Below are 115343 nucleotides of genomic sequence, written 5' to 3' on the forward strand. Positions count from 1 at the left end.
CGCTCGTGGTCGTGATCGCGATCGGCTTCTGGGTCATCGGTCGGGGCGACGCCGACATGGGTCGTCTCGTCGTCTTCAGCTCCGACTCCGACCGCGGGGTCTTCCTGGCCGTCACCGTCGCCACCGCGATCGCGTTCTTCGCCATGGTCGGCTTCGAGGACTCGGTCAACATGGTCGAGGAGACCCAGGACCCGGTGAAGGTCTTCCCGCGGATCATGCTCACGGGTCTCGGCATCGCCGTGGTGTTCTACGTCCTGGTCGCCGTCTCGGTGATCGCGGTGATCCCCGAGGGTGAGATCGAGACCGTGGTGGGGGAGGACGGCAAGATCCTCCTGTCGGTGGTCTCCCTGGGCGCGCCGGACCTGCCCGTCGATCGGATCTTCCCGTTCCTGACGGTGGTCGCGGTGGCCAACACCGCGCTGATCAACATGCTGATGGCCAGCCGGCTGCTCTACGGCATGGCCCAGCAGGACGTGCTGCCGCGCACCCTCGGCAAGGTCTTGCCGGGCCGGCGCACGCCGTACGCCGGGATCTTCTTCTCCACGCTGCTCGCCCTCGCCCTGATCGTGCTGGTCACCTTCCTCGCCGACACGTCGGTCATCACGGCCCTGTCGGGCACGACGGCGCTGCTCCTGCTCTGCGTCTTCGCGGTGGTCAACATCGCCTGTCTGGTGCTGCGCCGCGACCACACCACCGCGGAGGGCTTCCGGGCACCGGCGTGGACCCCGCTCGTCGGCGCGGTGGCGTGCCTCTACCTGGCCGGGCCGTGGGCGCGGGACCGCGACGACTGGATCCAGTACTCCGTCGGTGGCGGGATGCTCGCCATCGGCATCGTGCTGTGGGCGCTGACCTGGATGACCAACCGTGGCGTCCGTGCCCAGAAGACCGGCTTCCGCGACATCGAGCACCTCGAGGACTAGGACCTAGCGCCGGGGCGTCCCCGTGCGCCTCGCAGGCGTGATCGCGGTGACCCCGACCGGGAACGCCCGTCCGGCCGGTCGGGTGGCCGGCAGGTCGACCCGGACGGGGAGGGCCGTGTCCGATCCGGGCAGGACCACCGCCAGCCGGGAGAGCGTGGTCAGGCGCCTCCCGCCCTGGTAGGCGGTGGCGGTGCCGACGGAGAACACGGCGCCCCGACCCGGCCGGACGGCGACGGACGTGGGGCGCGGGTCGCCGCGCTCGTAGACCCCGTGCCGCACCCGGAGCCGGTGGCCCGGTGCCCGGAGGCGGGGGTAGCCCCGCAGGGTGCAGGACGCCGGTCCGGTGTCGATCACCGCGATGTCGACGAACGGCTGCGACATCACCGAGTCGGCCGCGGTGACCTCGAGCCGGACCTGGCCGGCGGCACACGTGCGCGTCCGGGTCGCCTGCGCCCCACCCGTCCGGGGCGCCGCCGCGCAGAAGGTCATCAGGACGGCGAGCAGCAGCGCGACCGCTCCTTCTCTTCGACCCATGCGCTGCTCCTTGCCTCCCGGACCTGCCGATGGGACGGCCCGACGGCCCGGGTTGGTTGTCGACCGCCAACCCGAGGAGGGTCTGGTGGCGCCGTCTCGGCGCCGGCCGCCGAATCGGGGGAGTCGGGCGTCCCGCCGTACCCTGGACCGGTGAGCAGCACCGTCCCCGACCTCGCCGCCCTGCACGCCCTGGGCGCCGCCCAGCAGCCGACGTACCCCGACGCCGACGCCGTCGCGGCCAACGTCGCCCGGCTGCGCACCATGCCGCCGCTGGTCTTCGCGGGTGAGTGCGACGACCTCAAGGCCAAGATGGCCGCGGTGTCGCGCGGCGAGGCGTTCCTGCTCCAGGGCGGCGACTGCGCCGAGACGTTCGCGGAGGTCACGGCCGACAACGTGCGCAACAAGCTGCGCGTGCTGCTGCAGATGGCGGTCATCCTGACCTACGCCGGCTCCGTGCCGGTGGTGAAGCTCGGCCGGCTGGCCGGCCAGTACGCCAAGCCGCGCTCCTCCGACATGGAGACCCGCGACGGCGTCACGCTGCCGGCCTACCGCGGCGACGCCGTCAACGGCTTCGACTTCACCCCGGAGTCGCGGATCCCGGACCCGACCCGGCTGCTCGACGTCTACAACGCCTCCGCGGCGACGCTCAACCTGGTCCGCGCGTTCGTCACCGGTGGCTACGCCGACCTGCGCCAGGTGCACACCTGGAACACCGACTTCGTCCGCACGTCGGTCGCGGGCCAGCGCTACGAGGCCCTGGCCGGCGAGATCGACAAGGCGCTCGGCTTCATGGACGCGATCGGCGTCGACGCCGACGAGCTCAAGCGGGTCGACTTCCACTCCAGCCACGAGGCGCTGCTGCTGGAGTACGAGCACGCGATGACCCGCATCGACTCGCGCACCGAGAAGCCCTACAACGTCTCCGGCCACTTCGTCTGGATCGGTGAGCGGACCCGGCAGCTCGACGGCGCGCATGTGGAGTACTTCCGCCACATCGCCAACCCGATCGGCTGCAAGCTCGGCCCGAGCGCCTCCGCGGACGACGCGATCGCGCTGGCCGAGAAGCTCAACCCCGACAACGAGGAGGGGCGGCTCACCTTCATCACCCGCTTCGGCGCCGGCAAGATCCGCGACGGCCTGCCGCACCTGGTCGAGAAGGTCACCGCGGCCGGCATCAAGGTCGCGTGGGTGTGCGACCCGATGCACGGCAACACCTTCGAGTCGAGCACCGGCTACAAGACCCGCCGCTTCGACGACGTCATCGACGAGGTCCAGGGCTTCTTCGACGTCCATCGTGCGCTCGGCACCTGGCCCGGTGGCGTGCTCGTCGAGATGACCGGCGACGACGTCACCGAGTGCATCGGCGGCGGCGAGGAGATCGACGAGGCCGGCCTCGCGCACCGCTACGAGTCCGTCGTCGACCCGCGCCTCAACCGGGTGCAGTCCCTCGAGCTGGCGTTCCTCGTCGCGGAGATGCTCCGAGCAACGACGGCGTGAGCTCGCGAACGCCGTCGTGTCGCGAGGAGGGTTGAGCAAGCCCCGCTCGGCCGAGCCTGCGAGGACGAGCGACGGGCGGGTCGAAACACAACGGAACGCCTGACGGCGCTGGGGAGTTTGTTGGGGCGGCGGGGGGGCCTCGCGCGCCGGGCCGGGGGACCCCGCCCGGGCCCCCCCGAGCGGCGGCTTCCACCGCACCGGGACGTGGAAGGTGCGCGCCCGGACCCACGAGGGGTCCGCCACCTCGGGCTGGTCACCCGCCGTGGTAGTCAAGACCTCGTGATCGACCTCCGCTCCGACACCCTGACCAAGCCCACCGACGAGATGCGCGCCGCGATGGCGCGCGCCGAGGTCGGCGACGACGTGTACGGCGAGGACCCGACCGTCCAGCGGCTGGAGGAGCGGGTCGCCGGTCTCTTCGGCCACGAGGCGGCGCTCTTCATGCCGACCGGCTCGATGGCCAACGTGCTCGCCGTCGCCTCGCTGGTGCAGCCCGGACAGGAGGTGCTCTGCGAGGCGAGCGCCCACATCGCGCGCGCGGAGCTCGGCGCCCACGGCGCGTTCACCGGCCTGACGATGCGCACCTGGATCCACCCGCGCGGCCAGGTCGACCTGCCGACGATCCGGAGCATGTTCGCGCCCGACATGGGCCCGTTCTTCGTGCGCACGGCGGCGATCGCGGTCGAGAACACCCACAACTTCGCCGGCGGCGCGGTGCTCCCGCTCCAGGACCTCCGCGACCTGCGCGAGTTCGCCACCGGCGTCGGCGCCGGCATCCACCTCGACGGTGCCCGGATCTGGAACGCCCACGTCGCGACCGCCACCCCGCTCGCGGAGTACGGCGCGGTCGCGGACGTGCTCGCGGTCTGCCTGTCCAAGGGTCTCGGCGCGCCGGTCGGCTCGCTCATGGTCGGCTCGAGCGACGCGATCGCCGAGGCGCGGATCCGGCGCAAGCGGATGGGCGGGGGCATGCGTCAGGTGGGCATCCTCGCCGCCGCGGGCCTGCACGCCCTCGACCACCACGTCGAGCGGCTCGCGGACGACCACGACGACGCTCGCCTGCTGGCCGAGGCCTGCGGCGTCGACCCGGCGACGGTCGAGACCAACATCGTGGTGGTCCCGCGCCACGACGCCGCCGACTTCGTCGCGTCCGCCCGCGAGGCAGGGGTGCTGGTCTCGGCGGTCGGGCCGACCGCCGTACGCCTCGTCACGCACCTCGACGTCACCCGCGAGGACGCCGAGAAGGCCGCGTCGGTGCTCGCCAGCATCTAGGTCCGGCCCTAGGGTCCAGCCATGGACGCCCGCGACTCCCTGGACCACGAGGACAGCATCGGGTCGGCGAAGCCGCCCAAGCCGCCGAAGCCCCCGCGCGACCGGGAGCGGACCAGGCTCCTGCTGCTCCAGGTGATCTCCGTGGCGGCGGTCGTGGCCGCGGTCTTCAGCGGGATCACCGCCTGGGAGACGCACCGGTCCCGGGCACAGGAACGCGACCTCTACTGCGCGTTCTACCCCGATCCGGACGAGCAGTCCGACGACCAGCAGTTCGAGGGCGACATGTCCGAGGCCGTCCGGGACGCGCTCGACTGCTGAGAGTCGGCTGTGCGGAACGGCGTACGATCAGGGGTGTGACCGACGCGCTGGTGAGCACCCGACCTGCTCCCGCGCTGGTCCGCACCGCGAACGTCGTGGCCAAGCTCGGCCTCATCATGTTGCTCTGGGTCGCGCTCAGCCATCCCGATCTCGGTCACCTGCGTGGCAAGGCGGCCGTGGCCCGGGCGATCAGCTACCCCTTGATGGCCTTCCTGGTGCCGGCCGCGTGGTACCTCTTCTGGCGCGACCGCGCCTACCCGTGGCTGGCCGACCTGCTGATCACGATCCCGTGCTTCAGCGACATCCTCGGCAACCGGCTCAACCTCTACGACACGCTCCGCTCGTTCGACGACTGGATGCACTTCGGCAACCTCGCACTGCTCACCGGCGGCGTCATCCTGCTGACCCTGCCGCGCTCGGCGTCGCTCGGTGCCTGCCTCGAGCGCGCGCTGGCCTTCGGAGCGACGGCCGCGATCATCTGGGAGGTGGGGGAGTACCTCGCCTTCCTGCGCCTCTACGGCGACCGCTTCGACGCTTACGGCGACACCCTCGGCGACCTCTGCACCGGCACCGTCGGCGCGCTGGTCGGCGCGCTGGTGGTGCACCGGCTCAGCCACACGGGCCGGATCACCGATCAGCCGCTGATCAGGGACAAGTCGCTGATCGCGGTGTAGTCACGCGACGACGCGCCCTTGCCCGGCGCCGACACCGTGACCAGGCGCAGCGTGACCTTCGTGGTGGTGACGTCGACGTCCGTCGACTGCAGGTCGGTGGTGTCGCCGAGGTCCTGGTCGACGGTCGAGCCGTCGTCGAAGACCCACTGCACGCTCTGGATGCGGCGGTTGCCGTGGTACCAGTCGATCCCGTCGGTGGTCTTCGCGTAGCCGTTGACCAGCCCGACCGAGGTCAGGTGGGCCTCCTCGGGCAGGGTGACGACGACCTCCTCGCCGGAGCCGTCGCCCGCCATCCGCCACGCGGTCGACGGGTCGCCGTCGAGCATGTTGGCGGCGACGTACGTCGTCCGGTTGCCGTCGGCGTCCTGCCCGGGCGGCGCGGTCGCGGGGACGGTCACCGAGGAGTCGGCGGCGACGTCGCCCGGCTGGGTGTCGGAGCCCGCCGACGGGTTCGTCGACGGCTTGCGGGTCTTGCCGTGGTGGGGGCTGCTCGCCGGGCTGTCCGGGTCGCTCGACGTCGACGGCTCGTCGTCACTGCCCGTGAGCAGCACCAACCCGATGCCGATGACGACCAGCAGCACCGCGGCCCCCGCGAGCCACGGCCACAGCACCCGGCGCCGGTGCTGGGCGGGACCCCAGCTCTCGTAGGGGACCAGCTCGTCCTCGGGCACGTCGTCGTACGCCGCGCCCTCGTCCTCCACCTCGTCGGCGAAGAGGGGGAAGCGCGCCGGCGGCGGCGGTGTGTGCGGGGTCGGCGGCTCCGCCGGCGGGGTGGACGGGGGCGCGGACGGCGGCGCCTCCGGCGGCACGGCGGCGCGCTCGGCGGTGTCGGTGCGCCACGCACCAGCGGGCTCGACGGGCTGGCCGCAGTTGGTGCAGTAGCGGCCGACGCCGAGCTCGTGCCCGCAGCTGGAGCAGTACTTCACGGCCGTCAGACTAGGACACGGCCCCCGCTGCCACTGCCGGACGGCGGCCGACCAGGTCGGGCAGACGGCGTACGGCCTGCGCGAGGTCGCGCAGCTCGGCGCCGAGGAGTGCCTGCGGGCCGTCGCAGAGCGCGGTCTCCGGCGTCGGGTGCACGTCGACGATGACGCCGTCCGCGCCGACCGCGATCGCCGCCCGCGACAGCGGGACGACGAGGTCCTTGCGGCCCGAGGCGTGCGAGGGGTCGACGATGATCGGCAGGTGGCTGGTCGCCTGCACGACCGGCACCGCGGAGATGTCGAGGGTGTTGCGCGTCGACGGCTCGAACGTGCGGATGCCGCGCTCGCACAGGACGACGTCGAGGTTGCCGCGCTGGGCGATGTACTCGGCCGCCATCAGCCACTCCTCGATGGTCGCGGTCATGCCGCGCTTGAGCAGCACCGGCCGGCCGGCGTCGCCCACGGCCTGCAGCAGCCCGAAGTTGGCCATGTTGCGGGTGCCGACCTGGAGCATGTCGGCGTGCTCGGCCACCACGGCGACGTCGCGCGCGTCGACGACCTCGGTGACGATCGGCAGCCCGGTCGCCTCGCCGACGGCGCCGAGGATCTCGAGGCCCGCGATGCCCAGGCCCTGGAAGGCGTACGGCGAGGTGCGCGGCTTGTAGGCCCCGCCACGCAGGATCGTCGCGCCCGCGGACTTGGCCATCTGGGCGGCCTCGAGGGTCTGCTGCGGGCTCTCGACCGCGCACGGACCGGCGATGAACGTGAACGTCTCGGGCCCGATCGGCACCTGCTGACCCGGGCGCCCGACCCAGACCGTGGAGCGGTCGGGGTGGTGCTGCCGGCTGACCAGCTTGTAGGGGTCGGAGATGCGGTGGACGTCCGCGACGCCCTTGAGGGTGCGCAGGTTGAGGTGGTGGAAGGACTCGATGTCGCCGACCAGGCCGATGATGGTGCGGACGACACCCTTGGACACGAAGGCCTCGCCGCCGACGCTCTCGACCTTCTCGACGACGTGCGCGACGTCCTCGTCGGTGGCATCGGGGGACATGACGACGACCATGGGATCTCTCTTCTCTGAGGAGAGGCCACGTCCTCGGGGCCTGACACACGAAACGCCCCACGGACATGGCCGGGGGCGTTGGTTGGGTGGGGCTGCCTACGACAGGACGGCCCGCACGGGTGCACCCGGCGAGTGTCCAAAGGCATAGGTCAGCAGCACCCCGTCAGGGTAGGCGAGGGCGGGTGACGGTCGCCACGCCATTCACGATGTGGACCGCTGGTCGACGAGGACCAGTCGCAGCCACGCCGCGAGGTCGGCGACCTCCGCCTCGACGGCGTCGCGCTCCGCGGCGGTCAGCTCCACGTCGAGGTGCAGCGCGTCGACGTAGAGCGCCCCGGCGGTGCGGTCGGCGGTCGCGTCGAGCTTGCCGACGAGCCGGTCGCCCACGAGCACGGGCAGGGCGTAGTAGCCCCATCTGCGCTGGGCCGCCGGCTTGTACATCTCCAGCTGGTAGTCGAAGCCGAACAGCTCGGTCATCCGCTTGCGGTCCTGGACGAGCCGGTCGAACGGCGAGAGCAGCGCGGCGCGTCCGTCGAAGGACCCGTCGAGCGCGGCCGGGTCGACCCGCCACTGGCCCTTCGTGCCCTCGACGACCGCGGGCTCGCCGACCTCACCGACGGAGTGGGGCTCGCCAGGGGCGAGCGCGGCCTTGGCGCGGGCGATGCCGAGCGCGCGCAGCCGGCGCTCGCGGACGAGCCGGTCGGCCTCGTCGACCGGCGGCACGGGGTCGTCGGGGTAGACGCGCTCGGCGAGGTCCCACAGCTGCTCGCGGCCCCGCCGGCCGGCACCGGCGACCTCGCCGCGCGCGACCATCATCTGGAGCAGCATCCGGACGTTGCGGTCGTTGTTCCAGCCCGAGGACTGCCACGGCACCTCGCAGCTGTCGGGCAGCTCGCTCGCGGGCAGCGGTCCGTCGGCACGCAGGCGCTCGAGCAGGTCGCGTCGGCACCCGTCGTTGGCCTCGACCCACTCCTGGCGCTGGACCTGCCACGGCTTCAGCTCGCCGACGCCCGGCCAGGCCGCCATCTCGGCGCGGAAGAGCGCGACGTCCTCGGCCGGCCGCACGAAGCCCTGCAGCTCGACCAGCCGCTGCTCGTCGACGGCGTCGCGCAGCTCGCCCACGTCGTACGACGACCCGAGCCTGCTCCACAGCACCAGGTCGGCGCTCGGCGCGATCGCGCTCGTCGGCTCGGCCTGCAGCACCATCAGGTGACGCACGACCTCCAGCAGGTCGTCGGGCCGCGGCGCGGTGAGCAGCTGCGCGCGCACCGCGATCCGCCGGGCCTGCTCGCGGGTCAGCTGGTGCACGGGGTCGACCCTAGGCGGCGCCACCGACGTCAGACCGCGATGTGCGGCACCTCGCCCTCGAGGTGACGCCGCGGGGTGAGCTCGACGGTCAGCATCGCGACGAGGACGAGGACGCCGCCGAGCAGCATGCGGGTGGTGAGCGACTCGCCGCCGAGCAGCACCGCGAAGAAGGCCGCGAACACGGGCTCCATGCTCATCACGATCGCGGTGCGGGTGGCGGAGAGATGGGCCTGCGCCCAGGTCTGGCCGAGCAGCGCCAGGGCCGCCGGGAAGACCGCCATGTAGACGACCGAGAGCCAGTCCCGACCGGTCGACGGCAGCACGATGCCGTGCGGTGCGCTGGCGACCAGGCAGATCACCGCCACCATGACCACCTGGAGGATCGACATGCCGAGGGCGTCACGGGCGTTCGACCAGGCCCCGAGTCCCACGATGTGCAGCGCGTAGAGCATCGCGGCCACGAAGGTGAGCGCCTCGCCGTACCCGACCGAGAAGCCGTCGAGGGTCAGCACCGCGAGTCCGGCGAAGGCCAGGAGCACGGCCAGCCAGGTGGCGCCGGTGATCCGGTTGCGGAGCAGCACGGCGGCGAAGAGCGGTGTCGCGACGACGTACATCCCGGTGATGAAGCCGGACACGCTCGCGGGCGTGTGCGCGAGCCCGAGGGTCTGGAGGATCTGCGCGACGCCGTACACGCCGCCGAGCACGACGGCCTGCCGACGGGCCGCGGGGGAGAGCCGGACGACGGCCTTCGGTGCGACGACGAGCAGCAGCACGCCGGCGATCGAGAAGCGGACCGCCAGGAAGTCGACCGCCGGCACCCGGTCGAGCAGGTCGTGGATCAGGAAGAACGTCGAGCCCCAGCAGGCCGTGATCCCGAGCAGGACCAGGGTGGCGAGCAGCGACGTGCGCCGCTCACCCATCGCGGAGACGCTTGAGCAGCGGGATGTCGCGGTTGTCGGCACTGCGCGAGTCCGGCGTCTCGAGGATGAAGGGCACGCCCTCGGTGGCCGGGTGCGCGAAGAGCTCCGCGAAGGCCGCCTCGCCGATGTGCCCCTCGCCGATCCGCTGGTGCCGGTCCTTGAAGGCCCCGCGCACGTCCATCGAGTCGTTCGCGTGGATCAGCCGCAGCCGGCCGGGCCCGCCGATCTCGACGATCCGGTCGACGGTCGCGGTCGTGCCGCCCGGCTCGTCCAGCGGCGCGCCGGCCGCGAAGACGTGGCAGGTGTCGAGGCAGATGCCGGCCTTGGGGTGGTCGTCGAGCGCGGCGAGGTAGGGCGCGAGGTCCTCGACGCCCGCACACAGCGACCGGCCCTGCCCGGCGGTCGGCTCGAGGAGCAGCCACGGAGCGTCCTCGCCCTCGATGGCCTCGAGCAGCGGCAGCAGTCCCTCGCGGACCTGCCGCATGGCCCGCGAGTCGTCGCTGTCGCCGACGTACGAGCCCGTGTGCACGACCACGCCCTCGGCCCCGATCTCCGCGGCCCGCTTGAGGTTGTGGGCGACGGAGGCCACCGAGCTCTCGTAGGTCTTCGCCGTGGGCGAGCCGAGGTTGACCAGGTACGGCGCGTGGATGAAGGTGCGCGTGCCCCGCTCGGTCATCAGGTCGCGGAAGCGCGCGTCCTCGGCCGGCTTGCCCTCCGTCAGCGCCCAGCCGCGCGGGTTGCCCACGAAGACCTGGAAGGTCTCGCAGCCGAGCTCGTCGGCGTGTGCGACCGCCCCGTCCACGAGGCCCTTGCCGACCAGGACGTGGGTGCCGATCGGGTTGCGCATCGCGCCAACCTATCGGCGCGTCCGGGTCAGATGATCGACAGGGTGATGGTCGAGCCCCGGGGCACGCTCTGGCCGCTGCCGGGGTCCTGGGAGAAGACGAAGCCGAGGCCGAGGTAGCCGGCGGCCTTCTCGGTGGTCACGTGGAAGCCGAGCGCCTCGAGGGTCTTGGTCGCGGCGTCGACGCCCTGGGCGCGGACGTTCGGGACCTCGACGAGCGGCGGACCCTGCGAGACCACGAACGAGATGTCGTCGCCGTGGTGGAGGGTGCTGCCGCCGGTCGGGTCCTGCGAGATGACGTCGCCCTCGGCCACGTCATCGGAGTACTCCTGGGACGCGATCCTGCCGTTGAGACCGTGCTTGTCGGCCCACGCCATGGCCGCGTCGGCGTCCTTGCCGGTCCAGTCGCGGACGTTCACCGGCCGGGGGCCCTTGCTGACGACGAGGTCGACGGGCGTGTCCGGGCGCAGCGTGGTGCCGGCCTTGGGGTCGGTGCGGATGACGACGCCCTCGGCGACGTCGTCGGACCAGCGCTCGACCGACTCGCCGTAGGCGAGGTGCGTCGCGGTCAGCGCGTCCTGGGCCTGGTCGACGGTCTTGCCGGCGAGCTTCGGGACGTCGTACCGCTCCTTGCCGAGCGAGATCGTCACCGTGACGGTGCCGCCGTCGACGACCTTCGCGCCGGGCTCGGGGTCGGTGGCGACCACGCGGCCGGCGGGGACGGTCTCGGAGTAGGCCTCCTCGCCGAACGCCGCGTCGAGGCCGGCGTCGTCGAGCTTCTCGGTCGCGGCGGCCTTGGTCAGGCCGAGCACGCCGGGTGTGTTGGTGTAGCGGCCGTCGAGGAACCACCACGCGCCCACGCCGCCGCCGACGACCAGCAGCAGGAGCACGAGCAGCAGCACGAGGCCCTTGCGCGAGCGGCGGGGCGGTCGGGTGGCCGGAGGGGCGGCCGCGGGGCGCGGCAGCGTGCGCAGCGGCGTGGTGACCTCGCCCGGCGGGGGCGGGACGTAGGCCGGGACGACGTCGGACCCGAAGGGCTCCGGCGCGGTGTCGTCGGGGCCGGGCGCCTCGGCGGCCTCGAAGCGCATCCGCAGCGGCGTGAGGTCGGCGGTCAGGTCGGCGTCGTCGACGACGCCCTCGGCCAGCGCGTGGCTGACCCGGTGGACCTGGTGGAGCAGCACGCCGGCGTCGGACGGGCGCAGCTCCTTGTCGCGCGCGGTCGCTCGCGCGACCAGCGCGTCGACGTACGCCGGGATGCCGGGCACCACGCTCGACGGCGCGGGGACGTCCTCGTGGACGTGCTTGTAGGCGACCTGGATCGGCGACTCGCCCTCGTGGGGCTTGGTGCCGGTGAGCATCTCGAAGAGCAGCACGCCGGCGGCGTAGACGTCGGCGCGGGCGTCGGCGCGACCGTCGACCACGAGCTCGGGCGCGAGGTAGGAGACGGTGCCGATGAGGACGCCGCCCGTGGCGGTGTGCTGGGTGTCGGCGCTGACCGCGCGGGCCAGGCCGAAGTCGGCGACCTTGATCCGGCCGTCGTCGGCGATGAGGACGTTCTCGGGCTTCACGTCGCGGTGGATGAGCCCCGCCCGGTGGGCGGACGCGAGCGCGGACAGGATCGGCTCGAGCAGCGCCAGCGCGCGCCCCGGCGGGATCGGGCTCTCCTTGCGGATCACGTCGCGCAGCGTGTGACCGTCGATGAGCTCCATCGCCAGGAAGACGGTGCCGTCGTCGTCGCCCTGGTCGTAGACCGCGACGACGTTCGGGTGGGAGAGCCGCGCGGCGGCCCGCGCCTCGCGGACGAAGCGGGCCGCGAACTCAGCGTCGTCCCCCATCCCCGGGTGCATGATCTTGACCGCGACGGTGCGGTCGAGCCGGAGGTCGGTGGCCTCGTAGACACTGGCCATGCCGCCGCGTGCGATCCGTGACCCGACCCGGTAGCGGCCGTCGAGGAGCCGCCCGGTCATGGGGTCGCTGGCGCCGCCAGCGGCGTGCCGGTCTGGCTGCACAGCGACCCTCCTGTGTCCGGACGGGGAAGGATCCGGGACCTTCAGTGGCCCCAATCGTACGGACGCCGCCGCCTCACGCCGCGTTGGCGGGCGCCCGGCGTGGCGCGGACCACGCCGGGCGCGGTGCCAGAATGGAGCCATGGACAAGCTCGCCGACGCCGACCTGGCCGCCCTCGTCCCGGACTGGAACGACTGGGCCGAGACCGCCCGTCAGCTGGGGGTCAGCGTGAGCCGGGTCCGGACGATGATCCGCGAGCACCAGCTCGCGGCCGCCGTACCGTCCCCTGGCGCGGGGCAGCAGGTGCCCGCGGGGTTCGTGCAGGACGGCGTGGTCGTCAAGGGTCTGCCCGGGCTGCTGACGCTGCTGCACGACGCCGGGTACGACGACCGCGAGTGCATCGCCTGGATCTTCACCGACGACGACCTGCCGGGCCGCCCGATCGACGCGCTGCGGGAGAACCGCGGCTCGGAGGTCAAGCGCCGCGCGCAGGCGATGCTGTAGCGCTCAGACCACGCGCTGCGTCGCCGACGCGGCGAGGCCGCGGAGCACCGCGGTGGCGTGCGGGTCGAGCTGCGCCTTCTCCAGCGCCTGGACGGCGTGGGTCGCCAGCTCCTCGATGACCGCCTCGACCTGGGCGTGGGCGCCCGACCCGTCGATGATCCGGCGCAGCTCGCCCACCTCGGCCTCGCCCAGCGGTCGGCCGAGGGAGCGGTCGAGGAGCGCGGCGTCGGTGGGGGACGCAGCGTCGAGCGCGAGCGCGACGAGCACCGTGCGCTTGCCCTCGACCAGGTCGTCGCCGGCGGGCTTGCCGGTGGTGGCCGGGTCGCCGAAGACGCCGAGGAGGTCGTCGCGCAGCTGGAAGGCCTCACCGAGCGGCAGCCCGAAGGCGCTCAGCGCCTGCATCGTCCCCTCGCTGGCGCCGGCCAGGGCCGCGCCGATGTGGAGCGGCCGCTCGATGGAGTACTTCGCGGACTTGTAGCGCAGCACGGTCATCGCGGCGTCGACGTCGGCACGGCCGCGGGCCTGGACCGACACGTCGAGGAACTGCCCGGCGATCACCTCCGAGCGGCACCGGTCGAAGACCTCGAGCGCCGGGGCGACCTCGGCGATCGGCAGCCCGCACCGGCGCAGCAGCTCGTCGGACCAGCTGAGCAGCAGGTCGCCCAGCAGGATCGCCGCGGCGGCGCCGTACTGCTCCGGGTCGCCGCGCCAGCCGGTGCCGCGGTGCTCGCCCTCGAACGCCCGGTGCGTGGCCGGCCGGCCACGCCGGGTGTCGGAGGCGTCCATGAAGTCGTCGTGGACCAGCGCGCTCGCGTGCAGGAGCTCCAGCGAGGCGCAGGCCCGGACCAGGGCGGACTCGTCGGCGACGTCGGGGCGGACGGCGCGGTAGCCCCACGAGCAGAACGCCGCGCGGAAGCGCTTGCCGCCGCGGACCGCCGTCCGTGCCTCCGCGACGAGGCGGGTGGCGTCGGGACCGAGCGGCGCCAGCAGCGCCTCCTGGCCGTCGACGAAGGCGTCGAGTGCGGACTGCACCTGCTCGCGGAAGCCGGCGCTGTCCCAGGTCTCGCTCACGGGCCGAGGGTAGCCATCCGCGTTCGTGGACAGGACACGGGGCCGGACCCGGCCGAACCTAGACTGTTGCGCATGGCGAACCACGAGCAGCGGCGGATCGGGGACCTCATCCGGTCCGGCGAGCGCTCGTTCTCCTTCGAGTTCTTCCCGCCCAAGGACGCGGCGGGCGAGCAGCAGCTCTGGCAGGCGATCAGCGACCTCGAGCCCTACCGGCCCACGTTCGTCTCGGTGACGTACGGCGCCGGCGGCTCGACCCGCGACACCACGGTGCGGGTGACCGGGCGGATCGCGCGCGAGACCTCGATGACCGCGATGGCCCACCTCACCTGCGTCGGCCACACCCAGGGCGAGCTCGACCGCATCCTCGACGCCTACGCCGAGGCCGGGATCGGCAACGTGATGGTGCTGCGCGGCGACCCGGAGGAGGGCCCGCGCGCGCCGTGGACGCCGACCACCGGCGGCTTCACGTACGCGCAGGAGCTGGTCGAGCTGGTCGCCGGTCGCGGCGACTTCAGCATCGGCGTCGCCGCCTTCCCCGAGGGTCACCCGTCGGCGGACTCCCTCGACCGCGACGCGGACGTGCTGGTGGCGAAGGCACGCGCGGGGGCGGAGTTCGCGGTCACCCAGATGTTCTTCCGCGCCGAGGACTACTTCGCGCTGGTGGAGCGGGTGCGGGCCCGCGGCGTCGAGCTGCCGATCCTCCCGGGGATCATGCCGATCCTGAACCTCGGCAACATCCGCCGCCAGAGCGAGCTCATCGGCACCGACGTGCCGGACGAGGTGGTCCGCCGGATCAGCGCCCACGAGGGCGACCCGGTCGCGATGCGCGCCGAGGGGATCCGCCTCGCGGCCGAGCTCTGCGACGAGCTGCTCGACGGTGGTGCGCCCGGCCTGCACTTCTACACGCTCAACCGCTCGAAGGCGACGCGCGAGATCTTCGCGGCGCTCAACCTGTCGGTGTGAGCTCGGCCGCCACCAGCGCGGCGGAGAGACCCACGAAGGGCAGCCCCGCGCCCGGGGTGGCGTGGGCGCCCGCGGCGTACACGCCCGGGACGGGAGTCCGCGGACCGAGCCGCTGACGGGTGGTCGCCCGGCCCTGCCAGAGCACGCCCATCGGCGATCCGCCCCAGATCTCGACCTGCTCGCGCGGGCTGCGGTCGACCCGCGTCACCACCTGTGCGCGGACGTCGATCCGGTGCCGGGCGAGCGCGCGGAGGATGTCCTCGGAGAGTCGGCCGCGGCCGTGCACGGTGAGGGTCCAGTGGCCGTCGGGCGCGGTGCCGCCGGTGCGGACGACCAGCATCGGGTCGCCGTGGAGGACGAGCTCGTGGGGCAGGTCGAGCGGCTCGCCCTCGAGGCCGACGTGCGTGACGACCGGTGGGATCGCCGGCATCGTGCGCACGACGTACGGCGCGAGGGTGGGCAGCCGGCGGGGGTCGATCGCGCAGACGACCGTGTCGGCGTCGAGCTCGCCGGCGGTGGTCGCGACGGCGACGACCCGCCCCTCGCGCAGCACCAGGTCGTGCGCCTCGGTGCCGGTCAGCACCGTGACCCCGCGGGTGGTCAGCCGGGCGATGAGCGCGTCGCCGATCGCGGCGAGGCCGCCGTCGACGGTCCAGGCGCCGAAGCGCTGCTCGACGTACGCCGTCACGCCGAGCCAGGCGGGGACGTTGCGCGGCTCGTGGCCCTCGGCGACCAGCGGGTGGGCGGCGACCAGGCGCAGCCGCTCGTCCTTGAACGTCTTCCGGAGCCGCTTGTAGAGCGTCTCGCGGCTCTCGAGCAGCGCGGCCAGGTCGCGGGGGAGGTCGTCGGGGCGCCAGGGGTTCTCCAGGTAGCCGCGGCGCAGCACCTCCCAGTCGTCGGCGTAGGACGCGAGGTGGTCGACCCACCGCTGCCCGAGGCCGGGGCCGAGCTCCTCGAACGCCGCGAGCTGGCCGGCCCGGCCGACGGGCACCGCGACCGAGGAGCCGTCGTCGAAGCGGTGCTCGCGGACCACGTCGAGCGGCACCAGGTCGAGCTCGCGCTCGAGCGGGCGGCCGGACTTGCGGAAGAGGTCGCGGACCACCGCGGGGAGCAGGGTGTACGACGGACCGGCGTCCCACGTGAAGCCGTCCTCGCTCACCCGCGAGAGCGCGCCGCCGAGCTCGGGGGAGCGCTCGACCAGGGTGACGTCGTGCCCGAGCTTGGCGAGACGGACCGCCGCGGCGATGCCGCCGAAGCCCCCGCCGACCACGACCACCCGGGACATCCCCGACACCGCGCTACTCGACGTCGGTCTCGGTGCCGCCGGTCATGGCGGCGAGCTCGTCGTACGTCGTGGAGTAGACGGCGGCCGGGTGACCGGCGGCCGCCCAGACGACCTCGTGGCGGCGCAGCCAGGGGTCGAGGTAGGTCGGGACCGGGGCTGGGTGGGCGATGGGGGAGACCCCGCCGATCACCTGGCCGGTGTGGGTGCGCACGAAGTCCGGCGTGGCACGGCGCAGGCTCGGCACGCCGATCGCCGCGGCGACCTTGGCGGTGTCGACCCGGTGGGCGCCCGAGGTGAGGATGAGGACCGGCGCGCCGTCGGCGTCGAAGAGCAGGCTGTTGGCGATCGCCCCGACCTCGCAGCCCAGCGCCTCGGCCGCGAGTGCGGCCGTGTGGACGGAGTCGGGCAGGATGACGACGTCCCCGGTGCCCCCGAGTCGCGCGTGCTCCTCCCGGAAGCGGGTGATCGACGGATGCTCGGTGCTCATGGCCCGAGACCCTAGGGTGTCCGTGGTCGTCGGGACGACCGGGATACGACGATCGGGCACGAGTGCCACCCGAGCAGTGCGACCGAGCAGGAGGCGTGGATGAGTGAGCAGCGGCCGGGATCGGTGGTGGCGGCGATCTGGTTGCTGGGCGCGGTGATCGTGGTCTACGGCCTCGCGTCGGTGCTCACCGCCGTCTTCGACGACGAGCTCGTGGACGCCTGGTCCGCCGGCCGCCCGGACAGCGACTCGGTCGAGCCGCCGTCGTTCGTCGCGGTCGCCGTGGTGATGTTCATCGTCGTGGCCTCGCTCCTCGTCGTGCTGATGCGCTTCTTCCACGTCGGCCTGCCGTGGGCGCGGGTGCTGCTGACCGGCCTGGTCGCGATCCTCGCGATCGGCACGCTCGCCCTCCTCGTGACCGGCCCGCCGGCGCTCTTCGTCGTGGCCCTGGCCATCGGGCTGGTGCTCGACCTGGCCTCCCTGGCGATGCTCTGGCGCCGCGACACGACGGCGTTCCTCGCCGGCACCTCCTGACCGGTCCCTCTTGACCTGAGGCCGCGGGGCGGGTGTACGGTGGGGTTGTTCGAACATTTGTTCGAACAACCGGCGGGGACGACCTCGACCCCCGTCCCCGCCGGCGAGCAACGCCGGGGGTCGCCGTCCCAGGGGTCGAGGAAGAGGCGAGCCGATGAACCCGTACGCGCTGCCCGCGACCACCCACTCCTACCTCGCCCGCGCGGCCGAGTCGCTCAGCGAGGCGATGGGCGCCGGCGAGGTGACCGTCCGCTACGCCTGCGCCCATGTCGCCGCGCTGCGGGCGGCCGCGGCGCTGCTGGCCGCCCGCGCCCAGCCGGCGACCGCGCGCGGCCGCCGCCAGAAGAACGCCTGGGTGCTGCTCGCCGAGGTCGCGCCCGAGCTGGAGGAGTGGGCGCTCTTCTTCGCCGGCGGAGCGGCCAAGCGGGCCGCCGCCGAGGCGGGCTCGACCCGCGCGGTGTCCGAGCGCGAGGCCGACGACCTGGTTCGCGACGCCGACCGGTTCCTCGCCGTCGTCGAGCGCACCCTGGGGCTGGTGCCGCACGCGCCGGCCGCCGATCGGACCCTGGCGGTGCGCGCCGGCTGAGCGGCGCCCGACGTCGCCCCCTAGGCTGGCCCCATGGCCCCTGAGCGTCCCAGCGAACGCCCCAGTGAGCGCCGCAGCGCCGCCCGCACGTCCGTCGTCTGGGACGCCCTGCGGCCCGCCGTCGAGGGTGCGACCGACGTCCTCGACATCGGCGGCGGCACCGGAGGCTTCGCGGTCCGGGTCGCCGAGCTCGGCGCTCGGGTGACCGTCGTCGACCCGAGCCCCGACGCGCTGGCCGCCCTCGGCCGGCGCGCCCGTGAGCTCGACGTGGCCGTCGAGGGGCTGCAGGGCGACCTGTCCACGCTGCTGGAGGTCGTCGAGCCGGAGAGTGCCGACGTGGTGCTCTGCCACGGGGTGCTCGAGGTGGTCGACGACGCGGCCGCAGCGCTCACGACCCTCCGCACCGTGCTCCGGCCCGGCGGGGTGCTCAGCCTGCTGGTTGCCCAGCGGCACGCCGCGGTGGTCGCTCGCGCGATGGCCGGTCACTTCGGGCAGGCGCACGCACTCCTGGATGCGGCCCCGGGCACGCGGGACGGCCGGTCCGGGGTGCGGTTCACCGCCGACGAGCTCACCGACCTGGTCTCCGGGGCGGGGTTCGAGACGACCGCGATGCACGGCGTACGCGTCTTCGCGGACCTGGTGCCCGGCTCGCTCCTCGATCTCGAGCCCGGCTCGACCGGGGCCCTGGTCGAGCTCGAGCGGGCCGTCGCGAGCCGGCCGGAGTACTTCCCGCTCGCGGCCCAGCTGCACTTCCTGGCCCGCTGATCCGACCTCGAGGTGTGGGCGGGCGGGCGTCCGGGCACGGTTGGATCACTAATTTCACCATCCCGCCTACCGAGATGCCCGTGCCCTGCCTAAACTGGCGGGAGCCGGACGTTTCATCCGGCGCCGGATCCGTGGGGAGGTAGGAGTGCCACTCTCTGAAGAGGAGCTCCGACTGCTCGAGCAGATGGAGCGGGCCCTCGTGGAGGAGGACCCCAAGCTCGCGTCGACGTTGCGCGGGACCTCGTTCCGTCGTGCGGCGCGTCGTCGCGCCGTCATCGCCGGTGTCTGCTTCGTGATCGGTGTCGTGGTCCTGATGACCGGCGCCGTCGCCCGGATCACCGTCGTCGGCATCATCGGCTTCGTGGTCATGCTCGGCTCGGCGACCGTCGCGCTCGCCGCGATCCGCGGCCAGCACGGCCATGGCGCGGCCGCCCCCGATCCCCGCACGGCCGGCCACCCCAGCCAGGGCGGCTTCACCGTCATCGACGGCGGCCGCCGCTCGCGCCGCCCCCGCCGTACCGCCTCCCACGGCTCCTTCATGGAGCGGATGGAGGAGCGCTGGCGTCGCCGCCGCGAAGGCGGCGGGTGGTAGCCCACCGCCGCATCCACTGACGACCCGTCCGAGCACCTCGGGCGGGTCTTCTGCTGTCCTGCGCCTGCGGGGCGAGGTGGGCCTGGCATGGGGATTGGTCACCAACCCCATGATCTCGGCGCCGATCCGTGGGGTTGGTGACCAATCCCCGATGCTCGCGATTCGCCGGATCTGCCCGACTTCTCAGGCGACCCCGTCACTTCTCGGCCGATGCAACGCCTGAGACGTGCAGCATTCACCGGTGCACCGGTGAATGCTGCACCGGGCGCACCGCCGCACCTACGACACCGAGTCGACGACCCCGCCGTAGCGGGACTCGACCGGGCCGGACGGGGTACGCCGGCGGGGCGAGAGCCGCACCACGGAGCGCGGCCACCAGGTGGCCCGGCGCCGGGCGCTGCGGGGCGCGCCGCCGGCCAGGGCGGCCACGCACGCCTCCCCGTCGGCGGCGAGGCGGACCGGGTCGAGGGTGGCGCCGGTGCGGGCGTAGCGGTGCAGCTCGAGGGTGTGCACGAGCCGGTCGAGGGCGGCGACGGCGGCGGGCGCGACGGCCGCCCCGTGGGGAGGTCGGTCGACGGTGCCGCCGTCGACGGGCAGGCCGAGTCGGTCGACCAGGATCACGCGGGTGGCGCGGGGCGAGCGGCCGTCCGGCCAGGGCACGCCGAGGTCGATCGCGGTGTCGCGCAGCTCCGCCCAGACCAGCTCGGGGTCACCGGAGCCGAGCCGCCGGTCGCGCCGCCGACGCCGGACCAGGCCGGGGGCGAGCAGTCCCGCGCCGACCAGCACGACCGCGCCGAGCGCACCGATGACCGGCCCCCAGGCGATCCCGCCGGAGCTGTTCGAGTCGTTCTCGTCCGACGCCGCGGTCGCGCTCGTGTCGTCGGGCCGGGTCGGTCGCACCGAGGCCGACGTGGACTCCGACGTCGGCGCCGACTCGGTCGGCGCGATCGGGTCGTCCGAGCCGGGGATGGTGTACGACGGGACGTCGGTCGCCCGGCCGGCCGGGGTCGGCTCGAAGCGCACCCAGCCCGCGCCGTCGAAGTAGAGCTCGGGCCACGCGTGCATGTCGTGCGCGCTGTAGACCCACGTCCGCGCGCCGTCGGCGGTGGGCTCGAGGAAGCCGATCGCGACCCGCGCGGGGATGTCGAGGGTGCGGGCCATCGCGGCCATCGCCGCCGCGAACTGCTGGCAGAAGCCGGTGCGGCCGCCGGGCCCGGTGGAGAGGAAGTTGACCAGCGCCTCGGTGCCGCTGCCCTCGGCATGGTCGAGGGAGTAGGTGAACCCGCCGGTGTCGCGGAACCAGTTCTGCAGCGCGACCGCCTGCTCGTAGGGCGTCGTCGCGTCCTTGGTGACCTCCTTCGCGAGGTCGGACACCAGCGGCGGCAGGTCCTCGGGCACGTCGGTGAAGAGGTCGTCGACCTTGCCGCCGGGCGGTGCGGCGTCGGCCAGCCGCTCGGCGGTGATGTCGAGGTCGACCGAGGTCATCGTGTAGCGGATGCCCGCCGTGGTGAGGTCGTCGTCGCCGGCGAGGAAGTCCATCGTCTTGTCGTCGTAGCGCCAGTCGCCGGCGGCCTCGATGCGGCTGACCGGTGGCTCGGTCGGCAGCCAGCTCGACTCGAACTCGGGCAGCACGTTGACGTCCCACGCGTAGTCCTTGCGGGCCACCTGCGCCGCGACCCCCTCGGGCGGCGGCATCGACCCGTCGGCCAGGTGGTCGGCGGGGACGTCGCGGTCACCGGGGCTCCACTCGGCGTCGCTGAAGCGGGTCAGCGTCAGGATCCGCAGGTACGACGGGTCCGGGTCGTTGGTCGTCACCCGCACCAGCGGGATGTCCTCGCCGCGCTGCAGGTCGCGGACCAGGTCGACGACCGGGTTCTGGACCCGGATGTCGTCGCCTCCGCCGTTGCCGGGCCCGACGTCGAAGAAGTGGAGACCGGTCGCCGGCACGGCTGCGGGGACCAGGACGGCGAGCGCGGTCGCGGCCCCGCCGACCAGTCCCGCGGTGCCGCGGACCGCGTGGCTGCCCGCACCGAAGGAGATCGGGTCGCCGGTCTCGCGGTCCACCCCGAGCGGCCGGCCCCAACGGGCGACGTGGTCGCTCTCCTGGAGGAACATCATCGCGAGGTAGCCCAGCGCACCCAGGGCGAAGATCCACCAGGTCACCGGGTCGCCGACCATGCTCACCGGGATCGTGAAGATCGCCAGCAGCGGCAGCCCCGCGAGCGCGGCCCGGCGCATGGTGCACGCCAGCAGGTCGACCAGCAGCAGGCAGGCGAGACCGCCGGCGATGAGCAACGGGTCGACCGGCGGCGGGCCGTCGGGCACGGGGGAGCCGTAGGCCTTCGAGGTCGTCACGGCCTCGCTGAACGTCGTGTGCAGCTCGGTCCACGAGCCGCCGATCGGCAGCGGCGACCCGCAGAGCACCAGGCTCGTGACCAGCCCCGACACCACGACCTGGGTCAGCAGGACCAGCGCGCCGGGCCAGCGCCACCAGCGACCGGCGGTGCCGACACCGGCGATGACGGCCGCGAGGAGCAGCAACGGGTTGAGGAACCCGCCCGAGACCTCGACGAGCGCGCCCCACGACCACATCGACACCCAGGCGGTGCCGACGGCGACGACGGAGAGGAGAGCGGAGGTCGCCAGCCGCCCGCGGTGTCGGCCCGCCATCAGACGACCTCCCGCTCGGCGCCTCGCGCCGTCCCGCGCGAGACGTGGGTGCTGGTGTGCGCGAGCTCCTGCCAGACCGCGTCGAGCCGGTCCCGCGGGTGCAGCGCCACCGCGCGCCAGCCCTGCTGGCCGAGCAGGCGGGTCGCGGCCGCGCCAGGGGCGGCGCCGACCCACGCGTCGACGTCGACGGCGACCGCCATCGCCGAGGCGGCGTGGTGCTGCATCCGGCGCAGCACCGGCAGGTCGACCGGCTCGACGCCGCCGAAGACGGCCACCGTGAGGCCGCCGTGGGCGCCCTCGGCGAGCCACCCGGTCTCGAGCCGCGCCTGGTGCACGGGCTGGACCACGGCCAGCGCCTCGAGCAGGGGCCCCGCGTTGAGGTCGGCGCCGCGCAGGTGCCAGGCGCTGCCCGGTTCCTCGCCCGTCGCGGTGACCAGGCGTACGGCGAAGCCGCGCCGAGTCAGGTGCACCGCGATCGACGCGGCCGCGGACACCGCGGCCTCCAGCGACGAGGCGATGCCCTGGCCCCGGTGGGCGGTGACCCGGTTGTCGAGGAAGAGCGTCGCCCGCGACTGCCAGGGCTGCTCCTCGCGCCGCACCATGAGCTCGCCGACCCGGGCCGACGAGCGCCAGTGCACCCGGCGCAGGTCGTCGCCGCGGCGGTACTCGCGGACGGTGACGTCCTCGGCGCTGCCGGTCGCGAACGCGCGCGGCCGGTTGTCGCCGGAGCCGGTCCAGGCGCCACCGAGCGGGATCTGGGGGAGTGCGACCGTGCGCGGGGTGACGGTCAGCGGCACCGTCGTGCGGAAGGTGCGGCCGAGCTCGACCAGGCCGAAGGGGTCGCCGATCCGCACCGACATCGGGCCGATCTCGAAGCGGCCGCGGACGTCGGAGCGGACCTGGTAGGTCACGGAGTGGCGCCAGCCCTGGCCGATGCCCTCGGCGACGAACCGCGGCCGGGTGCCCAGGACGTAGGGGACCTGGTCCTCCAGGAGCAGCACGCCGTTGGGGGCGATGCCGTCGTTGGCGAGGGTCAGCGACACCCGGGCCGGTTGGCCCGCCGCGACCAGCTGCGGGGTGACGGTGCGGACCAGGGTCAGCCGGTAGCGGTTGCGGGAGAGCACCGCGACGGTGATCAGCGGCAGCGCCAGCAGCAGCACGCCGACGCGCGAGAGCGTCGACTGGTCGAGCACGATCGCGCACACGATCGCGGTGACCCCGGCAGCCAGGAAGGCCCGCCCGCGGACGGTGAGACCGGCGAGGGCCTCTCTCATCTGGCGGTCACCGAGCGCCGGACGGGACCGGCACCCCGCCGACGACGGCGTCGAGGATCGCGGTCGTCGAGCGGCCACTCATCGCCGCCTCGACGCTGGGCAGGAGCCGGTGGGCGAGCACCGGCCCGGCGAGCCGCAGCACGTCGTCGGGGAGCACGTACTCGCGGCCGTCCATCGCGGCCACGGCCTTCGCGGCGCGGACCAGGTGCAGGGTCGCGCGGGGGGAGGCGCCGAGCATCAGCTCGTCGGACCGGCGGGTCGCGGCGGTGAGCGACACGGCGTACCGCTGGACGTCGTGGGAGACGTGCACCTGGTTGACGATCGCGATCAGCTTGCGGATCTCGGCCGCGTCCGTGACGGGCTCGAGGTCGTCGAGCGGGTTGGCGCCGGTGTGCGAGGACAGCATCGCCATCTCCGCCGCCTCGACCGGGTAGCCGACCGACACCCGCGCCATGAAGCGGTCGCGCTGCGCCTCGGGCAGCGCGTAGGTGCCCTCCATCTCGATCGGGTTCTGGGTCGCGATGACCATGAAGGGCGACTCGAGCTGGTAGGTCGTGTTGTCGACGGTGACCTGGCGCTCCTCCATGCACTCCAGCAGCGCGGACTGCGTCTTGGGCGAGGCGCGGTTGATCTCGTCGCCGACCACGATGTTGGCGAAGACGCCGCCGGGCCGGAACTCGAACTCGCGGGTGTTCTGGTTGAAGACCGAGACGCCGGTGACGTCGGAGGGCAGCAGGTCGGGCGTGAACTGGATGCGCCGGACCGAGCAGTCGATGCTGCGCGCGAGGGCCTTGCTCAGCTGGGTCTTGCCGACGCCCGGCACGTCCTCGATCAGCAGGTGGCCCTCGGCGAGCAGGACGACGAGCGCGGACGAGACGACGTCCGGCTTGCCCTCGATGACCCGCTCGATGTTGCCGCGCACCCGCCCGACCACGCGGGCCAGGGTCTCGAGATCGGCGCCGCCGGATTCAGTTCCCACCAGTGATCCCTTCCGCGGGGTGCACGCACCCACCGTGTCACCCACCGTAGTCGTGGGGGAAACCTACGTGCCTCGCCCCAACTACGCATCTGACTCCTGTCATCACGCATCGGTTGCGCGCCAGGTTCACCCGTCTGGGGGACGGGGCGGGGTGAGGCCCGGTTCTCCACCATCCGCTCCACCGTCCTCCACCGCGGCGCGGATCTCCTCCACCGGCACTCCACCGACGGCCCGGTCGGCAGTCCCGAGGCCGCTGACCTGCGCAAACGTCGTACGACGCGTCCGGCGGCCCCGGCCCGGGCCATGGCCGGGCGCGGGCTCAGCGCCGCGAGAACACGCGGAGATTCGGGTCGAATGTGGTTGACGGTGGAGCAAAGTGGCGTAAAGTGGAGCGCAGTGGAGGAAGGGTCCGGTCGAGGGGCCAGGGGAGCGGAGGTGCCCGATGTTCTTCATGGGCACCTACACCCCGAAGCTCGACGAGAAGGGGCGTCTCTTCCTCCCGGCGAAGTTCAGGGACCGACTCGCGGAGGGGCTCGTGGTGACACAAGGTCAGGAGAACTGCCTGGTCGTGTGGCCCGCGGACGTCTTCATGGAGGAGGCCCGCCGGGCCCAGTCGACGCCGATGACCAACCGCGGTGCGCGTGACTACGCGCGTGTGTTGTTCGCCGGCGCCGAGGAGGCCACCCCGGACAAGCAGGGCCGCATCGGCGTCCCCGCCCACCTGCGGGAGTACGCCGGCCTCGACCGCGACGTGGTCGTGATCGGCGTCATGGACCGGATCGAGATCTGGGACCCGACCAAGTGGCGCGAGTACTCCAGCGGGGCCCAGGCGAAGTTCGCCGAGCTCGACGAGCAGCCCCACCAGAACTAGCAGCACCCCAGCACGGCAGCACCCAGCACGGCAGCAGCGCAGCGACAGCACCACAGCACAGCGGTCCGCAGGACGAGGTCTCGAGCCCGCTCCCGCAGCCCTCTCAGGGCACCTTCCCCGGTTCTGAGACGGCTCTTCCCCAGGGAGCGGGCAGGGACCTGGTCCGGCGGCCCGCTACTTCCTCAGCACCACCACTTCCCCAGCAGCACCCGAACTTCCCCGAGGGTCGAGATGAGCATCGCGCCTGCGGCACCCGTGCCGCCCCCCACCGCCGGTGAGCCGGCACCCCTGCCGCGGGTGCGCCACCAGGCGCGCGACGCGGCGACGCTGATGGCCTTCTCCGCACTGACCTCGATCGGGGTCGCGCTCGGGTTCCTGCTCCTCGCGGTCGCGGCGCGCCAGGCCTGACCATGAGCAGCCCCTCCCACGTCCCGGTCCTCCTCGACCGGGTCGTCTCCCTCCTGGCGCCCGCGCTCGAGCGCGACGGCGCCGTGCTGGTCGACTGCACGCTCGGCCTCGGTGGCCACAGCGAGGCCGTCCTCGCCCGGATCGCCGCGGCCCGCGTGGTCGGCATCGACCGCGACCCGGCCGCCCTCGAGCTGGCCTCGGCCCGCCTCGCGCCGTACGGCGACCGCTTCACCGGCGTCCACGCCGTCTACGACGAGATCCCCAGCGTGCTGCGCGACCTGGGCATGTCCCACGCCGACGGCGTCCTCTTCGACCTCGGTGTCTCCTCCATGCAGCTCGACGTCCGGGAGCGCGGCTTCGCCTACGCGGAGGACGCGCCGCTCGACATGCGGATGGACGGCACCACCGGACCGACCGCCGCCGACGTGCTCAACACCTACGACGCGGCGGACCTGACCCGCGTGCTGCGCGAGTACGGCGAGGAGAAGTTCGCCCGCAAGATCGCCGCCGCGATCGTCCGCGAGCGGGAGAAGGAGCCGTTCGCGCGCTCGGGCCGCCTCGTCGAGCTGCTGTACGCCGAGATCCCCGCCCCGGCGCGGCGTACCGGCGGCCACCCCGCCAAGCGCACCTTCCAGGCGCTGCGGATGGAGGTCAACGACGAGCTCGCCGTGCTCCGCCGGGCCATCCCGGCCGCGATCGACGCGATCGGCGTCGGCGGCCGCGTGGTCGTCGAGTCCTACCACTCCCTCGAGGACCGGCTGGTCAAGCAGGCGTTCACCGCCGCGACCCGCAGCGACGTCCCCGAGGACCTGCCGTTCGTCCCCGCCGGCTCCGAGCCGGCGCTGCGGCTGGTGACCCGCGGCGCCGAGAAGGCGAGCCCGGAGGAGATCGACGAGAACCCGCGCGCGGCCTCGGTCCGGCTGCGCGCGATCGAGCGGGTGCGTGAGAGGGGAGCGGCATGAGCAGTCCGGCAATGCAAGTGAGGTCGCGGCTCCCGCGGATCGCCAGTGGCGCGATCGAGCGGGCCCGGCTGACCGTCGTCCCGCGGCGGCGTACCAAGGCCAAGCGGATGCCGTTCATCGCGCTGGTCTCGCTGGTGCTGCTCGGCGGCGTCGTCGGCCTGCTCCTCTTCAACACCTCGATGCAGCAGGCGTCGTTCATGGCCTCGAACCTCGAGGACCAGGCGACCACCCTCGCCGCTCGCCAGCAGGGCCTCCAGATGGAGCTCGACCAGCTGCGCGACCCGCAGCGGATCGCCGGCCAGGCGCAGAAGCTCGGCATGGTGCAGGCCTGCACGCCGGCCTTCATCCAGCTCGGCACCGGCAAGGTCACCGGCGACCCGTGCGCGGGCACCGCCGCCGACGCGGTCCGGATCAACCCGCTGCCGCCGACCAAGCCCGCCGACATCGACCCGCAGCCGAACGTGGTCGTCGTCCAGCCACCGGCCGGCAGCGGCCAGAGCGGCCAGGGCGCGAGCAACAAGTCCAACTCGGGCGACACCACCGGCGCGGGCAACCGGGCTCAGGGCGGCCGGGACGGTAAGAACAACCAGTAGACCCACCAGCCCCACCCACCACACTCGACGAGCCAGGAGCAGCACGTTGCCTCCCACCCAGCCGCAGCCTCGCGGGAGCCGCCGGGGATCGCCCCAGCTGCGCCTGCGGATCGGCTTCCTGGTGATCGCGATGGTGCTCTCGGTCTTCGGGGCGCGGCTGGTGCAGCTGCAGGGCCTCGACCCCAACTCGTACGCCGCGATGGCGGCCGCCGAGGGCCTCGTCGAGGTCGACCTGCCGGCCACGCGCGGCGACATCCTCGACCGCAACGGCAAGCCGCTGGCGGACTCGGTCGACGGGCTGATGGTGGTCGCGGATCCCGAGCTCACCACCGAGCACGCCCCCGAGCTGGCCCGGCTCCTCTACCGCCGGCTGCACGTCGACTACGTCTCGACGCTCGCGAAGCTCCGCGAGGAGGGCAGCCGCTTCGAGTACATCGCCCGCCGGGTCCCCGCGACCAAGGCGACGGAGGTCGTCGCGGCCGCCGAGAAGGCGGGGTACGACGGCCTCGACACCCGCCAGGACCCGCTCCGCGACTACCCGGCCGGCGACGTCGCGGCCAACCTCGTCGGCTTCATGGGCACCGACGAGCCGCTCGCCGGCTTCGAGCGCACCTTCGACGACCAGCTCTCCGGCACGGACGGCTCGGCCCGCTACGAGGTCGGCGGCGGCGCCCGGATCCCGCTGGGCGAGAGCACGATCACCGAGCCGGTCAACGGCAAGGACCTCACGACCACGCTCGACCTCGACCTGCAGTGGTACACCCAGCGGGTCCTGCGCCAGACCGTCGAGGACGCCCGCGCCGACTCGGGCTTCGCGATCGTCATGGACCGCCAGACCGGGGAGATCCTCGCCCTGGCCGACGACCCGACGTACGACGCGAGCGAGCCCGACCAGGCCGACAAGGACAACCTGGGCTCGCGCGCCATGCAGGACGTCTACGAGCCGGGCTCGGTCGAGAAGGTGCTCACCATCAGCTCCCTGATGGACCTCGGGCTCGTGACGCCGCGGACCAAGATCGTCGTGCCGCCCGCGCTGGTGCGCGAGGACAGCCCGATCCACGACTGGTTCGCCCACGGCACCATCCACCTGACCCTGGCCGGTGTCATCGCGAAGTCCTCCAACATCGGCACCGTCCTCGCCGCCGACCACTTCAAGCAGGGTCAGCTCTACGACTACCTGCGCCAGTTCGGCCTCGGCGAGAAGACCGACATCGGGGTGCGCGGCGAGACCCAGGGCCTGCTGCCGGCGCGCAGCAGCTGGACCCACCAGATGCAGGACCGCATCGCCTTCGGCCAGTCGCTCTCGGTCAACGGCGTGCAGATGGCGGCCGCGATCAACGCGATCGCCAACGGCGGCGTGCGGATCGACCCGAGCCTGATCGAGGGCTCGGCCACCACCGACGACGGCGACCAGGTCGGCACCGACCACACCACCGAGCACCGGGTGGTCAGCGAGAAGGCCGCCACCGAGATGAGCCGGATGATGGAGCGGGTCGTCGACCCGGAGGTCGGCGTGGCCCCGGGCGCGGCGATCCCGGGCTACCGCGTCGCCGGCAAGACCGGCACGGCGCAGGCTGTCGGCGCCGAGTGCTCCTGCTACGACGGGTCGTTCGACGTCTCGTTCGCCGGCTTCGCGCCGGCCGACGACCCCCGCTTCACGGTCTACGTCGTGGTCAAGAACCCCCGCAACGGCGGCGGCGGTGGCTCGGTCGCGGGTCCGGCGTTCAAGAAGATCATGAGCTACGCCCTCCGCCGCTACGGCGTGCCGCCGACGGGCACCCAGCCCTCCCGGCTCCCCGTCGACTGGTGACGGCGTCCCCAGCGATAGGTTCGCGTGGTGAGTGACCAGACCCGGCCCGTGGAGCCGCCTCGGACGCCGTTGGCGACCCTGGCCGACGCTCTCGGCGCGACCGTCCGCGGTGACCTCGCGGGCGTCGAGGTCACCGGGATCTCGCTCTCCTCGCAGCGGATCCGGCCCGGCGACCTCTACGCCGCGCTGCCGGGTGCGCGCGCCCACGGCGTCGACTTCGCGCAGACGGCCCTCGCGGCCGGGGCGGTCGCGCTGCTGACCGACCCCGCCGGCGCCGACCGCGCCCCCGCCGGCGTCCCGGTGCTGGTCGTCGACACCCCTCGCGCCGTCCTCGGTGGGCTGGCCGCCCGCATCTACGGCGAGCCGGCCGCGTCGATGCGGATGATCGGCGTGACCGGCACCCAGGGCAAGACCACCACCACCCGACTCCTCGAGAGCGGCCTGCTCTCGGCGGGCGTGCCGGCGGCCTGCATCGGCACCGTCGGCACCCGCATGCTCGGCGTCGACGTCAAGACCGCGCTCACGACGCCGGAGGCGCCCGACCTGCACGGCCTCTTCGCCCTGATGCGCGAGCGCGGCGTCCGGGCCTGCGCGATGGAGGTCTCGAGCCACGCCCTGGTGATGGGCCGCGTCGACGGCGTCGTCTTCGATGTCGCGGTCTTCCTCAACCTCGGCCGCGACCACCTCGACTTCCACCGCGACGTCGAGGACTACTTCCAGGCCAAGGCCTCGCTCTTCACCCCGTCCCGGGCCCGGCTCGGGCTGGTCAACGTCGACGACGAGCACGGTCGCCGCCTGGTGGCCGAGGCGACCGTCCCGGTCCGGACCTTCTCGGCCGCCGGCAGCGACGCGGACTGGCGCGCGGTCGAGCTCGACCTGCGCCCCGACGGCTCGACGTTCACGATCCTCACGCCCGACGGCACCCGGCTGCCGGCGGGCTGCCCGCTGCCCGGCGACTTCAACGTCCTCAACACGCTCGCCGCCGTGGCCGCCGGCGCCGAGGCCGGACTCGACCCCGTCGCCCTGGCCGCCGGCATCGCGACCGTCGGCGGGGTGCCCGGCCGCCTCGAGCGGGTCGACGCCGGGCAGGACTTCGTCGTGGTGGTCGACTACGCCCACAAGCCGGACGCGGTGGAGGCCGTGCTCCGCACCCTCCGCCCGCTCACCGACGGGCAGCTGATCGCCGTCCTCGGCGCCGGCGGCGACCGTGACCCGGGCAAGCGGCCGATCATGGCGGGGATCGCGGCCCGGCTGGCCGACGTCCTCGTCGTCACCGACGACAACCCGCGCACCGAGGACCCGGCCGCGATCCGGGCCGCCATGCTGGCCGGTGTCGCCGACGGCGACGCCGAGGTGGTCGAGGTCGGCGACCGCCGGGCGGCCATCCGCGACGCCGTACGCCGCGCCCGGCCCGGTGACATCGTGCTCGTCGCCGGCAAGGGACACGAGACCGGACAGGAGATCGACGGCGTGGTGCACCCCTTCGACGACCGCGAGGTGGTCCGCGAGGAGCTGGCGGAGGTGCTCGCCCGGTGATCCCGATGACGTTGCAGGAGATCGCGGACGCCGTCGGCGGCACCGTCCACGGCGACCCCGAGGTGGTGGTCGACGCGCCGGCGTACGTCGACAACCGCCGGCCCGTCGACGGCGGCCTCTTCGTGGCGATCGCGGGGGAGCGGGTCGACGGCCACGACTACGCCGCCGGCGCGCACGCCGTCCTCGGCACCCGGCCCACCGACGCGCCGACCGTCGTCGTCGCCGACTCCGTGGTCGCGCTGGGTCGGCTGGCCCGCCACGTGCTCGACCGCATCGACGCGACCGTGCTCGCGATGACCGGCTCCCAGGGCAAGACCGGCACCAAGGACTATCTCGCCCACGTGCTCGGGACCGACGGCGAGACCGTGGCCACCGCGGGCAACAACAACAACGAGATCGGCGTCCCACTCACCGTGCTGCGCGCCACCTCCCGGACCCGCTACCTCGTCGTGGAGATGGGGGCCCGTGGCATCGGCCACATCTCCTACCTCTGCGAGATCGCACCCCCGCGGGTCGCCGCCGTCCTCAACGTCGGCACCGCCCACGTCGGTGAGTTCGGCTCCCGCGAGGCGATCGCGCGGGCCAAGGGGGAGATCGTCGAGGCGCTGCCCGCCGACGGCACCGCGGTCCTCAACGCCGGCGACGACCTGGTCGCGCCGATGGCCGACCGCACCGGCGCCCGGGTGCTCACCTTCGGCGGCCCGGACGCCGACGTGCGCGCGGTCGACGTGGAGGTGGACGACCGGGTGCGCCCGTCCTTCGGCCTCGGGTACGACGGGGCGTTCTTCCCGGTCCACCTCCTCCAGTCCGGCCTGCACCAGGTCGAGAACGCCGGCGCCGCGGCCGCGATGGCGCTCGCCGTGGGTCTCCCGCTCGAGCAGGTCGCCGACGCGCTCGGCGAGGTCGACGTGTCCTCGCCGATGCGCATGGAGGTCCACGAGCGTGCCGACGGGCTCGTCGTGGTCAACGACGCCTACAACGCCAACCCCGCCTCCACGACCCGCGCCGTCGAGACGCTGTGGGCGATGGGCCAGCGGCAGGGGCGCCGTACCGTCGCCGTGCTCGGCGAGATGCGCGAGCTCGGCGACACCGCCCACGTGGGACACGCCGAGGTCGGCCAGGCGGCCGGCGCCCTGGGCGTGGACGTCGTCGTCGTGGTCGGGGAGGCGGCGCTCGGGATCGTCGACGGACTGCGTGCCGTCAACCCGAAGTGGACCGGTGAGGCGATCGTCACGGCGGGGCGCGACGAGGCTCGGGCCTGGGTACGGAAGAATGTCGCGGCGGACGACATCGTCCTGGTGAAGGCCTCCAACGGCGTCGGGCTGTGGGTGGTCGCCGACGACCTGCTCGAGGAGGGAGACACCGCACCATGAGAGCGATCCTGTTCGCCGGCGGCCTGTCCCTGCTCATCTCGCTGCTCGGCACCCGCGTCGCGATCAACCTGTTCACCCGGTGGGGCTACGGGCAGGAGATCCGCGACGACGGGCCGACCAGCCACCACACCAAGCGCGGCACGCCCACGATGGGCGGCGTGGTCATCATCCTGGCCACCGTCGTCGGCTACTTCGGTGCGCTGCTGATCACCCAGACGGCGCCCTCCGCCTCGGCGTTGCTGCTGCTCTTCCTCTTCGTCGGGATGGGCCTGGTCGGCTTCCTCGACGACTACATCAAGATCTCCAAGCAGCGCAGCCTGGGCCTGCGCAGCAAGGCCAAGATGGTCGGGCAGACGATCGTCGCGGTCGTCTTCGGCGCGCTCGCGCTCTCACCGTGGCTCGAGGACGCCAATGGCGAGACACCCGCCTCCGACCACATCTCGTTCCTCCGCGACATCGGCTGGCTGGCGCTGCCGATGCTGCTCGCGATCGTGCTGTTCTGGCTGATCATCGTCGGCACGAGCAACGCGGTGAACCTCACCGACGGGCTCGACGGCCTGGCCGCGGGCGCCTGCACGATGGTCTTCGCGGCGTACATGATCGTGAACATCTGGCAGGGCAACCAGTTCTGCGGCGCCGACAACCCACCGCTCTGCTACGACGTGCGCGACCCGCTCGACCTGGCGATCGTGGCCGCGTCGCTGACGGGCGCCTGCTTCGGCTTCCTGTGGTGGAACGCCTCGCCGGCCGCGATCTTCATGGGCGACACCGGCTCGCTGTCGCTCGGCGCCGCGCTCGCCGGCCTGGCGATCCTGACCCGCACCGAGCTGCTGCTCGTCATCCTCGGCGGCCTCTTCCTCGTCATCACGCTCTCGGTGATGATCCAGGTCAGCTTCTTCAAGCTGTCGCGCAGCTCGGGGATCGTCCGCAAGGTCTTCCGGGTCGGGCCAGGACACCGGGTCTTCCGGATGGCGCCGCTGCAGCACCACTTCGAGCTGCTGGGCTGGGAGCAGGTCACCATCGTGATCCGCTTCTGGATCATCACCGGCCTCTGCGTGGCCGGCGGCCTCGGCATCTTCTACGCCGAGTGGGTCGCGCGCCTGTGACACCCACCGATCTCGGGCGGCACGACTCCTGGGAGGGCGTGCGGGCGGTGGTCGCCGGCTTCGGCGTGTCCGGCTTCGCCGCCGCCGACAACCTCAACCACCTGGGCGCGAGTGTCATCGCCCTCGACGAGTCCGAGGCCGGGGACCGGCCCGAGAAGGCGGAGCTGCTCGAGGTCCTGGGCGCCGACGTACGCCTCGGCGCCGGTACGACGTCGACGCTGCCCGACGACGTCGACCTGCTGGTCACCTCGCCCGGCTGGCGCCCCGACGCCCCGCTGCTCGCGCAGGCCCGGGCCCGTGGCATCCCGATCTGGGGCGAGGTCGAGCTCGCCTGGCGGCTGCGCGACCCGAACCACGACACCCCGTGGCTCTGCGTCACCGGCACCAACGGCAAGACCACGACCGTGCAGATGCTCGAGTCGATCCTGCGGGCCGGCGGGCTGCGCACCGTCGCCGCGGGCAACGTCGGGCTGCCGATCGTCGAGGCGGTCATGGACCCCGAGCCGTACGACGTCCTCGCGGTCGAGCTCTCCAGCTTCCAGCTCCACTACACCGACTCGATGAGCGCGGAGTCCGCCGCGGTCCTCAACGTCGCCGAGGACCACCTCGACTGGTACTCCTCGATGGGCGACTACGCCGCCGACAAGGGCCGCATCTACGAGCGGGTGCGCAGGGCCTGCGTCTACAACGTCGCCGACCCCGAGACCGAGCGGCTGGTCCGTGAGGCCGACGTCGAGGAGGGCGCCCGGGCCATCGGCTTCACCCTCGGCATGCCCTCGGTGGGCATGGTCGGCCTGGTCGAGGACATCCTCGCCGACCGCGCCTTCATCGAGCAGCGCGACACCAGTGCTGCCGAGCTCTGCACGATCGCCGACCTGGCCTCGCCCGCGCCGCACTTCGTGGCCAACGCCCTCGCCGCCGCGGCCCTCGCGCGCTCGCACGGCGTCTCGCAGGCCGCGGTCCGCGACGGGCTGCGCGCCTTCCGGCCCGACGGCCACCGGATCGCGGTGGTCGGCACCGCCGACGGGGTCACCTGGGTCGACGACTCCAAGGCCACCAACCCGCACGCCGCGCAGTCCTCGCTGCTCGCCTACGACCCCGTCGTGTGGGTCGCCGGCGGCCTGGCGAAGGGTGCCCGCTTCGACGACCTGGTGGCCGCCGTCCGGACGCGGCTGCGCGGCGTCGTGCTGCTCGGCCGCGACCGCGAGGTGATCGCCGAGGCGCTTTCGCGACACGCGCCCGATGTGCCGGTCATCGCGGTCGACGCCGACGAGACTGAGCGCGTAGGCGGCGGACAGGCCGTCATGGCGCGTGCCGTGGACGCGGCGGCCGTGCTCGCCCGACCCGGCGACACGGTGCTGCTGGCCCCGGGGTGCGCGTCCATGGACATGTTCACCAACTACGCCGAGCGCGGGGACGCGTTCGCCGACGCCGTACGCCGCAGGCTCTGACTCGAGGAGGGACCACGCGATGACCACCGCGGACCCCTTCGAGCACTCCCGCCGCCGGCCCGCCGTCCTCGGTTGGTACGCCGCGGCTCGGCAGGCGCTCGACCGCCCGCTGACGTCCTACTACCTGCTGCTCGGCGCCTCGACGCTGCTGCTCGTGATCGGCCTGATCATGGTGCTGAGCGCGTCGAGCGTCTACTCCTACCAGGAGAACAACGGCGACTCCTACGCCGTCGTCAAGCGGCAGCTGATGTGGGTGCTGCTCGGCGTCCCCTTCGCCTTCGTGGCGTCGCGGATCCACTACGGCTTCCTGCGCCGCTTCGCCTGGGTCTCGCTCTTCGTGTCGATCGTGCTCCTCGCCCTCACCCAGACCGGGCTGGGCGTCACGGTCAACGGCAACACCAACTGGCTCGGCGTCGGGCCGTTCGTGATCCAGCCCGCCGAGATCGCCAAGCTCTCGATCGTGCTCTGGGCGGCACACATCTACGCCCGCAAGGAGAAGCGGCTCGACAGCTTCCACGAGGTGATGATGCCGGTGGTGCCCGGCCTGATGGCCGTCATCGCCCTGGTCGTCCTCGGCCACGACCTCGGCACCGCTCTCGTGCTCTTCGCGATCCTGCTCGCGATGCTCTGGGTGGTCGGCGCCCCCGCGCGACTCTTCACCGCGTCGCTCACCGTCATCGGCGTGGTCGCCCTCTACCTCGCCTCGACCAGCAGCGAGCGCCGCGAGCGGCTCACCAACTTCGCCGACCCCTTCAAGGACTTCCACAACGCGGGCTGGCAGCCCGCCCACGGTCTCTACGCCCTCTCCCATGGCGGCGTCTTCGGCCAGGGCATCGGCGCCAGCCAGCAGAAGTGGGGCAACCTGCCCGAGGCCCACACCGACTTCATCTTCGCCGTGCTCGGCGAGGAGCTCGGCCTGGTCGGGACCCTGCTGGTGATCTCGCTCTTCCTCACGATCGCGTACGCCGCCGTCCGCGTCGCCTCGCGCACGCAGGAGCCCTTCGTGCGCTACATGACCTTCGGCATCGTGGTCTGGCTGCTCGGGCAGATGATCATCAACGTCGGCATGGTCCTGGCCCTGCTGCCGGTCATCGGCATCCCGCTGCCGCTGGTCTCCTACGGCGGCTCGGCGCTGGTCCCGTCGCTGGTCGCGCTGGGCCTGCTGATCGGCTTCGCGCGCCGCGAGCCGGAGGCCGCGCGGGCCCTCGCCCAGCGCAAGAAGGCGCGGTCGGCCGGTCTCTCCGCGGGCTCGCCCTCGTCCTCGTGACCCGGACTTGGAATCCGCACCGCATGTCGCACCCCGCGCACGCCCCTCGCTGCGTTGGCAGAGCTGGAGATACGTCCGGTAGCCCTGCGCTCCGCCGCCTTGCGAGGCACGCCCGCGGAGCACGACCTACGGCACGGATTCCGCGTCCGGGTCACTAGGCTTGACCACGATGCGCGTTCTCCTCGCCGGCGGCGGCACCGCCGGCCACACCTCGCCCCTGCTCGCCACCGCCGACGCCCTGCGCCGCCTCGAGCCCGACGGCGAGATCACCTGCCTCGGCACCCGCGAGGGACTCGAGGCGCACGTCGTCCCGGCGGCCGGCTACCCGCTCGAGGTGGTGCCGCGCGTGCCGCTCCCGCGCCGACCCGGCGCCGACCTGTTCCGCGTCCCGGGCCGGCTCCGCGCCGCTCGGGCGGCCGCGCTGGAGATCGTCGACCGCACCCGGCCCGACGTCGTCGTCGGCTACGGCGGCTACGTGTCGGTGCCGGCGTACCTCGCCGCGCGCAAGCGGCAGGTGCCCCTCGTCGTCCACGAGGGCAACACCCTGCCCGGCATCGCGAACAAGCTCGGCGCCCGGCTGACCGACCACGTCGCCACCAGCTTCCCCGACACCCGGCTGCGCCACGGCCAGTACGTCGGGCTGCCCGTGCGCCGGATGATCTCGACGCTCGACCGGGCGGCGCTGCGCGCCGAGGCCCGTGCCCACTTCGGGCTCGACCCGCAGGGCCCGGTGCTGCTGGTGACCGGTGGCTCCCAGGGCGCGCGCAGCCTCAACCGGGGCGTCTCCGGGGCCGCCGCCGACCTGGACGCCGCGGGCGTCCAGGTGCTGCACGTCCAGGGCCGGCACGGCGGGGCCGAGCCGGCCGCGACCCGCACGCCGTACGTCGTCGTCGACTTCGTCGACCGGATGGACCTGGCCTACTCGGCGGCCGACGCCGTGCTGTGCCGGGCCGGCTCCAACACCGTGGTGGAGGTCTCCGGCCTGGGCCTGCCCGCGATCTACGTCCCCCTGCCGATCGGCAACGGCGAGCAGGCGCTCAACGCGCAACCCGTCGTCGACGCCGGCGGCGGGCTCATGGTCGCCGACGCCGACCTGACGCCCGACTGGGTCCGCGCCCACGTGCCGGGCCTGCTCACCGACCCGGAGCGGCTGCGCGCGATGAGCGCGGCGGCGGCCGGCCTGATCCCGCTCGACGCCGACGAGAAGCTCGCGCGGATGGTGCTCGAGGCGGCCCGGTGAGGATCCCCGTTCCCGACGAGGTCGTCCCCGCCGACCGGCTCGGCCGGGTCCACTTCGTCGGCATCGGCGGCGCGGGCCTCTCCGGCATCGCCCGCATCATGCTCGCCCGCGGCATCGAGGTCAGCGGCAGCGACGGCGTCGACTCGCCGACGCTCGACGCCCTGCGCGCCCTCGGCGCGACCGTCCACGTCGGCCACGACGCGTCCCACGTGGGGGACGCCGACACCCTCGTGGTCTCCACAGCGGTGCGGGAGGACAACTCCGAGTACCTCGAGGCCGTCCGCCGCGGCCTCCGCGTGCTGCCCCGCTCGACGGCGCTCGCCGCGGTGATGGCCGGCCGGCGGGTGGTCGCGGTCGCGGGCACCCACGGCAAGACGACGACCACCTCGCTGCTCACCGTCGCCCTCCAGGCGGCCGGCGCTGACCCGACGTACGCCATCGGCGGCGAGCTCTCCGCCACCGGCGTCAACGCGGCCGAGGGGAGCGGTGACCTCTTCGTGGCCGAGGCCGACGAGAGCGACGGCGCCTTCCTGCACTACGCGCCGTACGCCGCGGTCGTCACCAACGTGGACGCCGACCACCTCGACCAGTGGGGCACGCCCGAGGCGTACGTCGCCGCCTTCGACCGCTTCGTCGAGACGGTCGACCCGGCCGGGTTCCTGGTCTGCTGCGTCGACGACCCCGGCGCCGCGGCGCTCGCCGAGCGGGCCCGCGCGGCCGGCCGGCGCGTGGTCGAGGTGACCGTGCGGCAGCCCCACGCGCTCGCCGGCGTCACGCTCTGGTCGCCGGGCGACCACTACCTCGCCGACGCGCTCGCCGCGCACGCCACCGGCGTCGCGCTCGGCTTCGGGCCCGCCGAGCTCGCCGCAGGCATCGCCTCCTACACCGGGACCAAGCGGCGGATGGAGCCCAAGGGCGAGGTCGCCGGGGTGCGCGTCTACGACAGCTACGCCCACCACCCGGTCGAGATCGCCGGGGACCTGCAGGCCGCGCGGGCGCTGGCGGGGGAGGGCCGCGTGGTCGTCGCCTTCCAGCCGCACCTGGTCTCGCGCACCCGGATCTTCGGCACCGCGATGGGCGAGGCGCTCGGCGCGGCCGACGAGGTCGTGGTGCTCGACGTCTACCTCGCCCGTGAGGAAGCCGACCCCGACGTCACCGGCGCGCTGGTCGCGGCCGCCGTGCCCCTGCCCGCGGAGCGGGTCGCCTTCGTGCCGGCGTACGACGAGGTCGCGGCCGCGCTCGTGGCCCGCGCCCGGCCGGGCGACCTGGTGCTGACCCTCGGCGCCGGCACCGTCACCGCGATCGCGCCCCGGGTCCTGGAGCTGCTGGCCGATGCCTGAGACCGAGACCCGCCCCGACCGCGCGACCACCCGCACGCGGCGCCGTTTCGCGCGCCGCCAGTGGGCGCGGCGCTGGCTGAACTGGAAGCCGGTCCTCGCGATCGTGCTCCTCCTCGTGCTCGTCGTCGGCGGCGTCTGGCTCGTCTACTTCTCCTCCTTCCTGGCGGTCCAGGGCGTCCAGGTGGTCGGCAACGAGCGGATCGGCGCCGCGGAGGTACGCCGCGCCGCCGCCGTACCGGAGGGCGACCCGCTGGCCACCGTCGACCTCGACCGGATCCGCACCCGCGTCGAGGCCCTGGCCGCGGTGAAGTCCGCCGACGTCTCCCGGCAGTGGCCCGACCAGGTGCGCATCGACGTGACCGAGCGGGTCGCCGTCGCGGTGGTCGACCTCGGCGGTGCGCTGCACGGGATGGACGAGGACGGGGTCGTCTTCGTCGACTACACGCGGGCGCCGGCCGGCCTGCCGCGCGTGGACAGCCCGGCGGGGGCCGGCACCGAGGCGCTCCAGGAGGGTGCTCGTGTCGTGGCGTCGCTCCCGGGCGACCTCGCCACGAAGGTCGACCACGTGAACCTGGAGACCGTCGACGAGATCTCGCTCGTGCTGCGCGACGGCCGCGAGGTGGAGTGGGGGAGCGCGGACGAGTCGGCCCAGAAGGCCGAGGTCCTCGCCGACTTCCTCGACAAGGACTGGCAGCACCTGGACGTCACCGTCCCGGGCCTGCCCGCCACGAAGTAGGAGTCGCTCCCGCCGATCCGGCGCCGATCGCGGTCGCGCGCGGCGTGTCGCCACGATTCCGTGGCGTCGGCTGCCTACTGTCATCGGCACGGCGAGGTTGACATAACTATAACCCTCAGCCTGAGGGTCAGAGTTCAGGGACACGCCGGACGACTTCCCCAGGGGCACCGCCCCCGGAGCACCACCCCGCAGCACCCAGCAGCACCCGCGCAGCAGCAACCAGACCAGCAGCACATCCCAACCGATCAGCGAAGGGCGAGATCGCCGTGGCAGCAGCACAGAACTACCTGGCCATCATCAAGGTCGTGGGCATCGGTGGTGGTGGTGTCAACGCCGTCAACCGGATGATCGAGGTCGGCCTCAAGGGGGTCGAGTTCATCGCCATCAACACCGACGCCCAGGCGCTCCTCATGAGCGACGCCGACGTCAAGCTCGACATCGGTCGCGAGCTCACCCGCGGCCTCGGTGCCGGCGCCAACCCCGACGTCGGCGCGAAGGCCGCCGACGACCACGCCGACGAGATCGAGGAGGTCCTCAAGGGGGCCGACATGGTCTTCGTGACCGCGGGCGAGGGTGGCGGCACGGGCACAGGTGGTGCCCCGGTCGTGGCCCGGATCGCCCGCTCGCTGGGCGCCCTGACCATCGGCGTGGTGACCCGCCCGTTCGCGTTCGAGGGCCGGCGCCGCGCCAACTCGGCCGAGGAGGGCATCGCGCAGCTGCGCGAGGAGGTCGACACCCTCATCGTCATCCCGAACGACCGGCTGCTCTCGATCAGCGACCGCAACGTCTCGGTGCTCGACGCCTTCAAGCAGGCCGACCAGGTGCTCCTCCAGGGCGTCTCGGGCATCACCGACCTGATCACCACCCCGGGCCTGATCAACCTCGACTTCGCCGATGTGAAGTCCGTGATGTCCAACGCCGGCTCGGCCCTCATGGGCATCGGCTCGGCCCGCGGTGAGGACCGCTCGGTCGCCGCCGCGGAGATGGCCGTCTCCAGCCCGCTGCTCGAGGCCAGCATCGACGGCGCCCACGGGGTGCTGCTCTCGATCGCCGGCGGCTCCGACCTCGGCCTCTTCGAGATCAACGAGGCCGCCGCGCTGGTCGCCGACGCGGTGCACCCGGAGGCGAACATCATCTTCGGTGCCACCATCGACGACGCCCTCGGCGACGAGGTCCGGGTCACCGTGATCGCGGCCGGCTTCGACGGCGGCATGCCCAAGCGGACCAGTGAGGGCAACGTGCTGCGGCGCGACACCAAGCCGGCCCAGGCGCCGGCGGCCGAGGCCAAGCCCGCCTCGACCGAGGACAAGCAGCCCGCGCAGGAGAAGCAGCCGGCGACCGCCTCCGCCCCCGCGGGTGGCATCCCCGGCGGCCCGGCCCGTCGTCCGGCCGCACCGGCGCCGTCGGTGCAGTTCGACGACGACGACCTGGACGTGCCCGACTTCCTCAAGTGACGCCTTTCGGGTTCCGCGACACCGTGCCGGTCGACACCGGCACGGTGTTCGTCGCGTTCACGGACCGACGGCTCGACCTGGGTGACCTCGCCCCGGACGAGGTCCGGGCGGCCGGCCTCGCGGAGGTCGCCGCCGCGACCGCCGCGACCCCCTGCCTGATGCGACAGGTCCACGGCACGACCGTGCACGTCGTCGAGGCGCCGTACGACGACCTGCCCGACGCCGACGCCCTGGTCACCGACCGCACCGGCGTCGCACTGCTCGCCCGTGCCGCCGACTGCGTCCCGGTGCTGCTGGTCGCGCGCACCGGCCACGTCGGGGCGGCGCACGCCGGGCGCGAAGGGGTCCGCCAGGGCGTCGTCCCGGCCGCCGTCGCGCGCCTGCGCGACCTCGGCGCCGAGGACGTCCGGGCCTGGATCGGCCCCCACGTGTGCGGCCGGTGCTACGAGGTGCCCGCGGAGATGCGGGCCGACATCGCGGCCGACGTCCCCGCGACGGCGGCGACCACGAGCTGGGGCACCCCCTCGCTCGACCTCGGTGCCGGCGTGCGCGCCCAGCTCACCGACGCGGGCGTCCCGCACGTCGAGGTCGGCGGCTGCACGCTCGAGGACGACACCCTGCACTCCTACCGCCGCGACGGCGCGGCCGCCGGTCGCCTCGCGGGCGTCGTCTGGAGGGTGGCATGAGCGCCCCGGCCGGTCGCCGCGAGGAGCTCGAGGCCGGGCTCGCCGGCGTGCGCGCCCGGATCGCCGCCGCGTGTGCCGAGGCCGGACGCGACCCCGACGAGGTGCGGCTGGTCGTGGTCACCAAGTTCTTCCCGGCCTCCGACGTCCGCCTGCTCGCGGACCTCGGCGTCACCGACGTGGGCGAGAACCGCCACCAGGAGGCCGAGGCGAAGGCCGCCGAGTGCGCCGACCTCGGCCTCACCTGGCACTTCATCGGCGGGTTGCAGAGCAACAAGGCGGCCGCGGTGGCGGCCTACGCCGACGTCGTGGAGTCCGTCGACCGCGCCAAGCTGGTCCGTGGGCTCGACCGCGGGGCGGGGGAGCGGCAGGCGGTCGTCGACGTGCTCCTCCAGGTCAGCCTCGACCCGCCCGGGCGCCCGGGGCGCGCGGGCGCCGAGCCCGACCAGCTCGCGGCCCTGGCCGCCGCGGTCGGCGACGCCGAGCACCTGCGGCTGCGCGGCCTGATGGCCGTCGCGCCGCTCGGCGAGGACCCCGCGACGGCGTTCGCGCGGCTCGCCGGGATCCGCCAGGAGTTCCTGGTCGACCACCCCGACGCCGGCCTGCTCTCGGCCGGCATGAGCGGCGACCTCGAGCACGCCGTGAAGATCGGCGCGACACACGTGCGCGTTGGGTCCGCGGTCCTCGGTTCGAGGCCCCAGGTCCAGTAATGTCCCCATCACCACACCATCACCGGAGGCAACAGGCATGAGCGGCGCGATGCGCAGGATCGGCGAGTACCTCGGCCTGCTCGAGGACACCGGCCGGTACGACGATGAGTACGGCGCCTACGAGGCCGACTACGAGACCCAGGAGACGGCTGCCGTCGCTGCGGCCCGCCCGGTGCGGCGCGAGGCGCGCGCCGCGTCCGTGTCCGACCTGTCCGAGCGCCGCCGTCCGGCCGCCGGCCCGACCGGAGTGGTGGCCGAGCTGTCCCGGATCACGACCCTGCACCCGCGCACCTACAACGAGGCGCGCACCGTGGGCGAGAACTTCCGCGAGGGCACCCCGGTGATCATGAACCTCTCGGAGATGGACGACGCCGACGCCAAGCGCCTCGTCGACTTCGCGGCTGGGCTGGTCTTTGCCACTCGTGGCACCATCGAGCGCGTCACCAACAAGGTGTTCCTGCTCTCGCCGCCCAACGTCTCGGTCGCCGCCGAGGACAAGCAGCGCATCGTCGAGGGTGGCTTCTTCAACCAGAGCTGAGGCAGCACGTGCAGGTAGTCGGGTCGATCATCGAGATCGTCCTCTGGGTCTTCATCGCCCTGCTGTGGATCCGCTTCGTCGTCGACTGGGTGCAGGTCTTCGCCCGCTCCTGGACGCCGAGCGGACCGCTGCTGGTCGGCCTGGAGGGCGTCTACTCCGCGACCGACCCCCCGATCAAGGCGCTGCGCCGGGTGATCCCGCCGCTGCGGATCGGGAGCGTGTCGCTCGACCTCAGCTTCCTGCTGGTGATGGTGGCGGCGTACGTGCTGCTCCAGGTGAACCGCACGATCTTCTTCTGAGCTCCATCCGAGCACTTGCTGGAGGCCGCGGGTGAGCCCGTGACCAGCACAAGCGCTATTGTTCGACGACCGACAGTTACGACGACGAAATGAATGGGTGAGGTCATGCCGCTGACGCCTGAGGACGTGAGCAACAAGCGCTTTACTCCCGTCCGGCTCCGCGAGGGCTACGACATGGGTGAGGTCGACCAGTTCCTCGACGAGGTGGAGGCGGAGCTGGCGCGGCTGACCCGGGAGAACGACGACCTCCGCTCCAAGCTGGCGGCCGCCCAGGGTTCCGGCGTTCCCACCGAGACCGCTTCGCAGCCGATCGTCGAGACCCCGGCCCCCGAGCCGGTCGTCGAGACCCCGGCCCCCGAGCCGGTGGCGGCCCCCGAGCCCGTCATGGCCGCGAGCCCGGTGGAGACCATCCGCGTCGAGACGGTCCCCGAGGCCTCCAACGCGGCGGCCCGCCTCCTGGAGATCGCGACCCGCAACGCCGACGAGCTGGTCGAGGACGCGAAGAACGAGGCCGACAAGATCATCGCCGAGGCCCGGACCAAGGCCGAGCGCCTCGACACCGAGTCCCGCACCAAGGCCGACCGCCTCGAGGCGGACGCCCGCACCCGCGCCCAGATGCTCGACTCCGAGACCGCCGAGCGCCGTCGCCAGATGTTCGGCGACCTGGAGAAGGAGCGGGACAAGCTCAACCACGAGGTCGAGGGCCTGCGCTCCTTCGAGCGCGAGTACCGCTCCCGCCTCAAGTCCTACTTCACCCAGCAGCTGGAGGCGCTGGACACCGGCGCCGAGCCGCCGACGTCCGGCGACCAGGCTCCCGCGCCCAAGCGGCTCCGCTCGATCCTGGGCGAGGACGACGCCTGATCGGCTCCCCGTACGGCACCTCGACGCCGGCCCGCGTGTCCACGCGGGCCGGCGTTCGACATTTCACCCCGGCGGGGTGATTTGAGGGGGTCGGTGTCACCGGCTACCCTCACGCACACTGTGGCACGAGCCACAGCCACCGACGGCCGAGGAGGCCCGCTGATGGCTCGCAGTACCACCAAGTCGCTCGCGACTGCTGCTCGCAAGGTCATCTCCCGCAAGCCGGCCGCCTCGAAGGCCGCCGCACCCGCGAAGAAGGCGCCTCCGGCCAAGAAGGCGTCTCCGGCCAAGAAGGCGGCTCCGGCCAAGAAGGCGGCCCCGGCCAAGAAGGCGGCCCCGGCGAAGAAGGCGGCTCCCGTCAAGAAGGCCCCCGCGAAGAAGGCGGCTCCTGCCAAGCAGGCCGCTCCCGCCAAAAAGGCGGCCCCGGCGAAGAAGGCGGCCACGGCGAAGAAGGCGGCTCCGGCCAAGAAGGCGGCTCCGGCCAAGAAGGCGGCTCCCGCGAAGAAGGCGGCCCCGGCGAAGAAGGCCGCTCCCGCGAAGAAGGCGGCTCCGGCCAAGAAGGCGGCCCCGGCCAAGAAGGCGGCTCCCGCGAAGAAGGCGGCCCCGGCGAAGAAGGCCGCTCCCGCGAAGAAGGCCGCTCCCGCGAAGAAGGCCGCTCCGGTCAAGAAGGCAACCCCCGCGAAGAAGTCCGCAGCTCCGGCCAAGAAGGCGGCGGCTCCGGCGAAGAAGGCCGCTCCCGTGAAGAAGGCCGCTCCCGCGAAGAAGGCCGCGGCCAAGAAGGCGCCGGTCAGCGCCCTGGTCGTCCAGGCGGGCGAGGCCGCGTGGACCAAGGCGGAGCTCAAGGAGGTCCTCGACGAGCTCCACGAGCAGCGCACGCACAGCCTCGAGATCATCGAGAGCCTCGACAGCGAGCTCAACGGCCTCATGCGTGACTCGGGCGACGGCGCCGGCCAGGACCAGGCCGACGTGGGCGCCACCACCTTCGAGCGCGACCACGAGCTGACCGTCCTCAACAGCGAGCGCGACAAGCTGGCGCAGATCGAGCGGGCGCTGGCGCGCATCGACGACGGCACGTACGGCGTCTGCGAGTCCTGCGGCAACCCCATCGGCAAGATGCGGTTGATGGCCTTCCCCCGTGCCACACTGTGCATGACATGCAAGCAGCGCGAGGAGCGTCGCTGACCGGCGACGCAGGAGACCCGGACACCACCCGACCCCACCCGCGCCGCACCCGCCACCTGCTCGTCTTCGCGCTCGTCGCGATCACGGCGTACGCCGTCGACGTCGTCTCGAAGATCGTCGCGGTCGACCGGCTCACCGACCGGCCCGACGTCCAGGTCGTCGGCGACCTGCTCGTGCTCCACCTGGTGCGCAACCCGGGCGCGGCGTTCAGCACCGGCACCGCCTACACCGAGGTCTTCAGCATCGTCGCCATCGTGGCGGTGCTGGTCATCCTCTACGTCAGTCGCCGGATCGGGAGCCTGGGCTGGGCCTTCGCCCTCGGGTTCCTGCTCGCCGGGGTCGCCGGCAACCTCACCGACCGACTGGTGCGCGAGCCGGGCCCGCTGCGCGGCCACGTGATCGACTTCTTCATGCTGCCGCACTGGCCGGTCTTCAACGTCGCCGACATGTGCATCGACGCCGCCGCGGTGCTGATCCTGGTCCAGGTCTTCCGCGGGATCCGCCTCGACGGCACCCGCGCCCCGCACGAGGGCGACGACAGCGCCGAGGAGCCCGTGTGAGCACCAGCGCCGACCACCGCATCCTGCCCGTCCCCGAGGGGCTGGCGGGGGAGCGGGTCGACGCCGCGATGGCTCGCCTGTTCGGCCTGTCCCGCACCCGCGCCGCCGACCTGATCGCCGCCGGCCACGTCGAGCTCGACGGCGCCACGGCCGCCAAGAGCGACCGGGTCGTCCCCGGGGCGATCCTCGACGTCACCATCCCCGTCGAGGCCGACCCGCTGGCGGTCGTCCCCGAGGTCGTCGAGGGGATCAAGATCATCCACGACGACAACGCGATCGTGGTCATCGACAAGCCCGTCGGGGTCGCCGTCCACCCCTCGCCCGGCTGGACCGGCCCGACCGTCGTCGGCCACCTCGCGGGGGCCGGCTTCCGGATCTCCACCAGCGGGGCGTCCGAGCGCCAGGGCATCGTCCAGCGGCTCGACGTCGGCACCTCCGGCGTGATGGTCATCTGCAAGTCCGAGCACGCCTACTCCGTGCTCAAGAACGCCTTCCGCAACCGCACCGTCGACAAGACCTACCACGCCCTCGTGCAGGGTCACCCCGACCCGCTCGAGGGCACCATCGACGCCCCGATCGGGCGGCACCCGAAGGCCGACTACAAGTTCGCGGTGATGGCCGACGGCCGGCACAGCGTCACCCACTACGAGACCCTCGAGGCGCACCGCTTCGCCAGCCTGCTTGAGATCCACCTCGAGACCGGCCGCACCCACCAGATCCGGGTGCACATGGCCGCCCTGAAGCACCCCTGCGTCGGCGACCTCACCTACGGCGCCGATCCCACCCTCGCCCGCCGCTGCGGGCTGGAGCGGCAGTGGCTGCACGCCGTACGCCTCGGGTTCGAGCACCCCGACAGCGGCGAGTACGTCGAGTACGAGTCGCCCTACCCCGACGACCTCGCGCACGCGCTCGAGGTGATCCGGGATGCTCATTAGGCCTGCGGCCCGGTCCGACGCCGAGGCCGTCGCCTCGGTCCACCTGGCCGCCCGGCGCTCGGCGACGATGCCCCCGGGCATCCACCCCGACGGCGACGTCCGCCGCTGGCTCGCCCGGCGGCTGGGCCAGGACGACGTCTGGGTGGCCGAGCTCGACGGCGAGGTGGTCGGCTACGCCCGGTTCACCCCGACCTGGCTCGACGACCTCTACGTCCTCCCGACGTACGCCGGCCAGGGCGTCGGGTCCGCGCTGCTCGACCTGGTCAAGGCGCAGCGGCCCGACGGCTTCTGCCTGTGGGTCTTCGAGATGAACACGCCGGCCCGCGGCTTCTACGCCCGCCACGGACTGATCGAGCTCGAGCACACCGACGGCTCGGCCAACGAGGAGAAGCGGCCCGACCTCCGGATGGCCTGGCTAGGGGCCGAGCCGCTGCGCTACCTGCGCAGCCTGATCGACGAGGTCGACGAGCAGCTCGGCGACCTGCTCGCCCGGCGGGCCGCGCTGACCGCTGCCGTCCAGGACATCAAGCACGACACCACCCGCGACCCCGACCGCGAGCGCGCCATCGCCGCCGCCCTGGCTCGCCGCGCCCCCGCCCTGGGCGAGGAGCGGCTGGCCAGGATCGCCCACGTGATCATCAGTGAGAGCCTCGACGCCGCCGGCCACTGAGCGGCTGGCCGGCTCCGGCAGCGGCGGGTGGGGCTCGCTTTCTCCGGGGCAGACCGAGCCGAACCCACCGTTCGACGGCCACGACCCCGGGCAGTGGTGACTTCGACTCCGTTCGGGCCCGGCCAACCGAGCCGAATCCACCGCGGCACGGTCGGATCGGCGCTGTCGGCGGGCCGTGCCAGAGTGACACCCGACCGCGAATAGTCCATCGACTACGGGTCCGGCGTTAGAGTGAGCACCTTCCCCCAACCGGCGCCAGGTCCGCTTCGTGGCTCTGGTCAGTCATGCCCGCAGCACGTACCACCGACGTACCGAGGAGTGGCCCGCGACGATGGCGAACGCCTCCCAGGACTCCTTCGTCCACCTCCACGTCCACACCGAGTACTCCATGCTCGACGGAGCCTCGCTCCTCGACGGGCTGTTCACCCGGGTGGCGGACCTGCAGATGCCGGCGATCGCGATGACCGACCACGGCAACCTGCACGGCGCGTTCGACTTCTACTCCAAGGCCCGCAAGTACGGCGTGAAGCCGATCATCGGCATCGAGGCCTACCTCGCGCCCGGCACCCACCGCTCGGAGAAGCGCCGGGTGCGGTGGGGCCAGGGCGACCTGGCCGAGGAGGGCGGCAAGGACGTCGCCGGCGGCGGCGCCTACACCCACATGACGATGTGGGCCGAGTCGACCGAGGGCATGCACAACCTCTTCCGGCTCGCCAGCCTGGCCAGCCTCGAGGGCTACTACTACAAGCCGCGCATGGACCGCGAGCTCCTGCAGCGCTACTCCCAGGGCATCATCGCCAGCACCGGCTGCCTGTCGGGGGAGATCCAGACCCGCCTGACGCTGGGGCAGTACGACGAGGCGCTCAAGGCAGCCGGCGAGTTCCAGGACATCTTCGGCAAGGACAACTTCTTCCTCGAGCTGATGGACCACGGCATCGCCGCCGAGCGGGCCACCCGCGAGGACCTGCTCAAGATCGCCAAGACGCTCGGGCTGCCGGCGCTGGTCACCAACGACACCCACTACAACGCTCCCGAGGACGCCGCCGCGCAGGACGCGCTGATCTGCGTCGCCTCCGGCAAGCGACTGGCCGACACCAACCGGCTCAAGTTCGATGGCGGTGGCTACTACATCAAGTCCGCCGCCGAGATGCGCGAGCTGTGGGCCGACTTCCCCGACGCCTGCGACAACACCCTCGCGGTCGCCGAGCGCTGCGAGGTCGAGTTCGTTGAGTCCACCGGCGGCTACATGGCGCGCGCCGACGTGCCCGACAGCGAGACCGAGGAGAGCTGGTTCCGCAAGGAGGTGTGGCGCGGCATCGAGGCCCGCTACCCGGGCGAGCGGCTGACCCAGGACGTCAAGGACCGCGTCGAGATGGAGCTCGGCGTCATCTCGCAGAAGGGCTACTGCGGCTACTACCTCGTGGTCGCCGACTTCATCCAGTGGTCCAAGCGCAACGGCATCCGGGTCGGCCCGGGCCGCGGCTCCGGCGCGGGCTCGATCGCGGCGTACGCCCTGAGCATCACCGACCTGTGCCCGCTCGAGCACGGCCTCTTCTTCGAGCGGTTCCTGAACCCCGAGCGCCCGTCGATGCCCGACTTCGACATCGACTTCGACGACCACCGCCGCGGCGAGGTCATCAAGTACGTCACGGAGAAGTACGGCTCCGACCGCGTCGCCCAGATCGCCACCTTCGGCCGGCTCAAGTCCAAGGCCGCGATCAAGGACGCCGCGCGCGTGCTCGACCACGGCTTCGCGATCTCCGACCGCATCACCAAGGCGCTGCCGCCCGACGTGATGGGCAAGGGCGTCCCCCTCAAGGAGATCTTCAACCCCGAGCACAAGCGCTACGGCGAGGGCGGCGAGTTCCGCTCCCTGCACGACCAGGACCCCGACGTCCGCACCATCTTCAGCACCGCGCTGGGCCTCGAGGGCCAGATCCGCAACTGGGGCGTGCACGCCGCGGGCGTGATCATGTCGAGCGAGCCGATCATCGACGTCGTGCCGATCATGGCGCGGCCGCAGGACGGCGCCGTCATCACCCAGTTCGACTACCCGATGTGCGAGTCGCTCGGACTGGTCAAGATGGACTTCCTCGGTCTGTCCAACCTGCACATCCTCGAGGACGCCCTGGAGAACATCCGGGCCAACCGCGACGAGACCGTCGTGCTCGAGGAGCTGCCGTTCGACGACCGGGCGACCTACGAGCTGATGGGCCGCGGCGACACCCTGGGTGTCTTCCAGCTCGATGGTGGCGGCATGCGCGCGCTGCTGCGCTCGATGCAGCCCGACCAGTTCGCCGACATCACCGCGGTCAGCGCGCTCTACCGGCCGGGCCCGATGGGTGCGGACTCGCACAACAAGTACGCCCGCCGCAAGAACGGCCGCGAGCCGATCGAGCCGATCCACCCGGCGCTCGCCGAGGCCCTCGAGCCGGTGCTGGGGGAGACCTACGGCCTGATCGTCTACCAGGAGCAGGTGATGGCGATCGCCCAGGTCCTGGCGGGCTTCACGCTGGGCGCCGCCGACAACCTGCGCCGCGCGATGGGCAAGAAGAAGAAGGAGGAGCTGGACAAGCAGTACGCCGGCTTCCAGGCCGGCATGCTCGAGCGCGGCTACCCGCAGGACGCTATCGACAAGCTCTGGGAGATCCTGCTCCCGTTCTCCGACTACGCCTTCAACAAGTCGCACTCCGCGGCCTACGGCGTCATCACCTACTGGACCGCCTACCTCAAGGCCAACTACCCGGCCGAGTACATGGCGGCGCTCCTCACGTCCGCGCGGGACGACAAGGACAAGATGGCGATCTACCTCAACGAGTGCCGCCGGATGAAGATCCAGGTGCTCCCGCCGGACGTCAACGAGTCCTCGCACAACTTCACCCCGGTCGGCCGTGACATCCGCTTCGGCCTCACGGCCATCCGCAACGTCGGCCACAACGTCGTCGACGGCATCGTCGCGGGCCGCCAGGACGGTCGCTACGAGGACTTCAACGACTTCCTCGCGAAGGTGCCGGCGATCGTCTGCAACAAGCGCGTGATCGAGTCGCTGGTCAAGGCCGGCTCGTTCGACGACATGAAGCACCGCCGGCGCGCGCTGGTCGCGATCCACGAGGTCGCGGTCGACCAGTACGTCGACATCAAGCGCAACGAGGCGATCGGCCAGGACTCCCTCTTCGGTGGCCTCGACGACGAGGCGTCCGGCTTCGGCGTCAGCGTGGCGATCCCCGAGATCGACGAGTGGGACAAGATGACCCTGCTCGGCCACGAGCGGGAGATGCTCGGCCTCTACGTCTCCGACCACCCGCTGCTCGGCCTCGAGCACGTGCTCTCCAACGGCACCGACTGCACCATCGGCCAGCTGATGCTCGACGAGGACCGCGCCGACGGCAGCACGATCACCGTCTCCGGCCTGGTCACCTCCGTGCAGCGCAAGATCACCAAGCGTGGCGACGCCTGGGCGCTGATCACCGTCGAGGACCTCGACGGCGCGATCGACGTCCTGCTCTTCCCGAGCTCGTGGCAGCTCGCGGGCCACCTGGTCTCCGAGGACGCGATCATCACCGTCCGCGGCCGGCTCAACCGCAGCAAGGAGCAGCCGGAGATCATGGGCCAGGAGGTCACCCTGCCCGACCTCTCCGACGGCCCGAGCGGCCCGGTCGTGATCAAGCTGCCGCAGACCCGGATCAACCCGAGCACCGTCGACGGCCTCAAGGAGGTCCTCCGCACCCACCCGGGTGTGACCGAGGTCCACCTCAAGGTGCTGATGCGCGACAAGACGCTCGTCATGCGCATCGGGGACACTCATCGGGTGACCGCGAGCCCAGCCCTCTTCGCCGACCTCAAGCAGCTCCTCGGACCCGGGTGCCTGACCGGATGACCACCCGACGCTCCGCCCTCTTCCGGGGGGCGCTCCTCCAAGGCGTGCTGGTGGTCGCGGTGCTCGCGGTCGTCGGTGCGCTCGCCGGAGTCGTCTGGCAGTGGCTCTGGACCCCGCCCAGCGGCCTCGTCGTCAACCACGACTGGGTGCCGCTCAACGCGATCGAGCTGCAGCAGGAGTTCTCCGCCACCGGCTGGTACGTCGTCGTCGGCGTGGTCGCCGGGCTGCTGGCCGGCGTGGTGGCGGCCCTGCTCCTCGACGCCGCTCCGCTGCTCACCCTTGCGGGCGTGCTCGTCGGCGCCGCGCTCGGGGCGTGGCTGATGTCGGTGGTCGGCATCGCGCTCGGCCCGGCCGACCCCGAGGTGCTGGCCAAGACCGCCGAGGAGGGTGTCCACCTGCCGATGGCGCTGGCGGTCACCGGCAAGAGCCCCTACCTCGCCTACCCGGTCGGCGCGCTGCTCGGCGTGATCATGGTCTTCATCGGGATCTCCGGTCACCGCCGGCATCCGCAGCCGGCGCCACAGCCGACGCCGGCCCCCGAGCTCTCCATGGAGTGAGCTCTCCGTGGTGAGCTCTCCGTGGAGTGAGTACCGCACCTCGGGGTAGCCTCCGCGCGTGACCGACCAGCCGGAGTACCTCGACAGCCGCGGCGGCGCTCCGGGGGTTCCCCCCACCGAGCGGCGACCCCGCCGGCGCCGCCGTCCGCTCCTCATCGCCGCCGGCGTGGTCGGTCTGGCCGTCGTCGGCGGCGGCGCGTGGGCCGCCTGGTCGTTCTTCTCGAGCGGCGCGCAGCCGTCGGAGGCGCTGCCCGCCTCGACGATCGCGTACGTGAGCGTCGACCTCGACCCCAGCGGCGGTCAGAAGATCGAGGCGCTGCGCACCCTGAAGAAGTTCCCGGCACTCGACGACCAGCTCGACCTCGGCACCGACGACGACCTGCGCGAGTGGATCTTCGACAAGATCCAGGAGGAGTCGTCGGAGTGCACGGATCTCGACTACGGCGACGACGTCGAGCCGTGGCTCGGCGACCGGTTCGCCGTGGCGGCCGTCGACAGCGGCGGGGACAGCCCGAGCCCGATCGTCGTGGTCCAGGTCTCCGACGACGACAAGGCCGACGCCGGCCTGACGAAGCTCCGTGACTGCGGCGGCGGCAGCACCGAGGACGGCGCCTGGGCGATCGACGACGGCTGGGCACTGATCGGCGAGGACCAGCAGACGGTCGACGCCGTCGCCGCCGAGGCGGCACAGGGCTCGCTGGCCGACGACGCCGACTTCCAGCAGTGGACCGGTGCCGCCGGCGATGACGGCATCGTCTCCATGTACGCCGCGCCGACCGCCGGCCAGGCTCTTGCCGACTACGTCAGTGACAGCTTCGGCGAGCTGACGGGTGCCGACCCGAGCCTGCAGAGCCAGATGGACCAGGCGACCGAGCAGCTGAAGGACTTCAAGGGCGCTGCGGCGACGGTCCGGTTCGATGACGGCGGGCTGGAGCTCGAGGCAGCGGCCGACGCCGGTTCGAAGGGCGCCATCTACACCGCGAGCGACGACGGCGGGGAGGCGGTCACCTCACTGCCGTCCGGCACGGCCGCGGCGTTCGGCGTCGGGCTGGACTTCCAGGACGGCTGGTTGGACCGGCTCCTCGATCCCATCGCGCAGGAGGCGGGCGTCTCCAGCGACGACCTGGTGGCGACCGCACAGGAGGAGCTCGGGATCGACCTGCCCCAGGACGTGGAGACGCTGCTCGGCCACTCGTTCGCCATCGCCATCGACCAGGACTTCGACCCCAGCGCCCTCGACTCGGCCTCCGGCCCCCAGGACGTGACCGGTGTCGGTGTGAAGATCCTGGGTGACGCCGACGCCATCGACGGCGTCCTCGACAAGGTCCGCACCGCTGCTGGTGGCGCCGACGCGGGGCTTCTCGACAGCGACCCCGGCGACGGCGCCGTCGCGGTCGGGCCCGACCCCGACTACCGCCGGCAGCTGCTGGAGGACGGCGACCTCGGCGACGACGACGGCTTCCGGAAGGTCGTCGAGCACGGCGACGACGCGTCGGAGATCCTCTACGTCGACGTCGACGCGGTCACCGGGTGGCTGTCCGACTCCGGCGCGTTCGGCGACGACCCGGACGTGGCGGACAACCTGGAGCCGCTGGCCGCCCTCGGTCTCAGCGCGTGGCAGGAGGACGACGTGTCCCACGTCGTCCTCAAGGTGACGACCGGCTAGGCGTCCTAACGTCCGATCGCCGCCATGATCGCGCCGGTGGCCGTCACCAGGTCGGCCGGCGCGATCTCGAGGTCGAGCCCGCGGCGTCCCGCCGAGACGAAGACCGTCGCGAAGCCGGACGCGGTCTCGTCCAGGACGGTCGGGTGCGCCCGCTTCTGCCCGACGGGGGAGATGCCGCCGGCGACGTACCCGGTGGCCCGCTCGGCGGCGGCCACCTCCGCCATCGCGGCCCTGCTGCCGCCGACCGCACGAGCCAGCGCCTTGAGGTCGAGCTGCCCGGTGACCGGCACGATCCCGACGGTCAGCGCCCCGTCGACGGTGGCCAGCAGGGTCTTGAAGACCTGCGCGGGCGGCAGCCCGAGCGCCTCGGCCGCCTCCAGCCCGAAGGACGTCGCCCGGGGGTCGTGCTCGTACTCGTGCAACGTGAACGCGATCCCGGCCCGGGTCAGCGCGACGGTCGCCGGCGTGCCGCCGAGCGACGGCCTGGTCTTCTTGGCCACTGATCCCCTCCACGGGCGTGTGTTGGTGGTGACGGCCGTCGTCGGCTCACCGGATTTCGACGCGCTCGCGCGACTTCGTACCTCAGTCGCTTCGCTTGCTCAATCTTCGCTCACCACACGCCCACGCTCGTTCCTCGCGCGGCCGCTGCTCGCTCAGTTCGGAGACCACCGCGTCCGGGCCACCTCGGTCGCCGGGAGCGACGGGATGACGTTCATCGCGCGCAGCTCGGAGCGCAGCAGGTCGGTGACCAGGATCAGTCGCTCGGTGGCGTCCTCGGCCTCGAGCAGCGCCTGCCGCTCCGACATCGGGAGCGGCGCGACGGCCGCCAGCGTCCAGGAGAGGTACGTCGGGTCGCGCGGCAGCGCCCCCGAGTAGGGGTCGCTGCGCAGGTCGGCGAGCGCGGCCCGGTAGGCAGTGAAGGCGATCCGTGCCGACTCCAGCACGGACTCGGGCGTCGGTGCCGAGGACGACTCGGTGGGGTCCGGCAGCTCGGTCACGTGGCCGACCGGGAAGGTGCCGCTGGTGTCGAGTCGCTCCAGCTGGATCCGCTCCATCCCGACCGCGACCACGTCGAACGTGCCGTCGGGGTGGCTCTCCACCTCGGTGAGCTGCATCCGGCAGCCGATCCGGTAGAGCGACTGTGCGCCGTGGTCGCCGACCTCGTAGCCCTCGCGGATCGCGACGGAGCCGAAGACCCGCTCCGCCGGGTCCTCGACGCGCAGCAGGTGGTGCACCAGCGCCCGGTAGCGGTCCTCGAAGACGGTCAGGGGCACGCTGAGACCGGGGAAGAGCACCGCGTTGAGCGGGAACATCGGCAGCGTGTCGGGCACACCTCCAACCTAGGGCACGCACCCCGTCCGGCTGGCGGTCCCGGTGCGGTGTCCGAAACATTCAGCAGGCAGGGTGGTGGCCATGACGACCTCGAAGGACCCGTCCGTGGAGGAGCTGCTGGAGGCGGACCGGCGCGAGCCGGACGCCGCCGTGTTCGGTGGTGGCGTCGCCTCCGACGAGCAGCTCGCCTCGCTCCGGGGGTCGGTCCGCCAGCTGACGACGCTGCTCGGCGAGTCGCTCGCCCGCCACCAGGGGCCGGAGCTGCTGGCCCTCGTGGAGCGGGTACGCCGGCTGGCCCGCCAGCCCGACGACACCGACCTGCACGCGCTGCTGGCCGAGGTCGACGAGGACACCGCGGTCGTGCTCGCCCGCGCGTTCACGGCCTACTTCCAGCTGGTCAACACGACCGAGCAGCTGCACCGGTGGCGCGAGCTGCTCGCCGCCGAAGAGGGGCCGCTCGAGGCGACCACCGCCCGGATCGCCGCGGCGCTGGAGGACGGCAGCCTGAGCCGGGAGGACCTGACCCGGATCCTGGGCGACATCGAGTACCGCCCGGTCTTCACCGCCCACCCGACCGAGGCCTCGCGGCGCACCGTGCTGCGCCTGCTGCGCAAGGTGGCCGAGACCGTCGACGCCGCCGAGGACCCGCGCCGCGACGCCGCGGCGACCGCGGCCGACGAGCGCCGGCTCGCGGAGCTGGTCGACCTGCTCTGGCAGACCGACGAGCTGCGCGTCGTCCGTCCCGAGCCGAGCGACGAGGCGCGGACCGCGGTCTACTACCTCCGCTCCCTGGCCTCCGAGGTGGTGCCGGGCCTGCTGCAGGAGCTGGACCGGCAGCTGGCCGGGCTCGGTGTCGAGCTCCCGGCCACCGCGCGCCCTCTGCGCTTCGGGACCTGGGCCGGCGGCGACCGCGACGGCAACCCCAACGTCACGCCCGAGGTCACCCTCGAGGTGCTCCGGCTCCAGCACCTGGCCGGGCTCAATGAGCTCGAGGCGATGGTCGGCGAGCTGCTCACCGAGATGACCCAGTCGACCCGCGTCGTCACGGCGTCCGCGGAGCTCCTCGCCGGGCTCGAGGCGGACGCCGAGGCGCTCCCGATCACCTGGAGCTCGATCCGGCGGCTGAACGCCGAGGAGCCCTACCGCTGCAAGCTCAGCTTCGTGAGGGTGCGCATCCAGCGCACCCGTGACCGGCTCAAGGCCGGGACGCCGCACGAGCCCGGCCGCGACTACCTCGGCTTCGACGAGCTGGTCGCCGACCTGCGGGTGATGCGCGACTCGATGCTCGCCGACGGCGAGGAGCTCACCGCCGACGGCGCGCTGCTCCGGCTGATCCGCACCGCGACCGCCTTCGGCGCCGGCCTCGCGACGCTCGACGTGCGCGAGCACTCGGGCAAGCACCACGAGGCGCTCGCCGAGCTCTTCGACCGGGTCGGCGAGCCGGAGACGCCGTACGCCGACCTCGACCACGCCGGCCGGATCGAGGTCCTCTCCCGGGAGATGTCCTCGCGCCGGCCGCTGACGGTCGCGGGCGTGGAGCTGGGGAAGGCGGCCACCGCCTCGCTCGGACTGATGCGCGCGCTGCGTGCCGCGATCGACGGGTACGGCGAGGGCGTCGTCGAGACCTACATCGTGTCGATGACCCACGACATCGACGACCTCTTCGCGGTCGTGGTGCTGGCCCGCGAGGTCGGCCTGGTCGACCCGGGGAGCGAGACCGAGCCCGCGACGGCGCGGATCGGCTTCGCGCCGCTCTTCGAGACCGTCGCCGAGCTGGAGATCGCCGGGTCGCTGCTCGACGGCCTCCTCAGCGACCCGGCGTACCGCCGCATCGTGGCCGCCCGCGGCGACGTGCAGGAGATCATGCTGGGCTACTCCGACTCCTGCAAGGACGCCGGCATCTCGGCCTCGCAGTGGCAGATCCACCGCGCGCAGCGCGGCCTGCGCGACGTCGCCCGCCGCCACGGCGTACGGCTGCGGCTCTTCCACGGCCGCGGCGGCTCGGTCGGCCGGGGCGGCGGGCCGACCGCCGAGGCGATCATGAGCCAGCCCTACGGCTCGCTCACCGGCTCGATCAAGATCACCGAGCAGGGCGAGGTCATCTCCGACAAGTACAGCCTCCCCGGCCTGGGCCGGCGCAACCTCGAGGGCGCCCTCGCCGCGGTGATCGAGGCGTCGACGCTGCACCGCACCTCGCAGCTGCCGCCCGAGGTGCTCGAGGGCTGGAACGGCACCATGGACGACATCGCCGAGGCCGGCCAGGAGGCCTACCGCAGCCTGGTCCGCGACCCCGCGCTCGTGCCGTTCTTCGTCAGCGCCACCCCGGTCGGCGAGCTCGGCAAGATGAACATCGGCTCCCGCCCGGCCAAGCGTCCCGGTGGCGACGGCGGCCTCGACGACCTGCGCGCCATCCCGTGGGTCTTCGGCTGGACGCAGACCCGGATGATCCTGCCCGGCTGGTACGGCGTCGGGTCGGGTCTCGCCGCGGCGCGCGAGGCCGGTCGCGCCGAGACGCTGCGCGAGATGTACGGCTCGTGGGCCTTCTTCCGCACCTTCCTGTCCAACGTGCAGATGACCCTGTCCAAGACCGACCTCGACATCGCGGCCCGGTACGTCGCCGCCCTGGTGCCCGCGGAGCAGCAGGGCCTCCTCGACGTGATCCGCGCCGAGCACGAGCGCACCGTGACCGAGGTGCTCGCGGTGACGGGGCAGGAGTCGCTGCTCGAGTCGGCCCCGGTCCTGCGCCGTACCCTCGCGCTGCGGAACTCCTACCTCGCGCCGCTGCACGCGCTGCAGGTCGAGCTGCTGCGCCGCACCCGCGAGGTTCCGGAGGGCGAGGACGTCGCCCCCGACATCGAGCGCGCGATGCTGCTCACGATCAACGGCATCGCGGCCGGCCTGCGCAACACCGGCTGAGCCCCAGCGGCTCCCGGCCTCCGGACAGGGGCCGGGCGCGCCGGTGGCCGCTCGTAGAATCGAGCCATGATCCAGCGCATCGACCTGCGAGGAGCCGACCGCGACGCGGTCGACTACCGCGCAGCCGTGCCCCGTGCCGACTTCGACGTCGAGGCGGCGGTGCCGGCGGTGCATGCGATCTGCGAGGCGGTGCGCACCCGCGGGCTCGACGCGATCCGGGACTTCGGTCAGCGCTTCGACGGTGTGACCGTCGACGACATCCGGGTCACCCCCGAGGCGCTCCGGACCGCCCTCGACGAGCTGGACCCCGCCATCCGGGCCGGCCTCGAGGAGTCGATCCGCCGGCTGCGCGCGACCTGCGCCAACGAGCTCGAGCGCGACGCCGTCACCGACCTGGCGCCCGGCGCCCGGGTGACCCACCGCAAGGTGCCGATCGACCGCGTCGGCCTCTACGTGCCCGGCGGCCTCGCGCCGCTGGTCTCCAGCGTGCTGATGAACGTCGTCCCCGCCCAGACCGCAGGCGTCGGCTCGATCGCGCTGGCCAGTCCGCCGCAGAAGGAGTTCGGGGGCCAGGTGCACCCGACGATCCTCGCCGCGTGCGCGCTGCTCGGCGTCGAGGAGGTCTACGCCGTCGGCGGCGCCCAGGCGATCGCGATGTTCGCCTACGGCGTGGGCCCGTGCGCCAAGGTCGACCTCGTCACCGGCCCCGGCAACATCTACACCGTCACCGCCAAGCGCCTCCTCAAGGGCCAGGTCGGCATCGACTCCGAGGCCGGCCCGACCGAGATCGCGATCCTGGCCGACGACACCGGGGACGCGGCGTACGTCGCCGCCGACCTGATCAGCCAGGCCGAGCACGACCCGCTGGCCGCCTCGGTGCTGGTCACCACGAGCGAGCGCCTCGCCGACGATGTCGAGGCCGAGCTCGACAAGCAGGTCTCGGCGACCAAGCACGTCGAGCGGATCCGGACCAGCCTGTCCGGCAACCAGTCCGGCATCGTGCTCGTCGCCGACCTCGAGCAGGGCCTCGACGTGGTCAACGCCTACGCCGCCGAGCACCTCGAGATCCACACCGAGGACGCGTCGTCCTACGCCGCCCGGGTGCGCAACGCCGGCGCGATCTTCGTCGGCCCGCACGCCCCGGTCAGCCTCGGCGACTACTGCGCCGGCTCCAACCACGTGCTGCCCACGGCCGGCTGCGCCTGCCACAGCAGCGGCCTGTCGGTGCGCGCGTTCACCAAGTCGGTGCACGTCATCGACTACTCCCGCGACGCACTGGCCGAGGTCGCCGACCACGTGGTGACCCTGGCCGAGGCGGAGGACCTCCCGGGCCACGGCGCCGCGGTCCGCGTGCGATTCGGGGAGTGAGCATGAGCTTCCCCCCGATCCGCGAGGAGCTGCGGGGGCTGCAGCCCTACGGCGCGCCCCAGCTCGACGTCCCCGTGCAGCTCAACACCAACGAGAACCCCTACGGCCCGTCCGCGGCCTGCGCCGACGACATCGCCGCGTCCGTCCGTGCGGCCGCGCTGACCCTCAACCGCTACCCGGACCGGGAGCACGTCGAGCTGCGCACCGCGCTGGCGGCGTACCTGTCCCGCGACACCCCGCACGGCGTCACGACCGAGCAGGTGTGGGCGGCCAACGGCTCCAACGAGGTGATGCTGCAGCTGCTCCAGGCCTTCGGCGGCCCGGGACGCACGGCGATGAGCTTCGCGCCGACCTACTCGATGTACCCCGAGTACGCGCGTGACACCTCCACCGCGTGGGTGCAGGGCCGTCGCGCCGACGACTTCAGCCTCGACCTCGACGCCGCCCGCGAGGCGATCGAGCGCGAGCAGCCGAGCGTCGTGCTGCTGCCGAGCCCCAACAACCCGACCGGCACCGCGCTGCCGCCGGAGGCCGTCGGCCTGCTCTGCAAGGCAGCGGGCGACGGGCTCGTGGTCGTCGACGAGGCGTACGGCGAGTTCCGTCGTGCGGGCGTGCCGAGTGCGGTCGAGCTGCTGCCGACCCACCGCAACCTCGTCGTCACCCGCACGATGAGCAAGGCCTTCGCCGCCGCCGGGCTGCGGCTCGGCTACCTCGCCGCGGACCCGGCGATCTGCGACGCGATCCGGGTCGTGCGGCTGCCCTACCACCTCTCGGCGGTCACCCAGGCGACGGCGCTGGCGGCCCTGCGGCACGCGCCCGAGCTGCTCGGCAAGGTCGACGAGCTCCGGGTCGAGCGGGACGCGACCGTCTCCTGGCTGCGCGAGCAGGGGCTGACGGTGGCCGACAGCGACGCCAATTTCGCGTTGTTCGGCACCTTCGAGGACCGTCATGCTGTCTGGCAGGGGCTGCTCGACCGGGGCGTGCTGATCCGCGAGGTCGGTCCCGACGGGTGGCTGCGGGTGTCGATCGGCACCCCGGACGAGATGATGAGCTTCAAGCAGGCGATGGCGGAGACGCTGCAGATGGAGGTTGGCAGATGAGCCGAACTGCTCGGATCGAGCGGCAGACCAGCGAGTCCAAGGTGCTCGTCGAGGTGGACCTCGACGGCTCGGGCCGCCACGACATCTCCACCGGCATCGGCTTCTACGACCACATGCTCACCGCCTTCGCGCGGCACGCGCTCGTCGACCTCACCGTGCAGTCCGAGGGCGACCACTGGATCGACGCCCACCACACGACCGAGGACACCGCGATCGCGCTCGGCCAGGCGCTGCGCCAGGCGCTCGGCGACAAGCACGGCATCCGGCGGTTCGGCGATGCCACCGTCCCGCTCGACGAGGCGCTCGTGCAGGCCGTCGTCGACGTCTCCGGCCGGCCCTACTGCGTCCACACCGGCGAGCCCGAGGGCCAGCAGTACGTCCAGCTCGGTGGCAGCACGCCGGCGTACCTCGGCTCGCTGACGCAGCACGTCTTCGAGTCGATCGCCTTCCACGGCCACTTCGCGCTGCACGTCCGCGTGCTCGCCGGCCGCGAGCCGCACCACATCGTGGAGACGCAGTTCAAGGCGTTCGCCCGGGCCTTCCGCGACGCCGTCGCGCTCGACCCGCGCGAGACGGGCGTGCCCTCCACCAAGGGCAGTCTGTGACGCTGAAGAACGTCGTGGTGCTCGACTACGGGTCGGGCAACCTGCGCTCCGCCGTGCGCGCGGTCGAGCGCGCCGGGGCGTCGGTCACGCTCACGGGCGACTTCGACACCGCCCTCGAGGCCGACGGGCTCGTCGTACCCGGGGTGGGGGCGTACGCCGCCTGCATGGCCGGCCTGCGCGCCATCAAGGGGGAGCGGATCATCGGTCGCCGGCTCGCGGGCGGGCGCCCGGTGCTCGGCATCTGCGTCGGCATGCAGATCCTCTTCGCGCGCGGGGTCGAGCACGGCGTCGAGACCGAGGGCTGCGACGAGTGGCCCGGCCTCGTCGAGCGGCTGCAGGCGCCGGTGGTGCCGCACATGGGCTGGAACACCGTCGAGGCGCCGGCCGGGACCGAGCTCTTCGCCGGCATCGAGGACGAGCGCTTCTACTTCGTGCACTCCTACGGCGTCCGCGACTGGACCCTCGTCACCAACGACCGGACCCGGGCGCCGCTCGTGACCTGGGCGGAGCACGGCGGCGACCGCTTCGTAGCGGCGGTCGAGAACGGCCCGCTGTCGGCGACCCAGTTCCACCCCGAGAAGTCCGGTGACGCCGGCGGCGCGCTGCTGCGCAACTGGGTGGGGTCGCTGTCATGAGCAAGGAGCGCGCGCAGCGCCGCGCCGAACGCGAGCGCGAGGCGGCCGTGGTCGCGGCGGCCCGCGCGGCCGAGGCCGAGCGCAAGGAGCGGCGCGACGCCCGCGTGCGCGCGGTGACCGCCCGGCTCCCGCGGTCGCGGCGGGGCCCGTCGGGCGTCATCGCCGCCCGGCACCGCCAGCAGACCGGACTGCTGATCGTGGCGGTCGTCGTCCTCAACGTGCTGGTCTGGCTCGCGTCGGGCGACTGGGCGGTCCGTGCCTTCGCGCTCCTGCTGACCCTGCTGATCGCCCCCGTCGTCCAGATCCTGCTGACCAAGAAATGAGCACCATGACCTCGCCGTACCTCGAGCTCCTCCCCGCCGTCGACGTCACCGAGGGCCGGGCCGTCCAGCTCGCCCAGGGCGTCGCCGGCTCCGAGCGCGTGTACGGCGACCCGCTCGCGGCCGCCCGCCGCTGGCAGGACGCCGGCGCCGAGTGGCTCCACCTGGTCGACCTCGACGCGGCGTTCGGGCGCGGCGAGAACCGCGCCGTCCTCGCCGAGATCGTCGGCGCGCTCGACATCAAGGTCGAGATGAGCGGCGGCATCCGCGACGACGCGTCGCTCGAGGCCGCGCTCGCGACCGGCTGCCGCCGGGTCAACATCGGCACCGCCGCGCTGGAGCAGCCGGAGTGGTGCGCCCGGATCATCGCCGAGCACGGCGACCGGGTCGCGATCGGTCTCGACGTCCGGGGCCGCACCCTGGCCGCCCGCGGCTGGACCCAGGAGGGCGGGGACCTCTACGAGACCCTCGCCCGCCTCGACTCCGAGGGCTGCGCACGCTACGTCGTCACCGACGTCAACAAGGACGGCATGCTCGCCGGTCCCAACCTCCAGCTGCTGCGCGACGTCTGCGCGGTCACCGACGCCCCCGTCGTCGCGTCGGGCGGCGTCACGACCCTCGAGGACATCCGGGCGCTGATGGCCCTGGTTCCCGAGGGCGTCGAGGGCGCCATCGCCGGCACCGCGCTCTACGAGGGCCGCTTCACCCTCGAGGACGCGCTCGCGCTCACGAAGGGTGCGCCGTGACCCTCGCCGTACGCGTCATCCCGTGCCTCGACGTCGACGGCGGTCGGGTGGTCAAGGGCATCAACTTCCAGGAGCTGCGCGACGCCGGCGACCCCGTCGAGCTCGCGAAGGTCTACGACGCCGAAGGCGCCGACGAGCTCACCTTCCTCGACATCTCGGCCTCCCACGAGGGTCGCGCGACCACGATGGAGATCGTCTCGGCGACCGCCGAGCAGGTCTTCATCCCGCTCACCGTCGGCGGGGGGGTGTCGTCGGTCGAGGACGTCGACCGGCTGCTCCGCGCCGGCGCGGACAAGGTCGCGGTCAACACCGCCGCCATCAACCGTCCCGAGCTGGTCGCCGAGATCGCCGACCGCTTCGGCAGCCAGGTGCTGGTGCTCTCTGTCGATGCACGGAGGGTCGACGCCCGCCGCGCGGCCGGGACCGCCTCGGGCTTCGAGGTCACCACGCACGGCGGCCGGAAGTCCGCCGGGCTGGACGCGATCGAGTGGGCGGTGCGCGCGGCCGAGCTGGGAGCGGGGGAGATCCTGCTCAACGCGATGGACGCCGACGGCACCCAGGACGGCTTCGACCTCGAGCTGATCCGCGCCGTACGCCGCGAGGTGACGATCCCGGTGATCGCCTCCGGCGGCGCGGGCGCGGTCGAGCACTTCCCGCCCGCGGTCGAGGCCGGCGCCGACGCCGTGCTCGCCGCGACCGTCTTCCACTTCGGCACCCTGCGGATCGCCGACGTCAAGGACTCCCTGGCCGGCGCCGGCCACCCGGTGCGCTGAGATCCGGCGTCGCGCCCGTGGCTGACCGCCGTTGGGACAGCCGCAGCCAGCGTCGGACGTCAGAAGCGCCCGGAGTTGTTGCCCGGGTGGAAGCCGCCGCCGGTCGGTCGGCCGGCCTTCATGGCGACGTCGCCCTCGGACTTCCCGCGGCTGCGGCGTACGCCGTCGGCGTCCAGGCCCTTGCGCTGGCGGCCGCTCGACCACCAGGCGAGGGCGAAGCCCACGACGAGCACGGCCGCGGCGATGATCCAGAAGGTGGTGTTCATGGTTGCTCCCTCGTGTCAGCCGAGCGGTCCGCCGAAGACGGGACCCTGCCCGGCGGGCCGGTTGGACTCGGTGAGCGCGTCGGCCTGCGACCTGCCGATGCCCATGCGGGCCCGCTCGCTGTCGACGGCGTGGCGACGCTGGCGGCCGCTCGACCACCAGGCGAGGGCGAAGCCCACGACCAGCACGACCGCGGCGATGATCCAGAAGGTGACGTTCATGCCGGCCTCCAAGGTCCGAGAGTTGCCTCGATGTTACCCACAGATCAAGACGCCGGAGCCCGGTAGATCCGTTGGGTGTCGGGGTGTGTCACGACCAGATCGGGGCCGACGAGGGCGGCATCGACGTTCTCGGTGGTCGCCCGGGCGGTGTCCAGGGGAACGGTGTCGGTGAGCTCGCCGGTCGTGGCGTCGATCTCGTAGACGGTCGGGCCGGACTGGCCGACGACGTAGACGGTGTGATCCCTCGCGACCACCGCATCCGCGTCGGGCAGGTCCGTGACCTCGCCGGCCGGCTCCAACGTGGCCGCGTCGAACGCCACGACCTTGCCGGAGAGCGTGCACGCCACCCAGACCCGGCCACCGATCTCGGCCACCCCCTGCGGCCCGGTGCAGCCCTTCAACCAGACCGTCCGCGCGTGGTCGTCGGCGACGCGCGTCAGCGACGACCCGCCGTAGTTGGTGACCCACACGCCGCTGTCGCCGACGGCGACGAGGCGCGGGCCGTCGTCGGTGCGGTACGTCGCCTGCACCCCACCGTCGTCGTCGAGGGCGAGCACCCGGCCGTGCGCCTGGTCGACCACCCACAGCCGCTTGCCGTCCCACGCGATCCCCTCGGGCTCGCTCCCGGCGGGCCGGATCTTCACGGTGCGATCGACCTCCCCGGTGGCCGGGTCGATCCGCACGATCGTGCCGTCGCCGATCACGCTCACCCAGACCCCGCTCGGGGTGGAGACGAGCCGGAGCGGCGCCTCGCCCACGGGGATCGTGGTGCCGTCGTCGGTGCGCACGGCACCCTGCTCGGCGAGGGCCGTCCAGGCCCGGTCGCCCTCGACGGCGGTGACGCCCACCGGCCCGCCGTCGACCTCGGTGACCTCGACGGCCGGCGTGTCGGGCCCGTCGGGCTCCTCGCTGCCGGTGCATCCCGCCAGCAGGAGCGGCGCGAGGCAGGCCAGCAGCCGGAGCCTCATCAGACCCCGAGCTCTGCCGACCGGATCGCCGCCACCTGCTCGTCGGTGCCCTCGACGGTGATGCCGCGGGTGGCGTCGCGCCCGAAGAGGAAGAGCGCGAGCTCGACCACCGGTCCGGCGACGACGGCCGGATCGGCGCCCTTGCGCGCGGTGGCGACCGCACCCGTGTCGGTGCGCCGGAGCTGCGTGGGCACCGGCAGCTTCCGTCCGAGGAAGGCGCCGCCACGAGCGAGCTGCGACCACAGGGCGTCGAGGTCCGCGGGCGCCAGCTCGCGCGGCTCCCAGCCGGCCTGGCCGCGGCGCAGGTCCTCGTGGTGGACCAGCATCTCGAAGGAGTTCATCGCCGAGTCCAGCCCCGGCACCACGCGCAGCACCGGCGCCGGGCTGCGCAGTCGGTCGACGAGCGCGGCGTACGGCTTCCGGCGCTCGCGGGCCATCGCCCGCTCGGTGAGGCCGGAGAGCGCGCCGATCATGTTGCCACTGGACGCGATCGGGCGCCGCTCGCGGACGAGCAGGTGCGCGACCAGGTCGCGTGCGTCCCAGCCCTCGCACAGCGTGGGGGCGTCCTCTCCGAGCTCGAGGGCCAGGTCGCACAGTGCCTGCCGCTCGCGCAGCGCGAGGGTCGTCATGACCGGAGCATAAGCAGACGACGCCTGTCGGAGGCGGGGAATAGCCTGAGCGGCGAGCGGGGTTCCCCGCGGGTAGACGGCAGTGACGGAGACGGGCGGGCAGTGAGCGAACGGCTGAGCAGGCGCGGTACGACGATCGACGGGTTCCGCGTCCTGGGGGTGGCGATCCGCCGGGAGCCGTGGATCTTCACCCTGTCGACCATCGGCAGCGTGCTCTTCGGCGCGCTGACGGTCGCGGACGCCTGGGTGCTCGGCTGGGCGACCGACCACGTCGTGCTGCCGGCCTTCGACGACGGCGAGACCCGCTCCGGCCTCGTCGTCGCGGTCCTCGCGCTCTTCCTCGGCGTCGCGCTGCTGCGTGCGGTCGGCATCGTCGCCCGCCGCCTCGGCGCCGGCATCATGCAGTACCGCATGCAGGCCCACAGCCGCCGCGCCGTGACCCGCCAGTACCTCGCGCTCCCGATGTCGTGGCACCAGCGCCACCCGACCGGACAGCTGCTCTCCAACGCCAACTCCGACGTCGAGGCCGCCTGGGGCCCGATCGCGCCGCTGCCGATGGCGGTCGGCACCATCGCGATGATGGTGATCGCCGTCGCCCAGATGTTCCTCACCGACTGGGTGCTCGCGCTGGTCGGCATGCTCGTCTTCCCCGCGGTCGTGCTCGCCAACCTCGCCTACCAGCGCCTCGCCTCGCCGCTGATGACCAAGGCCCAGCAGCTCCGCGCCGAGCTCAGCGAGGTCGCCCACGAGTCCTTCGACGGCGCGATGGTCGTCAAGACCCTCGGCCGGGAGCGCGAGGAGACGGACCGGTTCGCGGCCAAGGCCGCCGAGCTCCGCGACGTCAACATCCGCGCCGGCCGGATCCGCGCGGCCTTCGACCCGACCCTCGCGGCGCTGCCCAACCTCGGTGTCCTCGTGGTGCTCGCCGTCGGCGTGGAGCGGGTGCTGCACGGCGCGACCGACCCCGGTGACGTGGTCACCGTCGCCTACCTGCTCACGGTCGTGTCCTTCCCGATCCGGTCGATCGGCTGGCTGCTCGGCGAGTTCCCCCGCAGCGTGGTCGGCTACCAGCGGGTCCGCAGCGTCCTGCGGGCGCGTGGCGAGATGCCCTATGGCGTGGAGCGGCTCGTGCCGGGCGAGGGCGGTGCCCGGCTGCGGGTCGAGCACCTGCGCTTCCGCCACGACCCCGACCAGCGCCTGCTCGACGACGTCGACTTCGACGTCGAGCCCGGCCGCACGGTCGCGGTCGTCGGCGCCACCGCCTCCGGCAAGAGCACCCTCACCGACCTGCTGACCCGGCTGGTCGACCCCGAGGACGGCCGGGTCCTGCTCGACGGCGTCGACCTGCGCGACCTCGCCCACGGTGAGCTCGCGACCGCGGTCGCGCTGGTCCCGCAGACCGCGTTCCTCTTCGACGACACGGTCCGCGGCAACGTCACCCTCGGCGCCGACGTCTCCGACGACGACGTGTGGGCCGCACTCCGCGCCGCGCAGGCCGACGGCTTCGTCGCGGCGCTGTCCGACGGCCTCGACACGCGGCTCGGGGAGCGCGGCACCTCCCTGTCCGGGGGTCAGCGGCAGCGGATCTCGCTGGCCCGCGCGCTCGTGCGCCGGCCCCGGCTGCTGATCCTCGACGACGCCACCTCCGCGGTCGACCCGGAGGTCGAGGCCCGCATCCTCGAGGCGCTCCGCTCCGGCGACCGCGACACCACGCTGGTCGTCGTCGCCTACCGCAAGGCCACCATCGGGCTCGCCGACGAGGTGGTCCACCTCGACGACGGTCGGGTGGTCGACCGCGGCAGCCACGAGGCGCTGCTGGCCCGCAACCCGGCGTACGCCGAGCTGGTCAACGCCTACGAGCAGCACGACGAGCTGGTCGGGGAGGTGTCGTCGTGAGCACCACCGCGACCCTCGGGACCACCGTCGACGAGGGCGCCGAGATCGGCGCCATCGCCACCGTCCGCCGCGGCATCCAGGTCTCGCCCGAGCTCAAGGACGGCCTCGGTCGCACCCTCGTCCTCGCGGTGATCGCCTCGGCCGGCCAGGTCGTGGTGCCGATCGCCATGCAGCAGACCCTCGACCGGGGCATCAACGGGTCGGGCGGTCCCGACGTCTCGTTCGTGGTGCTCATGGGCGTCGTGTCCGCGCTCGCGATCGGGCTGACCAGCCTGGCGTCGTACCTCATGACCGCCCGGCTCTTCACCTCCTCCGAGCGAGGGCTCGCGACGCTGCGGGTGAAGGCGTTCCGCCACGTGCACGACCTGCCGCTGCTGACCCAGAACACGGAGCGCCGCGGCGCGCTCGTCTCGCGCGTCACGAGCGACGTCGACCAGGTCAGCCAGTTCCTGGTCTTCGGTGGCCTGCTGCTCGTGGTCAGCGTCGGGCAGGTGCTCGTCGCGACCGTGGTGATGGCCGTCTACAGCTGGCAGCTGACCCTGGTGGTGTGGGTGTGCTTCGCGCCGCTCTTCCTCTCGATCCGCTACTTCCAGCGCAAGCTCTCCGCGGCCTACGGCGTGGTCCGGCGGCAGGTGGCCGTGATGCTCTCGGCGATCTCCGAGCCGGTGGTCGGCGCGGCCGTGGTCAAGTCCTACGCGATCGAGCAGCGCACGCAGGAGCGGATCGACACCGCCATCGACGAGTACAAGTCGGCCAGCACCCAGGCGCAGAAGTTCACCGTCGTGTCGTTCTCCCTCGGCGGCATCTCGGCCGGCCTGGCCAACGCCGGCGTGCTGCTGATCGGCATCTGGCTCGGCTTCGCCGGCGAGGTCACGGCCGGCACGGTGCTGGCGTTCGCCTTCCTGGTCACGCTCTTCGTCGGGCCGGTCCAGATGGGCACCCAGATCCTCACCGACGCCCAGAACGCCCTGGTCAGCTGGCGCCGGGTGATCGGCATCCTCGACACCCCGGCCGACCTGGTCGACCCGGGGGAGTCGGGCCAGGAGCTCCCGGACCGCGCCGTCGACGTCCGCTTCGACGACGTCACGTTCGCCTACCCGGGTGGCCCGCCGGTGCTGCGCGACGTCGACCTCGAGATCGCCGCCGGCACCCGCCTGGCGGTGGTCGGCGAGACCGGGTCGGGCAAGTCCACGATCGCCAAGCTGCTGACCCGCCTGATGGACCCGACCTCCGGGGCGGTCCTGCTCGACGGGATCGACCTGCGCGAGGTGCGCCAAGTCTCGCTGCGCCGCAGCGTGGTGCTGGTGCCGCAGGAGGGCTTCCTCTTCGACGACACCGTCGCCGCCAACGTCCGCTACGGCCGTCTCGACGCCACCGCGGAGCAGATCCTGACCGCCGCCGACGAGCTCGGCCTCGGCGACTGGGTCGCCGGCCTCCCGGCCGGCATCGACACCCGGGTCGGTCAGCGCGGCGAGTCGCTGTCCGCGGGGGAGCGGCAGCTCGTCGCGCTGCTGCGCGCCCAGCTCGCGGACCCCGACCTGCTCGTCCTCGACGAGGCGACCAGCGCGGTCGACCCGGCCCTGGAGATGCGCATCGGCCGGGCCCTCGAGCGGCTCATGACCGGCCGCACCTCGGTCACCATCGCCCACCGCCTCTCGACGGCCGAGAACGCCGACGAGGTCGTCGTCGTCGACCGCGGCCGGATCGTCCAGCGCGGCCCGCACGCCGTGCTCGTCGTCCAGGAGGGGTCCGTCTACGCGGGCCTGCATGCCAGCTGGGTCAGCCAGCAGGGGACAATCGGGAGGTGACCTCCGTGCTCGACCCCGCCATCGCCGCCCGCCTCAAGCGCACCGCCGACGGGCTGGTGCCCGCGATCGTGCAGCAGCACGACACCGGCGAGGTGCTGATGCTGGGCTGGATGGACGATGAGGCGCTGCAGCGCACGCTCACGACGGGACGCGCGACCTACTGGAGCCGCTCCCGCCAGGAGTACTGGATCAAGGGCGACACCTCCGGCCACGTCCAGTGGGTCAAGGACGTCCGGCTCGACTGCGACGGCGACACCCTGCTGGTCAAGGTCGACCAGGTCGGCGCCGCCTGCCACACCGGCGACCGCACCTGCTTCGACGCCGACGGGCTGCTCGCCGATGGCTGACCCGCGCCGGCGCACCTTCGGTCCGACCGTCCTGGTCGGTCTCGCGGGCGCGGGGCTCGCGGCCGTCTCCGGCAACCGAGCGGCCGCGACGGTGTCCAGCACCAACGACGACGGCGACACCGGCACCGCGCTGTCGTTGGTCCAGCACGACGCGCACCAGCCGCTCGTCACCGCGCTCGGCCTCGTCGTGCTGGCCTGCTGGGGTGTGGTGCTGGTGACCCGCGGCCGCGTCCGTCGCGTCGTCGCCGTGCTGGCGGTCGTGGCGTCCGCGGGCGCGTTGGTGGCGGCCGTGTCCGGCCTGGTGACCGAGCCCGGCCGGCTCCACGACGCCGTCATGGATCTCGGGGCCACCGGCGTCGACACCCGACCGACCGCCTGGGCCGTGGCCGCCGTGGTCGGCTCGCTCCTGGCGGTGCTGGCCGGCCTCCGGGCGGTGCGGCACGCGCCGTCGTGGCCGGAGATGGGGGCGCGCTACGACGCACCGGGTGGGGCCGACGTACCGGACAAGGCTCCGGAGGAGCAGAGCAATCTCGACCTCTGGAAGGCCATGGACGAGGGTCGTGACCCCACGGCCTGACCCTCGCCCCTAGACTGACCGCGTTCGATCACGCACGCACCGAGGAGCCCCATGTCTGACAACCACGGCAACACCCCTGCGGCCTGGACGTTCGTCACGCTCGCGATGCTGGGGTTCGTGGTCGGCGGGGTGGCGATGCTGCTCAGCCCGATCAACTGGGTGATCTTCTGGGTCGGCGTCGGCCTGTGCGTCCTGTCGCTGATCGTCTTCCCGGTGATGGCCAAGCTCGGCTACCACAACGCCGAGCACTGACCCGGCCGCTCCCATGACCGCCACCGCGCCGCCGCCGGTCCTCGAGACCGAGGCCGCGACGCGCTGGCAGCGGGTCCGGCCGCCGGCCCTGATGATCGGCGGGCTCGGCCTGGTCACGCTCGCGCTGCGGCTGCGCGACCCCCACGCGCACGGCTCCTGGGGTCTGTGCCCGAGCGCCGCGATGGGCATCTACTGCCCGGGCTGCGGTGGCCTCCGCGCGGTCAACGACCTCACGCACGGCGATGTGGCCGGCGCGGCGTCGAGCAACCTGATGCTCGTGCTCGCGCTGCCGGTGGTGGTGTTCATCCTGGCCCGGTGGGCGGTCGACAGCTGGACCGGACGCCAGCGGGAGCACCACCCGAGGCTGGTCCTCGGGGTGACCGTCGGCTACCTCGCGGCGCTGGCGGTCTTCACGGTGCTGCGCAACCTGCCGGCGGGCGCCTGGCTCGCGCCCTGACGCCCGCCGACGGTCACTCGATCAGCTGCTGTACTCGAAGTCGGTGTCGATCGCACCCGACGCGGCGAGGATCAGCACGATGACGATCAGGGCGAGCGCGACCGCGCCGCAGATGATGCCCGCGAGCGCCATGCCGGCGCCCTTGAGCGCGCCGGAGCTGGTGGCGATGTCCTTGCGCGCGAGCACGCCGAAGACGATGCCGAGGATGCCGAGCACCACACCGAGCGGCCAGCAGCACACCATCGGCAGGCTCACGATGCCCGTGACGAGCGAGGTGATCGCCTTGCCGGAGTTCTTCGGCGGCATGCCGCCGGCCGGCGGCACCGGCGCGCCGTACTGCGGCGGCGGGGGAGGCGGTTCGGAGTAGCTCACAGGTAGAACCCTTCGTCGAGGCCGTCCGTCTGCCGGCCGTTGGGCGGGACACTACCCATACCGCGACGGTCCGACGCGGAGCCCGAGCCCGGCAGGTGAACGCCGACGACGGCGGGCCTACGGCCGCGTGAAACACTGGTGCCATGTCCGTGCTCGACGAGATCGTGGCCGGCGTCCGGGTCGACCTCGCCGAGCGGGAGGCGGCCACCACGCTCGCCGACCTGCGTGCCGCCCTGGCCGACGTCGACCCGCCGCGCGACCCGATGCCGCACTTCCGGGCGCCCGGGTCCAGCGTCATCGCCGAGGTCAAGCGCCGCAGCCCGAGCAAGGGCGACCTCGCCGACATCCCGGACCCCGCCGAGCTCGCGCAGCAGTACGCCGCGGGTGGCGCGGCCGCGATCAGCGTGCTGACCGAGCGGCGCCGCTTCGGCGGCAGCCTCGACGACCTCCGTGCCGTGCGCGCCGCGGTCGACACCCCGATCCTCCGCAAGGACTTCATCGTCACCAGCTACCAGCTGGTCGAGGCGCGCGCCGCCGGAGCCGACCTGGCCCTGCTGATCGTGGCTGCGCTCGACGACGACACCCTGCGTCGGCTCCACGACGAGGCCCGCGAGCTCGGCCTCACCGTGCTCGTCGAGGTCCACGACGAGGCCGAGACCGAGCGGGCCGTCGCGCTGGGCGCAGAGCTGGTCGGCGTCAACGCGCGCAACCTCAAGACGCTGGAGATCCACGACGACACCTTCGGGCGGCTCGCGCCGCTCGTCCCGGACGACCGGGTCAAGGTCGCCGAGAGCGGCATCTTCGGGCCCGTCGACGTCAAGCGGTTCGTGGGCGAGGGCGCCCGCGCCGTGCTCGTCGGCGAGGCGCTGGTGAAGGACGGCGACCCGCAGGCCGCGGTCGCCGCGATGACAGGAGTAGGGGCATGACGACGACGCCATCGTCTCGTTTCGGCGCCGATGAGCGGGGGTGGTTCGGTGACTTCGGCGGGCGGTTCATGCCCGAGGCCCTGGTCTCCGCCCTGGACGAGCTCACGGTGGCGTGGCAGGAGGCCATGGCCGACCCGACGTTCGTCGCCGACTTCGAGAAGATCCTCCGCGAGTACGCCGGCATCCCCAGCCCGCTCTACCACGCGGAGCGGCTCAGCGAGCGTGTCGGCGCCCGGATCCTGCTCAAGCGCGAGGACCTCAACCACACCGGCGCCCACAAGATCCGCAACGTCCTCGGCCAGGCGCTGCTGACCAAGAGGATGGGCAAGTCCCGCGTGATCGCCGAGACCGGCGCCGGCCAGCACGGCGTCGCGAGCGCGACGGCGGCGGCGTACTTCGGCCTCGACTGCACCGTCTACATGGGCTCGGTCGACACCAAGCGCCAGGCGCTCAACGTGGCCCGCATGCACCTGCTCGGCGCCAAGGTGGTCGCGGTCGACTCCGGCAGCGCGACGCTGAAGGACGCGATCAACGAGGCGCTGCGCGACTGGGTCGCGAGCGTCGACCACACCGCCTACCTCTTCGGCACGGCCGCCGGGCCGCACCCCTTCCCGAGCATGGTCCGCGAGTTCTGCCGCGGCATCGGCGACGAGGCGCGCGCCCAGTGCCTGGAGCAGTACGGCGTCCTGCCCGACGCGATCGCCGCGTGCGTGGGCGGCGGCTCCAACGCGATCGGGCTGTTCACCGCTTTCCTCGAGGACGAGGACGTCGACATCTACGGCTTCGAGGCCGGTGGCGACGGCTTCGAGACCGGCCGCCACGCCGCGACCATCTACGCCGGTGACCGCGGCGTGCTGCACGGCGCCCGCACGTTCGTGCTCCAGGACGAGGACGGCCAGACCATCGAGTCCCACTCGATCTCGGCGGGTCTCGACTACCCGGGGGTCGGCCCGCAGCACTCCTTCCTCGCCGACATCGGCCGGGCGACGTACCTGCCCGCGACCGACGCCGAGGCGATGGATGCGATGGCGCTGCTGGCCCGCACCGAGGGCATCATCCCCGCGGTCGAGTCGGCGCACGCGCTCGCAGGTGCGCTCAAGCTGGCCGAGGAGCGTCCGGGGCAGACGATCCTGGTCAACCTGTCCGGCCGCGGCGACAAGGACATGGGCACCGCCCTGGAGTACTTCCGGCTCGGCCAGGCCGACGCCGAGACGGGTGACCCCGCATGAGCGTCAGCACCGCCTTCGAGAAGGCCCGGGTCGACGGTCGCGCCGCGCTCGTGGGCTACCTGCCCGCGGGCTACCCGGACGTCCAGGGCGGCATCGACGGCCTGCTCGCGATGGTCGAGGCCGGCTGCGACGTCATCGAGATCGGCCTGCCCTACAGCGACCCGGTCATGGACGGCCCGATCATCCAGGCCGCCGCCCAGCAGGCACTCGAGCGTGGGGTCCGCACCGCCGACGTGCTCCGCACCGTCGAGGCCGTCGCCGCCACCGGCACCCCCACCCTCGTGATGACCTACTGGAACCCCGTCGCGCGCTACGGCGTCGAGCGGTTCGCGACCGATCTCGCCAACGCCGGGGGAGCGGGCCTGATCACCCCCGACATCACGCCCGACTTCGCCGAGGACTGGATCGCGGCGGCGGACGCCCACGACCTCGACAAGGTCTTCCTGGTCTCGCCGTCGTCGACCGACGCACGGATCGCGATGACCACCGCCGCGTCGCGCGGCTTCGTCTACGCGACCGGCATCATGGGCGTGACCGGCACGGCCCAGGCGACCGCCGCGGGAGTCGCGCCGCTCATCGCCCGGACCAAGGCCACCACCGACCTCCCCGTCGGCGTCGGCGTCGGCGTCAGCACCGGCGACCAGGCCGCCGAGCTCGCGACGTACGCCGACGGCGTCATCGTCGGCTCGGCTTTCGTGCGCCGCCTGCTCGACCACCCCGACGACCGCGCCGCCGGCCTCCGCGCCCTCACCGAGCTGACCGCGGACCTCGCGGCCGGGGTACGGCGTGCGTAGGACCGTTCTCACACTCCTCGCCGGTCTGCTCGTCACGCTCACCGCCTGCGGCGGCAGCGCCGACGGGGGAGCGTTGCACGCGACCGAGCTGGACCCGCCGTTCCAGGCCTCGTCGATCGCGCTCACCGACACGAGCGGTGCGCCGTACTCCCTGACGAAGGACGCGGACGCGGACCTGACGCTGGTCTTCTTCGGCTACACCCACTGCCCCGACATCTGCCAGATCGTGATGGGCAACCTCTCCTCGGCGATGACCCGGCTCGACGAGGCCGACCGCAAGCGCACCACGGTCGTCTTCATCACCACCGACCCGGCCCGCGACACCTCGAGCGTGCTGAAGACCTACCTCTCGCACTTCGACCCGTCGTTCACCGGCCTGACCGGCGACCTCGACGACATCGTCGCGGTCGGGAAGCCCTTCGCCGTGGGCGTGAGCCAGGGTGACAAGCTGCCCTCCGGCGGCTACGACGTCACCCACGGCACGACGATCACGGGCATGGAGCCGGGCGGGAAGGCGCCGGAGTTCTGGGACCAGGACACCTCGTCGGCCCAGTTCGCCTCCGACATCCACGAGCTGCTGAACCCATGAACGAGGACTCATGACGCTGCTGTCCATCCCGAGCCCCTCCTCGGGAGTCTGGTACCTCGGGCCGCTGCCGATCCGTGGCTACGCCCTGGCGATCATCCTCGGCATCGTCGCCGCGATCTGGATCGGCGAGCGCCGCTGGATGGCCCGCGGGGGTCGCGCCGGCGAGATCCAGGACATCGCGTTGTGGGCGGTGCCGTTCGGCCTGGTCGGCGGTCGGCTCTACCACGTGATCACCGACCACGACCTCTACTTCGGCTCCGGCCAGCACCCCATCGACGCGCTCTACGTGTGGCGCGGCGGCCTGGGGGTGTGGGGCGCCGTCGGGCTCGGCGCGGTCGGCGCGATCATCGGCGCCCGCCGCCGTGGCATCAAGCTGCTCCCGGTGCTCGACGCGATGGCGCCCGGGGTGCTGATCGCCCAGGCGATCGGCCGCTGGGGCAACTGGTTCAACCAGGAGCTCTTCGGCAAGCCCACCGACCTGCCGTGGGCGCTCTCGGTCAGCGACGACACCGCGCTCGACCTCGGCTACCCGCCCGGCACGACCTTCCACCCGACGTTCCTCTACGAGTGCCTGTGGTGCCTGGCCGGCTTCGCCGTCCTCGTCTGGGCGGACCGGCGCTTCAAGCTCGGTCACGGCCGGGTGGTCGCGCTCTACATCATGATCTACACCGCCGGCCGCGGCTGGATCGAGATGCTGCGCATCGACAACGTCGAGCTCAAGGACGTCTTCGGCCTGCGCCTCAACGTCTGGACCTCGATCGTCCTCTTCGTGGCCGCGCTCGTCTGGTTCGTGGTCAGCGCCAGGCGACAGCCCGGCCGTGAGGCGCGGGTGTACGACGAGGGCCGCGCCCCCGGCGACGAGCCGGACGGCGAGACCCCGGGCGGGACGGACGACACGCCGGGCGACACGCCGGGCGACAAGCGGGGCGACACGCCCGACGACCCGGTCGTCGAGCCCGCCACGGACACTGGTCAGGAGCACCCCTGATCCGGTGATAGCCTGATCCTTCGGTAGGGCCAATGTCGTCCCCTGGCCGCTTTCGAATCTGCATTTCGATCCGCTCGCGCAGGCCCGACAACGTTGTGGGGCTTCGCAGCGCTGAGACGACGGGAGAACCCGGTGCCGTACTCGCACGCGTTCCCGCCGGCCCAAGGGCTGTATGACCCCCGCCACGAGAAGGACGCCTGCGGCGTCGCCTTCGTGGCCACGCTGACGGGCATCGCCAGTCACGACATCGTCAAGCAGGGCATCCAGGCCCTGCGCAACCTCGACCACCGCGGTGCCGCGGGCGCCGAGGTCAACACCGGCGACGGCGCCGGCATCCTGCTGCAGGTCCCCGACGAGTTCCTGCGCGCGGTCGTCGACTTCCCGCTGCCGCCGCAGCACGCCTACGCCGTCGGCACCGCGTTCCTCCCCGGTGACGCCGAGCAGGTCAAGAAGACCCGCCAGCGGATCGAGGAGATCGCCGCCGAGGAGGGCCTGACCGTCCTCGGCTGGCGCGAGGTCCCCACCGACCCCTCCGAGCTCGGCGGCATGGCGCTCGGCGTGATGCCCGCCTTCGTCCAGCTCTTCGTCGCCGGCAACGGCTCCCGGGTGACCGGGATGGCGCTCGAGCGGCTCGCCTTCTGCCTGCGCAAGCGGGCCGAGCGGGAGACCGACGTCTACTTCCCGTCGCTGTCGTCGCGGACCCTGGTCTACAAGGGCATGCTGACGACCGACCAGCTCGACCACTTCTTCCCCGACCTGCTCGACGAGCGCGTCACCTCGGCGATGGCCGTGGTCCACTCGCGCTTCTCGACCAACACCTTCCCGAGCTGGCCGCTGGCCCACCCGTTCCGGTTCATCGCCCACAACGGCGAGATCAACACCGTGATGGGCAACCGCAACTGGATGCGCGCCCGTGAGGCGCTGCTCGCCTCGGACGTGATCCCGGGCGACCTGGAGCGGCTCTACCCGATCTGCACCCCGGAGGCGTCCGACTCGGCGTCCTTCGACGAGGTGCTCGAGCTGCTGCACATGGGCGGCCGCTCGCTGCCCCACTCGGTGCTGATGATGATCCCGGAGGCCTGGGAGAACCACGGCGAGATGGACGCCAAGCGGCGCGCCTTCTACGAGTTCCACTCCGCGCTCATGGAGCCGTGGGACGGCCCCGCGTGCGTGGTCTTCACCGACGGCTCGCAGATCGGCGCGGTCCTGGACCGCAACGGGCTGCGCCCCTCCCGCTTCTGGGTGACCGACGACGGTCTCGTCGTGCTCGCCTCCGAGGTCGGCGTCCTCGACATCGACCCCGCGAAGGTGGTCCGCAAGGGCCGGCTCCAGCCGGGCCGGATGTTCCTCGTCGACACCGACGAGCACCGGATCATCGAGGACGAGGAGATCAAGGCCGAGCTCGCCGCGGAGCACCCGTACGACGAGTGGCTGCACGCCGGCCTGATCAACCTCAACGACGTGCCCGACCGCGAGCACATCATCCACACGCACGCCTCGGTCACCCGCCGTCAGCAGGTCTTCGGCTACACCGAGGAGGAGCTGCGGGTCATCCTCACGCCGATGGCCAACTCCTCGGCCGAGCCGATCGGCTCGATGGGCACCGACACGCCCATCGCGTCGCTCAGCGAGAAGCCGCGGCTGATCTTCGACTACTTCAGCCAGCTCTTCGCCCAGGTCACCAACCCGCCGCTCGACGCGATCCGCGAGGAGCTCGTCACCTCGCTGGCCGGCACCATCGGGCCGGAGTCCAACCTGCTCGAGCCGGCGCCCGCGTCCTGCCGCATGGTGGTGCTGCCCTTCCCGGTCATCTCCAACGACGACCTCGCGAAGATCCGCCACATCAACCGTGACGGCGACATGCCGGGCTTCATCACCCACGTCGCGCGCGGCCTCTACCCGGTCGAGGGTGGCGGCGCCGCGATGGCCGAGCGGATCGACGAGATCTGCCAGGAGGTCTCGGCGGCGATCGCCGACGGCGCCCGCGTCATCGTGCTGTCCGACCGGCACTCCACCGCCGAGCTCGCGCCGATCCCGTCGCTGCTGCTCACCGGTGCCGTGCACCACCACCTGGTCCGCGAGAAGACCCGCACCCAGGTCGGCCTCCTCGTCGAGGCCGGCGACGTCCGCGAGGTCCACCACGTCGCCCTGCTCGTCGGGTACGGCGCGGCCGCGGTCAACCCCTACCTCGCCATGGAGTCCGTCGAGGACCTCGCCCGCGAGGGCTACTACGTCTCGACCGAGCCCGAGCAGGCCGTCAAGAACCTCATCAAGGCGCTCGGCAAGGGCGTGCTCAAGGTGATGTCGAAGATGGGCGTCTCGACGGTCGCGTCCTACACCGGTGCCCAGATCTTCGAGTCGGTCGGGCTCTCGCAGGCGGTCGTCGACAAGTACTTCACCGGCACCACCTCCAAGCTCGGCGGCGTCGAGCTCGAGACGATCGCCGAGGAGGTCGCGCGCCGGCACGCCACGGCGTACCCGCGCGGCGGCATCTCCCCGGCGCACCGCGAGCTCGAGATCGGCGGCGAGTACCAATGGCGCCGCGAGGGCGAGCCGCACCTCTTCGACCCCGAGACGGTCTTCCGGCTGCAGCACTCCACCCGCACCGGCCGCTACGACATCTTCAAGCAGTACACCGCCCGCGTGGACGACCAGGCGAAGCGGCTGATGACGCTGCGCGGCCTGTTCCGCCTCAAGGGCGCCGACGAGGCCGGCCGGCAGCCGATCCCGATCGAGGAGGTCGAGCCCGTCTCCGCGATCGTCAAGCGCTTCTCGACCGGCGCGATGTCCTACGGGTCCATCTCGAAGGAGGCGCACGAGAACCTCGCGATCGCGATGAACCGGCTGGGCGCGAAGTCCAACACCGGTGAGGGCGGCGAGGACCCCGAGCGGCTCTACGACCCGGAGCGCCGCAGCTCGATCAAGCAGGTCGCCTCGGGCCGCTTCGGCGTGACGTCGGAGTACCTCACGAACGCCGACGACATCCAGATCAAGATGGCGCAGGGCGCCAAGCCCGGCGAGGGCGGGCAGCTGCCCGGCAACAAGGTCTACCCGTGGGTGGCCAAGACCCGGCACTCCACGCCGGGCGTCGGCCTGATCAGCCCGCCGCCGCACCACGACATCTACTCGATCGAGGACCTGGCGCAGCTGATCCACGACCTCAAGAACGCCAACCCGCAGGCCCGCGTCCACGTGAAGCTGGTCTCCGAGGTCGGCGTCGGGACGGTCGCGGCGGGCGTCTCGAAGGCGCACGCCGACGTGGTGCTGATCTCCGGCCACGACGGCGGCACGGGCGCGGCCCCGCTGACCTCGCTCAAGCACGCCGGCGGCCCCTGGGAGCTCGGCCTCGCCGAGACCCAGCAGACCCTGATCCTCAACGGCCTGCGCGACCGGATCGTCGTGCAGACCGACGGTCAGCTCAAGACCGGTCGCGACGTCGTCGTCGCCGCGCTCCTGGGTGCGGAGGAGTTCGGCTTCGCGTCGGCGCCCCTGGTGGTCTCCGGCTGCATCATGATGCGGGTCTGCCACCTCGACACCTGCCCCGTGGGCGTCGCGACGCAGAACCCCGTCCTGCGCGAGCGCTTCAACGGCAAGCCCGAGTTCGTCGTCAACTTCTTCGAGTTCATCGCCGAGGAGGTCCGCGAGCTGCTGGCCGAGCTGGGCTTCCGCTCCATCGAGGAGGCGATCGGTCAGGTCGGCAGCCTCGACGCGGCCCAGGCGATCGACCACTGGAAGGCGTCGGGCCTCGACCTCACGCCGATGCTGCACCAGCCGGACCGCTCGGCGTTCCCGGAGCAGGACCTCTTCCGCACCAAGTCGCAGGACCACGGCCTGGAGAAGTCGCTCGACGTCACCGAGCTCGTCCCGCTGGCCCAGCCGGCGCTCGAGAGCGGCGAGCCGGTGCGCGCGCAGGTCGCGATCCGCAACGTCAACCGCACCGTCGGCACCATCCTCGGCCACGAGGTCACCAAGAAGTACGGCGGCGACGGCCTGCCCGACGGCACCATCGACCTGACCTTCCTCGGGTCGGCCGGCCAGTCCTTCGGCGCGTTCCTGCCGAAGGGCATCACCCTGCGGCTCGAGGGCGACGCCAACGACTACGTCGGCAAGGGCCTCTCGGGCGGCCGGATCGTGGTCCGACCCGACCGGGAGGCGACCTTCAACAGCAACGAGCAGATCATCGCCGGCAACACGATCGCGTACGGCGCGACCTCCGGCCAGATCTTCCTGCGCGGCGGGGTCGGGGAGCGGTTCGCCGTCCGCAACTCCGGCGCCCAGCTGGTCAACGAGGGCGTGGGCGACCACGGCTGCGAGTACATGACCGGTGGCCGCGTGGTCGTCCTGGGCAAGACCGGACGCAACTTCGCGGCCGGCATGTCCGGTGGCGTGGCCTGGGTCCTCGACCTCAAGCCGCACCGGGTCAACACCGAGCTCGTCGAGCTGTCGCCGGTCACCGGCGACGCCGCCGTCGAGCTCGAGGAGCTGGTGCGTGCCCACTTCGAGGAGACCGGCTCCCTCGTCGCCGAGGAGCTCCTCGGCGACTGGGAGACCGCGCTGACCCGCTTCACCGAGGTCATGCCCACCGACTACCGGAAGTCTCTCGAGGCGAAGGCCAAGGCGGAAGCCGACGGCCTCGACGAGAACCAGACCGCCCACGCGATGATGGAGGCACTTCATGGCTGACGGCCGACGTCACACTGTTCTTCCCGGCGGCGGCCGTCAGGCCATGAAGCAGGAGGTTCGGCATGGCTGATCCCCGCGGATTCCTGAAGGACGGGCGGCAGGTCGCCGAGCGACGCCCCGTCGAGGAGCGAGTGCAGGACTGGAACGAGGTCTACCCCGGCAGCGCCGGCCGGGCCCTGCTCCCGATCATCACCCAGCAGGCCGGGCGCTGCATGGACTGCGGCATCCCGTTCTGCCACCAGGGCTGCCCGCTCGGCAACATCATCCCCGAGTGGAACGACCTGGTCTGGCGGGACGACTGGGAGGGCGCGATCGAGCGCCTGCACGCGACCAACAACTTCCCGGAGTTCACCGGTCGCCTCTGCCCGGCCCCGTGCGAGACCGCCTGCGTCCTGGGCATCAACCAGGACCCGGTCACGATCAAGAACGTCGAGGTCACGATCATCGACAAGGCGTGGGACGCCGGCTACGTGCGGCCCCAGCCGCCGGAGTGGCTCTCGGGCCGCACGGTCGCCGTGATCGGCTCGGGCCCGGCGGGCCTGGCCGCGGCGCAGCAGCTCACCCGCGCGGGCCACACCGTCGCGGTCTACGAGCGCGCCGACAAGATCGGCGGCCTGCTGCGCTACGGCATCCCCGAGTTCAAGATGGAGAAGAAGCACCTCGACAAGCGCCTCGAGCAGATGCGCCGCGAGGGCACCGTCTTCCGGGCCGGCGTCGAGGTGGGGGAGACCCTCACCGGCGACCAGCTCCGCGACCGCTACGACGCCGTGGTGCTCGCGATGGGCTCCACCGAGGCTCGTGACCTCCCGGTCACCGGCCGCGAGCTCGGCGGCATCCACCAGGCGATGGAGTTCCTCCCGCAGGCCAACCGGGTCGCGCTCGGGGAGTCGGTCGAGGGCCAGATCACCGCCACCGGCAAGCACGTCGTGATCATCGGCGGCGGCGACACCGGTGCCGACTGCCTGGGCACCTCGACCCGTCAGGGGGCCGCGTCGATCACCCAGCTGGAGATCATGGGCGAGCCGCCGGCGGCCCGTCCCGCGAGCCAGCCGTGGCCGACGTACCCGATGATCTTCCGGGTCTCCTCCGCCCACGAGGAGGCCGGCGAGCGGGTCTACGCCGTCTCGACGAAGGAGTTCCTCGGCGACGAGGACGGCAACGTCCGGGCGCTGCGCCTGGTCGACGTGGTCTTCGAGGGGGGCAAGCTGACCGAGATCGAGGGCACCGAGCGCGAGATCCCGGCCGAGCTGGTGCTCTTCGCGATGGGCTTCGTCGGTCCCGAGAAGCCGGGCCTCGTCGAGCAGCTCGGCGTCGACCTCGACGAGCGAGGCAACGTCGCGCGCGACGCGTCCTTCCAGACCTCCGTCCCCGGCGTCTTCGTCGCCGGCGACGCCGGTCGTGGGCAGTCGCTGATCGTGTGGGCGATCGCCGAGGGGCGGGCCGCCGCGGCGGCGGTCGACCGGTTCCTGACCGGCGAGACCACGCTCCCGGCGCCGATCCAGCCGACGGACCGACCCCTGGTCGTCTGAGACGCTGACCCGGCAGGAACTTTCTGCCGGGTCGGCGTGGACGCCGGCGGTTAGGTCTTTGAAAGATCAAAGTCGCGGTAGGGTGAGGTACGTGCGTAGAGCCAAGATCGTCTGCACCCTGGGGCCCGCGACGTCCTCACCCCGCCGGATCCGCGAGCTGGTGTACGCCGGGATGGACGTCGCCCGGCTGAACATGAGCCACGGCGCCCACGAGGACCACGCCGAGGCCTACCGCCTCGTGCGGGAGGCCTCGGACGCGAGCGGCCACGGGGTCGGCATCTTCGCCGACCTCCAGGGGCCCAAGATCCGCCTCGAGACCTTCGCGGACGGGCCGGTCGTCCTCCACCGCGGCCAGCAGTGGACCATCACCACCCGCGACGTCCCCGGCGACGAGACCATCTGCGGCACGACGTACAAGGGGCTGCCCGGCGACGTCAACGTCGGCGACCCGCTCCTGATCGACGACGGCAAGGTCCGCCTCCGGGTGACCGGCGTCGAGGACGGCACCGACGTCCACACCGAGGTGCTGGTCGGCGGCAAGGTGTCCAACAACAAGGGCATCAACCTGCCCGGCGTGGCCGTGTCCGTGCCGGCGCTGTCGGAGAAGGACATCGAGGACCTGCGCTTCGCGCTCGGCCTCACCGTCGACTTCGTCGCGCTGAGCTTCGTCCGCGACGCCAAGGACGCCGAGGACGTGCGCCGGATCATGGACGAGGAGGGCGTGCACGTCCCCGTCATCGCCAAGATCGAGAAGCCGCAGGCGATCGACAACCTCGACGAGATCATCGCCGCGTTCGACGGCTTCATGGTCGCCCGCGGCGACCTCGGCGTGGAGTGCCCGCTCGAGGACGTGCCCTTCCTGCAGAAGCGGATCGTCGAGAAGGCCCGCCTCAACGCCAAGCCCGTGATCGTCGCGACCCAGATGCTGGAGTCGATGATCGGCAACCCCTCGCCGACCCGCGCCGAGGCCTCCGACGTCGCCAACGCCGTCCTCGACGGCGCCGACGCGGTGATGCTCTCCGGCGAGACCAGCGTGGGGGAGTACCCCGTCCACACCGTCGAGACGATGGCGCGGATCATCACCGCCACCGAGACCCACGCGCTGCAGGACGCCGAGCGCGTCGGCATGGCCGAGATCGACTGGGACCCGCACACCAACAGCGGCGTCATCGCCAAGGCGGCCGAGGAGGTCGCGGAGCGGGTCGGGGCCAAGTACGTCGTCGCCTTCACCCAGTCCGGCGACTCCGCGAAGCGGATGTCCCGCCTGCGCGGCCCGGTCCCGATCCTCGCCTTCACCCCGGTCGCCGCGGTCCGCTCGCAGCTGGCCCTGAGCTGGGGCGTCGAGACCTTCCTGACCGCCACCGTCGAGCACACCGACGAGATGGTGCGCCAGGTCGACGAGCAGCTGCTCCAGATCGGCCGGGTCACCGAGGGCGACCTGGTGGTCATCATCGCCGGCGCCCCTCCGGGCATCCCCGGCTCCACCAACGCACTCCGCATCCACCGGATGGGTGACGCCATCAACGAGGTCGCCCCGGCGTACAAGCGCTCTACGCGCGCATAGCACGCACCTCGCCGCGTTGTCGTCGGTCGGCGGCCAAACCCGGGCCGCCTCCCTCCTCCGCCTTGCGAGGCACGCACTCTGCGCACGTAGAGAGATGTGTGCCGGGTGTGGGATTCGAACCCACACGCCCTCTCGGACAGTGGTGTTTGAGACCACCGCGTCTGCCATTCCGCCAACCCGGCTGGGAGCGCGCCACACGGTACCGGAACGTCTGTCCGTTCCACGCCTTGGCCAAAGTCGAGCGACTCGCTACAGTTTGAGCATTCGGGATTCACGGGGTGCTCGGGACCAGGGAGATCGAGATGCGGATGCCATGGGATGGCTGGGTACGCCGGCTGGCCGGCAACGAGCGGGCGGTGGCCAACGCGCGGGCGGCGAGCGTGGAGCTCGGTCGGCGCCGGGTCGAGCGGGACGAGGTCGACCTCTACCTGCGCCAGCGGCTCGCGCCGGTGGTTCGCGCCGGCGCCGCGCCGCGACCTGCCTGATCGATCCTGGGGCGGGCACCCGCCCTGCCCCACAGCCCGGGCCGATACCCTGCTGCCCGTGAGCCAGCAGATCTCTCCCTCCGCCGCGGGCGGTGCCGTGCGCCGCGTCGTGATCGCCGAGGACGAGGTGCTCATCCGGATGGACCTCGCGGAGATGCTCACCGAGGAGGGGTACGACGTCGTCGGCCAGGCCGGCGACGGTGCCAAGGCCGTCGAGCTGGCCGAGGAGCTGCGCCCCGACCTGGTCATCCTCGACGTGAAGATGCCGGTCCTCGACGGGATCGCCGCGGCCGAGCAGATCGCCCACCAGCGGATCGCGCCGGTGGTCATCCTGACCGCGTTCTCGCAGCGCGACCTGGTCGAGCGGGCCCGCGACGCGGGTGCGATGGCCTACCTCGTGAAGCCGTTCACGCAGACCGACCTGGTGCCGGCGATCGAGATGGCGGTCAGCCGCTTCTCCGAGCTCTCGCAGCTGGAGTCCGAGGTCGCCGACCTCACCGAGCGGCTGGAGACCCGCAAGGCGGTCGACCGGGCCAAGAGCATCCTCCAGGAGCAGCTCAAGCTCTCCGAGCCGGAGGCGTTCCGCTGGATCCAGAAGACCGCGATGGACCTGCGCCTGTCGATGCGCCAGGTCGCGGACGGCGTGATCACGCACGGCCCCGGCATCGCCGGCTGACGGCACCGGGTGCCGTGTCGCCGGACGCACGTTTCTCCCAGATCACACTTCGGTAAAGCATCGCGTCGTACGGCGTTCTCCGGCGTTTGATCTGGCCTTCGTCCGCATGTTGAGCCCTAGACTGCCCACCGAGCCCGGCCGGGTTCTGGAATGGGAGGACCGAGTTGAAGTCTCGACGCGTCCGCGAGCGGGCGGTGCCGAGGGGTGTGGCAGGACTCGTCCTGGCGCTCCTGCTCGCACCCGTGCTCGCCCTGATGTCCTCGACCGCGGCTCACGCGGTCGACACGCTGTGTCTGCCTGACGCCACCCACGGCTGTCTGGCCGGCACGCTGCGGACCGAGGACGGAGTGCTGCCCGACGTCACGATCACGGTCACCGACGAGGCGGGTGCGGCCCAGGAGGTCGTCACCAGCGAGACCGGCAAGTGGAACCTCCGCGTCGACAAGGAGGGCCCCTACACGGTCAAGATCGACGAGTCGACGCTTCCCAAGGACCTGGTGACCGACGGTGAGGTCAAGGTGACCTCCAAGTTCGGCGTCACCATCCCGGCGCTCATCACGATCCGCACCGAGAACTACAGCGCCACGACCAGCAAGTTCGACGAGCTCCTCCAGAGCAGCGTCAACGGGCTGCGCCTGGGCCTCCTGCTGGCGCTCGCCTCGGTCGGCCTCTCGCTGATCTACGGCACCACCGGCCTCTCCAACTTCGCGCACGCCGAGCAGGTGACCCTCGGCGGCATGCTCGGCTACTACCTGATCAACGTCCACGGGCTCGGCCTGTGGGTGGGCGGTGTGCTCGTCGTGATCCTCTGCGCCTTCAGCGGCTGGCTGCAGGACCGGGTGCTCTGGCAGCCGCTGCGGCGGCGAGGGCTCGGCCTCACGCAGCTGATGATCGTGACGATCGGCCTCTCGCTGGCCCTGCAGTACGTCTACCAGTACACCGTCGGCGCACGGACCGTCCGGGTCGTCCAGGACAACCCGGAGGTCAGCGAGTTCGGGCCGATCACGATCACCAACCAGTCGATCGTCGCCATGGTGATCTCGGTGGTCGTGCTCGCGGCGGTCGGCTACGCGCTGCTGCGCACGCGCATCGGCCGAGCGACCCGCGCGGTCTCCGACAACCCGGCCCTCGCCGCGGCGTCGGGCATCGACACCGACAAGGTGATCCGGCTGGTGTGGACCGTCGCGATGGGTCTCGCGGGCCTCTCCGGCATCCTCTACGCGCTGGTCACCAACGGCATCAAGTGGGACACCGGGCTCCAGATCCTGCTGCTGCTCTTCGCAGCGGTCACCCTCGGCGGTCTCGGCACCGCCTTCGGAGCCCTCGTCGGCGCGCTGATCATCGGCCTCGTCGTCGAGCTCTCCCCGGTCCTCGGGATGCCGGGTGACTTCAAGTACGCGACCGCGCTGCTGATCCTGATCCTGCTCCTGCTGGTGCGGCCCCAGGGTCTGCTCGGCAAGCCGCAGCGGATCGGCTGAGGAGGGACTGACGAGCATGGACAACATCCAGTACATCCTCAACGGCATGGTCCGCGAGGCGCTGTCCCCGCAGACCGCCGCCGTCGCGATCGCCGTCATCGGCCTGAACATCCACTTCGGCTTCACGGGCCTGCTCAACATGGGTCAGTCGGCCTTCATGCTGCTCGGCGCGTACGGCTTCGCGATCTCGATCTGGCACGGCCTGCCGATGATCCTCGGCATCCTGTTCGGCTTCGGCGCCGCCTTCATCTTCGCCCTGATCCTCGGCGCTCCGACCCTGAAGCTACGCGGTGACTACCTGGCGATCGTGACGATCTCCGCAGCGGAGATCATCAGGTACGTCGGGCGATCAGCCCTGCTGGTCGACTTCACCGGATCGGCGCAGGGCATCCCCGGCAGCAAGTACACGACGGCGTTCGACAACCTGTCGTTCTTCGGCAACGGCTCCTTCACGCTGATCCCGTTCAACTACCGCGACGTCGCCGACGGTGCCGCGTGGGTGCGGGTGATCGGCTGGATCCTGGTGGTCGCGGTCATCACCCTGATCGTCCTCCGGCTGCGGCGCGGCGGTGCCTTCGAGGGCATCGCCCAGGCCGCCCTCACCGCGCTGATGTTCGTCGTCGGGATCTTCCTGATCTTCTTCCTCTTCCCCGTGCCCTACCTGAGCAGCGAGTGGTGGGTCCGATTCGTGGCGTGGGCCCTGGTCTTCGCGTGCACGGCGGTGGTCTTCCTGCTGGTGCGCAGCCCCTGGGGCCGCGCACTGCGGGGCATCCGCGAGGACGAGGACGCGATCCGATCGCTCGGCAAGAACGTGTTCGCGATCAAGATGCAGGCGCTCGTCATCGGCGGTCTCTTCGGCGCACTCGGCGGCATGGTCTACGTGCTGTCCTCCAGCGTGCAGCCGGACTCGATGGGCCGCTCGCTGACGTTCTTCTGCTACACCGCGCTCCTGCTCGGTGGCGCCGCGACGATCTTCGGCCCGGTGCTCGGCTCGGTGCTGTTCTTCGCGGGCCGCATCGGCATCAAGTACATCGCCGCGACGTACGTGCCCGACAGCGTCATGAGCGGTCAGCAGACCGAGCAGTTCTCCTACATCGTGGTCGGCGTCGCGCTCATGCTGCTCGTGATCTTCCGACCGCAAGGCATCCTGGGCAACAAGAGGGAGCTGCGATTCAATGTCTGACCAGATGGCCCAGCCGACGGCCGCCTCCGGCATGGCCGACCCGGCGGCGCGCAGGGCGCTCACCGGCGGGTTCGCCCCCGAGCCGGGCTCGGCCAAGCCGGACCCGATCCTCGTGGTGGACAACATCGTCCGTCAGTTCGGCGGCATGACCGCCGTGGACGTCGGCCACCTCGAGGTGCAGCGCGGCCTGATCACCGCGCTCATCGGCCCCAACGGCGCCGGCAAGACGACCTTCTTCAACCTGATCACCGGGTTCGACCGGCCCACGACGGCCGGCAAGGGCGCCCACTGGGCCTTCGACGGCCGCACCCTCGACAAGACGTCGGCCTCGAGCGTCGCCCGGGCCGGCATGGTGCGGACCTTCCAGCTCACCAAGGCGCTCAGCGCGATGACGGTGATCGAGAACATGATGCTCGGCGCGCAGGACCAGGCCGGCGAGAACCTCTTCAAGTCGATGTTCCGCGGCACCTGGGCCAAGCAGGAGCGCGAGATCGAGGCGAAGGCCGACGAGCTGCTCGGCCGCTTCAAGCTCTACGAGAAGAAGCACGACTACGCCGGCAGCCTCTCGGGCGGTCAGCGCAAGCTGCTCGAGATGGCCCGCGCCCTCATGAGCGACCCGAAGATGATCATGCTCGACGAGCCGATGGCGGGCGTGAACCCCGCACTGACGCAGTCGCTGCTCGGGCACGTGCAGTCCCTCCGCGACGAGGGCATGACGGTCCTCTTCGTCGAGCACGACATGCACGTCGTCCGCCACATCTCGGACTGGGTCGCCGTGATGGCCGAGGGCAAGCTGGTGGCCGAGGGACCCGCCGACACGGTGATGTCCGACCAGGCCGTCATCGACGCCTACCTCGGCGCCCACCACGACACCGACCTCGGCGACGACGCGCTGCTGACCGACGAGGCCATCGAGGAGCTCGAGGAAGAGGTCGCCGCCGAGCGCGAGGCCGAGGAGGAGACCAAGTGAGCGAGCAGCAGCAGGCCGGAGCGACGGCCACCGCCACCACCCAGCGTCCGGTCATCGAGGCCACGGACGTCGTCGCGGGCTACCTGCCCGGCGTCAACATCCTCAACGGGTGCAGCCTCGCCGCCTACCCGGGCGAGATGATCGGCATCATCGGCCCCAACGGCGCCGGCAAGTCGACGCTGCTCAAGGCGATGTTCGGCCTGGTGAAGGTGCACTCGGGGTCGGTCGTCCTGGGCGACCGCGACATCACCAACCTGCGCACCAACCAGCTGGTGGAGATGGGTGTCGGCTTCGTGCCGCAGACCAACAACGTCTTCCCGTCGCTGACCATCGAGGAGAACCTCCGGATGGGCCTCTACCTGCGGCCCAAGAAGATCCGCGAGCGCCTCGACGCGATGTGGGACCTCTTCCCCAACCTGCACGAGCGCAAGGACCGCAGCGCCGGAGCGCTCTCCGGTGGTGAGCGCCAGTCCCTGGCGATGGCCCGAGCCCTGATGATGGAGCCGTCGGTGCTGCTCCTCGACGAGCCGTCCGCCGGCCTGTCGCCGGTGCGCCAGGACGAGACCTTCATCCGCACCCGCCGGATCAACAAGACCGGCGTGTGCGTCGTCATGGTCGAGCAGAACGCCCGCCGCTGCCTGCAGATCTGCGACCGCGGCTACGTGCTCGACCAGGGCCGCGACGCCCACACCGGCACCGGCCGCGAGCTCGCCAACGACCCGAAGGTCATCGAGCTCTACCTGGGCACCCTCGCCAAGGACGTCGACGAGTCCCGCGAGCACTGAGGCCACGGCCTCACCCGTCGTACGCCGAACGGCCCGTCCCTTCCGGGGACGGGCCGTTTCGCGTCGGGACCTGGTGCCGCTGGTCGTCCCAACGGGGCAGATGCGGGGGCCGGACGGTGAGCACCGGCAGGCAGCGCGCCGGCAGGGGAGGACGACGAAGGGCCCCGGACCTGACGGTCCGGGGCCCTCGCGCGGTGCTACGTGGAGCTGATCAGCTCTTCGAGCCCTCGACCGTGGTCGTGAGCTTGATCGAGTTGTCGGCCTGGAACTGGTAGATGCCGACGAACGCCGACGACGGGTCGTTCTCGTCGTCGATCGGACCGATGCCCGAGGGACCCTTGTAGTGGATCTCCTTGCCGTCGCCGAGCAGGGCGACGCAGTCGGCGTAGGAGGTGCACTCCTCGCCGTCCGTGGCGCCGGAGACGGCGGCGATGTTGTCCTTGATCGTCGTCGGGTCGGTGGCGCCGCCCTTCACCGCGGCGAGCGCGGCGAGGATGGTGGCGTCGTAGGACTCGGCGCCGTAGGCGTAGTCCTTCAGCGGCTTGCCCTCGCCGACCTCGGCCCACCCGCTGAGGCGGTCCTTGAAGGTCGCGTCGGGGTCAGCACCCGGGATCGTGCCCTGAGCACCCTCGAGGGTGCCCTTGGCGAAGTCCGCGCTGTAGTCGGCGGTGTTGCCGTCCGAGTAGTACGTCTTCGACATGTCCCAGCCGGCCGACTTGAGCTCGGGGACGATCGACTTGGTCTCGTCGAAGGCGAGGACGACGATCGCGTCCGGCTTGGCGGCGAGGACGCCCTGGACCTCGGCCGAGAACGTCGTCTGGCCGGCCGGGAACTCGTCGCCGTCACCCTTGCAGCCGTAGACGCACGAACCGCCGGCGCCCTCGACCGTCTCCTGGACCGCGTTGCGCAGGCCGGTGCCGTAGGTGTCGTTGAACACCAGGAAGCCGACCTTCGTGTAGCCGTCGGTGGTGACCAGGGTGCCGAGCGCGTTGCCCTGGATGCCGTCCGGCGGAGCGGTACGGAAGTACCACGGCGAGTAGCCGGAGAGGTCGACCGCGGTGTTCGCGGGCGAGATCTCGACGATCTTGTTCTTCGCGAAGGTGTCGACGACGTTGAGCGAGACGCTCGACGACGCGGCGCCGACCACGATGGACGGCTTGCTCGCGACGAGCGTGCCGGCCGACGCGGTGGAGACCGACATGTCGGTCGAGTCACCGGAGTCCTGGACGTCGTGGCACGCCTGCGCGCCGTTGACGCCGCCGGCGGCGTTGATGTCGGACACGGCCAGGCCGACACCCGCGATCTCCGGGGGACCGAGGAAGGCGAGGTTTCCGGTGAGCGGCAGGATGCCGCCGACGCGGAAGCTGTCGGCGCTGGTCTGGCTCGAGGAGCACTTGTCGTTGGTGAACGAGTCGGTGGCCGGAGCGCTCGAGTCCGAGGTCGAGGGGGTGTCGCCGGCGCTGCTGCCGTCCGAGCCATCGGAGTCGGAGCCGCAGGCAGCCAGGGAGAGGCTGAGTACGGCGGTGCCCGCCATCAGCTTCACCCAGGTGGCGGTTGTGGATCGATTCACGTCGTGAACCTTTCTGTCGCGTTGGTGCACTTCACCGCGCCCGCCCTCCCGAAAGGTTGGGCAATAGCGATGCCACCGTAGGACCGGCCCTGTGGTGGGTGGTGCTACGGCACCCTGTCGTTAGCGAACCGTTACGTCAATGAAGTGCGGCCGCCAGCTGCACCAGGAGAGGCGCGACGAGCAGGGCCGGGAGCAGGTCCGCGACCGGGATCTCCCGCACCCGGAGCAGGCGCAGCGCGACGCCGACCAGGAGCAGCCCGCCCGTCGCCGTGATCGCCGCCAGGTGAGCGTCCGGGAGCACGTCGCCGAGGCCCAGCCCGACCAGCGTCAGGGAGCCCTGCACGACCACCACGGTGACCGCGCTGGCCGCGACGCCCCAGCCGAAGGAGGCCGCGAACGCGATCGCGGCGAAGCCGTCCAGCGCCGCCTTGAGATAGAGCTGGTCGGCGCCGTTCCCGAGGCCGTCGTTCAGCGACCCGAGGATGGTCAGCGGGCCGGTGCAGAAGACCAGCGACGAGACCACGAAGCCCTCGATGAAGCGGTGCCGGTCCGCAGAGTCCGACGACCCGGCGAGGCGGGTCTGCAGCCAGCCGCCGAGCGACTCCACCCGGGACTCCAGCCGCAGCAGCGACCCGACGATCCCGCCGATCAGCAGCGAGCCGAGCACGATCAGCATCGGGGCGTCCGAGCCGACGTCGTCGGCCAGCGTGTCGTCGAGCACGGCCATCGCCGACGTACCCGCGATCAGGAGCGTGACCAGGCCGAGACCGTCGGTCACGACGTCGCGGGTGCGGACCGGCAACCGGTTGCCGAGGAGGACTCCGAGGGTGCTGCCGAGCAGGACGGTGGCGACGTTGACGACGGTGCCGATTCCGGGGATCACAGGACTCCTCTGACAGGACAGCGACGCTGAGCGTAGTCTCTCGGGTTGGAGCCGCGTTCGGGGGACGGGAGACGTGGCATAGGCGTGGAAGGTCCGAGAAGGCGATGGCTCGATGACCCGCTCCCAGGTGTCGCTGCGCGCAGCGACGGCCGATGACGCAACCCGTCTCGCCGAGGTGTGGGGCGACGTGATCCGTCGTGTCGACGCCGAGGAACGCGTGGCCGACATGACCGCCGTGCTGGCCGCCGTGGCCGAGTCGACCGACCAGCGGATCGTGGTCGCCGAGTACGACGGCCAGTTCGCCGGCGCGGTCCACCTCCAGGCGACCACGATGTCCGCCCTCAACCTCGAGCCGGTCGTCCGGGCGCTCTCGCCGCACGTCCTGCCGGAGTTCCGCCGGCACGGCGTCGGCAGCGCACTCATGGACGCCGCGGTGCAGTGGGCCGAGGAGCTCGGCATCGGGCACGTCGCGACCGCCGCGGTCGCGGGCTCGCGCGACGCCAACCGGTTCATGGCCCGGATCGCGCTCGGCCCCTACGCCGTGCTCCGGGTCGCCACCACCCACGCCGTCCGCGCGCGGCTCACCGCTCACCGGCGCCCGGCGATCGCGAGCGGCGGCCGCCAGCTCACCCAGGTCCTCGCCGCGCGGCGGTCGATGCGGCGCAGCCGAGCCGCCGCGGAGGGGTAGCTCCCGCGGGTGACGGAGCGCTAGAAGCGGTCCTTCGGCACCAGCGCGCAGGTGATGCGCGAGGTGCAGACCCGCTTGCCGCGCTCGTCGGTGATCACGACCTCGTACGACGCGGTGGTGCGTCCGAGGTGGATCGCGGTCGCCGTACCCGTGACCGTGCCGGACGTCGCGGCGCGGTGGTGGGTCGCGTTGATCTCGATCCCGACCGAGAGCTTGTCCGGGTGGGCGTGGATGGCCGAGCCGACGGAGCCGAGTGTCTCGGCCAGCACCACCGAGGCGCCGCCGTGGAGCAGCCCGTAGGGCTGGGTGTTGCCCTCGACGGGCATCGTCGCGACGAGGCGCTCGGCGGAGATCTCGACGAGCTCGATGCCCATCTTCTCGTTGAGCCCGCCCATGCCGAGCGGCATCTGGGCGAGGAACTCGTCGATGTCGAGGGAGTCGGTCATGGGCACATCCTGCCTGTCGGTGGCGACTACTAGAGTCGGAGGGTGCCCCGCCTCCTGCTGCTCGACGGTCACTCGCTCGCCTACCGCGCGTTCTTCGCGCTGCCGGTGGAGAACTTCTCGACCACCACCGGCCAGCACACCAACGCGGTCTACGGCTTCACCTCGATGCTCATCAACGTGCTCCGCGACGAGCAACCCACCCACGTCGGCGTCGCCTTCGACGTCTCGCGGCAGACCTTCCGCCTCGAGCAGTACTCCGAGTACAAGGCCAAGCGCAACAAGACGCCGGGGGAGTTCTCCAGCCAGCTGCCGCTCATCGAGGAGGTCCTCGACGCCCTCAACATCCCCTTCCTGAAGAAGGAGGGCTACGAGGCCGACGACATCATCGCCACGCTCGTCACCCAGGCGCTCGCCGAGGACGACATGGAGGTGCTGATCCTCACCGGTGACCGCGACTCGCTCCAGCTGGTCACCGACCGCTCCACGGTGCTCTACCCGATGCGGGGCGTGTCCGACCTGGCCCGGATGACGCCGGCCGCGGTGGAGGACAAGTACGGCGTCCCGCCCGAGCGCTACCCCGAGCTCGCGGCGATCGTGGGGGAGACCTCCGACAACCTGCCCGGCGTGCCGGGCGTGGGCCAGGGCTTCGCGGCCAAGTGGATCAACCAGTACGACGGCCTCGACAACGTCATCGCCCACGCCGACGAGATCACCGGCAAGAAGGGCGAGGCGCTGCGCGAGCACCTCGGCGACGTGATCCGCAACCGCCAGCTCAACGCCCTCGTGCGCGACCTGCCGCTCGAGCTCGGCCCGACGGACCTGGCGCTGCGGCCGTGGGACCGCCAGGAGGTGCACACCCTCTTCGACGGCCTGGAGTTCCGGGTGCTGCGCGACCGGCTCTTCGAGACGCTCACCTCCGAGGAGGACGTCGACGACTCCGGCTTCGACCTCGCGACCGCGGTGCTCGGCGCCGGGCAGGTCGGGCCGTGGCTGGCCGAGCACGCCGCCGACGGTGCCCGGGTCGGGGTCCACGTCGCCGGGCGGTGGGGTGCCGGCACCGGCGAGGTCACCGGGCTGGCGCTCGCGACCACCGACGGCACCGCCGCCTGGGTCGCCGCCGACGACATCGCCCCCGACGACCAGGACGCGCTCGCCACGTGGCTCGCCGACGCCGGCCGGCCCAAGGTCCTCCACGACGCCAAGGGCCCGATGCTCGCGCTCGCGGCGTGGGGCACCCCGCTCGCCGGCCTGGCCCGCGACACCGCGCTGTCGGCCTACCTCGCCCGCCCCGACCAGCGCTCCTACGACCTCGCCGACCTGACCGTCCGCTACCTCAAGCGCGAGCTCAAGCAGGGTGGCGCCGACGACGGCCAGCTCAGCCTGGGACTGGAGGATGAGTCTGCGGGCGAGGTGGAGATGCTGCATGCCCGCGCGGTGCTCGACCTGGCCGCGGCGCTCGACGAGGAGCTCGACGAGCGTGGCGGCACCCGCCTGCTCGCGGAGGTCGAGCTGCCGCTGATCGACCTGCTCGCGACGATGGAGCAGACCGGCATCGCCGTCGACACCGAGCACCTCGAGTCGCTCGAGAGCCACTTCGCGTCCGAGGTGCGCGCGGCCGCCGAGGAGGCGTTCGCGGTGATCGGCAAGGAGATCAACCTCGGCTCGCCCAAGCAGCTCCAGGTGGTGCTCTTCGACGAGCTCGACATGCCGAAGACCAAGCGCACCAAGACCGGCTACACCACCGACGCCGACGCGCTCCAGGCGCTCTACGTGAAGACCGAGCACCCCTTCCTCCTGTACCTGCTCCGCCACCGCGACGTGTCCCGGCTGCGGCAGACGATCGAGGGGCTGCTCAAGACGGTCGCCTCGGACGGCCGGATCCACACCACCTTCAACCAGACGATCGCGGCCACGGGCCGGCTCTCCAGCACCGACCCCAACCTGCAGAACATCCCGATCCGCACCGAGGAGGGTCGCCGGATCCGCGAGGGCTTCGTCGTCGGCCCCGGGCACGAGTCGCTGATGACGGCGGACTACAGCCAGATCGAGATGCGGATCATGGCCCATCTGTCCGAGGACGACCTGCTGATCGAGGCGTTCAAGTCCGGCCGCGACTTCCACTCGATCACCGCCTCCCGGGTCTTCGACGTCCCGGCAGACGACGTGACCGTCGAGATGCGGGCCAAGATCAAGGCGATGAACTACGGCCTCGCCTACGGCCTCTCGGCGTTCGGTCTCGGCCAGCAGCTCGGCATCGACCCGGGCGAGGCGCGTGGCCTGATGGACGAGTACTTCCAGACCTTCGGCGGCATCCGCGACTACCTCGGCGGCGTCGTCGAGGAGGCCCGCAAGACCGGCTTCACCGAGACCATCATGGGGCGCCGCCGCTACCTGCCCGACCTGACCAGCGACAACCGGCAGCGTCGCGAGATGGCCGAGCGGATGGCGCTCAACGCGCCCATCCAGGGCTCGGCCGCCGACCTGATCAAGGTCGCGATGCTCAACGTCGACCGCGCGATCGCCGCGGCCGGGCTGCGCTCCCGGATGCTGCTCCAGGTCCACGACGAGCTCGTGTTCGAGGTCGCGACCGGCGAGGCCGACGCCCTCGAGGTGCTGGTCCGCGAGCAGATGGCCGGGGCGGCCGACCTCGCCGTCCCGCTCGACGTCTCGGTCGGCACCGGCCGCAGCTGGCACGAGGCCGCTCACTAGCTGAGCGGCGGGGCTCCGACCGGCTCCGGCGCGGGCGCGGGCCGGGTGACGTAGAGGCTGATCGCGAGCAGTGCGGCCAGCAGCACCGTGTCGACGCTGATCACCACCGTGAGCAGGCCGTCGAGCGAGGACGCCGCCAGGCCGAGCAGCACCATCGTCACGAACGCCGCCCACACCAGGTAGACCGAGCGGGCACCGCGGCGGGCGAGCACCGAGTAGACCAGCAGCTGCAGCATCGACAGGACGGTGCCGAGGATCGCGAAGACCCAGAGCTCGTCGGTGATCTCGTCGTAGTCGCCGCCGCCCACGAAGATCAGCGCCAGGTCGGGCAGCAGGAGCGCGCCCAGGGTGACCGCCGCGCCGAGCGCGGCGACCAGCGACAGGCTGAGCGTGATCGCCCGGCGCCGCTCGCCGACGGTCGACATCGACGGGAACGCCACGACCACGACGAACTGCGGCAGGAAGAGCACCGCCTTGGTGAGGATCAGGCCGCCGGCGTAGAGGCCGGCGTCGTGCTCGTCGAGCACGTTGCGCGCGATCACGATGTCGGCGTTGGAGAGCGCGAAGAAGGCGAGCAGCACCTGGGAGTTGTGGAAGCTCTCCCGCATCACCCGGCGGAAGCCGTGCTCCTCCGACTGGACCCCGGGGTCGCGCGGGCGACGCAGGAAGAACCAGCCGGCGACGACGGGCGCGCAGGCGCCGAGCCCGGTGCCGATCAGCGCCGACAGCTCGCTCGGCTGCCAGAGCACCAGGGCCGTGCCGATCACCAGGCGCGGCACGCCGCTGAGCAGGTAGAGGACCGACAGCGCGTTCCAGCGTCGCTCGCCCTGGAGGATGCCGGCCTGGCCGCCCATGATCGTGAACGGGATCGACACCACCGAGACCAGCGCCGCGGTGAGGATGCTGTCGAGCCGGAGCACTGCGTTGAGCAGCGGCGTCAGGATGAGCAGCACCACGCCCAGCGCCAGCGAGGCGCGGTAGGTGACGCCCAGGATCGTCTTCTCGATCTGCGCGACGTGCTCGGGCTCCGCCGCGATCCGCCGCGCGGCGGTCGCCTGGAGGCCGAGCTGGAGGACCGTGATCACCAGCAGGGTCGCCATCAGGCTGGCCAGCGCGCCGTACGACTTCGGCCCCAGCAGGCGCGCCGCGATCATCGTGAAGCCGTACGTCGACACGTTCATGACGGCCATCGCGACGGCGATGGAGCCACCACCGCTCAGCAGTTGGGTCAGTCGGCGGGTGAGGGCCACGGGAGGGAAGCGTATGCGAGACTCGCGCGCGTGACTGCCGCCGGTGCCCTGCTTCGTGCGTTGCGCCCGAAGCAGTGGACCAAGAACCTCCTGGTGGTCGCGGCGCCGCTGGCCGCGGGCGACCTCGCGGAGCCCGGCGTGCTCGGCCCGACGGTGCTGGCGTTCGTCGCCTTCTGTCTCGCGTCCTCGTCGATCTACCTGGTCAACGACAGCGCCGACGTCGAGGCCGACCGACTGCACCCGCGCAAGCGCTTCCGCCCGATCGCCGCCGGCGAGCTCTCCATCCGTACGGCGCTGCTGTGCGCGGCCGTGCTCTTCGCGGCGAGCGTGCTGCTCGCGGTCGCGGCCAACCTCGCGTTCGTCGCGCTGCTCGTCACCTACGTGGCGGTGATGGTCGCCTACTCGCTGCGGCTCAAGCACGAGCCGGTCCTCGACCTGGCGCTCGTCGCCGCCGGCTTCCTGATGCGTGCGGTCGCCGGTGGCCTCGCGGCCGACATCCCGATCTCCGACTCCTTCCTCATGGTGGCCGGCTTCGGCTCGCTCTTCATCGTGGCCGGCAAGCGCTACTCCGAGCTGCACACCCTCGGCAGCGAGGCCGGCACCCGCCGGTCGCTGGTGCGCTACACCGACTCCTACCTGCGCTTCGTGTGGAGCATCGCGGCCGCCGTCACGATCACGGCGTACAGCCTGTGGGCCTTCGAGAACGCCGCGACCTCGGGCATCCCGTGGCACACGCTCTCGATCGTGCCGTTCGTGGTCGGCCTGCTCCGCTACGCCGTCGACATCGACGCGGGCCAGGCCGCCGAGCCGGAGGACATCGTCTGGGGCGACCGCCTGCTCCAGGGCATCGGCGTCGTGTGGGTCGTCGTGCTCACCCTCGGAGTGGTCGGTGTCTGAGCTCACCGGTTGGGGACGCACGGCCGCCACCGTCGGCTGCCCGGTCTCCGCGACCGCCGCCGAGGTGCCCGCCGTCGTCCGAGCGGCCGGCGAACGAGGCCTGATCGCCCGCGGCCTGGGCCGCTCGTACGGCGATCCGGCGCAGAACGCCGGGGGAGACGTGCTGCTCCCGCTGCCGACCGAGATCGGTGCGGTCGCCGCCGACGGCACGGTCCGGGTGGGCGCCGGCACCAGCCTCCACGACCTCATGGTCGCGCTGCTGCCGCGCGGTCGCTTCGTCCCCGTCACGCCCGGCACCCGCTACGTCACGGTCGGCGGCGCGCTCGCCTGCGACGTGCACGGCAAGAGCCACCACGTCACCGGCAGCTTCGGCGACCAGGTCGTCGACCTCGACCTGGTCCTCGCCAGCGGCGAGACCCGCACCGTCGGGCCGGCTCGCGAGCCTGAGCTCTTCTGGGCGACGGTCGGCGGTCTCGGGCTCACCGGCGTGATCACCGCCGCGACCCTGCGCACCATCCCCGTCGAGACGGCGTACGCCGAGGTGAGCACGCAGCGGCTGCCCGACCTCGACGCCGTGATGGGCGAGATGCGCGAGGGCGACGCCGACGTCACCTATTCGGTCGCCTGGATCGACACCCTCGCCCGCGGCGCCGCGATGGGCCGCTCGGTGCTCTCCCGTGGCGAGCACGCCACCCGCGAGCTCCTCGGAGACGTGCCCGACGTGCTCGCCCCGCCGCGCCCTCCCCGGCTCACCGTCCCGCTCACCCCGCCGGTCAACCTCGTCTCGCTGCCCGCCGTCCGCGCCTTCAACGAGGCGTGGTTCCGCAAGGCCCCGCGGCACCGCACCGGCGAGATCCAGTCGCTCGCCACCTTCTTCCATCCGCTCGACGGCATCGCCGGCTGGAACCGCGCCTACGGCCCGCACGGCTTCGTGCAGTACCAGTTCGTCGTCCCCGACCACGAGGACGCGACGCTGGTCCGCATCCTCGAGCGCATCTCGGCCGCCCGGCTCCCGTGCTTCCTGGCCGTCCTCAAGCGCTTCGGTCCGGGCAACGACGGACTCCTCTCCTTCCCGATGGCCGGGTGGACCCTCGCGTACGACGTGCCCGCCCATCCGAGCCTCGCGCCGCTGCTCGAGGAGCTCGACCGGCAGGTCGTCGCGGCCGGCGGCCGGGTCTACCTCGCCAAGGACTCCCGGCTCCACCCGGCGCTGCTTCCCCAGATGTACCCCCGGCTCGACGAGTTCCGCGCGGTCCGCGAGGAGGTCGACCCGCACCGGGTCCTCCGCTCCGACCTGGCGCGACGATTGGAGATCTGATGCTCAACGCCCTCGGTCAGCCCCAGACGCTGCTGCTCCTCGGCGGCACCAGCGACATCGCCCTGGCGACCGCCCGGGTCTGGGCGCGCTCCGGCGACCTGCACGTCGTGCTCGCGGCCCGCCCGGGCCCGCGGCGCGACGCGGCCGCCGCCGAGCTGACCGCCGCGGGCGCGAGCGTCGCGGCCGTCGACCTTGAGGCCGAGGCGACCGACACCCACTCCGCGCTGATCGCCGGCATCGAGCGCGACATCGACGTCGCGCTGGTGGCCTTCGGCGTCCTCGGCGACGAGGAGCGGGCCTGGCAGGACCACGCCGCCGCGGTCCACCTGGCCACCGTCAACTACACCGCGCCGGTCAGCCTCGGCGTCTGCCTCGCGGACCGGATGAAGCGGCAGGGCCACGGGGTGGTCGTCGCCCTCTCCTCGGTGGCGGGGGAGCGGGTCCGCCGCTCCAACTTCGTCTACGGCTCCTCGAAGGCCGGCATGGACGGCTTCTACCTCGGCCTCGGCGAGGCGCTCCGCGGCACCGGCGCCCGGGTGCTCGTGGTCCGGCCGGGGTTCGTGCGCACCAAGATGACCGAGGGCCGCGACCCGGCCCCGCTGTCGGTCGACGCGGACGACGTCGCCGCCGCGATCGTCAAGGGCATCGCGAACGGCGACGACCTGATCTGGGTGCCGGCCGCCATGCGCGGCGTCATGTCCGGCCTGCGGCACGTGCCGCGCGCGCTCTTCCGGAAGCTCCCCCTGTAGTGGACCAGGTCCGCAGGTGGGCCCCGGCCGCGTGGGCGCTCGCCCTGGCGGTGCTGCTGCTCGGCCCGGCGCTGGCGCCCGGCTACCTGCTGACCTACGACATGGTGTGGGTGCCCGACCTGGCCCTGCGCGGCGACTTCCTCGGGCTCGGTACGGCGCTCCCGCGGGCCGTGCCCTCCGACGCGGTCGTCGCGGTGCTCGACCAGGTCGTCCCCGGCATGCTCCTCCAGAAGGTCGTCCTCCTCGGCGGCCTGGTGCTCGGCGGCATCGGCGCCGCCCGCCTGGCCGGGCCGTCGCTCCTCGCCCGCCTGGTCGCGACCAGCGTCTACGTGTGGAGCCCCTTCGTCGTCGAGCGGCTCTGGATCGGCCACTGGCCGGTGCTGCTGTGCTGGGCGGTGCTGCCCTGGGTGGTCCTCGAGGGCGTGCGCTTCCGCGACCAGGGCCGGCTCGGTGCCGCCCTGCCCTTCCTCCTGCTCGCCGGCTCGCTGAGCGTCAACGCGGGCCTGATGACCGCCGCCGCGGTCCTCGCCGTCGGCCTCACCCGACGCGGCGCGGCGCGTCTGGTCACGGCGGTCGTCGCCGCCAACGCGCCGTGGCTGGTCGCCGGGCTCCTGCACGCCGGTGACGCGACCTCCAGCGCGGCTGGCTCCGTCTTCGGCCTGCACGGCGACGGCCTGCCCGCGCCGCTCGCGGCGCTCACCCTCGGCGGGATCTGGAACGCCGACGTCGTCCCCGGCTCGCGCGACGTGATCGTGCTGCCGCTCGTCTACGCCGTCGCCCTGGTCGCCGCGGCCGTGGCCGGCGCCCGGCCGTTGTGGCGCCGGCTCGGCCGCCGTACGACGGGCGCGCTAATCGCCCTGTGGGTGGCCGGGTACGCCGTCGCGCTCCTCTCGTGGGCCGCCCCGGACGCGCTCGGCGCGGTCGCCGAGCACGTGCCCGGCGGCGGCGTGCTCCGCGACGGGACCCGCTTCCTCGCGCTCTGCGCCCCGCTCACCGCCGCCCTCGTCGCGGCCGGCGCGGTCCGGCTCGCCGAGGCGCTCGCCGGCGTCCCGCTGCGGGTGGTCGCCGGAGTGGGGGCCGCGCTGCTGCCGCTGGCGCTGATGCCGGACGCCGGGTGGGGGATCTCGGGCGAGCTGCGCACTGCGTCGTACCCCGGGGACTACGCCGCCGCCCGCGCCACGCTCGCCGACGACCGGCCCGGCGGCGACCTCCTCGTGCTGCCCTTCAGCAGCTACCGCGCGCCGGCCTGGAACCACGGCCGGCCGGTGCTGGACCCGCTGCCGCGCTACCTCCAGCCCGACTACGTCGTCGACGACCGGCTCTCCGTCGACGGCCGGCTGCTGGCGGGGGAGGACCCCCGCGGCCCCGAGGTGCTGGCCGCGCTCGCGCTGCCCGACCCGGAGGCGCGGGCCGCCGCGCTGGGGCGGATCGGGATCGGGCTGGTCGCGCGCGAGACCGACACGCCGCAGGGCACGACGGGCGAGACGCCGGTCGCGGGGACGCCCGTCTACACCGGCGACGACCTGGAGGTGATCGCGATCGACACGCCGGTGCGGGACCGGGGCGTGTCCGCGGGGTGGTGGATCGCGCTTGCCCTAGCGTGGGGAAGCTACCTCGGAGTGCTCGCCGTCGGCGGGTGGAACGTGTTTCAATTCGGGTCCGCAACAATTCACCGGAAGTCGGGGTCCGGGTGATACCGTCTGCGGCGAAAGGGAGGACACATCGTGCAGGCTTTTCTGATCGGCATCGTGAGCATCGTCGTGGGAGGCGGTCTCGCCGGCGCCACGTTCGTGGGTCTCGTGAACTCGCAGACCGCTGCTCCGGACAAGTCGCCTGCCGACGTCAACGCTCCCGCCGTCGACTACGGCAACACCAAGTAGTAGTCGCCTCCCGGCGGTCGTCCGCCGGGTCTCACTCCGCGACGGCGTCCTGGTCGCTGACCAGCTCGCCCCGGATCACCGACGCCACGACGTGCGCGAACGCCGCCTGCGAGTGTCCCCAGGTGAAGCCCTCGCTGTGCCGCAGGGCCCCGTCGGAGAGCCGTCGCCGCTCGGCCTCGTTGCGCAGCAGCGCGCCCAGCGCGGCGGTGAGCTCGGGCTCGGTGTCGACCAGCACGCCGGAGACCCCGTCGACGATCGACTCCCGGGTGCCGCCCGCGCCGGAGTAGGCGATCGTCGGGGTGCGGTGCGCGGCCGCCTCGCCGACGACCAGGCCCCAGCCCTCCTTGAGCGAGGGCAGCGCCATCAGCCACGACTCCTCGTAGATCTCCTGCTTGCGGACCTCCGAGACGTGTCCCTCGAAGACCACGGCGCCGCGGTCCACCAGCTCGCGGGCGTAGGCGTGCAGCGTCGGCTCCCACCAGCCGCTGCCGACGACCGTCAGCCGCAGGTCGGGGAACTCGTGCAGCAGCACGGCCACCGCGTCGATCGCGTGCTCGACCTGCTTGTGCGGCACCAGCCGCCCGACGACGCAGATCGAGGGGTACGCCGTCTTGTGGGCGTCGACCGAGACGACCAGGTCGGTGCCGTTGTGGACGATCGCGACCCGCGGTCCGGTGACGCCCAGCTCCCGCAGCTCGCTGCGGGTGGCACGCGAGACCGCGACGTACTGGCAGTGCCGGTAGAGGCGCGGCGCGAGCCGGCTCTCGATCCACCAGCCGACCCGGCCCGTCGGCCCCGGGTAGACGACGGGCCACTGCTCGCGGTGCACGTGGTGGACCAGCACGATCACCGGCTTGCGGGTGACCAGGCGGGTGAAGAACGGCAGCCCGTTCTGCACGTCGACGACCACGTCGACCCGACCGAGCCGGCGTCGCAGCAGCGCCAGCATGCCCTGGAGGTAGACCGACAGCTTGCCGCCGCGGCGCACGAAGCGGATCCCGTCGACGACCTCGTCGGGTGCGGCGCCGGCGTACGCCGCGCAGAAGATGGTGACCCGGCAGCCCCGCTCGACCAGGCCGGCGGCCATCTTCTCGAGGTAGCGCTCGGCCCCGCCGCCCTCGGGGTTGCGGGTGTCCCGCCAGCTGAAGAACGCCACATGGCGACCAGCAAGCGAGTCGGCGTCGGTCGTCGGCACCCGGCGAGGTTACTAGCAAGTTCAGATATGGTGCGCCGCATGTCCTGGCGCCCCGACCTCCGCCGGTCGGTGCGACTCTTCTCCGACTTCCGCGTGGAGCAGACGGACCCGGCTCGCTTCTACTCGGCGCTGGCGAGCGACTCCGTGGGCCAGCTGAGCGGCTACCTCGACCTCGACGGCGCGACCGTCCTCGACGTCGGCGGCGGGCCCGGCTACTTCCGCGACGCCTTCCAGCGCGCGGGCGCGACGTACTGGGCCCTCGACGCCGACGTCGGCGAGCTCGCGGGGCTGGGCAGCATCGCCCACGGCACCGTGGTCGGGGACGGCATGAACCTGCCCTTCCGGGACGCCTCGGTCGACCTCTGCTACTCCTCCAACGTGCTCGAGCACGTGCCGCGGCCGTGGGACATGGCCGAGGAGATGCTGCGGATCACCCGGCCCGGTGGCATCGCCTTCATCTCCTACACGCTGTGGTTCGGTCCGTGGGGTGGCCACGAGACCTCGCCGTGGCACTTCCTCGGCGGCCGGTTCGCGCGGCGCCGCTACGCCCGCAAGCACGGCCACGAGCCCAAGAACAAGTACGGCGAGTCGCTCTTCGCCGTCACCGTCCGCGACGGGGTGCGCTGGGCGCGCCGTCAGCAGGCCGGTGAGGTCCTCGCCGTGATCCCGCGCTACAACCCGCGCTGGAGCTACTGGATGACCCGCGTCCCGCTGCTGCGCGAGCTGGTCACCTGGAACCTCGTGATCGTGGTGCGCAAGGAATGACCGACCGCCACGAGCCCGCGCGGACGGGCGTCGCTACCTCGCGCCTGCGGATGGCCGGGTACGCCGCGATCCTCACCGCGCTCGCGTTCTCGCAGTCGGCCGGCCGGATCGCCGCCGACACGAAGTTCGACCTCGTCACCAACCCGCTGAAGTTCCTCCTGGGCGGCCTCCGGCTGTGGGACCCGTCGGCGGCGTTCGGGCAGATCCAGAACCAGGCCTACGGCTACGCGTGGCCGATGGGCCCCTTCTTCCTGCTCGGCAAGGTCATGCAGCTGCCGCCGTGGGTGATCCAGCGGGCCTGGTGGGCGCTGCTGCTCTGCCTGGCGTTCTTCGGCGTGGTGAAGCTGGCGCAGAAGCTCGAGCTCGGCAGCCCGTTCACGCAGGTCGTCGCCGCCTTCGCGTTCGTGCTGACGCCGCGGATCACCACGCTGCTCGGCGGCACCTCGGTCGAGGTCTGGCCGATGGCGCTGGCGCCGTGGGTGCTGGTGCCGCTGGTGATCGGCAGCCAGCGCGGGTCCGTGCGCCGGTACGCCGCGCTCAGCGCCCTCGTCGTCGCCTGCTGCGGTGGCGTCAACGCCGTGGCCGTCGCGGCCGTCCTGCCGCTCGGGGTGATCTGGATCCTCACCCGCGCCGCCGGCCCGCGGAAGTGGCCGCTGCTGGGCTGGTGGACCACCTTCACCGTCCTCGCGACCCTGTGGTGGAGCGCCCCGCTCCTCTTCCTGGGCCGCTACAGCGTGCCGTTCCTCGACTACATCGAGAACGCCACCATCACCACCGTCCCGACGGACCTGGCCCGCACCTTCGCCGGGCAGTCGGACTGGGTCGCCTACTTCGCCGGCATCGACTACCCGGCCGGCCAGCAGCTGGTCACCACGCCGTTCCTCATGCTCGACGCCGCCGCGATCGCGGCGTTCGGCCTGGTCGGCGTGGCGCTGCGCGGCAACCCGCACCAGCGGTTCCTGACCTGGGGCGTCCTGACCGGGCTGGTGCTGGTCGGCTTCGGGTACGCCGACGACCTGTCCGGCTTCTTCGCCGCCGACCGCAAGGAGTGGCTCGACGGCTCGCTGGCGGCGCTGCGCAACCTGCACAAGTTCGACGTCGTGCTGCGCATCCCGCTGGTCCTCGGCCTCGCCTACGTGCTGTCGGTGCTGCCGGCCTACGCCCGCGACCGCGCCAGCACCTGGGGCACCCGGGCGCTGCAGGTCGCGGCCGTGCTGGCCGTGGTCGCGCTGGTGCTGCCCTGGGCGCAGGACCGGATCGCGCCCCGCGAGGCGCCCTACCAGGTGCCCGACTACTGGTACGAGGTCGCCGACTACCTCAACGCGCACGACGACGGCACCACCGCGCTCGAGCTGCCGGCCACGACCTTCGGCATCTACGACTGGGGCAACGTCCACGACGACATCCTCCAGGGGCTCGCGGGCAGCCCGTGGGCGGTGCGCAACGTCATCCCGCTCGCGCAGCCGGGCAACGTGGTCTTCCTCGACGCCGTCACCAAGGCGGTCGAGTCCGGTCACCCGAGCGCCAGCCTCGCGCCCTACCTCGCGGAGAACGGCGTCGGCCTGCTCGTGGTCCGCAACGACCTCGACCGCTTCCAGACCGGCGCCCCGGACCCGGCGTACGTGCGCAGCGTGCTGGAGAGCTCGCCGGGCATCACGCTGGTGAAGTCCTTCGGTCCGGAGGTGGGGCAGGACCCCTACGACTTCACCGCCGGCCAGCACGTCCGCGTGGTCGCCGGCTCGGGCATCTCCGGGGTCACCGGCGCGGTCGACGTCTACCGGGTCGACGGCGCCGCGGCGGGCACGCTGACGACCGGGACCCAGGTGCTGGTCGGCGACCCCGGCACCGGCCTGGACGCCTCGATGGCCGACCTCGGACCGGGGCCGCGGATCCTCGCCGAGGACGCGACCCAGGAGGACGCCCAGGGCGAGATCCTCACCGACGGCACCAAGCGCCGCGAGACCAACTTCGCCGCCGTCCGCGCCAACCAGTCGGCGACCATGCCGGCCGGCGAGCCCTACCGGCTCAACGGCCCCGAGCACGCCCACCGCTTCCTCGAGCACCCCGAGCGCTGGCAGACGACCGAGAGCTGGTCGCGCGACGTGGTCTCGGTCGACGCGAGCAGCTCGCAGGCGTACGCCGACGCCCAGCCACCGCTGCAGATCGGCACCCACCCCGGGGCCGCCCTCGACAGCGACCCGGCGACCGAGTGGCTCTCCGCGCGGCACCTCGACCCGACCAAGCAGTGGTGGCAGGAGACCTTCACCCGGCCCACGCTCGTCGACACGGTGACCGTGACGATGGGCCGCGACTCGGCGCCGGTGCCGGAGCTGACCCTGCAGGCCGGCGACACCAGCCGGACCGTGCCGGCGCCGCCGCCGGGCAAGGCGCGGACCTACGCGCTGCACGCCAGCGGCGCCGACTTCCTGCGGATCACCGCGGCCGGCACCGACCAGGTGCTGCCGGGCTCCTTCGGGCTGGCCGAGGTCTCGGTCCCCGACGTCGAGGCCCAGCGCTACCTCAACCTGCCGGTGCCCGACGACCGGTTCACGCTCGACGCGATCGCGGTCAGCCGCGATCCGGACCGCGCGGCGTGCGTGATGATCGAGACCAACCTCGCCTGCGACGACTCGCTGATCGCGCCCGGCGAGGACGGCGACACCCTCGCGCGACGCTTCCTGCCGCCGTACCAGAACGTCTACCAGGTCGGCGCCACCGGCTCGCTGCGCCGGACCACCGACGCGAGCCTGCTGCTCTCGTCGGGCATCTCGGTCACCAGCGACGTGGCGGTCCACGACGTGGCCGAGAGCCCGGTCGCGCTCGGCGACGGTGACCTGGCGACCACCTGGGTGGCGCGGCGCCGCGACGAGGTGCTGCACCTGCAGTTCCCGGCCCGCCGCAAGCTCGGTGCGATCACCCTGCAGCTGACCGACGCCGCTGCCGCCTCGCTGCCCTCGCGGCTCCTGGTGCGCTCCGGTGAGCGGAAGGCGACCGTCAGGATCGACGACTCCGGCCACGGTCGGCTGCCGGCGTGGAAGACCGACGACCTCGAGATCGAGGTGAAGGCGACGCACCGGGCCTACTCCGCGTCCGGCCGCCAGTTCGTCGAGCTGCCGCCCGGCATCTCCGAGCTGCTGCTCGACGGCGAGTCGCTCAACCCCGGCAGCACCGACGTACGCCGCTTCCCGTGCGGCACCGGTCCGCAGATCACCGTCGCCGGTCAGCTGCGCGACACCTCGCTGCGCGCCAGCACCCGCGACCTGATCCGCGGCACGAGCGTGCCGCTGAAGATCTGCGGCTCCGCCGACGTCCTGCTGACCCCGCAGGCGTCGTCGCTGCTGGCGCTGCCGACCCCGCTCTTCCGGGTCGACTCGGCCACGCTCGAGCAGGACGACGCGACGGCGGCGCCGAGCACCCCGGTGCAGGTCCGCCACGACTCCGACGGCTCGCCGTCCGGCGTCGACCTCGACGCCCGCTCCCGCGACGGCGTCCTGACGCTGCCGCAGAACATCAACTCCGGCTGGTCGGCCTCGCTCGACGGCAGCGACCTGAAGCCGGTCCGGATGGACGGGTGGAAGCAGGGATGGACCGTCCCGGCGGGGGAGCAGGGCAAGGTCTCGCTCTCCTACGCACCGGCGCTGCCCTTCACGGTGCTGCTGATCCTCGGCGGCGTCGGCGTGCTGGTCGTGGTCGCCGTCGCGGCCTGGCCGCGACGCCGCACGGCGGCCGGCCCGGCGCGCCTGGTCGCGGGTCGCCCCGGCGTGCTCGACCTGGTGGTCGTGGGCGCGGCGGGCGGCCTGCTCGCCGGCTGGTGGGGCCTGGGCGCCACCGCTGTCGCCGTCGTGGCCGGGCTGGTGCTGCGCCGCTTCGATGGCTGGGCCTGGCTGGCCGGTCTCGCGCTGCTGGTCGGCTGCCTGTCGCTGACCACCGACACCCTGACCCGGCAGACCTGGGCGGTCACCTGGAGCCAGGGCTGGTCGATCGGCGCCGTGGCCCTGATCGTCGCCGCCCTGGCCGGGCTGCGGGCGCGCTCGCCGAAGGTTGTCAACGGCCGGTCCGCGGTCGTCGAGCGGGAGCGGCGCCGGCTCCGGATGCCCCGCCTGCGGCGGCCCGGGCAGCGCTGACTCGCCTCAGTGCACCGTGGCGCGCTCGGGGCGGGACTCGGCGTCCATGCGGGCGAAGAAGCGCAGGTTCTTCCAGCGCATGATCGGCCGCTCGTAGAGGTAGTACGACGCGGTCGCGATCACGATCGTGACGCCGAGCGTCGTGCCGGCGACGGTGAGGAACCGGCCCGTGAAGATGCCGATGTCGAGGACCGAGAAGACGGCGTTGAGCACCAGCATGTGGATCGCGAAGACGCCGTACGAGATCTCGCCGAGCCAGAAGAGCACCGGCCCGCTGAGCTGGGTGCGGACCCAGCCCTCGCGCACCGGCCCGAAGACGAGCGGCAGGACGTAGAGGGCGCCGGCGATGGCGTAGAGCACCACCTTCGGGCCGGCCTCCCAGCCGCCCGGGGTGAGCAGCGTGCGCGGACCGGCGAGCGGGGAGCAGGCGATCGCGAAGACGGCGGTGGCGAGGATCCAGCAGCCGACCAGGTCGTGGCCGAGCCGCTCGAGCACGTGGTCGCGCGGGTCGACGGCCAGGCTCGCGGACACGGCCGCGAACCACACGCCGACCAGGAACCACGGCAGGTAGCCGGGCAGCCACTGGGCGTAGTGGCCCTCGTTGCCGGGGATCTGCGCGACCCAGGCCTGCCAGGCGACGCCGAGCACGAAGAGCACCACGCTCCAGGTCAGCACCGTCGGCAGGTGGAGCCGGTGGCCGCGCTCGCCGCGCCACTGCTTGGTCAGCAGCCAGCACAGCAGCGGCAGCACGACGTAGAACGCGACCTCCGTGCACAGGCTCCACATCTGGGTGAGGGAGCTCGGCAGCAGGTCGGCGCGGTAGAGCTGGGTGAAGGTCAGGTTGGCCAGCCAGTCCCGCCAGTCCATCTGGTCGTTGGCGGGGTCGAAGGCCAGCGCGACCACGACCACGACCCAGTAGAGCGGCAGGATGCGCAGGGCGCGCTTCCAGAGGTAGTGGCGGCTCGACGGCGCCGGTCGGCCCAGCGCGGCGGTGAGGAACCACGGCCGGCTCAGCAGGAAGCCGGAGAGCACGAAGAAGAGCGTGACGCCGAAGTCGAGCCGGGCCAGCGCCGCACCCGTCCAGCCCTGGTTGATCTGGCCCGTGTTGAACGCCGAGTGGGTCAGCACGACCATGATCGCCCCGATCGCCCGCACCGCGTTCAGCGTCGGGAAGGTGCGGTCCTGGAAGTCAGCGTGCCGGTCCATCAGTCGCCCTGCTCGTCGTTCTCGTCGTCGTCCTGGTCGGTCCGCGGGTTGAGGGCCTCGTTGCGGAGGTCCTGCTGGATCAGCTTCTCCAGCTCCGTGCTCGGTACGGCGCGCCCCACGGTGATGTCGTTGGTGCACAGTGTCACCCCGGAGCCGAGTCCGCCGATGGTGATCGACCGGAACTGCGGCCCGCCCTCGAAGTAGAGCGCGTGGACGCCGGCCTTCACGGTGGTGTCCCGCGTGACGTTGCCGGCGACCACCCGCACCGGGCTGTCGGCGCTGCCCAGGTAGCCGATCCGGACCCACCAGCCGCCGTACGCGACCGGGCCGTTGAGCGGGATCGTGACCGACCCCTCCTGGACCTTCCAGCCGCACTTGCCGTCCGGACCCTTCCGCGCCTCACGCGTCGGCGGGATGGCCACGGGCACGATCTGCCCCTCGTCGTCGATCATGTCGAGGCGGTCGGTGGCGACCCGGGTGTAGGCGAGCGTCGTCTCGCCCGAGAGCACCCTGCTCTGCAGGTTCTCCGGGTAGCGGACGCCGTTGGTGACGAAGTAGGGGACGATCGCGTCGACCACCGGGATCGGCGTCGTCGAGGACCGCAGCTGCGGCACCAGGGCGTCGAACCACTGCTCGCCGCGGGTGTCGTCGTGCCAGTAGGACATGTAGGTCCACGTCGAGACCGCGCTCAGCGCCACCACGCCCGCGGTCGCGACCGCGACCCGTCGCGGGTGGTCGAGGAACTCGCTCTCGCTGCGCCGCTCCGAGGACTCGGTCGCGCCGATGATCGGCATCGTCATGCAGGCCAGGCCGATCGCGGTCGCCGCCGCGAGCTCGCCCTGGAAGCGGTAGTCGAGGCCGACCAGCGGACCCGAGACGCTCGCCCGGGTGAGCAGCACCAGGGCCACGTCGATGAGCAGGAAGTAGCCCGGCACCCACAGCCCGCGCAGCGACCGGCGCCGGTGCTTGCGGATCTCCCACAGCAGGACGAGCACCAGCGCGAGCGCGAGGTAGGCGACCGCGTCACCGGGCTGGGCGAAGGAGAAGGGCTGCTCGGGCACCCGCCACCACCGCACCGGACCGCCCAGCAGCGCGGGCACGTAGGCCTCGCGCACCATCTTGTCGAGCGTGCCGAGGACGGGGTAGCTGACCGGTGCCGAGGCCCGGAAGTCCCGGCCGACGAGCAGGTAGACCGCGACGTACGCCGCGCCCGTGGCGATGTAGATGGCCAGTGCGGACAGCCGCCCCCGGATCGCCGAGCGCACCCGCGCGACGGGGGAGCGGCCGGTGGCGAAGTAGCAGAGCGTGACGATGCCGAGGACGCCGTAGACGAGCGCGGTCTTCTCGTTGAAGGCGATGCCGACGGCGATCCAGAGGTTCGCGGCGACCGCGTGCCGCAGCTGGCCGGTGCGGAGGTAGACCACGTGCGCGGCGAGCCCGAAGAAGAGCGCGATCTGCAGGGGGAGCAGGTTGACCGCGGCCGCCCACCAGATCGACGCCTCGAGCGAGATGACCGACGCCAGGAAGAGGGCCAGCGGGGGCAGGATGCCCGGTCGCAGCCCGAAGAGCGTGCGCAGCAGGTAGAGCATGCCCAGGTCGCACAGGGCCTGGAGCACGACCATCTCGGTCGCCGGGAGCAGGAAGTTCCAGGGCGAGACCGACTGGTTGAGCCAGGAGAGGTACATCGCGGCCGGCATCACGTGGCCGTAGTAGCTGCGCGCCGCGACCGACGGCGCCAGGCCGTCGTGGAACATCCGCGAGATGAAGTTGAAGTCGTCGATGTGCAGCCAGCCGCCGTACGTCGCCCAGGCGCGGTAGGCCAGGTGGACCACGATCAGCGCGAGCGCCGCGGCCAGCACCCAGGTCTCGCGGGGCCGGCGCCGCTCCGCGGTGGGCTCGGTGGTGGGCTCGGTGGAGGCGGCCGTCATGAGGCGGTCTCGTCGTCCCCGTCGCTCGAGTCGCCGTCCTTGCCGAGGTCGGGGAGCGGCGAGGGGGTGCCGAGCTCGAGGTCGGTGACGCAGGTGCCGCTGTCGTCGGGGAAGGACTTGAAGACGACCGAGCGGAAGGTTCCCGACGCCTGCACCCACAGGGTGTGCTCGCCGGCGGGCAGGTCGAGGTCGTAGGCCTCGTCGCCCGCGACGACCCGGACCGGGGTGACCACGTCGGCGTCGTAGTCGACGGTGACCCACCAGCCGGTGCCGATCACGGGGCCGTCGAGCGGCACGGTCACCGGCGACCGGTCGAGCGGGTAGGGGCAGTCCTTGGTGGAGGCGTCGGCGTCCTTGGGCTCGACCATCTGCCGCGCGGGCACGAGCCGGGCCCGGGTCAGCTTCCCGTCGTCGTCGAAGACGTAGATGTCGTCGATCGCCGACGTCGGGAACACCATCTTGTCCGACCACGGCTTGAAGAGGTGCTGGTAGGTGTTCTCGGGGTAGCGGAAGGACCACAGGATCGCCTGCGGTACGCCGTCGTTGACCAGCGGGACCGGGCCGTCGGCGGAGGCCTCGTCGAGGCTCGACTCGACGGTGTCGAGGTAGTCGCGGCTCGGGTTGTCGTCCTGCCACAGGGCGACGTACCGCACGCTCGAGAAGATGCTGAGGGCCGCGACCACCACCCCGACCGCCGCGACGGTGCGCCGGCCCTCGTAGCCGGCCGGGGCGTCCTCGCGCACCGTGTTGGGCTCGCGGGCGCCGATCAGGGGCAGGAAGGCCAGCCCGATCGAGAGCACGGCGACCAGCGCCGCCTCGCTCTGGTAGCGGTACTCCCGGGCGATCTCGGGCCCGACCACGCCCGCCCGCGCGGAGGCGAGCAGCGCGACGTTGCCGATGGTGGTGAAGGCCAGCAGCGACCAGGCGCGCTTGCTGATCATCCGGCTGCGCCAGCCGTAGTAGACGATGCCGGCGACCGCGGCCCAGGAGATGACGAGGACGGCGTCGGCGGGGTCGGCCAGACCTCCGGGGTTCAGCGACTGCCACTCGATCGGGCCGCCGACCAGGGCCGAGCTCATCGCGATCCCGACCAGGTTCCAGGCGATCGGGCCCCAGGAGACGTCGGCGGTCTCGCCGGGGGAGAAGTTGAGGCCCCAGTGGGCGTAGATCGCGAGGTAGGCCGCGCCCAGCACGACGTACACGATCACGCCGACCCGGTAGGAGTCCCACAGCCCGCGCAGCCGCTGCGGCGTCTTGCCGGTGCTGAACCAGCAGAGCGCCACGAGCCCGTAGATGCCGAGGACCAGGATCGTCTTCTCGTAGAAGAGCAGCCCCGCCGCGACCCAGAGGAGCGCGACGACGAGGTGCCGGACCCGGTGGGTGCGCAGGTAGGCGAGGTGGGCGGTGAGGCCGAAGGCGAGCGCGATCTGGAGCGGGATCTGGTTGATGCCGGCGGCGAACCACACGCCGGCCGGCAGCGTGAAGACCCACGCGAGGTAGCCGGCCAGCAGCACCAGGACGACCGGGCGGCGGCCGAACATCGACAGGAGCAGCCGGAAGACGCCGATGCTGGCGATCAGTTGGAGCGCGAGGATCACCGCGGCCCACGGCGCCCAGTCGAAGACCGCCCACTTCGTGAGCACCCAGGCGATCGCGAAGCCCGCGGGCATCAGGTGGCCGCCGTAGGACTCGAAGAGGTAGTCGGCCCCGAACGGCTGGTTCAGCGCCCGCGACATGAAGGCGAGGTCGTCGAAGTAGAACCACGATCCCCAGAGCGCCCAGCCACGGAAGAGCAGCTGCGCGAGGATCATCAGGGCGCCGGCGAGCAGCAGTCGGTCAGGTCGGCGCACGGCGGGAGTGTGTCACAGGCCCCAGTCGAGCACCGAAGATCGCCGTGCCCGGCGTGAGGCGTCCCCGAACACCTGACCAGCCGCCCCAGACCCGCTCGTGGCCCGCCGGCCACTCGGGCTCGGCCAGGTCGGTGATGACGAAGCCGTGGGTCGCCAGCAGAGCCACCCAGTCGCCGAGCGTGCGGTGGTGCTCGACGTACGCCACGACGCCGGTGGCGTCGTCGATCTCGACGTACGGCGTGCGGTCCCAGTAGGACTGGCTCGCGACCAGCCCCTCCTCGGACGGGTCGTCGGGGAACATCCACCGGGTCGGGTGGGTGATCGAGAAGGCGTAGCGGCCGCCGGGGCGCAGCACCCGCGCGGTCTCGGCGACGGCGTCGGCGATGTCGCTGACGAACTGCAGTGCACCGAAGGAGGAGAAGACGACGTCGAAGCTGTCGTCGGCGAAGGGGAGCGCGGTGGCGGTGCCGAGCACCGACGGGACCGGGATGCCGGACTGCTCGTCGATCCGCCGCGAGTGCTGGAGCTGGCGGTGGGAGAGGTCGAGGCCGAACGAGCGGCCGCCCTGGGTGCGCACCCACCGCGAGCACTGGCCGGCGCCCGACCCGACCTCGAGCACGTCCTTGCCGGCGAGGTCGCCGAGGATGCCGAGCTCGGCCTCGGTCAGGCCCTCGGGGCCCCACACGAAGCCGGCGTCGCCGAGGAACTCGCCGTGGGTGGACTGGTACTCGTCGGCGTACCGGTCCCAGTCGGGGCCGTTGGCCCGGCGGGACTCCTCCTCCGAGACCGGGCGCCGCTCGACCCGCACGGGGGGATGGTTCTCCACGCCCGGGAGCGTAGCCCGGCCGCCTCGGGGGAGGTGAACAGCGGGCGAACTCTGCGTCCAGGGGGTGTGCCGAGGACCGTCGCGGCGCACGTTGGGGTCGTGACAGCCGCAACCCTCATCCTCGTGCTGGTGATCGTCACGGCGCTTGCCTTCGACTTCACCAACGGCTTCCACGACACCGGCAACGCGATGGCCACCTCCATCGCCACCGGTGCCCTCCGACCCAAGATCGCGGTCGCCCTGTCCGCCGTGCTCAACCTCGTCGGTGCCTTCCTGTCCGTGGAGGTGGCCCTGACGGTCACCAACGCGGTCATCAAGATCCAGGACAGTGAAGGCGGCCCGAAGGAGTCCCTGATCAACGACGGCGGGTATCCGCTGCTCCTGATCATCCTGGCCGGCCTCGTCGGCGGCATCCTCTGGAACCTCGCGACCTGGCTCCTCGGGCTCCCGTCGTCCTCCTCGCACGCCCTCTTCGGCGGGCTGATCGGCAGCGCGGTCGCCGCGCTCGGCTGGAGCGGGGTGAACTGGAACGGCGACGGCAGCAAGCTGGACGGCGTGGTCGGGAAGGTGATCCTCCCCGCGATCGCCTCACCGGTGATCGCCGGCCTGGTGGCCGCGGTCGGGACGTGGCTGATCTTCCGGGTGACGGCCGGGATCGCCGAGCGGTTCACCGAGACCGGCTTCCGGTGGGGCCAGATCGGCAGCGCCTCGCTGGTCTCGCTGGCTCACGGCACCAACGACGCCCAGAAGACGATGGGCGTCATCACCCTCGCGCTGCTGGCCTCGGGCCACTGGACCGACACCGGCGCGGTGCCCTTCTGGGTGAAGCTCTGCTGCGCCTTCGCCATCGCCTCCGGCACGTACGTCGGCGGCTGGCGGGTGATCCGCACCCTCGGCAAGGGCCTCGTCGAGATCCGCTCGCCGCAGGGCATGGCGGCCGAGAGCTCCTCGGCCGCGGTGATCCTCGCCTCGAGCCACCTCGGCTTCGCGCTCTCGACGACCCACGTGGCCACCGGCTCGATCGTCGGCACCGGCGTGGGCAAGCCCGGCGCCGAGGTGCGCTGGGGGATCGCCGGGCGGATGGTGGTGGCGTGGGTCATCACGCTGCCGGCCGCCGGCGTGGTCGGCGCGGTCACCTGGTGGATCGGCGACCTGCTCGGGGGTTACGCCGGCCCACTGGTGGTCTTCGGCCTGCTGCTGGCCGCGTCGACCTTCATCTACCTGCGGTCGCAGCTCCAGCCGGTCTCGGCCGCCAACGTCAACGACGACTGGGACGGCACGCCGACAGCGGGCCGTCGCCGCGAGAAGGAGGTGGCGGCATGAGCGACAACCTGGGCTTCGCGCTCGACGGTGCCTGGCAGGTGCTGCTGGCCAGCCTGGTCTTCGGCGCCGGCCTGCCGGTGGTCTACGCCTTCGGGATCCGGGCCTTCGCCTGGGGCGCCGGCGGCGACGCCGAGGTCTCGCACGCCCGTGCCAACCCGGTGGGCTACGTCGTCGGGGCGCTCTGCGTCCTGGTCGTGCTCGCCGGGGTCGTGCTCGGCATCACGATCATCGCCGCCGCCGGCTTCGGCAAGGCGGTCTCCTTCGAGCACGGCTACCCGACCATCGTCGCCAAGGAGTGACCCCATGAGCACCGACGAGACCGACCAGAGCACCGGCACCGGCCGCCTGCGCGGCGTCCTCGACTGGCTGCGCGAGGGCTACCCCTCCGGCGTTCCGCCCAAGGACTACATCCCGCTCCTGGCGCTGCTGCGGCGGCGGCTCAGCGAGGACGAGGTCCGGGCCGTCGCGCAGGAGATCGCCTCCCTCGACGGCGCCCAGCCGGCCGACATCGGGGTGCAGATCACGACCATCACCGACGCCCTGCCCAGCCCCGAGGACGTCGCCCGCGTCGAGGCGCACCTCACCGAGCACCACGGGTGGCCCGAGCAGGGATGAGTCCGCGCGGCCCGCGCCGTACCCTGGCCCGGGCCGCCCCGTCCGACCTCGCCTCCCGCCGGTTGGACGGGAGTCGTGCGCCCCGCGTAGTCTTTAAGTTGCGCCGGAGGTCTGCCTGGCTCCCAGACGGAGTGGAACCTCGCTCGCTATCTCTTCTCGAGTGGTGAAACCAGACTCTTCGACGTGCCCGCACGACATCCATCCATCCAAGGACACCTCTTCCTTATGACGAGCACCATCTCCACGCTTCCCGATTACGACGCGCCGCAGGTTGCGGTCAACGACATCGGTTCTGAGGCGGACTTCCTCGCCGCGATCGACGAGACCATCAAGTACTTCAACGACGGTGACATCGTCGACGGCACCATCGTCAAGGTGGACCGCGACGAGGTCCTGCTCGACATCGGCTACAAGACCGAGGGCGTCATCCCCTCGCGCGAGCTGTCGATCAAGCACGACGTGGACCCCAACGAGGTCGTCCAGGTCGGCGACAAGGTCGAGGCCCTGGTCCTCCAGAAGGAGGACAAGGAGGGTCGCCTGATCCTGTCCAAGAAGCGCGCCCAGTACGAGCGCGCCTGGGGCACGATCGAGCAGGTCAAGGAGGAGGACGGCGTCGTCGAGGGCACCGTCATCGAGGTCGTCAAGGGCGGCCTGATCCTCGACATCGGCCTGCGCGGCTTCCTGCCGGCCTCCCTCGTCGAGATGCGCCGCGTCCGCGACCTGCAGCCGTACGTCGGCCAGACGCTCGAGGCGAAGATCATCGAGCTCGACAAGAACCGCAACAACGTCGTGCTCTCGCGTCGTGCGTGGCTCGAGCAGACCCAGTCCGAGGTCCGCCACGGCTTCCTCACCCAGCTCCAGAAGGGCCAGATCCGCAAGGGTGTCGTGTCCTCGATCGTCAACTTCGGTGCGTTCGTGGACCTCGGCGGCGTCGACGGTCTCGTCCACGTCTCGGAGCTGTCCTGGAAGCACATCGACCACCCG

At 72.4% G+C, this 115343-nt stretch carries 107 protein-coding genes and 1 tRNA gene (2 of these 108 only partly in view); 78 read left to right on the plus strand and 30 right to left on the minus strand.

The features are described from left to right. On the plus strand, positions 1–920 hold the 3' portion of the coding sequence (locus K8U61_RS01305; protein ID WP_224121153.1) for an APC family permease. It extends 535 nt beyond the left edge of the window; 920 of the gene's 1455 nt are visible here — the last part of the coding sequence; its start codon lies beyond the left edge, outside the window; its stop codon occupies positions 918–920. A 3-nt stretch (positions 921–923) separates the two neighbouring features. On the opposite strand, the gene K8U61_RS01310 is transcribed toward K8U61_RS01305, so the two are convergent. Next, positions 924–1454, minus strand: a complete 531-nt coding sequence (locus K8U61_RS01310; protein ID WP_224121154.1) for a DUF4232 domain-containing protein — start codon at positions 1452–1454, stop codon at positions 924–926. 150 nt (positions 1455–1604) lie between these two features. Between K8U61_RS01310 and K8U61_RS01315 the strand changes: the two genes are divergently transcribed. The 4 genes from K8U61_RS01315 to K8U61_RS01330 all read left to right on the plus strand — a co-directional run bounded on the left by K8U61_RS01315 (position 1605) and on the right by K8U61_RS01330 (position 5215). Next, complete coding sequence (locus tag K8U61_RS01315) at positions 1605–2951, plus strand: class II 3-deoxy-7-phosphoheptulonate synthase (RefSeq protein ID WP_224121155.1); 1347 nt, start codon at positions 1605–1607, stop codon at positions 2949–2951. A gap of 279 nt (positions 2952–3230) precedes the next feature. Then, positions 3231–4223: a threonine aldolase family protein gene (locus K8U61_RS01320; RefSeq protein ID WP_224121156.1), complete on the plus strand. Its 993-nt coding sequence runs from the start codon at positions 3231–3233 to the stop codon at positions 4221–4223. Positions 4224–4244: 21 nt separating this feature from the next. Next, the gene (locus K8U61_RS01325) at positions 4245–4541 is read left to right on the plus strand and encodes a hypothetical protein (RefSeq protein WP_224121157.1); all 297 of its coding nucleotides are present in this window, start codon (positions 4245–4247) and stop codon (positions 4539–4541) included. A 35-nt stretch (positions 4542–4576) separates the two neighbouring features. Continuing rightward, on the plus strand, positions 4577–5215 hold the full coding sequence (locus K8U61_RS01330; protein WP_224121158.1) for a DUF2238 domain-containing protein: 639 nt from the start codon (positions 4577–4579) through the stop codon (positions 5213–5215). Here the strand turns inward: K8U61_RS01330 and K8U61_RS01335 are convergent. From K8U61_RS01335 to pknB, 6 genes are all read right to left on the minus strand, one after another. Then, positions 5176–6141: a discoidin domain-containing protein gene (locus K8U61_RS01335; RefSeq protein WP_224121159.1), complete on the minus strand. Its 966-nt coding sequence runs from the start codon at positions 6139–6141 to the stop codon at positions 5176–5178. The genes K8U61_RS01330 and K8U61_RS01335 overlap by 40 nt on opposite strands. 10 nt (positions 6142–6151) lie before the next feature. After that, on the minus strand, positions 6152–7189 hold the full coding sequence (aroF, locus tag K8U61_RS01340; RefSeq protein ID WP_263426475.1) for a 3-deoxy-7-phosphoheptulonate synthase: 1038 nt from the start codon (positions 7187–7189) through the stop codon (positions 6152–6154). 213 nt (positions 7190–7402) lie between these two features. Beyond that, on the minus strand, positions 7403–8509 hold the full coding sequence (locus tag K8U61_RS01345) for a DNA glycosylase AlkZ-like family protein (protein WP_224121161.1): 1107 nt from the start codon (positions 8507–8509) through the stop codon (positions 7403–7405). Between the two features lie 29 nt (positions 8510–8538). Next, on the minus strand, positions 8539–9429 hold the full coding sequence (locus K8U61_RS01350) for a DMT family transporter (RefSeq protein WP_224121162.1): 891 nt from the start codon (positions 9427–9429) through the stop codon (positions 8539–8541). After that, a complete protein-coding gene (locus K8U61_RS01355) occupies positions 9422–10276 on the minus strand; it encodes a deoxyribonuclease IV (protein ID WP_224121163.1) in 855 nt (284 codons plus the stop codon). Before K8U61_RS01355 ends, K8U61_RS01350 begins: the two co-directional genes overlap by 8 nt. 26 nt (positions 10277–10302) lie before the next feature. After that, positions 10303–12282 (minus strand): Stk1 family PASTA domain-containing Ser/Thr kinase, encoded by a 1980-nt coding sequence (gene pknB / locus K8U61_RS01360; protein WP_224121164.1) that lies wholly within the window; start codon positions 12280–12282, stop codon positions 10303–10305. Positions 12283–12421: 139 nt separating this feature from the next. Between pknB and K8U61_RS01365 the strand changes: the two genes are divergently transcribed. Continuing rightward, positions 12422–12784 (plus strand): Rv2175c family DNA-binding protein, encoded by a 363-nt coding sequence (locus K8U61_RS01365; protein ID WP_224121165.1) that lies wholly within the window; start codon positions 12422–12424, stop codon positions 12782–12784. A gap of 3 nt (positions 12785–12787) precedes the next feature. Here the strand turns inward: K8U61_RS01365 and K8U61_RS01370 are convergent, their stop codons facing one another. Then, a complete protein-coding gene (locus K8U61_RS01370) occupies positions 12788–13855 on the minus strand; it encodes a polyprenyl synthetase family protein (RefSeq protein ID WP_224121166.1) in 1068 nt (355 codons plus the stop codon). 72 nt (positions 13856–13927) lie between these two features. On the opposite strand from K8U61_RS01370, the gene metF reads away from it, so the two are divergent. Next, positions 13928–14818: a methylenetetrahydrofolate reductase [NAD(P)H] gene (gene metF, locus K8U61_RS01375; protein ID WP_224121167.1), complete on the plus strand. Its 891-nt coding sequence runs from the start codon at positions 13928–13930 to the stop codon at positions 14816–14818. Here the strand turns inward: metF and K8U61_RS01380 are convergent. Together K8U61_RS01380 and K8U61_RS01385 are read right to left on the minus strand one after the other, a co-directional pair. Then, positions 14802–16103, minus strand: coding sequence for a phytoene desaturase family protein (locus K8U61_RS01380; protein ID WP_224121912.1), 1302 nt, complete (start codon positions 16101–16103; stop codon positions 14802–14804). The genes metF and K8U61_RS01380 overlap by 17 nt on opposite strands. A 13-nt stretch (positions 16104–16116) precedes the next feature. Then, positions 16117–16590 carry a YbaK/EbsC family protein gene (locus K8U61_RS01385; RefSeq protein ID WP_224121168.1) on the minus strand — a complete coding sequence of 158 codons (474 nt, stop codon included), beginning with the start codon at positions 16588–16590 and terminating at the stop codon, positions 16117–16119. 99 nt (positions 16591–16689) lie between these two features. On the opposite strand from K8U61_RS01385, the gene K8U61_RS01390 reads away from it, so the two are divergent. From K8U61_RS01390 to K8U61_RS01405, 4 genes are all read left to right on the plus strand, one after another. Continuing rightward, a complete protein-coding gene (locus K8U61_RS01390; RefSeq protein WP_224121169.1) occupies positions 16690–17121 on the plus strand; it encodes a hypothetical protein in 432 nt (143 codons plus the stop codon). 154 nt (positions 17122–17275) lie between these two features. Continuing rightward, positions 17276–17707, plus strand: a complete 432-nt coding sequence (locus tag K8U61_RS01395) for an SAV_6107 family HEPN domain-containing protein (protein WP_224121170.1) — start codon at positions 17276–17278, stop codon at positions 17705–17707. A gap of 33 nt (positions 17708–17740) precedes the next feature. Beyond that, positions 17741–18472 (plus strand): methyltransferase domain-containing protein, encoded by a 732-nt coding sequence (locus K8U61_RS01400; protein ID WP_224121171.1) that lies wholly within the window; start codon positions 17741–17743, stop codon positions 18470–18472. Positions 18473–18617: 145 nt separating this feature from the next. Then, positions 18618–19064, plus strand: a complete 447-nt coding sequence (locus tag K8U61_RS01405; RefSeq protein ID WP_224121172.1) for an SCO2097 family morphological protein — start codon at positions 18618–18620, stop codon at positions 19062–19064. A 279-nt stretch (positions 19065–19343) separates the two neighbouring features. Here K8U61_RS01405 and K8U61_RS01410 read toward each other — a convergent pair whose 3' ends face one another. The 3 genes from K8U61_RS01410 to K8U61_RS01420 are packed head-to-tail and all read right to left on the minus strand — an operon-like array spanning position 19344 to position 23951. Further along, positions 19344–21734, minus strand: a complete 2391-nt coding sequence (locus K8U61_RS01410; protein WP_224121173.1) for a transglutaminase TgpA family protein — start codon at positions 21732–21734, stop codon at positions 19344–19346. After that, a complete protein-coding gene (locus tag K8U61_RS01415) occupies positions 21734–23008 on the minus strand; it encodes a DUF58 domain-containing protein (RefSeq protein ID WP_224121174.1) in 1275 nt (424 codons plus the stop codon). The genes K8U61_RS01410 and K8U61_RS01415 overlap by 1 nt, the downstream gene beginning before the upstream one ends. Positions 23009–23015: 7 nt before the next feature. After that, on the minus strand, positions 23016–23951 hold the full coding sequence (locus K8U61_RS01420) for an AAA family ATPase (protein ID WP_224121913.1): 936 nt from the start codon (positions 23949–23951) through the stop codon (positions 23016–23018). A 478-nt stretch (positions 23952–24429) separates the two neighbouring features. Between K8U61_RS01420 and mraZ the strand changes: the two genes are divergently transcribed. From mraZ to K8U61_RS01550, 26 genes are all read left to right on the plus strand, one after another. Beyond that, positions 24430–24858 (plus strand): division/cell wall cluster transcriptional repressor MraZ, encoded by a 429-nt coding sequence (mraZ, locus tag K8U61_RS01425; protein WP_224121175.1) that lies wholly within the window; start codon positions 24430–24432, stop codon positions 24856–24858. A 231-nt stretch (positions 24859–25089) separates the two neighbouring features. Continuing rightward, positions 25090–25266 (plus strand): hypothetical protein, encoded by a 177-nt coding sequence (locus K8U61_RS01430; RefSeq protein WP_224121176.1) that lies wholly within the window; start codon positions 25090–25092, stop codon positions 25264–25266. A 2-nt stretch (positions 25267–25268) separates the two neighbouring features. Next, complete coding sequence (gene rsmH, locus K8U61_RS01435) at positions 25269–26228, plus strand: 16S rRNA (cytosine(1402)-N(4))-methyltransferase RsmH (RefSeq protein WP_224121177.1); 960 nt, start codon at positions 25269–25271, stop codon at positions 26226–26228. Beyond that, a complete protein-coding gene (gene ftsL, locus K8U61_RS01440; protein ID WP_224121178.1) occupies positions 26225–26821 on the plus strand; it encodes a cell division protein FtsL in 597 nt (198 codons plus the stop codon). The genes rsmH and ftsL overlap by 4 nt, the downstream gene beginning before the upstream one ends. Positions 26822–26867: 46 nt before the next feature. Further along, complete coding sequence (locus K8U61_RS01445) at positions 26868–28631, plus strand: peptidoglycan D,D-transpeptidase FtsI family protein (RefSeq protein ID WP_224121179.1); 1764 nt, start codon at positions 26868–26870, stop codon at positions 28629–28631. A gap of 27 nt (positions 28632–28658) precedes the next feature. Then, positions 28659–30167 carry a UDP-N-acetylmuramoyl-L-alanyl-D-glutamate--2,6-diaminopimelate ligase gene (locus K8U61_RS01450; RefSeq protein ID WP_224121180.1) on the plus strand — a complete coding sequence of 503 codons (1509 nt, stop codon included), beginning with the start codon at positions 28659–28661 and terminating at the stop codon, positions 30165–30167. Between the two features lie 5 nt (positions 30168–30172). After that, complete coding sequence (locus tag K8U61_RS01455; protein ID WP_224121181.1) at positions 30173–31540, plus strand: UDP-N-acetylmuramoyl-tripeptide--D-alanyl-D-alanine ligase; 1368 nt, start codon at positions 30173–30175, stop codon at positions 31538–31540. Beyond that, positions 31537–32646, plus strand: a complete 1110-nt coding sequence (gene mraY, locus K8U61_RS01460) for a phospho-N-acetylmuramoyl-pentapeptide-transferase (protein ID WP_224121182.1) — start codon at positions 31537–31539, stop codon at positions 32644–32646. Before K8U61_RS01455 ends, mraY begins: the two co-directional genes overlap by 4 nt. Continuing rightward, a complete protein-coding gene (gene murD, locus K8U61_RS01465) occupies positions 32643–34097 on the plus strand; it encodes a UDP-N-acetylmuramoyl-L-alanine--D-glutamate ligase (protein ID WP_224121183.1) in 1455 nt (484 codons plus the stop codon). The genes mraY and murD overlap by 4 nt, the downstream gene beginning before the upstream one ends. Before the next feature lie 19 nt (positions 34098–34116). Further along, positions 34117–35364 (plus strand): putative lipid II flippase FtsW, encoded by a 1248-nt coding sequence (gene ftsW, locus K8U61_RS01470; RefSeq protein WP_224121184.1) that lies wholly within the window; start codon positions 34117–34119, stop codon positions 35362–35364. A 169-nt stretch (positions 35365–35533) separates the two neighbouring features. After that, positions 35534–36604, plus strand: a complete 1071-nt coding sequence (gene murG, locus K8U61_RS01475; RefSeq protein WP_224121185.1) for an undecaprenyldiphospho-muramoylpentapeptide beta-N-acetylglucosaminyltransferase — start codon at positions 35534–35536, stop codon at positions 36602–36604. Further along, a complete protein-coding gene (gene murC, locus K8U61_RS01480) occupies positions 36601–37944 on the plus strand; it encodes a UDP-N-acetylmuramate--L-alanine ligase (RefSeq protein ID WP_224121186.1) in 1344 nt (447 codons plus the stop codon). Before murG ends, murC begins: the two co-directional genes overlap by 4 nt. After that, on the plus strand, positions 37937–38680 hold the full coding sequence (locus K8U61_RS01485) for a cell division protein FtsQ/DivIB (protein WP_224121187.1): 744 nt from the start codon (positions 37937–37939) through the stop codon (positions 38678–38680). Before murC ends, K8U61_RS01485 begins: the two co-directional genes overlap by 8 nt. A 266-nt stretch (positions 38681–38946) precedes the next feature. Next, positions 38947–40134, plus strand: coding sequence for a cell division protein FtsZ (gene ftsZ, locus K8U61_RS01490; RefSeq protein WP_224121188.1), 1188 nt, complete (start codon positions 38947–38949; stop codon positions 40132–40134). Then, complete coding sequence (locus K8U61_RS01495) at positions 40131–40820, plus strand: purine nucleoside phosphorylase YfiH/LACC1 family protein (protein WP_224121189.1); 690 nt, start codon at positions 40131–40133, stop codon at positions 40818–40820. The genes ftsZ and K8U61_RS01495 overlap by 4 nt, the downstream gene beginning before the upstream one ends. Continuing rightward, positions 40817–41527, plus strand: a complete 711-nt coding sequence (locus tag K8U61_RS01500) for a YggS family pyridoxal phosphate-dependent enzyme (RefSeq protein WP_224121190.1) — start codon at positions 40817–40819, stop codon at positions 41525–41527. Before K8U61_RS01495 ends, K8U61_RS01500 begins: the two co-directional genes overlap by 4 nt. Before the next feature lie 37 nt (positions 41528–41564). Then, the gene (locus tag K8U61_RS01505; protein ID WP_224121191.1) at positions 41565–42065 is read left to right on the plus strand and encodes a cell division protein SepF; all 501 of its coding nucleotides are present in this window, start codon (positions 41565–41567) and stop codon (positions 42063–42065) included. Positions 42066–42073: 8 nt separating this feature from the next. Continuing rightward, positions 42074–42364 carry a YggT family protein gene (locus K8U61_RS01510; RefSeq protein WP_224121192.1) on the plus strand — a complete coding sequence of 97 codons (291 nt, stop codon included), beginning with the start codon at positions 42074–42076 and terminating at the stop codon, positions 42362–42364. Positions 42365–42469: 105 nt separating this feature from the next. Then, positions 42470–43225, plus strand: coding sequence for a DivIVA domain-containing protein (locus K8U61_RS01515; protein WP_224121193.1), 756 nt, complete (start codon positions 42470–42472; stop codon positions 43223–43225). Positions 43226–43387: 162 nt separating this feature from the next. Next, positions 43388–44407 carry a TraR/DksA family transcriptional regulator gene (locus K8U61_RS01520; RefSeq protein WP_224121194.1) on the plus strand — a complete coding sequence of 340 codons (1020 nt, stop codon included), beginning with the start codon at positions 43388–43390 and terminating at the stop codon, positions 44405–44407. After that, entirely contained in the window at positions 44380–44967 is a 588-nt protein-coding gene (lspA, locus tag K8U61_RS01525) for a signal peptidase II (protein WP_224121195.1), read from the plus strand. Before K8U61_RS01520 ends, lspA begins: the two co-directional genes overlap by 28 nt. Further along, complete coding sequence (locus tag K8U61_RS01530; protein WP_224121196.1) at positions 44964–45902, plus strand: RluA family pseudouridine synthase; 939 nt, start codon at positions 44964–44966, stop codon at positions 45900–45902. The genes lspA and K8U61_RS01530 overlap by 4 nt, the downstream gene beginning before the upstream one ends. Next, complete coding sequence (locus K8U61_RS01535; protein WP_224121197.1) at positions 45892–46572, plus strand: GNAT family N-acetyltransferase; 681 nt, start codon at positions 45892–45894, stop codon at positions 46570–46572. The genes K8U61_RS01530 and K8U61_RS01535 overlap by 11 nt, the downstream gene beginning before the upstream one ends. A 331-nt stretch (positions 46573–46903) precedes the next feature. Continuing rightward, the gene (gene dnaE, locus K8U61_RS01540; RefSeq protein ID WP_224121198.1) at positions 46904–50449 is read left to right on the plus strand and encodes a DNA polymerase III subunit alpha; all 3546 of its coding nucleotides are present in this window, start codon (positions 46904–46906) and stop codon (positions 50447–50449) included. Then, positions 50446–51006 (plus strand): hypothetical protein, encoded by a 561-nt coding sequence (locus tag K8U61_RS01545; protein WP_224121199.1) that lies wholly within the window; start codon positions 50446–50448, stop codon positions 51004–51006. Before dnaE ends, K8U61_RS01545 begins: the two co-directional genes overlap by 4 nt. A gap of 58 nt (positions 51007–51064) precedes the next feature. Continuing rightward, positions 51065–52672, plus strand: coding sequence for a DUF3352 domain-containing protein (locus tag K8U61_RS01550; protein ID WP_224121200.1), 1608 nt, complete (start codon positions 51065–51067; stop codon positions 52670–52672). Between the two features lie 5 nt (positions 52673–52677). On the opposite strand, the gene ybaK is transcribed toward K8U61_RS01550, so the two are convergent. Beyond that, positions 52678–53172, minus strand: a complete 495-nt coding sequence (ybaK, locus tag K8U61_RS01555; RefSeq protein ID WP_224121201.1) for a Cys-tRNA(Pro) deacylase — start codon at positions 53170–53172, stop codon at positions 52678–52680. A gap of 153 nt (positions 53173–53325) precedes the next feature. After that, the gene (locus K8U61_RS01560) at positions 53326–54003 is read right to left on the minus strand and encodes an LON peptidase substrate-binding domain-containing protein (protein ID WP_224121202.1); all 678 of its coding nucleotides are present in this window, start codon (positions 54001–54003) and stop codon (positions 53326–53328) included. Positions 54004–54085: 82 nt separating this feature from the next. Between K8U61_RS01560 and ppc the strand changes: the two genes are divergently transcribed. From ppc to hisF, 8 genes are all read left to right on the plus strand, one after another. Beyond that, positions 54086–56920, plus strand: a complete 2835-nt coding sequence (ppc, locus tag K8U61_RS01565) for a phosphoenolpyruvate carboxylase (RefSeq protein WP_224121203.1) — start codon at positions 54086–54088, stop codon at positions 56918–56920. Between the two features lie 66 nt (positions 56921–56986). Next, positions 56987–58288, plus strand: coding sequence for a histidinol dehydrogenase (gene hisD / locus K8U61_RS01570; RefSeq protein ID WP_224121204.1), 1302 nt, complete (start codon positions 56987–56989; stop codon positions 58286–58288). 2 nt (positions 58289–58290) lie between these two features. Then, positions 58291–59388 (plus strand): histidinol-phosphate transaminase, encoded by a 1098-nt coding sequence (locus K8U61_RS01575; protein ID WP_224121205.1) that lies wholly within the window; start codon positions 58291–58293, stop codon positions 59386–59388. Continuing rightward, positions 59385–59993: an imidazoleglycerol-phosphate dehydratase HisB gene (gene hisB / locus K8U61_RS01580; RefSeq protein WP_224121206.1), complete on the plus strand. Its 609-nt coding sequence runs from the start codon at positions 59385–59387 to the stop codon at positions 59991–59993. The genes K8U61_RS01575 and hisB overlap by 4 nt, the downstream gene beginning before the upstream one ends. Further along, positions 59990–60628: an imidazole glycerol phosphate synthase subunit HisH gene (hisH, locus tag K8U61_RS01585; RefSeq protein ID WP_224121207.1), complete on the plus strand. Its 639-nt coding sequence runs from the start codon at positions 59990–59992 to the stop codon at positions 60626–60628. The genes hisB and hisH overlap by 4 nt, the downstream gene beginning before the upstream one ends. Next, positions 60625–60951 (plus strand): hypothetical protein, encoded by a 327-nt coding sequence (locus K8U61_RS01590; RefSeq protein WP_224121208.1) that lies wholly within the window; start codon positions 60625–60627, stop codon positions 60949–60951. The genes hisH and K8U61_RS01590 overlap by 4 nt, the downstream gene beginning before the upstream one ends. Further along, the gene (gene priA, locus K8U61_RS01595; protein ID WP_224121209.1) at positions 60948–61694 is read left to right on the plus strand and encodes a bifunctional 1-(5-phosphoribosyl)-5-((5-phosphoribosylamino)methylideneamino)imidazole-4-carboxamide isomerase/phosphoribosylanthranilate isomerase PriA; all 747 of its coding nucleotides are present in this window, start codon (positions 60948–60950) and stop codon (positions 61692–61694) included. Before K8U61_RS01590 ends, priA begins: the two co-directional genes overlap by 4 nt. Further along, positions 61691–62467, plus strand: a complete 777-nt coding sequence (hisF, locus tag K8U61_RS01600) for an imidazole glycerol phosphate synthase subunit HisF (RefSeq protein ID WP_224121210.1) — start codon at positions 61691–61693, stop codon at positions 62465–62467. The genes priA and hisF overlap by 4 nt, the downstream gene beginning before the upstream one ends. 59 nt (positions 62468–62526) lie before the next feature. On the opposite strand, the gene K8U61_RS01605 is transcribed toward hisF, so the two are convergent. From K8U61_RS01605 to K8U61_RS01620, 4 genes are read right to left on the minus strand one after another with little or no spacing between them, the layout of a single operon-like run. Then, the gene (locus K8U61_RS01605) at positions 62527–62733 is read right to left on the minus strand and encodes a hypothetical protein (RefSeq protein ID WP_224121211.1); all 207 of its coding nucleotides are present in this window, start codon (positions 62731–62733) and stop codon (positions 62527–62529) included. A gap of 15 nt (positions 62734–62748) precedes the next feature. After that, on the minus strand, positions 62749–62952 hold the full coding sequence (locus tag K8U61_RS01610; protein ID WP_224121212.1) for a hypothetical protein: 204 nt from the start codon (positions 62950–62952) through the stop codon (positions 62749–62751). 44 nt (positions 62953–62996) lie between these two features. Next, positions 62997–63920, minus strand: coding sequence for a Vgb family protein (locus K8U61_RS01615; protein ID WP_224121213.1), 924 nt, complete (start codon positions 63918–63920; stop codon positions 62997–62999). Further along, the gene (locus tag K8U61_RS01620) at positions 63920–64549 is read right to left on the minus strand and encodes a TIGR03085 family metal-binding protein (RefSeq protein ID WP_224121214.1); all 630 of its coding nucleotides are present in this window, start codon (positions 64547–64549) and stop codon (positions 63920–63922) included. The genes K8U61_RS01615 and K8U61_RS01620 overlap by 1 nt, the downstream gene beginning before the upstream one ends. A gap of 102 nt (positions 64550–64651) precedes the next feature. Between K8U61_RS01620 and K8U61_RS01625 the strand changes: the two genes are divergently transcribed. From K8U61_RS01625 to K8U61_RS01650, 6 genes are read left to right on the plus strand one after another with little or no spacing between them, the layout of a single operon-like run. Then, the gene (locus tag K8U61_RS01625) at positions 64652–66445 is read left to right on the plus strand and encodes an ABC transporter ATP-binding protein (RefSeq protein WP_224121215.1); all 1794 of its coding nucleotides are present in this window, start codon (positions 64652–64654) and stop codon (positions 66443–66445) included. Further along, positions 66442–68253, plus strand: coding sequence for an ABC transporter ATP-binding protein (locus K8U61_RS01630; protein ID WP_224121216.1), 1812 nt, complete (start codon positions 66442–66444; stop codon positions 68251–68253). The genes K8U61_RS01625 and K8U61_RS01630 overlap by 4 nt, the downstream gene beginning before the upstream one ends. Further along, entirely contained in the window at positions 68250–68600 is a 351-nt protein-coding gene (hisI, locus tag K8U61_RS01635) for a phosphoribosyl-AMP cyclohydrolase (protein WP_224121217.1), read from the plus strand. The genes K8U61_RS01630 and hisI overlap by 4 nt, the downstream gene beginning before the upstream one ends. After that, the gene (locus K8U61_RS01640; RefSeq protein WP_224121218.1) at positions 68593–69177 is read left to right on the plus strand and encodes a Trp biosynthesis-associated membrane protein; all 585 of its coding nucleotides are present in this window, start codon (positions 68593–68595) and stop codon (positions 69175–69177) included. The genes hisI and K8U61_RS01640 overlap by 8 nt, the downstream gene beginning before the upstream one ends. 51 nt (positions 69178–69228) lie before the next feature. After that, positions 69229–69429 carry an HGxxPAAW family protein gene (locus tag K8U61_RS01645; protein WP_224121219.1) on the plus strand — a complete coding sequence of 67 codons (201 nt, stop codon included), beginning with the start codon at positions 69229–69231 and terminating at the stop codon, positions 69427–69429. A 13-nt stretch (positions 69430–69442) separates the two neighbouring features. Next, complete coding sequence (locus tag K8U61_RS01650) at positions 69443–69886, plus strand: DUF2752 domain-containing protein (protein ID WP_224121220.1); 444 nt, start codon at positions 69443–69445, stop codon at positions 69884–69886. A 21-nt stretch (positions 69887–69907) separates the two neighbouring features. On the opposite strand, the gene K8U61_RS01655 is transcribed toward K8U61_RS01650, so the two are convergent. After that, positions 69908–70258, minus strand: coding sequence for a DUF4190 domain-containing protein (locus tag K8U61_RS01655; protein WP_224121221.1), 351 nt, complete (start codon positions 70256–70258; stop codon positions 69908–69910). A 143-nt stretch (positions 70259–70401) separates the two neighbouring features. On the opposite strand from K8U61_RS01655, the gene trpC reads away from it, so the two are divergent. The 8 genes from trpC (at position 70402) to pyk (ending at position 82560) form a co-directional block, all read left to right on the plus strand. Beyond that, positions 70402–71184: an indole-3-glycerol phosphate synthase TrpC gene (gene trpC, locus K8U61_RS01660; RefSeq protein WP_224121222.1), complete on the plus strand. Its 783-nt coding sequence runs from the start codon at positions 70402–70404 to the stop codon at positions 71182–71184. Further along, positions 71181–72413 (plus strand): tryptophan synthase subunit beta, encoded by a 1233-nt coding sequence (gene trpB, locus K8U61_RS01665; RefSeq protein ID WP_224121223.1) that lies wholly within the window; start codon positions 71181–71183, stop codon positions 72411–72413. The genes trpC and trpB overlap by 4 nt, the downstream gene beginning before the upstream one ends. Next, the gene (gene trpA / locus K8U61_RS01670; RefSeq protein ID WP_224121224.1) at positions 72410–73207 is read left to right on the plus strand and encodes a tryptophan synthase subunit alpha; all 798 of its coding nucleotides are present in this window, start codon (positions 72410–72412) and stop codon (positions 73205–73207) included. Before trpB ends, trpA begins: the two co-directional genes overlap by 4 nt. Further along, positions 73200–73796: an SCO family protein gene (locus tag K8U61_RS01675; RefSeq protein WP_224121225.1), complete on the plus strand. Its 597-nt coding sequence runs from the start codon at positions 73200–73202 to the stop codon at positions 73794–73796. The genes trpA and K8U61_RS01675 overlap by 8 nt, the downstream gene beginning before the upstream one ends. A gap of 10 nt (positions 73797–73806) precedes the next feature. Continuing rightward, positions 73807–74784: a prolipoprotein diacylglyceryl transferase gene (lgt, locus tag K8U61_RS01680; protein WP_224121226.1), complete on the plus strand. Its 978-nt coding sequence runs from the start codon at positions 73807–73809 to the stop codon at positions 74782–74784. 132 nt (positions 74785–74916) lie between these two features. Beyond that, positions 74917–79467 carry a glutamate synthase large subunit gene (gene gltB, locus K8U61_RS01685; RefSeq protein ID WP_224121227.1) on the plus strand — a complete coding sequence of 1517 codons (4551 nt, stop codon included), beginning with the start codon at positions 74917–74919 and terminating at the stop codon, positions 79465–79467. Between the two features lie 62 nt (positions 79468–79529). After that, positions 79530–80996 carry a glutamate synthase subunit beta gene (locus K8U61_RS01690; RefSeq protein WP_224121228.1) on the plus strand — a complete coding sequence of 489 codons (1467 nt, stop codon included), beginning with the start codon at positions 79530–79532 and terminating at the stop codon, positions 80994–80996. A gap of 91 nt (positions 80997–81087) precedes the next feature. Further along, entirely contained in the window at positions 81088–82560 is a 1473-nt protein-coding gene (pyk, locus tag K8U61_RS01695) for a pyruvate kinase (protein WP_224121229.1), read from the plus strand. A gap of 99 nt (positions 82561–82659) precedes the next feature. Here pyk and K8U61_RS01700 read toward each other — a convergent pair. Next, positions 82660–82742 (minus strand) — tRNA-Leu (locus K8U61_RS01700). Positions 82743–82862: 120 nt separating this feature from the next. Here K8U61_RS01700 and K8U61_RS01705 point away from each other — a divergent pair. The 6 genes from K8U61_RS01705 (at position 82863) to K8U61_RS01730 (ending at position 88137) form a co-directional block, all read left to right on the plus strand. Then, on the plus strand, positions 82863–83045 hold the full coding sequence (locus K8U61_RS01705) for a hypothetical protein (RefSeq protein WP_224121230.1): 183 nt from the start codon (positions 82863–82865) through the stop codon (positions 83043–83045). Between the two features lie 58 nt (positions 83046–83103). Then, entirely contained in the window at positions 83104–83721 is a 618-nt protein-coding gene (locus tag K8U61_RS01710) for an ANTAR domain-containing response regulator (RefSeq protein WP_224121231.1), read from the plus strand. Positions 83722–83927: 206 nt separating this feature from the next. After that, positions 83928–85199 (plus strand): branched-chain amino acid ABC transporter permease, encoded by a 1272-nt coding sequence (locus K8U61_RS01715; protein ID WP_224121232.1) that lies wholly within the window; start codon positions 83928–83930, stop codon positions 85197–85199. 16 nt (positions 85200–85215) lie between these two features. After that, positions 85216–86382 (plus strand): branched-chain amino acid ABC transporter permease, encoded by a 1167-nt coding sequence (locus K8U61_RS01720; protein WP_224121233.1) that lies wholly within the window; start codon positions 85216–85218, stop codon positions 86380–86382. Then, positions 86375–87352, plus strand: a complete 978-nt coding sequence (locus K8U61_RS01725; RefSeq protein WP_224121234.1) for an ABC transporter ATP-binding protein — start codon at positions 86375–86377, stop codon at positions 87350–87352. Before K8U61_RS01720 ends, K8U61_RS01725 begins: the two co-directional genes overlap by 8 nt. After that, positions 87349–88137 carry an ABC transporter ATP-binding protein gene (locus tag K8U61_RS01730; protein WP_224121235.1) on the plus strand — a complete coding sequence of 263 codons (789 nt, stop codon included), beginning with the start codon at positions 87349–87351 and terminating at the stop codon, positions 88135–88137. Before K8U61_RS01725 ends, K8U61_RS01730 begins: the two co-directional genes overlap by 4 nt. Before the next feature lie 211 nt (positions 88138–88348). On the opposite strand, the gene K8U61_RS01735 is transcribed toward K8U61_RS01730, so the two are convergent. Both K8U61_RS01735 and K8U61_RS01740 read right to left on the minus strand, forming a co-directional pair. Continuing rightward, the gene (locus tag K8U61_RS01735; protein WP_224121236.1) at positions 88349–89707 is read right to left on the minus strand and encodes an ABC transporter substrate-binding protein; all 1359 of its coding nucleotides are present in this window, start codon (positions 89705–89707) and stop codon (positions 88349–88351) included. Between the two features lie 136 nt (positions 89708–89843). Further along, on the minus strand, positions 89844–90590 hold the full coding sequence (locus K8U61_RS01740; RefSeq protein ID WP_224121237.1) for a DUF554 domain-containing protein: 747 nt from the start codon (positions 90588–90590) through the stop codon (positions 89844–89846). 112 nt (positions 90591–90702) lie between these two features. On the opposite strand from K8U61_RS01740, the gene K8U61_RS01745 reads away from it, so the two are divergent. Beyond that, the gene (locus tag K8U61_RS01745; protein ID WP_224121238.1) at positions 90703–91278 is read left to right on the plus strand and encodes a GNAT family N-acetyltransferase; all 576 of its coding nucleotides are present in this window, start codon (positions 90703–90705) and stop codon (positions 91276–91278) included. 20 nt (positions 91279–91298) lie between these two features. Here K8U61_RS01745 and K8U61_RS01750 read toward each other — a convergent pair whose 3' ends face one another. Continuing rightward, positions 91299–91724 carry a PaaI family thioesterase gene (locus K8U61_RS01750; protein WP_224121239.1) on the minus strand — a complete coding sequence of 142 codons (426 nt, stop codon included), beginning with the start codon at positions 91722–91724 and terminating at the stop codon, positions 91299–91301. Between the two features lie 42 nt (positions 91725–91766). Between K8U61_RS01750 and polA the strand changes: the two genes are divergently transcribed. Beyond that, positions 91767–94433, plus strand: coding sequence for a DNA polymerase I (polA, locus tag K8U61_RS01755; RefSeq protein ID WP_224121240.1), 2667 nt, complete (start codon positions 91767–91769; stop codon positions 94431–94433). Here polA and K8U61_RS01760 read toward each other — a convergent pair. Further along, complete coding sequence (locus tag K8U61_RS01760) at positions 94430–95683, minus strand: lipopolysaccharide biosynthesis protein (RefSeq protein WP_224121241.1); 1254 nt, start codon at positions 95681–95683, stop codon at positions 94430–94432. The genes polA and K8U61_RS01760 overlap by 4 nt on opposite strands. A 30-nt stretch (positions 95684–95713) precedes the next feature. Between K8U61_RS01760 and K8U61_RS01765 the strand changes: the two genes are divergently transcribed. The 5 genes from K8U61_RS01765 to K8U61_RS01785 are packed head-to-tail and all read left to right on the plus strand — an operon-like array spanning position 95714 to position 100527. Further along, a complete protein-coding gene (locus tag K8U61_RS01765; RefSeq protein ID WP_224121242.1) occupies positions 95714–96580 on the plus strand; it encodes a decaprenyl-phosphate phosphoribosyltransferase in 867 nt (288 codons plus the stop codon). Beyond that, positions 96573–97898, plus strand: coding sequence for an FAD-binding oxidoreductase (dprE1, locus tag K8U61_RS25305; RefSeq protein ID WP_224121243.1), 1326 nt, complete (start codon positions 96573–96575; stop codon positions 97896–97898). Before K8U61_RS01765 ends, dprE1 begins: the two co-directional genes overlap by 8 nt. Beyond that, the gene (gene dprE2 / locus K8U61_RS01775; protein ID WP_224121244.1) at positions 97898–98647 is read left to right on the plus strand and encodes a decaprenylphospho-beta-D-erythro-pentofuranosid-2-ulose 2-reductase; all 750 of its coding nucleotides are present in this window, start codon (positions 97898–97900) and stop codon (positions 98645–98647) included. The genes dprE1 and dprE2 overlap by 1 nt, the downstream gene beginning before the upstream one ends. Beyond that, positions 98647–100341, plus strand: a complete 1695-nt coding sequence (locus K8U61_RS01780) for an MmpA family trehalose lipid delivery protein (RefSeq protein WP_224121245.1) — start codon at positions 98647–98649, stop codon at positions 100339–100341. The genes dprE2 and K8U61_RS01780 overlap by 1 nt, the downstream gene beginning before the upstream one ends. A gap of 30 nt (positions 100342–100371) precedes the next feature. Further along, positions 100372–100527, plus strand: coding sequence for a hypothetical protein (locus K8U61_RS01785; protein ID WP_224121246.1), 156 nt, complete (start codon positions 100372–100374; stop codon positions 100525–100527). A 31-nt stretch (positions 100528–100558) separates the two neighbouring features. Here K8U61_RS01785 and K8U61_RS25310 read toward each other — a convergent pair whose 3' ends face one another. After that, positions 100559–101722 (minus strand): glycosyltransferase family 4 protein, encoded by a 1164-nt coding sequence (locus K8U61_RS25310; RefSeq protein WP_224121247.1) that lies wholly within the window; start codon positions 101720–101722, stop codon positions 100559–100561. A gap of 39 nt (positions 101723–101761) precedes the next feature. On the opposite strand from K8U61_RS25310, the gene K8U61_RS01795 reads away from it, so the two are divergent. Beyond that, positions 101762–102487: a class I SAM-dependent methyltransferase gene (locus tag K8U61_RS01795; RefSeq protein ID WP_224121248.1), complete on the plus strand. Its 726-nt coding sequence runs from the start codon at positions 101762–101764 to the stop codon at positions 102485–102487. Then, a complete protein-coding gene (locus K8U61_RS01800; protein WP_224121249.1) occupies positions 102484–106611 on the plus strand; it encodes an alpha-(1->3)-arabinofuranosyltransferase domain-containing protein in 4128 nt (1375 codons plus the stop codon). Before K8U61_RS01795 ends, K8U61_RS01800 begins: the two co-directional genes overlap by 4 nt. Positions 106612–106617: 6 nt before the next feature. Here the strand turns inward: K8U61_RS01800 and K8U61_RS01805 are convergent, their stop codons facing one another. From K8U61_RS01805 to K8U61_RS01820, 4 genes are read right to left on the minus strand one after another with little or no spacing between them, the layout of a single operon-like run. Further along, positions 106618–107817, minus strand: coding sequence for an acyltransferase family protein (locus K8U61_RS01805; protein ID WP_224121250.1), 1200 nt, complete (start codon positions 107815–107817; stop codon positions 106618–106620). After that, positions 107817–109745: a hypothetical protein gene (locus K8U61_RS01810; protein WP_224121251.1), complete on the minus strand. Its 1929-nt coding sequence runs from the start codon at positions 109743–109745 to the stop codon at positions 107817–107819. The genes K8U61_RS01805 and K8U61_RS01810 overlap by 1 nt, the downstream gene beginning before the upstream one ends. Next, positions 109742–111595, minus strand: coding sequence for a hypothetical protein (locus tag K8U61_RS01815; protein ID WP_224121252.1), 1854 nt, complete (start codon positions 111593–111595; stop codon positions 109742–109744). Before K8U61_RS01815 ends, K8U61_RS01810 begins: the two co-directional genes overlap by 4 nt. After that, positions 111582–112421: a class I SAM-dependent methyltransferase gene (locus K8U61_RS01820; protein ID WP_224121253.1), complete on the minus strand. Its 840-nt coding sequence runs from the start codon at positions 112419–112421 to the stop codon at positions 111582–111584. Before K8U61_RS01820 ends, K8U61_RS01815 begins: the two co-directional genes overlap by 14 nt. Positions 112422–112520: 99 nt before the next feature. On the opposite strand from K8U61_RS01820, the gene K8U61_RS01825 reads away from it, so the two are divergent. From K8U61_RS01825 to rpsA, 4 genes are all read left to right on the plus strand, one after another. After that, a complete protein-coding gene (locus tag K8U61_RS01825; RefSeq protein ID WP_224121254.1) occupies positions 112521–113744 on the plus strand; it encodes an inorganic phosphate transporter in 1224 nt (407 codons plus the stop codon). Beyond that, complete coding sequence (locus tag K8U61_RS01830) at positions 113741–114043, plus strand: hypothetical protein (RefSeq protein WP_224121255.1); 303 nt, start codon at positions 113741–113743, stop codon at positions 114041–114043. The genes K8U61_RS01825 and K8U61_RS01830 overlap by 4 nt, the downstream gene beginning before the upstream one ends. A gap of 4 nt (positions 114044–114047) precedes the next feature. Continuing rightward, positions 114048–114359, plus strand: a complete 312-nt coding sequence (locus tag K8U61_RS01835) for a DUF3349 domain-containing protein (protein WP_224121256.1) — start codon at positions 114048–114050, stop codon at positions 114357–114359. A gap of 225 nt (positions 114360–114584) precedes the next feature. Beyond that, positions 114585–115343 carry the 5' portion of a 30S ribosomal protein S1 gene (rpsA, locus tag K8U61_RS01840; protein ID WP_224121257.1) on the plus strand. 714 nt of this gene lie beyond the right edge of the window, so 759 of the gene's 1473 nt are visible here — the first part of the coding sequence; the start codon lies at positions 114585–114587; its stop codon lies off the right edge, out of view.

The sequence above is a fragment of the Nocardioides mangrovi genome, assembly GCF_020073815.1.
GTDB lineage: Bacteria > Actinomycetota > Actinomycetes > Propionibacteriales > Nocardioidaceae > Nocardioides > Nocardioides mangrovi.

Coding starts and splice junctions, on each gene's coding strand:
- mraZ (WP_224121175.1), top strand. CDS start 24,430: ATGTTCTTCATGGGCACCTACACCCCGAAGCTCGACGAGAAGGGGCGT.
- K8U61_RS01535 (WP_224121197.1), top strand. CDS start 45,892: ATGCTCATTAGGCCTGCGGCCCGGTCCGACGCCGAGGCCGTCGCCTCG.
- K8U61_RS01350 (WP_224121162.1), bottom strand. CDS start 9,429: ATGGGTGAGCGGCGCACGTCGCTGCTCGCCACCCTGGTCCTGCTCGGG.
- K8U61_RS01810 (WP_224121251.1), bottom strand. CDS start 109,745: ATGACGGCCGCCTCCACCGAGCCCACCACCGAGCCCACCGCGGAGCGG.
- K8U61_RS01385 (WP_224121168.1), bottom strand. CDS start 16,590: ATGAGCACCGAGCATCCGTCGATCACCCGCTTCCGGGAGGAGCACGCG.
- K8U61_RS01520 (WP_224121194.1), top strand. CDS start 43,388: ATGGCTCGCAGTACCACCAAGTCGCTCGCGACTGCTGCTCGCAAGGTC.
- K8U61_RS01645 (WP_224121219.1), top strand. CDS start 69,229: ATGTCTGACAACCACGGCAACACCCCTGCGGCCTGGACGTTCGTCACG.
- dnaE (WP_224121198.1), top strand. CDS start 46,904: ATGGCGAACGCCTCCCAGGACTCCTTCGTCCACCTCCACGTCCACACC.
- K8U61_RS01640 (WP_224121218.1), top strand. CDS start 68,593: ATGGCTGACCCGCGCCGGCGCACCTTCGGTCCGACCGTCCTGGTCGGT.
- K8U61_RS01650 (WP_224121220.1), top strand. CDS start 69,443: ATGACCGCCACCGCGCCGCCGCCGGTCCTCGAGACCGAGGCCGCGACG.
- K8U61_RS01830 (WP_224121255.1), top strand. CDS start 113,741: ATGAGCGACAACCTGGGCTTCGCGCTCGACGGTGCCTGGCAGGTGCTG.
- K8U61_RS01835 (WP_224121256.1), top strand. CDS start 114,048: ATGAGCACCGACGAGACCGACCAGAGCACCGGCACCGGCCGCCTGCGC.
- trpA (WP_224121224.1), top strand. CDS start 72,410: ATGAGCGTCAGCACCGCCTTCGAGAAGGCCCGGGTCGACGGTCGCGCC.
- dprE2 (WP_224121244.1), top strand. CDS start 97,898: ATGCTCAACGCCCTCGGTCAGCCCCAGACGCTGCTGCTCCTCGGCGGC.
- lspA (WP_224121195.1), top strand. CDS start 44,380: ATGCAAGCAGCGCGAGGAGCGTCGCTGACCGGCGACGCAGGAGACCCG.
- ftsL (WP_224121178.1), top strand. CDS start 26,225: ATGAGCAGTCCGGCAATGCAAGTGAGGTCGCGGCTCCCGCGGATCGCC.
- K8U61_RS01325 (WP_224121157.1), top strand. CDS start 4,245: ATGGACGCCCGCGACTCCCTGGACCACGAGGACAGCATCGGGTCGGCG.
- ftsW (WP_224121184.1), top strand. CDS start 34,117: ATGACCACCGCGGACCCCTTCGAGCACTCCCGCCGCCGGCCCGCCGTC.
- K8U61_RS01310 (WP_224121154.1), bottom strand. CDS start 1,454: ATGGGTCGAAGAGAAGGAGCGGTCGCGCTGCTGCTCGCCGTCCTGATG.
- K8U61_RS01355 (WP_224121163.1), bottom strand. CDS start 10,276: ATGCGCAACCCGATCGGCACCCACGTCCTGGTCGGCAAGGGCCTCGTG.
- K8U61_RS01725 (WP_224121234.1), top strand. CDS start 86,375: ATGTCTGACCAGATGGCCCAGCCGACGGCCGCCTCCGGCATGGCCGAC.
- K8U61_RS01605 (WP_224121211.1), bottom strand. CDS start 62,733: ATGAACACCACCTTCTGGATCATCGCCGCGGCCGTGCTCGTCGTGGGC.
- K8U61_RS01400 (WP_224121171.1), top strand. CDS start 17,741: ATGGCCCCTGAGCGTCCCAGCGAACGCCCCAGTGAGCGCCGCAGCGCC.
- K8U61_RS01430 (WP_224121176.1), top strand. CDS start 25,090: ATGAGCATCGCGCCTGCGGCACCCGTGCCGCCCCCCACCGCCGGTGAG.
- K8U61_RS01455 (WP_224121181.1), top strand. CDS start 30,173: ATGACGTTGCAGGAGATCGCGGACGCCGTCGGCGGCACCGTCCACGGC.
- lgt (WP_224121226.1), top strand. CDS start 73,807: ATGACGCTGCTGTCCATCCCGAGCCCCTCCTCGGGAGTCTGGTACCTC.
- K8U61_RS01390 (WP_224121169.1), top strand. CDS start 16,690: ATGAGTGAGCAGCGGCCGGGATCGGTGGTGGCGGCGATCTGGTTGCTG.
- K8U61_RS01750 (WP_224121239.1), bottom strand. CDS start 91,724: ATGACCGACTCCCTCGACATCGACGAGTTCCTCGCCCAGATGCCGCTC.
- K8U61_RS01805 (WP_224121250.1), bottom strand. CDS start 107,817: ATGGACCGGCACGCTGACTTCCAGGACCGCACCTTCCCGACGCTGAAC.
- K8U61_RS01745 (WP_224121238.1), top strand. CDS start 90,703: ATGACCCGCTCCCAGGTGTCGCTGCGCGCAGCGACGGCCGATGACGCA.
- K8U61_RS01410 (WP_224121173.1), bottom strand. CDS start 21,734: ATGGCGGGCCGACACCGCGGGCGGCTGGCGACCTCCGCTCTCCTCTCC.
- mraY (WP_224121182.1), top strand. CDS start 31,537: ATGAGAGCGATCCTGTTCGCCGGCGGCCTGTCCCTGCTCATCTCGCTG.
- trpC (WP_224121222.1), top strand. CDS start 70,402: ATGTCCGTGCTCGACGAGATCGTGGCCGGCGTCCGGGTCGACCTCGCC.
- metF (WP_224121167.1), top strand. CDS start 13,928: ATGGCGAACCACGAGCAGCGGCGGATCGGGGACCTCATCCGGTCCGGC.
- hisD (WP_224121204.1), top strand. CDS start 56,987: ATGATCCAGCGCATCGACCTGCGAGGAGCCGACCGCGACGCGGTCGAC.
- trpB (WP_224121223.1), top strand. CDS start 71,181: ATGACGACGACGCCATCGTCTCGTTTCGGCGCCGATGAGCGGGGGTGG.
- K8U61_RS01795 (WP_224121248.1), top strand. CDS start 101,762: ATGTCCTGGCGCCCCGACCTCCGCCGGTCGGTGCGACTCTTCTCCGAC.
- ppc (WP_224121203.1), top strand. CDS start 54,086: ATGACGACCTCGAAGGACCCGTCCGTGGAGGAGCTGCTGGAGGCGGAC.
- K8U61_RS01720 (WP_224121233.1), top strand. CDS start 85,216: ATGGACAACATCCAGTACATCCTCAACGGCATGGTCCGCGAGGCGCTG.
- priA (WP_224121209.1), top strand. CDS start 60,948: ATGAGCACCATGACCTCGCCGTACCTCGAGCTCCTCCCCGCCGTCGAC.
- K8U61_RS01485 (WP_224121187.1), top strand. CDS start 37,937: ATGCCTGAGACCGAGACCCGCCCCGACCGCGCGACCACCCGCACGCGG.
- K8U61_RS01575 (WP_224121205.1), top strand. CDS start 58,291: ATGAGCTTCCCCCCGATCCGCGAGGAGCTGCGGGGGCTGCAGCCCTAC.
- K8U61_RS01545 (WP_224121199.1), top strand. CDS start 50,446: ATGACCACCCGACGCTCCGCCCTCTTCCGGGGGGCGCTCCTCCAAGGC.
- K8U61_RS01690 (WP_224121228.1), top strand. CDS start 79,530: ATGGCTGATCCCCGCGGATTCCTGAAGGACGGGCGGCAGGTCGCCGAG.
- hisB (WP_224121206.1), top strand. CDS start 59,385: ATGAGCCGAACTGCTCGGATCGAGCGGCAGACCAGCGAGTCCAAGGTG.
- K8U61_RS01415 (WP_224121174.1), bottom strand. CDS start 23,008: ATGAGAGAGGCCCTCGCCGGTCTCACCGTCCGCGGGCGGGCCTTCCTG.
- K8U61_RS01500 (WP_224121190.1), top strand. CDS start 40,817: ATGAGCGCCCCGGCCGGTCGCCGCGAGGAGCTCGAGGCCGGGCTCGCC.
- aroF (WP_263426475.1), bottom strand. CDS start 7,189: ATGTCCCCCGATGCCACCGACGAGGACGTCGCGCACGTCGTCGAGAAG.
- murG (WP_224121185.1), top strand. CDS start 35,534: ATGCGCGTTCTCCTCGCCGGCGGCGGCACCGCCGGCCACACCTCGCCC.
- K8U61_RS01380 (WP_224121912.1), bottom strand. CDS start 16,103: ATGTCCCGGGTGGTCGTGGTCGGCGGGGGCTTCGGCGGCATCGCCGCG.
- rsmH (WP_224121177.1), top strand. CDS start 25,269: ATGAGCAGCCCCTCCCACGTCCCGGTCCTCCTCGACCGGGTCGTCTCC.
- K8U61_RS01800 (WP_224121249.1), top strand. CDS start 102,484: ATGACCGACCGCCACGAGCCCGCGCGGACGGGCGTCGCTACCTCGCGC.
- K8U61_RS01590 (WP_224121208.1), top strand. CDS start 60,625: ATGAGCAAGGAGCGCGCGCAGCGCCGCGCCGAACGCGAGCGCGAGGCG.
- K8U61_RS01515 (WP_224121193.1), top strand. CDS start 42,470: ATGCCGCTGACGCCTGAGGACGTGAGCAACAAGCGCTTTACTCCCGTC.
- K8U61_RS01395 (WP_224121170.1), top strand. CDS start 17,276: ATGAACCCGTACGCGCTGCCCGCGACCACCCACTCCTACCTCGCCCGC.
- K8U61_RS01505 (WP_224121191.1), top strand. CDS start 41,565: ATGAGCGGCGCGATGCGCAGGATCGGCGAGTACCTCGGCCTGCTCGAG.
- K8U61_RS01620 (WP_224121214.1), bottom strand. CDS start 64,549: ATGACGACCCTCGCGCTGCGCGAGCGGCAGGCACTGTGCGACCTGGCC.
- K8U61_RS01365 (WP_224121165.1), top strand. CDS start 12,422: ATGGACAAGCTCGCCGACGCCGACCTGGCCGCCCTCGTCCCGGACTGG.
- K8U61_RS01615 (WP_224121213.1), bottom strand. CDS start 63,920: ATGAGGCTCCGGCTGCTGGCCTGCCTCGCGCCGCTCCTGCTGGCGGGA.
- K8U61_RS01610 (WP_224121212.1), bottom strand. CDS start 62,952: ATGAACGTCACCTTCTGGATCATCGCCGCGGTCGTGCTGGTCGTGGGC.
- K8U61_RS01705 (WP_224121230.1), top strand. CDS start 82,863: ATGCGGATGCCATGGGATGGCTGGGTACGCCGGCTGGCCGGCAACGAG.